The organism is Pantoea sp. BJ2 (genome assembly GCF_040255075.1).
Lineage (GTDB): Bacteria > Pseudomonadota > Gammaproteobacteria > Enterobacterales > Enterobacteriaceae > Pantoea > Pantoea leporis.
In genome coordinates this window covers 4,077,807-4,193,149 of sequence record NZ_CP158292.1, presented here as the reverse complement: position 1 = coordinate 4,193,149, position 115,343 = coordinate 4,077,807, and the positions used below count along the sequence as shown (strand labels likewise).

Sequence of the window (115,343 nt, the reverse complement as noted above, 5' to 3'; positions counted from 1 at the left end):
TGGATTGTCGTTTTCATCCTGCTGGTGGGTGAGCATGCTGCGGAAGTTCTGCTTCTCATGCACGTTATCCAGCCACAGGCGAATCAACATGCGGTCATACAGCGCTTCGAGGCCACTATCGGCTTCCGGCAATTCGTTGGAAGCGGTAACCAGCAGGCGCATTGGGATTTTTTCTTCGCTGTCGCCATTGCGGAAGCGGCGTTCGTTGATGGCGGTCAGCAAGGTATTAAGAATCGCCGGGCCGGCTTTCCAGATTTCGTCGAGGAAGACAATTTCGGCATCCGGCAAATAACCTTTGGTCAGACGCTGATAACGCCCTTCATCTTTCAATGCCTGAATCGACAGCGGGCCAAACACCTCTTCGGGGGTGGAAAAACGGGTCATCAGGTATTCAAATGCGCGGGCGTGCTGGAAGGCATATTTCAATCGGCGGGCAATCAGACTCTTGGCGATGCCCGGCGGCCCGAGCAGAAACACACTTTCGCCACTTAAGGCAGCCAGCAAACAGAGGCGGATCGCATGATGGCGTTCATACAGCCCTTTTTCCAGAGCGTTGCTCAGGCGAGAAATTCTTTCTGCCAAAAGATGGGGTTGAGCCATAATCACATCATTATCCTTTTGATACTGGTGCCGTCATAGTCTGGCGAGCGCAATACTCTACTGATTATCATGCGCGATTGCGTTGATAGCCGTCAGCTTTTTTGTTTCAGAAGGTTGATGCGAGAAAACTCGCCGCTTCCAACGGTTTTTTGGCGCTATTTTCGGCGAAAAACCGCGTCACCGACGCGATGGTGACACTTTGTAAGAGTAGGTTTTTTTGGGAATATGTGCATACTGTGCGCTTTTTGATGGCTTGAGCGGAAGGCAAGCGCCTCCGGCTCCAACAAAAGACAACTTATGAGCTCGGATAAGAAACAGTCCCTTGGGGCAGTCACGCTGGCGGCAATTGGCGTGGTGTATGGCGATATCGGTACCAGCCCACTCTATACATTGCGTGAATGCCTCTCTGGTCAGTTTGGATTTGGCGTGGAGCGCGAAGCGGTTTTTGGCTTCCTGTCGCTGATTTTCTGGCTGCTGATTCTGGTGGTGTCGCTGAAGTACATCAGCTACGTGATGCGTGCAGATAACGCCGGTGAAGGCGGGATTTTAACGCTGATGTCGCTGGCCGGACGAAATACCGGCGCCAGAGCCACCGCGATACTGGTGATCATGGGCCTGATCGGCGGCAGCTTCTTCTACGGGGAAGTGGTGATCACGCCAGCGGTGTCGGTGCTATCGGCGATAGAAGGTCTGGAAATTGCCGCGCCGAGCCTCGATACCTACATCGTGCCGTTGGCGATTGCGGTGCTGACGTTGCTGTTTGTCATTCAGAAGCACGGCACCGGCATTGTCGGTAAGCTGTTCGCGCCGGTGATGCTGCTGTGGTTTATCATCCTCGCCGTATTGGGTGCGCGTAGCATCATTAATAATCCTGACGTGCTGCACGCCATGAATCCTTACTGGGCGCTGCACTTCTTTATTCAATACAAAAGTGTCTCTTTCTTCGCGCTGGGCGCGGTGGTGCTGGCGATTACCGGCGTGGAAGCGCTGTATGCCGATATGGGCCACTTCGGTAAATTTCCGATTCGTCTCGCCTGGTTTATCGTGGTGCTGCCTTCACTGGTGCTCAACTACTTTGGTCAGGGCGCGCTGCTGCTCAAACATCCTGAAGCGATCAAAAACCCGTTCTTCCTGCTTGCGCCGGATTGGATGCTGATCCCGATGTTGATTCTCGCCACCTTAGCCACAGTGATCGCCTCGCAAGCGGTGATTTCCGGCGTGTTCTCATTAACGCGTCAGGCAGTGCGTCTCGGCTATTTGCCGCCGATGCGCATTGTGCACACCTCAGAAGAGGAGTCCGGGCAGATCTACATTCCGGTGATTAACTGGCTGCTCTACTTCTCGGTGGTGATTGTGATTGTCGGCTTCGAGCACTCCAGCAATCTGGCGGCGGCTTATGGCATCGCGGTCACCGGCACCATGGTGCTGACCGCCATTCTCTGTTCTACCGTAGCGATTCAAAACTGGCACTGGAACCGCTATCTGGTGGTGCTGATTCTGATTGCCATGCTGATCATCGACGTGTCGCTGTTCTCCGCCAACCTGATCAAGGTGTTCTCCGGCGGTTGGCTGCCGCTGACGCTGGCGCTGATGATGTTCATCATCATGACTACCTGGAAAAGCGAGCGTTTCCGTCTGCTGCGTCGTATGCATGAGCACGGCAATTCACTGGAAGCGATGATTGCGTCGCTGGAGAAATCGCCGCCGGTACGCGTGCCGGGCACCGCGGTGTATATGTCGCGTGCGCTGAATGTGATTCCGTTTGCCATGCTGCATAACCTCAAGCACAACAAAGTGTTGCACGAGCGCGTAGTGCTGCTGACGCTGCGTACGGAAGATGCGCCTTACGTGCACAACGTCCGTCGTGTGACCATCGAACAGTTGTCGCCGACTTTCTGGCGCGTGGTGGCGAGTTACGGCTGGCGCGAAACGCCAAACGTCGAAGAGATTTTCCACCGCTGCGGTCTTGAAGGCCTGAACTGCCGCATGATGGAAACCTCCTTCTTTATGTCGCATGAATCGCTGATTATCGGCGATCGTCCGTGGTATCTGCGCCTGCGTGGCAAGCTGTTCCTCGCGCTGCAACGCAATGCGCTGCGCGCGCCGGATCAGTTTGAAATCCCACCGAACCGCGTGATCGAGTTGGGAACCCAGGTCGAGATTTAATGTTGTGCGCGTCACCAACTCAAGGTGACGCGCAATCCTCCGCTGGCGCGCTGGCTGAACTGTAATCTTACGCCGTGCAGCTGGGCAATATTCTTCACGATGGAAAGCCCTAATCCGCTGCCGGTTTGCGCCTGACCCGGCGGTCGCCAGAAGCGTTCACCCAACCTTGCCAACTGCTCATCACTGACGCCAGGCCCGTTATCATCAACGGTAATGGCGCGAGCATTGAGCTGCACATCAATAGTGCTGCCCGACGGCGAATAGCGCAGCGCGTTATCCAGCAGATTGCGCACCATCAACCCCAGTAACAGCGGATGACCGTTCATCACCGGTTCGGCATGGCTGGTGAACTGCAAAGCTGTGGTTTGTTGTTCTGCCTGCGGGAAGTGCTCCGCCAGCAGGTTTTGCAGCAGCGGCGCCAGCGCCACCGGTTGAAACTCGCTGCGCAGATCGTCTGCTTCCACGCGTGACAGCGTTAAGAGCTGATCCACCAGACGCGTGGCGCGCACGATGCCGCTATCCAGTTGCTGAATGGCGCGTTTGCGCATCGCCTCATCATCATCAGCCAACTGAATCACTTCACTCTGCACGCGCAGCGCCGCCAGCGGGCTGCGCAATTCATGGGCGGCATCGGAGGTAAAACGACGTTCACGCTGCACCAGATGCGCCATACGACTGAACAAACCGTTAAGTGCCACCACCAGCGGCTTCACCTCTTTAGGCAAGCGCGTGTCCGGCAATGGCGTGGCATCATCCGGCGCACGCTGATGCAGGGAAAGCGTGAGGCGTTTCAACGGGCGCAGCTCGAACCACACCAGCGCCAGCAGCAGCAGCAACATAAAGGGCATGGCAATCAGCCACGGCAGCAGGCTGCTGAGCGCCAGGTCGCGCGTCATATCTTCGCGGTATTCCCATTCTTGCCCGACCACCACGCGATAGCGCTTATCCTCGGAGGTGAGCCACACCAGGCGCCAGCTGTCTTTATCGCCGCGCAGTCGTCCATCAACAAAGCCATCGCGCTGATGATCGAATTGCAGATCGCGGCCGTTTTCGCCGTCGTTCAACAATGGTTGGCCTGCCGCGCTGAAAATGGCAAATGCCAGCGCATCATCATCCTGATCGCCGCGGTGATGGCGCAGGATCGCTTTGGTTTTCGGCAACGTCACGTCCTGCAGTGAGGTGGGATCAAGCGCTATCAGCCGTTTGGCGAACAGCATTTGCTGAGTATCAAACAGCTCGTTCACTGTATCGCGGGTTTGATGCCAGGCGCTGAGGCCGGCCAGGCCGCCGCACACTATAATCAGCAGCACAAAGCCGATGGCGAGGCGCAGAAACAGACTCATTCCGCCGCTCCCAGCGTATAACCGACGCCGTGTACGGTACGAATAAACTGGCTGCCGAGTTTCTTGCGCAGATGATGAATGTGCACTTCCACCGCATTGCTGGAGACATCTTCATCCCAGCTGTAGAGCTTCTCCTCCAGCTGACTGCGCGTCAGCACGCGGCCAGGATTACGCAGAAACAGTTCCAGCAGCGCCAGTTCGCGGCTCTTCAGGCTGACGGCTTCGCCATCGCACAGCACGCTGTGGCTGCCGGGCGCCATTACCACGTTGCCGTGTTTCAGTTCCGGCTGCAGTTGCCCATGACGGCGACGGATCAACGCCTGCAAGCGTGCCGCCACTTCTGTTAATGCAAACGGCTTGCACAGGTAATCGTCGGCGCCGAGTTGCAATCCCTGTACGCGCTGATCGAGCGCATCGCGCGCGGTGAGAATCAGCACCGGCACATCGTGTCCTTGCTGGCGCCACTGACGCAGGATATCCAGACCATCGCGTTCGGGCAGCGACAGATCCAGCACCACTGCGTCCCAGGGCGCGGCGGTCAACGCCTGAAATCCGGCTTCGCCGGAGACAAACCAATCCACGCTGAAACCGAGTTTGGTCAACCCGACTTTCAAACCGTCGCCAATCAGCGTGTCATCTTCAATCAATAAAATGCGCATCAACTCTCCTTCTGTTAAGCGGAGTTATACGAAGCACAATTGCTCTTGTACAGCGAAAATCCCGGCAAATAGACTATTTTTCATGAATGTTAGCCAAACGGATTCTCTTAAGATCCTGTTAAGAACCTTATGGTGAAATAGCTCCCGTAAACCGACACATTCATGGAAAAGAGGTGAATTATGAAAAAGTCTGCAGCTCTGTTAGCGATTGTCGCCCTGGCCGCCACGCCGGTTCTTGCCGCTCAGCAAGGTGGCTTTGTTGATCCCAATGCGCCATCCGCGCAGGTGAAGTCCGGTGGGTTCAAAGCCGATAACACCAGCGTTGTCACGGTGAAACAGGCCGAAGAGATGAAAGACGATAGCTGGATTACCGTGCGCGGTACGCTTGAGAAGCAAATCGGTGATGAGGATTATCAGTTCCGTGATGCCACCGGCACCATGAAAGTTGAAATCGATCATAAACGCTGGAACGGTTTGACCATCACGCCGAAGGATCAGGTAGAACTGACCGGCGAACTGGATAAAGATTTCAACTCCATCGAACTGGACGTGAAACAAGTACGTAAACTGCCGTAATGCCATCTTCGGGGCCGCAGCAGCGGCTCCAAAATCCCACCAAACTCAAATTCTCTCTGGCACAAGCGAAACGTTTCGATGGCGATCACATTTCCGTGATGCTGTCATTGAGTTGCCGTGCGCATTTTATACACTCCCGATCAGCGAAACGTTTCGCTGTGGAGTGGAATAAATGAAAAAAGGTCGCTTGTTAAACGCTGAAGTCTCACATGTGATTGCTCGCCTGGGGCACACCGATACGCTGACGATTGCAGATGCAGGCTTGCCGATTCCGGCCGGTCCACAGCGCATCGATCTGGCGTTAACGCCGGGTACGCCCGAATTTCTACAGGTAGTTGACGTTGTCACGCAGGAGATGCAGGTCGAAAGCGCCCTGATGGCGGAGGAGATTAAGCAGCACAATCCGCAGCTCCACAGCGCACTGCTCGCCGTGCTCGAAGCCTTGCAACAGCACCAGGGGAATGTCATCACCATCCGTTACACCAGCCATGAACAATTCAAACAACATACGCAGCGTAGTCAGGCGGTCATTCGCAGCGGAGAGTGTTCTCCGTATGCGAATGTCATCCTGAGCGCCGGCGTGACCTTCTGAGGCCGCTATGCAACCGTTATTGCAACTCAAAGGAATTGAAAAGTCGTTTCCTGGCGTGAAGGCGTTGAATGGCGCATCGCTGGCCGTTTATCCGGGACGCGTGATGGCGCTGGTGGGTGAAAACGGCGCGGGCAAATCCACCATGATGAAAGTGCTGACCGGCATTTACAGCATGGATGCCGGTTCCCTGCAGTGGCTGGGTAAGGATGTGGCGTTCTCCGGTCCAAAGGCGTCGCAGGAAGCAGGCATTGGCATTATCCATCAGGAACTGAACCTGATTCCCCAGCTGACTGTTGCCGAGAATATCTTCCTTGGCCGCGAATGTGTTAACCGCTTTGGTCGCATCGAATGGAAAAAGATGTATGCCGAAGCGGATGCGCTATTAAAGCGCCTCAATCTGCGTTTCGACAGCCACAAGCTGGTGGGCGATTTGTCGATTGGCGATCAGCAGATGGTCGAGATCGCCAAAGTGCTCAGCTTCGAGTCGAAAGTCATCATTATGGATGAACCGACTGATGCGCTGACAGATACCGAAACGCTGTCGCTGTTCCGCGTCATCAATGAACTGAAAGCGCAGGGCTGCGGCATCGTCTATATCTCGCACCGCATGAAAGAGATCTTCGAGATTTGCGATGACGTCACTGTGTTCCGCGATGGGCAGTTTATTGCCGAACGCGCGGTGTGCGATCTCAGCGAAGAGAGCCTGATCGAGATGATGGTCGGCCGCAAGCTGGAAGATCAATATCCGCGTATCGATCAACAGCCGGGCGAGATCCGCTTAAAAGTCGAAAATCTCAGCGGTCCGGGCGTTGATAACGTCAGCTTTACGCTGCGCAAAGGGGAAATCCTTGGCGTGTCGGGTCTGATGGGCGCAGGACGTACTGAACTGATGAAAGTGCTGTACGGCGCGCTGCCGCGCAGCAAAGGCAAAGTGACGCTGAACGGCCGCGAGATCGTGACCCGCTCTCCGCAGGATGGCCTCGCCAGCGGCATTGTGTATATCTCGGAAGATCGCAAGCGCGATGGTCTGGTGCTCGGCATGTCGGTGAAAGAGAACATGTCGTTGACCGCGCTGCGCTATTTCAGCACTGGCGCGGGCAACCTGCGCCACAGCGACGAGCAGCTGGCGGTGGGCGATTTTATCCGCCTGTTCAACGTTAAAACCCCATCAATGGAGCAGCCGATTGGTCTGCTGTCTGGCGGTAATCAGCAAAAAGTGGCGATTGCGCGTGGCCTGATGACGCGCCCCGATGTGCTGATTCTTGATGAGCCGACACGCGGCGTCGATGTCGGGGCAAAAAAAGAAATTTATCAGTTAATTAACCAGTTTAAAGCCGAAGGGCTGAGCATCATTTTGGTGTCGTCGGAAATGCCGGAAGTGCTGGGCATGAGCGATCGCATCGTGGTGATGCATGAAGGCCATCTGAGTGGCGAATTTTCCCGTGAGCAAGCTACCCAGGAATCCCTGATGGCGGCGGCAGTCGGTAAGCAACACAGCGAGGAGTTAGTTGTATGAGCACCCAAACCTTACCCGCCAGCCGTCGTTGGTTTAGCAAAGCCTGGCTGCTGGAGCAGAAATCACTGATTGCATTGATCGTGCTGATCGCCGTGGTTGCCAGCCAGAGCCCGAACTTCTTCACGCTGGCCAACATGTTCAACATTCTGCAGCAGACGTCGGTCAACGCCATCATGGCGGTCGGCATGACGCTGGTGATTCTGACCTCGGGCATTGATCTGTCGGTGGGATCGCTGCTGGCGCTGACCGGCGCGGTGGCGGCATCGATTGTCGGATTAGAGGTGAATGCGCTGGTGGCCGTTGCGGCTTCGCTGGCGCTGGGGGCGGCGATTGGCGGTATTACCGGCGTGATTGTAGCGCGCGGCAAGGTGCAGGCTTTCATCGCCACGCTGGTGATGATGTTGCTGCTGCGCGGCGTCACCATGGTTTACACCAACGGCAGCCCAATCAATACCGGTTTTAACGATAACGCCGATCTGTTCGGCTGGTTCGGTATCGGTCGCCCGTTGGGCATTCCAACGCCGGTGTGGCTGATGGTCGCGGTGTTCGGGCTGGCGTGGTACATGCTGCATCACACGCGCCTTGGTCGTTACATCTATGCGCTGGGTGGCAACGAAGCGGCCACGCGTTTGTCGGGCATCAACGTTAATCGCGTTAAAATCATCGTCTATTCGCTGTGCGGCCTGCTGGCGGCATTGGCGGGCACCATCGAAGTGGCGCGTCTCTCTTCCGCACAACCTACAGCGGGCACCGGTTATGAACTGGATGCGATTGCTGCGGTGGTGCTGGGCGGTACCAGCCTGGCGGGCGGTAAAGGTCGCATCATGGGCACGCTGATTGGTGCGTTGATCCTCGGTTTCCTGAATAACGGCCTGAATCTGATGGGCGTATCGTCTTACTACCAAATGATTGTTAAAGCCGTCGTCATTCTGCTAGCGGTGCTGGTGGATAACAAAAGCAGTAAATAACTCTGACCTTCACACAGGATTTAAAAATGAAAAAGTTAACTGCATTGGCCGTCATTCTTGGCGCCACCCTCAGTGCTGGCGCGATGGCAAAGGACACCATTGCTCTGGTGGTATCTACGCTGAATAATCCGTTCTTTGTGTCACTGAAAGATGGCGCACAGAAAGAAGCTGACCAACTGGGTTATAACCTTGTAGTGCTGGATTCGCAGAACAACCCGGCGAAAGAGCTGGCGAACGTGCAGGATCTGACGGTGCGCGGCACCAAGCTGCTGCTGATCAACCCAACTGATTCTGATGCGGTGGGTAACGCCGTGAAGATGGCGAACCAGGCAAATATTCCGGTGATCACGCTGGACCGCGTAGCAGCACAAGGCACCGTGGTGAGCCACGTAGCTTCTGACAACCGCTTCGGCGGCAAAATGGCCGGTGACTTCATCGCCAAAAAACTGGGCGATGGCGCGAAAATTATTGAACTGCAAGGCATTGCCGGTACCTCTGCGGCGCGTGAGCGCGGCGAAGGCTTCAAACAGGCAGCCGATGCCCACAAATTCAACATCCTGGCGAGCCAGCCTGCTGACTTCGACCGTACTAAAGGTCTGAACGTCATGCAGAACCTGCTGCAGGGACATCCGGATGTGCAGGCCGTCTTCGCTCAGAACGATGAAATGGCGCTGGGCGCGCTGCGTGCGCTGCAAACCGCGGGTAAAACCGACGTGCTGGTGGTGGGTTTTGACGGCACCGCTGACGGTGTGAAAGCCGTAGAATCGGGTAAACTGACCGCGACTGTGGCGCAGATGCCAGACAAGATTGGTATGATTGGCGTGCAGACTGCCGATAAAGTATTGAAAGGCGAGAAGGTGCAGGCGGTTAATCCGGTTGACCTGAAGCTGGTGACCAAATAATAAGTAAAGAAAAGCAGGGCAACGCGCCACCGTCCTGGTGGCGCATCTTTCTGGATGAATCCCAATGACCACAAGCGCAAAACTGGCCGTTCTCGGCAGCATCAATGCCGATCACATCCTTAACCTCGCCCATTTTCCACGTCCGGGCGAAACGGTGATCGGGAAACAGTATCACATTGCTTTTGGCGGCAAAGGGGCCAATCAGGCTGTGGCTGCGGGCCGTGCCGGTGCAGACATTGCTTTTATTGCCTGTGTAGGCGCTGATGATATTGGCGAGCGTATTCGTCAGCAGTTGCAGCAAGACCGCATTGATACCGCACCGGTTGAAACTGTCGCAGATGAATCGACCGGTGTAGCGATGATCTTCGTGAATGGCGAAGGCGAAAATAATATCGGCATCTATTCCGGTGCCAATGCCGCGCTGACGCCGGCTCGCGTTGCGCAGCATCAGCAGGTGATTGCCGATGCTGATGCGTTGCTGATGCAGCTGGAATCTCCGCTGGAAAGCGTTCTGGCCGCCGCGAAGATTGCTCGCGCGCAGCAGACGCAAGTGATCCTGAATCCCGCACCGGCCACGGCGCTCTCTGATGAGCTGCTCGCGCTTATCGACATCATCACGCCAAATGAAACCGAAGCTGAAATTCTCACCGGCATTGCGGTAAAGAGCGATGAAGATGCCGCGCGTGCTGCTGCGGCATTGCATGCGAAAGGTATTGCTACCGTGTTGATCACGCTAGGCCGTCGCGGTGTGTGGCTGAGTGAGCAAGGCAACGGCGTGCGCATTCCGGGCTTCAGCGTGCAGGCCATCGATACTATCGCAGCGGGCGATACCTTCAACGGGGCATTTATTACCGCACGTCTGGAAGGTGTGGCGATGCATGATGCTGTACGTTTCGCCCATGCCGCCGCTGCGATTGCGGTGACGCGTCCGGGCGCGCAGCCCTCAGTGCCGTGGCGCACTGAGATTGACGCCTTCCTGCAACAACAGGGCTAAGCGCTTGGCTACCATGAAAGATGTCGCCCGCCTGGCGGGCGTCTCTACCTCCACCGTTTCACACGTCATCAATAACAATCGCTTTGTCAGCGAGCAGGTGCGTGAAAAGGTGGAACAGGCAATTCGTGAGCTGAACTATGCGCCGTCCGCGCTGGCACGTAGCCTGAAGATCAAACAAACCCGCACCATCGGCATGCTGCTGACCGCCAGCAGTAACCCGTTCTATTCCGAAGTGGTGCGCGGCGTAGAAAACAGCTGCTACGAACGCGGCTACAGCCTGATTCTGTGTAATACCGAAGGCGATGAAGAGCGTATGAATCGCAGCCTCGAAACGCTGATGCAAAAGCGCGTCGATGGTTTACTGATGATGTGCACCGAAACCCATCTGCCGTCGGCGGAGATCCTCAATCGTTATCCCTCGGTACCGATGGTGATGATGGACTGGGCGCCATTTGAAGGACGCGGCGACATTATTCAGGACAACGCGCTGCTCGGCGGCGAACTGGCAACCCAGCATCTGATTGATCGTGGCTACACGCGCATTGCCTGTATTGCCGGGCCGCAGGATAAAACCCCCGCGCGTTTGCGTCTTGAAGGTTTCCATAAAGCGATGGCCAACAGCGGATTATCGGTTCTGCCGGGTTATGTGGTTGATGGCGATTTCGAGTTTCAGGGCGGCTTCAATGCCATGAATCAACTGCTGACGCTGGATACGCTGCCAGAAGCGATATTTACCAGCAACGATGCGATGGCGGTTGGCGTCTATCACGCCTTGTTCCAGGCCGGATTGCGCGTGCCGCAGGATATTGCGGTGATGGGCTATGACAACATTGAGCTGGCGCGTTACCTGACTCCGCCGCTTAGTACCATCCATCAGCCGAAAGATGAGTTAGGTGAACTGGCGATTGATACCTTGATTCATCGTATGAGCGATCCCGACGCCAGTCAGCAAACGCTGGTGCTGACGCCGGAGCTGGTGGAGCGCGGTTCGGTCTAAGTCGCTTTCTTCTTTTTCTCGCGGTTGGCGATCAGATTACGCCCATCGCTCGGACGTAACATCATAAAGGTAAAGGCAGACAACACCGTGACAACGCCCATCGTCAGGAAGGTGGCGTGGAATTGCGCGACGGTTGTGGCCTCGACATCCTGATAGAAACGCAGCACTGCGGCACTCACCGCCACGCCAAAGCTGATCGACAGCTGCTGCGTTACCGCTAGCACACTGTTCCCGCCGCTGGCGTTCTCATCATTTAAATCTGCCAGCGTGATGGTGTTCATCGCGGTGAACTGCGTTGACATCGCCATCCCCAGAATCAACAGTGCCGCCAGCAACATCACCACGCTGCCACCCGGCGATTGCAGTGAGAAGGTGGCGATCAATATGCCAATAATAATGGTGATACCTACCAGCGTATGGCGATAACCAAAGCGGCGTAGCACTTGCGTCACCGTGGATTTCGCCAGCAGCGCGCCAATCGCCGTTGGACCCATCATGCAACCGGCAATCAGTGCGGGATAACCAAAGCCCACCTGCAACATCAGCGGCATCAGGAACGGAATGCAGCCGGTACCCAGGCGCGAAGCTATGTTGCCAATGATGCCGACCGAGAAGGTGCGGGTTTTAAACATTGGCAGATTAATCAGCGGTGCCGGATGGCGACGCGCGTGCACTATATAGAGAAGAAGTAATGCAATGCCGCCAAACAGCACCAACAACGCTTGCCACGGCAACACCACGCGCTCGCCAAACAACTCGATACCGACCGAGATCAGCACCAGACCCAAACCAAACAGCAGGAAGCCTGAAAAGTCGAAGCGGCGTTTTGGGGTAGTGAAGTCCGGCATATATTTGCGTGCGTAGAAGATGCCGGCGATACCGATGGGAATGTTGAGGAGGAATATCCAGTGCCAGCTGGCGTAGGTCACTAACAATCCGCCCAGCATTGGGCCCAGAATCGGACCCACTAAACCCGGCATGGTAACGAAGTTCAGCACCGGCAGCAGTTCACTGCGTGGATAAGCGCGTAACAGCGCCAGGCGCGCGACGGGCATCATCATCGCCCCGCCAATCCCCTGCACCACGCGCGAGACCACCAACATGCTCAGCGAGCCGGATAAGGCGCAGGCCAGCGAACCCAGCGTAAATAGCGATACCGCAAGAATGAAGATTTTGCGTGTGCCGTAGCGATCGGCTAACCAGCCACTCACCGGAATCAGCATCGCTACCGTTAGCGTGTAACTGATGATGGCGGATTGCATGGCAAGAGGGGAACGTTCAAGGCTGGTGGCGATAGCAGGGAGCGCAGTATTCAGGATGGTGGCATCAAGTGCTTGCATGAAAAACGCCATGGCGGCGATCCAGGGCAAGCCGGCCATGCTGCGCGCGGAGCGAATCATTGAAAGTCCTTCTCGAATAATTGTCAGCCTGCGACAAAGAAATTACGTTTGGTTAAAGAGAATAGCATTGGTGTTTAAGGTGATGGCGCTGATTTATGCCGATGAAGCGGCGATTTTGACTGATTCTTCGCCGGGAAATGTCCGTTTTTAACGCGTTCGTTTAAAAAAGAGGCGCTCAGTCATTTTTTTGCAATTAACCCTTGTCAGCTCCGAATAACTCCCTATAATGCGCCACCACTGAGACGGCAAAGCGGCAACGCAGACGGCTCGGCAGGGAGTGAAGAAATTCATCCCGCCGGATGAAGGCGCTGAAAAAAGTGTTTGACTCCGAAGGAGAGTAGCGTAGTATACGCCACCTCGCGACAGACGGTTCAGCCGCTGTTCGCAACGCTCTTTAACAATTTATCAGACAATCTGTGTGGGCACTCGCAGGATTGATATCCGCGTCTCCGGACGCAAAAAATATCAAAGCCTCACGAGTGAACACATAATGAAATTCATTATGACGTTTTACAGATGAGCACCGCTGAACTCGTTTCAGCAAATCAAACTTAAATTGAAGAGTTTGATCATGGCTCAGATTGAACGCTGGCGGCAGGCCTAACACATGCAAGTCGAACGGTAGCACAGAGAGCTTGCTCTCGGGTGACGAGTGGCGGACGGGTGAGTAACGTCTGGGAAACTGCCCGATGGAGGGGGATAACTACTGGAAACGGTAGCTAATACCGCATAACGTCGCAAGACCAAAGTGGGGGACCTTCGGGCCTCACACCATCGGATGTGCCCAGATGGGATTAGCTAGTAGGTGGGGTAATGGCTCACCTAGGCGACGATCCCTAGCTGGTCTGAGAGGATGACCAGCCACACTGGAACTGAGACACGGTCCAGACTCCTACGGGAGGCAGCAGTGGGGAATATTGCACAATGGGCGCAAGCCTGATGCAGCCATGCCGCGTGTATGAAGAAGGCCTTCGGGTTGTAAAGTACTTTCAGCGGGGAGGAAGGCGGTGAAGTTAATAGCTTCACCGATTGACGTTACCCGCAGAAGAAGCACCGGCTAACTCCGTGCCAGCAGCCGCGGTAATACGGAGGGTGCAAGCGTTAATCGGAATTACTGGGCGTAAAGCGCACGCAGGCGGTCTGTCAAGTCGGATGTGAAATCCCCGGGCTTAACCTGGGAACTGCATTCGAAACTGGCAGGCTGGAGTCTTGTAGAGGGGGGTAGAATTCCAGGTGTAGCGGTGAAATGCGTAGAGATCTGGAGGAATACCGGTGGCGAAGGCGGCCCCCTGGACAAAGACTGACGCTCAGGTGCGAAAGCGTGGGGAGCAAACAGGATTAGATACCCTGGTAGTCCACGCCGTAAACGATGTCGACTTGGAGGTTGTTCCCTTGAGGAGTGGCTTCCGGAGCTAACGCGTTAAGTCGACCGCCTGGGGAGTACGGCCGCAAGGTTAAAACTCAAATGAATTGACGGGGGCCCGCACAAGCGGTGGAGCATGTGGTTTAATTCGATGCAACGCGAAGAACCTTACCTACTCTTGACATCCAGAGAACTTAGCAGAGATGCTTTGGTGCCTTCGGGAACTCTGAGACAGGTGCTGCATGGCTGTCGTCAGCTCGTGTTGTGAAATGTTGGGTTAAGTCCCGCAACGAGCGCAACCCTTATCCTTTGTTGCCAGCGGTTCGGCCGGGAACTCAAAGGAGACTGCCAGTGATAAACTGGAGGAAGGTGGGGATGACGTCAAGTCATCATGGCCCTTACGAGTAGGGCTACACACGTGCTACAATGGCGCATACAAAGAGAAGCGACCTCGCGAGAGCAAGCGGACCTCATAAAGTGCGTCGTAGTCCGGATCGGAGTCTGCAACTCGACTCCGTGAAGTCGGAATCGCTAGTAATCGTAGATCAGAATGCTACGGTGAATACGTTCCCGGGCCTTGTACACACCGCCCGTCACACCATGGGAGTGGGTTGCAAAAGAAGTAGGTAGCTTAACCTTCGGGAGGGCGCTTACCACTTTGTGATTCATGACTGGGGTGAAGTCGTAACAAGGTAACCGTAGGGGAACCTGCGGTTGGATCACCTCCTTACCTGAAGATACCTTCCCGCGAAGTGCTCACACAGATTGTCTGATAGAAAGTAATGAGCAAGACGGCTGCGAAGTCGTGACACTATCGTGTCCCCTTCGTCTAGCGGTTAGGACTCCGCCCTTTCACGGCGGCAACAGGGGTTCGAATCCCCTAGGGGACGCCACTTGCTTGGTGACAGGTGAAAGGTGTCTCCACGACGTATCTCAAACGAAGCTTACGAGCTGCGTCTGAGATACTGCTCTTTAACAATCCGGAACAAGCTGAAAATTGAAACGACGCGTTGGTTCATTTCTCCGTAATAAGAAATGAATAACAGCGCGTTCGAGTCTCTCAAATGCTTGCAGTCTGCGCGCGTTGCAAAACGCCTGTGGGTTGTGAGGTTAAGCGACTAAGCGTACACGGTGGATGCCCTGGCAGTCAGAGGCGATGAAGGACGTGCTAATCTGCGTAAAGCGTCGGTAAGGTGATATGAACCGCTACAGCCGACGATGTCCGAATGGGGAAACCCGGTGCACCCAGTGCATCATCGCAACATGAATACATAGTGTTGCGAGGCGAACCCGGGGAACTGAAACATCTAAGTACCCGGAGGAAAAGAAATCAACCGAGATTCCCCCAGTAGCGGCGAGCGAACGGGGAACAGCCCAGAACCTGAATCAGTTTGTGCGTTAGTGGAAGCGTCTGGAAAGTCGCACGATACCGGGTGATAGTCCCGTACACGAAAGTGCACAGATTGTGAGTTCGAAGAGTAGGGCGGGACACGTGGTATCCTGTCTGAATATGGGGGGACCATCCTCCAAGGCTAAATACTCCTGACTGACCGATAGTGAACCAGTACCGTGAGGGAAAGGCGAAAAGAACCCCGGCGAGGGGAGTGAAACAGAACCTGAAACCGTGTACGTACAAGCAGTGGGAGCCTCTTTAATGGGGTGACTGCGTACCTTTTGTATAATGGGTCAGCGACTTATATTCTGTAGCAAGGTTAACCGTATAGGGGAGCCGCAGGGAAACCGAGTCTTAACTGGGCGTTAAGTTGCAGGGTATAGACCCGAAACCCGGTGATCTAGCCATGGGCAGGTTGAAGGTTGGGTAACACTAACTGGAGGACCGAACCGACTAATGTTGAAAAATTAGCGGATGACTTGTGGCTGGGGGTGAAAGGCCAATCAAACCGGGAGATAGCTGGTTCTCCCCGAAAGCTATTTAGGTAGCGCCTCGTGAACTCATCTCCGGGGGTAGAGCACTGTTTCGGCTAGGGGGCCATCCCGGCTTACCAACCCGATGCAAACTGCGAATACCGGAGAATGTTATCACGGGAGACACACGGCGGGTGCTAACGTCCGTCGTGAAGAGGGAAACAACCCAGACCGCCAGCTAAGGTCCCAAAGTCATGGTTAAGTGGGAAACGATGTGGGAAGGCACAGACAGCCAGGATGTTGGCTTAGAAGCAGCCATCATTTAAAGAAAGCGTAATAGCTCACTGGTCGAGTCGGCCTGCGCGGAAGATGTAACGGGGCTAAACCATGCACCGAAGCTGCGGCAGCGACACTATGTGTTGTTGGGTAGGGGAGCGTTCTGTAAGCCGTTGAAGGTGTGCTGTGAGGCATGCTGGAGGTATCAGAAGTGCGAATGCTGACATAAGTAACGATAAAGCGGGTGAAAAGCCCGCTCGCCGGAAGACCAAGGGTTCCTGTTCAACGTTAATCGGAGCAGGGTGAGTCGACCCCTAAGGCGAGGCTGAAAAGCGTAGTCGATGGGAAGCAGGTTAATATTCCTGCACTTGGTGTTACTGCGAAGGGGGGACGGAGAAGGCTAGGTTATCCGGGCGACGGTTGTCCCGGTTTAAGCGTGTAGGCTGATACCTTTGGTAAATCCGGGGTATCTTAAGGCTGAGGCGTGACGACGAGCCACCACGGTGGTGAAGTAACTGATGCCCTGCTTCCAGGAAAAGCCTCTAAGCTCCAGGTAACACGAAATCGTACCCCAAACCGACACAGGTGGTCAGGTAGAGAATACCAAGGCGCTTGAGAGAACTCGGGTGAAGGAACTAGGCAAAATGGTGCCGTAACTTCGGGAGAAGGCACGCTGTCGGTAGGTGAAGTCCCTCGCGGATGGAGCTGAAGGCAGTCGAAGATACCAGCTGGCTGCAACTGTTTATTAAAAACACAGCACTGTGCAAACACGAAAGTGGACGTATACGGTGTGACGCCTGCCCGGTGCCGGAAGGTTAATTGATGGGGTTATCCGCAAGGAGAAGCTCTTGATCGAAGCCCCGGTAAACGGCGGCCGTAACTATAACGGTCCTAAGGTAGCGAAATTCCTTGTCGGGTAAGTTCCGACCTGCACGAATGGCGTAATGATGGCCAGGCTGTCTCCACCCGAGACTCAGTGAAATTGAAATCGCTGTGAAGATGCAGTGTACCCGCGGCAAGACGGAAAGACCCCGTGAACCTTTACTATAGCTTGACACTGAACATTGAGCCTTGATGTGTAGGATAGGTGGGAGGCTTTGAAGCGTGGACGCCAGTCTGCGTGGAGCCAACCTTGAAATACCACCCTTTAATGTTTGATGTTCTAACGTAGGCCCGTAATCCGGGCTGCGGACAGTGTCTGGTGGGTAGTTTGACTGGGGCGGTCTCCTCCCAAAGAGTAACGGAGGAGCACGAAGGTTGGCTAATCCTGGTCGGACATCAGGAGGTTAGTGCAATGGCATAAGCCAGCTTGACTGCGAGAGTGACGGCTCGAGCAGGTGCGAAAGCAGGTCATAGTGATCCGGTGGTTCTGAATGGAAGGGCCATCGCTCAACGGATAAAAGGTACTCCGGGGATAACAGGCTGATACCGCCCAAGAGTTCATATCGACGGCGGTGTTTGGCACCTCGATGTCGGCTCATCACATCCTGGGGCTGAAGTAGGTCCCAAGGGTACGGCTGTTCGCCGTTTAAAGTGGTACGCGAGCTGGGTTTAGAACGTCGTGAGACAGTTCGGTCCCTATCTGCCGTGGGCGCTGGAGAATTGAGGGGGGTTGCTCCTAGTACGAGAGGACCGGAGTGAACGCACCACTGGTGTTCGGGTTGTCATGCCAATGGCACTGCCCGGTAGCTAAGTGCGGAAAAGATAAGTGCTGAAAGCATCTAAGCACGAAACTTGCCCCGAGATGAGTTCTCCCTGACTCCTTGAGAGTCCTGAAGGGACGTTGAAGACTACGACGTTGATAGGCCGGGTGTGTAAGCGCAGCGATGCGTTGAGCTAACCGGTACTAATGACCCGTGAGGCTTAACCTTACAACGCCAGAGGCGTTTTGGTCTGAGAGACCGGATATTTTCAGCTTGTTTACGGACTGGTCTGCGGCGCCTGAGAGGGGGCTGCGGACAAAACAGAATTTGCCTGGCGGCTTTAGCGCGGTGGTCCCACCTGACCCCATGCCGAACTCAGAAGTGAAACGCCGTAGCGCCGATGGTAGTGTGGGGCCTCCCCATGCGAGAGTAGGGAACTGCCAGGCATCAAATAAGTGAAGAAGCCCCGGACGAAAGTCCGGGGCTTTTTTACGTCTGAATGTTAGCTAAAAACTGGCTATTTCAACGCTTTTTAAGCCACTGAACAATAAAATCGGCAACCTGCATTGGCTGATTAATATCCAATATGGGCAAATTCAGTTCCATATCCTCATCAGTAGCGACGGCAATCACATACTGATCCAGCAAATCCTTAATCTCACCTTTAACGCCACGCCGCCAAAGTGCAATTTTGGGGACCGGCTCATCTTTGAAGCCCTCGACCAGCACCAGATCCAACGTTGAGATATCCATCTGTGATGCTAATTGCATTAGGCTTAAAGGCTTATTAGGTGATTCAACCATCAATGCCCAGCGCTGATTACTGGCGACGATCACCTGATCCGCCCCAGCTTTACGCAGCAAATAACTGTCTTTCCCCGGCGTATCGATATCCATCTGATGATGTGTGTGCTTAATTAAGCCTGATCGAATCCCCTGAGTTTTGAGAAGTGGAATGACTTGCTCAAGCAAAGTGGTTTTTCCTGTCCCGCTCCATGCGGAAATCGCCAGTAAGCGCACACTCATAAATACTTTTCCTCATTCATGAGATCGTCTGGCGTATTGATATTGCGGAACGCAGATTCTGGGTCTGAAAACGCAATAGCATGCCCGCCATGCTCATGTAAGAACTGCATTAAACGTCGCTCGCCGCGCAGTAGCCAGGTTTCAAGATCATCAGCCAATGCGCAATTGACCAGCGCTAAGGCTGGATGATCACGCTGGGAGGATTTCGCCCACACAGCGGGCGCATCATTACGCTGTTGCCACAGACGCGCGACAAAGTCATTGGGGATCCATGGCGTATCACAAGCGCAGAAAGCGACCCATTCGTTTTTACTGCTGCGTAAACCACTGAGCATGCCAGCCAGCGGTCCGGGATAATCGGGCAATGTATCGATAACAACCTGACAACCGCTTGCCTGATAGCGATCAATGTTACGGTTAGCGCTTATCAACACAATATTGACCTGCGGCCGGAATCGCCGCAAAACGTGCTGATAAAGGTGTTCACCCTGTAACATCAATAACCCTTTATCCTGGCCTCCCATACGACTGCCTTGGCCACCCGCGAGGATCACGCCGGTAAATGCTGTCATCTCCGTCTCCTTGCTTCATTCTGGACGATACTTACTGAGCGGCAGCGTACCATCTGCATAAAGGAATCAATGATGAAATATCACCGACTCAATGAACTGCTCGAGCTTCTGCAACCCGCATGGCAGAAGGATGCCGATCTCAACTTGCTGGCATTTTTGCAAAAACTGGCGCAGGAATCTGGTTTCAGTGGCCCATTAAGTGAATTAACCGATGATGTATTGATTTACCATCTCAAAATGCGTGACACAGATAGCCAGAGTGCCATTCCCGGCCTGAAAAAGGATTATGAAGTGGACTTCAAAACCGCGCTATTACGTGCACGCGGTGTGATTAAGGATGATGAGTAATGTTATCCTTGCGCATTAATCGCAAAGGTAACACACAGGCAAAAAGATGAGTGAAGCCGCCTTTAATTTCCAGACGTTGAATCCCGATGTCATCCTTGATGCACTTTGGGATGCGGGTCTGCGTGTCGAATCAGGCTTAACCGCCCTCAATAGCTATGAAAACCGCGTCTATCAGTTCAGCGACGATGATAAACGCCGTTATGTGGCTAAGTTTTATCGTCCGCAGCGCTGGAGCGCACAACAGATCCTCGAAGAGCATCAGTTCACTCAGGATTTATTAGAGGATGAAGTGCCGGTTGCCGCGCCGCTCGTTCTGCAGGGCAGCACGTTGAATCATCATGCTGGCTTCATGTACGCGGTCTTCCCCAGTTTAGGCGGACGGCAGTATGAAACCGATAACGAGGATCAGATGGAATGGGTTGGCCGCTTTCTGGGGCGCATCCATCAAACCGCCAGGCAAAGCCTGTTTCAGCAGCGACCCACTTTCGGCCTTGAAGAGTATATTTTTCAACCGCGTCGGGAGCTGGAACAAAGCGCGTTAGTACCGGCTTCAGTCAAAGACTTACTGCTTGCTGCCGTTGATAAGCTCAGCGCGACGCTGCAGCAGCGCTGGCATAGCCATTGGCAGCCGTTAAGGTTGCACGGCGATTGCCATCCCGGCAATATTCTGTGGCGTGAAGGCCCGATGTTTGTCGATCTTGATGATGCCCGTAACGGGCCAGCAGTGCAGGATTTATGGATGCTGGTCAATGGCGATCGTCAGGAACAGTTGATTCAATGGGACATTTTGCTGGAAGCCTATAATGAATTCGGTGATTTTGATTTACATGAATTGTCACTGATTGAACCTTTACGCGCTATGCGCATGGTTTATTATTTGGCCTGGGTAGTACGCCGCTGGCAGGATCCCGCTTTTCCGCGCGCCTTCCCCTGGATGACAGATGAGGATTTTTGGCGCCGGCAGATTGCATTATTTATCGAGCAGGAAAGGCTGTTACACGAACCGCCGTTGCAGCTTAGCCCGCAATATTAATGAATTACTCAGGAGATTGTTTCACGATGAAAAAGATCATGTTTGCGCTGGTAGGTTTAATGCTGGCATTTGGCGCCTCGGCGGCACAGTTCAACGATGGTAAGCAGTTCGTTACTTTGCCAAAGCCAGTGGCGGGTGAGCCGCAGGTTCTGGAGTTCTTCTCCTTCTTCTGCCCACATTGCTACCAGTTCGAACGCGTTTATCACGTGAGCGAGGCAGTGAAAAAGAACCTGCCGGCGGACACGAAAGTGACCAAATACCACGTTGATTTTCTTGGTGGTCAATTCGGTCCGGTTGTCACTCAGGCATGGGCTGTTGCCATGGCGCTAGGCGTAGAAAGCAAAGTTACTGCACCGATTTTCGACGGTATTCAGAAAACCCAAACCGTTACCGATGCAGCAAGCCTGAAAGAGACTTTTATTAAAGCGGCGGGTATCTCTTCAGAAGATTACGATGCAGCGTGGAATAGCTTCGCAGTAAAAGCGCTGGTTGCGCAGCAGCAGAAAGCAGCAGCAGACGTCAATCTGCAAGGTGTGCCAGCGATCTTCGTTAACGGCAAATATATGGTTAACAACGGCGGCCTGGATACCAGCTCAATGGACAACTTCGTTGCTGATTACGCCAATGTAGTGAAGTTCCTGGTAGAAAAGAAGTAATTTAGTTTTTAGAACGCCGGTGCTGCCGGCGTTTTTTATAGCCTTCATTCTCTTATTTGTGCGATGTATTTATTAACCCTTCGCTTAATATCCACATGGACGATCGTCTTTTCATTAGGGCGAGCAAGATCACAATAAGCATTTAACTTGCTGATATAAATGAATTTTTAACATTAAAGTAATTGCAATTAACGTAAATAACAATACGTTATGATTTTTACGCACAAACTTATCCACAGTTTGATCCTTGCGATCCGTGCCGCGTAACGACGAAAAAGATCCTGACTTCCCCGAGTGCATTCAACATTCTCCTCTGGTTGTGGCATCCTTATAGCCCTCATTATCGCAACGAAGAAAATACGAACCTATGGCGCAAATTGCAGAAAATCCCCTGATTCTGGTCGACGGCTCATCTTATCTGTACCGTGCATATCATGCCTTTCCGCCGCTAACGAACAGTGCAGGCGAGCCAACTGGCGCCATGTATGGTGTGCTCAACATGTTGAAAAGCCTGTTGATGCAGTATCAGCCAAGCCATGTGGCTGTGGTCTTCGATGCGAAAGGCAAAACCTTCCGCGATGAGCTTTTTGAACACTACAAATCGCACCGTCCGCCGATGCCAGACGATCTGCGTGCGCAGATTGAGCCGCTGCATGAAATGGTGAAGGCGATGGGCCTGCCGCTGTTGGCGGTATCTGGCGTTGAGGCGGATGACGTTATCGGTACGCTGGCGCTAGAGGCGGAAAAACTCGGCCGTCCGGTGTTGATCAGCACCGGCGATAAAGATATGGCGCAGTTAGTGACGCCTGCGATCACCTTGATCAACACCATGACGAATACCGTGCTCGGTCCGGAAGAGGTCGAGCAGAAATATGGCGTGCCGCCAGCACTGATTATCGATTTCCTCGCCATGATGGGCGACAGCTCCGATAACATTCCAGGCGTGCCGGGAGTCGGTGAGAAAACCGCGCAGGCGTTGCTGCAAGGCTTGGGCGGTATGCAGTCAATCTATGACAATCTCGATAAAGTGGGCGATCTCTCGTTCCGCGGTGCGAAAACCATGGCGGCGAAGCTGGAGCAAAATCGCGACGTCGCGTTCCTGTCTTATCAGCTGGCAACCATCAAAACCGACGTTGAGTTGGATCTGACCTGCGATCAGCTTGTCGTCAATGAACCTAATGTCGAAGCGCTGCAAACCTTGTTTAGCCGTTATGAATTTAAGCGCTGGATCACCGATTTGCAGGATGGTTCATGGCTGCAACAAGGTAAGAAGAGCAACGCGCAGGCTAAGAAACCGCAGCTCAGCGAACCTGCTGCGCCCGCTGCCCAAGCGACCAGCGTGCTCTCTGCGGATGGCTACGTCACTATCCTCGATGAAGCGACATTTGCCGCATGGCTCAAAAAGCTGAAAAGCGCCGAGCTCTTCGCTTTCGATCTTGAGACCGACTCGCTGGATACCTTAAGCGCCAATATTGTCGGCATTGGTTTTGCCGTCGCGCCGGGCGAAGCAGCTTATCTGCCGGTTGCCCATGATTATCTGGATGCGCCAGATCAGCTGGATCGCAGCGAAGTGCTGAAGCAGCTAAAACCGCTGCTGGAGGATGGTAACGCGGCGAAGGTTGGTCAGAATCTCAAATACGATCGCGGCGTGCTGAAGAATTACGACATTGAACTGAACGGCATCAAATTTGACACCATGCTGGAATCTTATTGCCTGAATAGCGTGGGCGGAAAACACGATATGGACAGTCTGGCCGCGCGCTGGCTAAACCATAAAACGGTGACTTTCGAAGAGATCGCGGGTAAAGGCAAAAATCAGCTCACATTTAATCAGATTGCTATCGAACAAGCGGGCCACTACGCGGCGGAAGATGCCGATGTCACGCTGCAATTGCATCTGAAAATGTGGGAGAAACTGGAGCCGGAAGCGGGGCCGAAACAGGTATTTGAAGAGATCGAAATGCCGTTGTTGAAGGTGATATCGCGGATTGAGCGCAACGGCGTGCTGATTGACCAGAATATCCTGGCGAAACACTCGCAGGAGCTGACCACGCGTGTGGCCGAGCTGGAGCTGAAGGCGCACGAGCTGGCAGGCGAACCGTTTAACCTCTCTTCACCTAAACAGCTGCAAACCATTTTGTTTGAAAAGCAGGGTATTAAACCGACCAAGAAAACGCCGGGCGGCGCGCCGTCGACCAGCGAAGAAGTGCTGGCTGAACTGGCTCTCGATTATCCACTGCCGAAAGTAATTCTGGAACATCGTGGTTTATCAAAGTTGAAATCGACTTACACCGATAAGCTGCCACTGATGATCAATCCGCTTACCGGCCGCGTACATACATCCTATCATCAGGCGGTAACGGCGACGGGACGACTCTCGTCTACCGATCCTAACCTGCAGAATATCCCGGTGCGCAACGAAGAAGGGCGCCGAATCCGCCAGGCGTTTGTCGCCGGATCGGGCAATCGTATTGTCGCCGCGGACTACTCACAGATTGAACTGCGTATCATGGCGCATCTGTCGCAAGACAAAGGCCTGCTGGATGCGTTTGCCCAGGGCGAAGATATCCACCGTGCCACCGCATCAGAAGTGTTTGGTGTGGCGTTAAGCAAAGTTTCAGGTGAGCAGCGTCGCAGTGCCAAGGCGATCAACTTTGGTCTGATCTACGGAATGAGCGCGTTTGGTCTTTCCCGCCAGCTCAATATCGGTGCGGGTGAGGCGAAGAAATACATGGATCTCTACTTTGAACGCTATCCGGGCGTGCTGCGTTATATGGAAGAGACGCGCGCGAAGGCAGCAGAGAAAGGCTATGTAGAAACGCTCGATGGTCGTCGTTTGTGGCTGCCTGATATCACCTCCAGCAATGCGATTCGTCGTAAAGCGGCGGAGCGAGCGGCGATTAATGCCCCAATGCAAGGCACGGCAGCAGACATCATCAAACGCGCGATGATTGCGGTGGATGGCTGGCTGTTGGAGCAAAAAGACGATGCCGTGCGCATGATTATGCAGGTACACGATGAACTGGTGTTTGAGATCCGCAGCGATGCAGTGGATAGCGCCATTAAGACCATCCGTGATCTGATGGAGAACAGCATGAAGCTGGATGTGCCGCTGCAGGTGGAAGTAGGCACCGGCGATAACTGGGATGAGGCACACTGATCATGCTGATTCAGCGGTATTTGCGTGCCGCTGGCATCATCATAAGAAAAAAGTTTACTTAATCGGTTCAGCAACCTCACAAAGCGGTCTATTAAATGCGCGTTTTGTAACTGCCTATCGGCTAAGCATTTTTTTAGTAATTAAACTACATCGAACGCGTGAAAGTGTGATGAGCTTAGTAAAAAAGATGTCGAATCCTGAAACTTAACAACAAAAAACCCTTTGTAGGGCGCTGAAAATCAGGTAGAGTTTGTCGCGTAGGGTACAGAGGTAAGATGTTCTATCTTTCAGACCTTTTACTTCACGTAATCGGATTTGGCTGAATATTTAGCCGCCCCAGTCATTTATGACTGGGGCGTTTTTTATTGGGCTTTTTCTCAAAAGCCGCAACAAAATCACTCTGCTGTTTCTTCGCCGTCGCCTTCTTGCGCTGGCTCTAGTTCGCTAAACCAGCTGTCCAGTTTCTTACGCACAATATCAACGCCCATCTTCTTCAGCGACGAGAACATTTCCACCTGCACATCACCGTTAAAGGCCAGCGACGCTTCGCGCACCATCGTCAGCTGTGCTTTGCGTGCGCCGGATGCCAGTTTGTCGGCTTTGGTCAGTAAGACCAGCACGGGAATCTGGCTCTGCACGGCCCATTCAATCATGTTCTGATCGAGGTCTTTCAGCGGATGGCGAATATCCATCAATACCACCAGACCCTTCAGCGCCTGACGTTTTTGCAAATATTCCGCCAGCGAGCGCTGCCATTTGCGCTTCATCTCTTCCGGAACCTGGGCATAGCCATAACCGGGTAAATCGACCAGACATTTACCTTCAACCACTTCAAACAGGTTAATCAGCTGAGTACGACCTGGCGTTTTACTGGTACGGGCCAGACCTTTTTGGTTAGTGATGGTGTTCAGCGCGCTGGATTTACCTGCATTCGAGCGCCCGGCAAAAGCAACTTCAATACCCACATCCGCCGGTAAGTGGCGAATATCGGGGGCGCTGAGCATGAAATGGGTCATGTGATAGTTCAAAGCAGACAAAGTGAAACTCCAGCAAAATGAATCGGGCAATTGGGCTGATTATACCTGTAATGGCGCAAAAGTGCCCGATAGCGTCCAAATGCGCCATTTTGTAAGAGATCTATGATTTTTACTGCCAGCGATTACCGCTTCATGGAATATTAACAATCAATTTAGATGTTATATTTCAATGATTTGAAATGACTTTAGGAAATGCCACTCTAAAATAGAGACAAGTCTCACTTGTTCATTTTACCTATTAGTCTACATTTGTTGTCAGTGCACGGCAGCACCCATCAGGATGATGAGCTCAGGAGTGTCGGGGATGACCAAGAGCATGGCGGGAAGCGATTCAGGCAGGAATCGAACAAGGACAGGGATTAATCGCAGGAGCGATGTGGCGATGGAGCAACCGGGACGTTGTGAGCCGTAAAGGATTTATTCAGTGTTTCCTTCATATGAAGGTGCGATAAAAGGCGATAGCATAGGCTATCGCCTTTTTTCTTTGCTTACTTTCTGCTAGATTTCGCCGCAATTCTATACTGAACTCACAAAGCACCGCCGAGACCGGACACCATGAAGCAACCTGCATCAGCCCCGCGTGGCAAACCTGCTGCGAAAGCCAAACGCAAATCGCGTGAAGACCTTAATCAGGAAGCGCGCGATCGCAAACGCGATAAAAAACATAGCGGCCATAAATCTGGCAGCCGCGCCAATCCTGAAACGCAAGCCGCTGGCAAAGGTCAGGGTAAAAAAGCTCAGGATCCACGCCTGGGCAGCAAAAAGCCGATCGCATTAGTTGCTGATGGTAAAACCCAGCCGGCAAAAAAGCCTGAAGCGAAACCAAAGCCAAAAGCAGAAAAAGTTCGCCTGACGCCGCAAGAAGAGCTGGCGAAGCTGGAAAATGACGAACGTCTGGATACGCTGCTGGATCGCCTGGAAAACGGTGAAACCTTGAGTGGCGAAGATCAGGCCTGGTTGGATCAAACCTTAGACCGCATCGATGAGCTGATGGAAACGCTGGGCATCGCGCTGGATGACGAAGCGGAAGATGAGCAGGCTGAAGAAGATATGATGCGCCTGCTAAAAGGTAATTAAGGCAAATTTTGATCGGCATGCGTTTTCGCGCATGCCGCGCTAAACAGGTATTCACCTATGTTTTGGCCTGGATCAATTTTCGCGCTGCTGCTGACATGTTATCTGCTCTGGTTATTGTTTAAACTACGCCGCCTGTCGCGTCTTAAGTCGCGTTTACGTCGGCGTTCAGCCCATCGCTTCGTCCACTCTTCTGCTACGCGACCCTCTCTCAGACGACGTCACCGTAAGGAGTGAGCATGTCATCGCAGCAGATTGATTGGGATCAGCGCCTCATCGAAAAATACAACTACGCTGGCCCACGTTATACCTCTTATCCCACCGCGCTCGAATTCAGTGAGAAATTTGGTGAGGCAGATTTTCAGCAAGCCGTGCAGCGCTATCCCGATCGTCCGTTATCGCTGTATGTGCACATCCCGTTTTGCCATCGGCTTTGTTATTTTTGTGGCTGCAATAAAATCGTGACGCGCCAGCTGCATAAAGCCGATCGCTACCTTGATGTGCTGGAGCTGGAAATTCGTCAACGTGCGCCCTTATTTGCGGGCCGCTGCGTCACTCAATTGCACTGGGGTGGTGGCACGCCGACATTCCTCAACCAGCAGCAGGTGAGCCGGCTGGTGGCGCTGCTACGCGAGCATTTTACGATTGCCGATGACGTCGAAATGTCGATCGAGGTTGATCCACGTGAAATCGAACTGGAGATGATCGATCATCTGCGCGCGGAAGGTTTTAATCGCCTTAGCATGGGCGTGCAGGACTTTAATAAAGCGGTGCAGGAGCGCGTGAATCGCGTGCAGGATGAAGAAACCATCTTCGCTCTGGTGCAGCGTGCGCGTGAGCAAGGCTTCCGTTCGGTTAGCCTTGATCTGATTTATGGCTTACCGCTGCAAACGCCGGAAAGCTTCGCCTTTACCTTACAGCGCGTTACTGCACTCAATCCCGATCGCCTCAGCGTCTTCAATTATGCGCACATGCCTTCACTGTTCGCTGCGCAGCGTAAAATTAAAGATGAGGAGCTGCCAGGTGCAGCACAGAAACTGCAGATCCTGCAGGAAACCATCGCCACCTTAACCGGCGAAGGCTATCAGTTTATCGGTATGGATCACTTCGCACGTCCGGATGATGAGCTGGCGGTGGCACAACGCGCTGGCGAACTGCATCGTAATTTTCAGGGTTACACCACACAGGGCGAAACCGATTTGCTCGGTTTGGGCGTGTCGGCCATCAGCATGCTGGGCGACAGCTATGCGCAAAATCACAAAGAGTTGAAAGCCTATTACGCAGATGTCGAGCAGCGCGGCAATGCGCTGTGGCGCGGGCTTACGTTGAGTAACGATGATTGTTTGCGCCGCGATGTGATTAAAGCCTTAATCTGTAATTTCGCACTGGATTTTGCCGCGGTAGAGGCGCAATACCCGGTTGAGTTTGAACACTATTTTGCCGAGGATTTAGCGCTGTTAGCGCCGCTGGTGGCGGATGGATTGGTGGAGCAGCACGGTCGCAGCCTGCACGTTACCGGCGTCGGTCGGTTGCTGATTCGTAACATCTGTATGTGCTTCGATGTGTATATGCGCCAAAAGGTGCGCATGCAGCAATTCTCGCGAGTGATATAAAAAAACGGGGAGCCTATTCGCTCCCCGGTTTCAAAACGCAAAACGTGCGCGTTATTCCATTCCCAGCTCTTTCAACTTACGCGTCAGGGTATTTCGTCCCCAGCCGAGCAAGCGCGCCGCTTCCTGTTTGTGCCCTTGTGTATGACGCAGCGCGGTGGTGAGCAGCGTGCGCTCCATCTCCGGCTGTGCTTCCGACAACAGGTTTTGATGACCGGAACGCAGGGCGCGATCTGCCCACTGCGCCAGCAGCGTAGCCCAGCTGTCCGGCAACGATTGCACCGGATTGTCTGGCGTGCTGGATTCAAACAGTTCAGGCGGCAGATCCTGAATCAACACTTCCTGGCCAGCTGCCATCACCGTCAACCAGCGACAGGTATTTTCCAGCTGGCGCACGTTACCGGACCAATGCAGACGCGTCAGCGCGGTTTCGGTTTCCGGATGCAGAATCTTTGCTTCCACCCCTAACTCACGCGCAGCAACCTGCAGGAAGTAACGCGCCAGGCGCGGAATATCTTCACGTCGTTCACGCAGCGGCGGCAGATGAACGCGGATCACGTTAAGACGATGGAACAAGTCTTCACGGAATTTGCCTTCCTGCACGCGCAGCTCAAGATTCTGGTGAGTTGCCGCGATGATACGCACATCCACTTTCACCGGCGCATAGCCGCCAACGCGATAAAACTGGCCATCGGCCAATACGCGTAATAAGCGGGTTTGCACATCAAGCGGCATATCACCAATTTCATCAAGGAACAGCGTGCCGCCATCGGCCTGCTCAAAACGTCCCTGACGAATCTGGTTGGCACCGGTGAACGCGCCTTTCTCGTGACCAAATAGCTCTGATTCAATCAAATCTTTGGGAATCGCCGCCATGTTCAGCGCGATAAAAGGAGATTTCGCGCGTGGACTGTGGCGATGCAGCGCATGTGCCACCAACTCTTTACCGGTACCGGATTCACCATTGATCAGCACGCTAATTGAGGAGCGTGAAAGACGACCAATGATGCGGAACACATCCTGCATTGCCGGCGCTTCGCCGATAATGTCGGTGGTTGGGCCGCTGACGGGCTGATTACGCGGCTGCTGCTGCTCCTGATAATGGCTAATCGCACGTTCAACCAGTGCGACCGCTTCATCAATATCAAACGGCTTTGGCAGGTAATCAAACGCACCTTGCTGATAAGCGCTGACGGCCGCATCCAGATCGGAGTGCGCGGTCATAATGATCACCGGAAGCATCGGATGGCGCTGCTTAATCTGTTTCAGCAGCGCAAGTCCATCCATGCCAGGCATACGAATGTCTGACAATAATACGTCTGGGGTTTTGCTTGCGAGCGCGTCCAATACCTCGTTAGCGCTGTCAAAGGTTGCACAGCTCAAACCGGCTCCAGTGAGTGCCCTTTCAAGCACCCAGCGGATGGAGCTATCGTCATCGACGATCCAGACTATCCCTCGTTGCATAGAAACCTCACTGGCGAATAGGCAGGTAAACCGAGAATTCGGTGTGACCTGGCCAACTGTTAAATTCTATTTTTCCTGAATGCTGATCGATCAAGCTACGGGCGATGGACAGACCTAAACCGGTGCCGCCTTCGCGTCCGCTAACCATCGGATAGAACAGGGTATCTTGTAGCTGGGCCGGAATGCCTGGGCCGTCATCTTCAATATCAATACGCGCGACTAAGCGGTAACGCGTGCCGTGCAGCGTGAGCTGGAAGGCGGTACGCGTACGAATCACAATGGTGCCGCCTTCATCGCCCAATGCCTGCAGCGCGTTTCGCACCACATTCAACAGCACTTGTTCAATCTGGTCGGGATCGTGCGGCAGTTCCGGCAGGCTTGGGTCGTAATCGCGCACCAGCGAAACGTTATCCGGCAGCTCCATCGACACCAGATTCACCACGCGTTCGGCAACCTGATGAATACTTTGCGTTACGTGCAAGCCCGGCTGTTGCGGGCCAAGCAGACGATCAACCAGATTACGCAGGCGGTCGGCTTGCTCAATGATGATGCGCGTATATTCATGCAGGGAAGGATCGGGTAACGCGCGAGTCAGTAGCTGCGCGGCGCCGCGTAATCCTCCCAGCGGGTTTTTAATCTCATGCGCCAGACCTCGCACTAAATCGCGGGCAGCGACCTGCTGAGCATGCTGAATTTGTTCCTGGCTAAGACGACGTTGATTATCCATCGGCGCCATTTCCAGCAGAATAAAGCCATCCGGTAAGCGCTGTGCCGTGAGCGACATAATGTGCGCGCGGCCATCAACCACCAGAGTGACTTCGCTATCGGTAAAGCCCTGGCCAGCTCCGAGACTCTCGCTCATCACCTCAATATTCAGCGAAAAATAGCCGGTTAATTCCGGTAATGGCGTGCCGAACAATTTACGTGAGCTTTGCGCCAGTAATTGCTGAGCCGCCGGATTGGCGTAATGGATAACTAAATCGTTATCGACCAGCAAAATACTGTTGATCAGGGAGTTGAGAATCTGCCCCGCGTCGGGCAGCGTGCCAGTTGCCATACAGCGTTCCTCTGCACTAATTTAGTGCATTATAGCCATTCAGGACGGAAATCTGTGCTTCGAACCATGAATGCGCGGAGAAAAAAGCCCATCCGGAGATGGGCTAAAGTTTCCACGGCAATTAAAAATCTTTCAGGCTGTTCACGCAGCAAAAAGAGTGCGTGAACAGGGAGCTGAAATTTTTAAATTAAACGCTGTAGTACAGTTCGAACTCAACTGGGTGCGGAGTCATACGCACGCGGTCAACTTCTGGCTTACGCAGTTCGATGTACGCATCGATAGCGTCATCAGTGAACACGCCGCCACGGGTCAGGAACTCGCGGTCTTCGTTCAGTGCGTTCAGCGCTTCTTCCAGAGAACCTGCAACTTTTGGAATCTCAGCTTCTTCTTCCGGTGGCAGGTCATACAGGTTTTTGTCCATCGCATCGCCAGGGTGGATCTTGTTGATAACACCATCAAGACCGGCCATCAGCAGCGCGGTGAATGCCAGGTATGGGTTAGCCGCTGGATCCGGGAAGCGTGCTTCGATACGACGTGCTTTCGGGCTGGCAACCACTGGGATACGGATAGAAGCAGAACGGTTACGGGCAGAGTAAGCCAGCATAACTGGCGCTTCGTAGCCTGGGACCAGACGCTTGTAAGAGTTGGTGGTTGGGTTCGCCAGGGCATTGATCGCTTTAGCGTGCTTGATGATACCGCCGATGTAGAACAGAGCAGTTTCAGACAGGCCGCCGTACTTGTCGCCAGAGAACAGGTTCACGCCGCCTTTTGACAGAGACATGTGGCAGTGCATACCAGAACCGTTATCGCCGAACATTGGCTTAGGCATAAAGGTTGCCGTTTTGCCGTACGCGTGAGCAACGTTGTGCACCACGTATTTGTAGATCTGAATTTCGTCAGCTTTTTTGGTCATGGTGTTGAAGCGGGTTGCCACTTCGTTCTGACCAGCTGTGGCTACTTCGTGGTGATGTGCTTCAACCACCAGACCCATCTGCTCCATGGTCAGACACATAGCAGAACGGATGTCCTGTGCTGAGTCAACCGGTGGCACTGGGAAGTAACCGCCTTTCAGACCTGGACGGTGACCTTTGTTACCGCCTTCGTACTCTTTACCGGTGTTCCAGGCTGCTTCGATATCGTCGATAGCCACGTGTGAACCTGAAGTAGAAGAACCGAAACGGATGTCATCGAACAGGAAGAACTCTGGCTCTGGTCCAAACAGCACGGTATCCGCGATGCCTGAAGAACGCAGGAACTCTTCTGCACGCTTAGCAATGGAGCGTGGATCACGGTCGTAGCCCTGCAGTGTGCCTGGCTCAAGGATGTCGCAACGGATGATCAGGGTCGAGTCTTCGAAGAACGGATCCATGACTGCAGTGGTTGCATCCGGCATCAGCACCATGTCTGATTCGTTAATGCCTTTCCAGCCACCGATGGAGGAGCCATCGAACATTTTGCCTTCTTCGAAGAAGTCAGCGTTAACCTGGTGAGCAGGGATAGTAACGTGCTGTTCTTTACCTTTGGTATCGGTAAAACGCAGGTCAACAAACTTAACTTCATGCTCGTTCATCATCGAGAGAACGTGTTCAGCGGACATACTCAACTCTCCTGGAAATGGTCATTATCGTCATGGTGAGAGAACTTCGTTGCCGGGAATGTGTCACGACTGCTGACCACTCCTAACCAAAGATCTCGGCAAGCTCTTTCAACCGTTTTATAACTGTCGTTTTCGCTTAAAATATATAAAGCGAATTCTGTGCCAACTTTATGACAATGGCGAAAATGGCGCTACAATGCGCCCTTTCATGAGTCGAAGGCTGCACCAGGATGGATTGCACGCATCGTTATGGTGCGCCACAGGTGAAGTTAAGCACCAATTTGGTGCAAACTACTATCGCAGTGCAGATTAATGCACCGTAAACGGTGCTAAAAACCAGCGCTATAAGAAACTTTCGGCGAAATCTGTGATCATGTTCAGTCTTCCGCTTAATCCGTGTACAATACCGCGTTATTTCTATAATGCCTGAGGCAAAGCTGTGATCGAAAATTTGCGTAACATCGCCATCATCGCGCACGTTGACCATGGTAAGACCACCCTGGTTGACAAGCTGCTCCAACAGTCCGGTACTTTTGATGCCCGTACCGAAGCGACTGAGCGCGTAATGGACTCCAACGATTTGGAGAAAGAGCGTGGGATTACCATCCTCGCAAAAAACACCGCCATCAAATGGAATGACTACCGTATCAACATCGTTGATACCCCAGGACACGCCGACTTCGGTGGTGAAGTGGAGCGCGTCATGTCCATGGTGGATTCGGTGCTGCTGGTTGTAGATGCGATGGATGGCCCTATGCCGCAAACCCGCTTCGTAACCAAGAAAGCATTTGCTCATGGTTTGAAGCCGATTGTGGTTATCAACAAAGTTGACCGTCCGGGCGCGCGTCCTGATTGGGTTGTTGATCAGGTATTTGACCTGTTCGTTAACCTGGATGCGACTGACGAGCAGCTGGACTTCCCGATCATCTTCGCTTCGGCGCTGAACGGTATCGCGGGTCTGGAACACACCGACATGGCTGACGACATGACCCCGCTGTATCAGGCGATCGTTGACCACGTTTCTCCACCTCAGGTTGAAGTTGAAGCGCCACTGCAGATGCAGATCTCGCAGCTGGACTACAACAACTATCTGGGCGTGATCGGCATCGGCCGCATCAAGCGCGGTACCGTGAAGCCGAACCAGCAGGTCACTATCATTGATAGCGAAGGCAAAACCCGTAACGGTAAAGTCGGTAAAGTGCTGGGCCACTTGGGTCTGGAACGTATCGAAAGTACCCTGGCAGAAGCGGGCGACATCATCGCGATCACCGGTCTGGGCGAGCTGAACATCTCTGACACCATCTGCGACACGCAGAATGTGGAAGCGCTGCCAGCCCTGAGCGTTGATGAGCCAACCGTTACCATGTTCTTCAACGTGAACACCTCACCGTTCTGCGGTAAAGAAGGTAAGTTCGTGACCTCGCGCCAGATTCTGGAGCGTTTGAACAAAGAGCTGGTACACAACGTGGCACTGCGCGTTGAAGAAACCGAAGATTCGGATGCGTTCCGCGTTTCCGGTCGTGGTGAGCTGCACTTGTCGGTTCTGATCGAAAACATGCGTCGTGAAGGTTTCGAGCTGGCGGTATCCCGTCCGAAAGTTATCTTCCGCGAGCACGAAGGCCGTAAGCAGGAGCCATTCGAAAACGTGACCCTCGACATCGAAGAAACCCATCAGGGTTCTGTGATGCAAGCGATGGGTGAGCGTAAAGGCGATCTGAAAAACATGGATCCAGATGGTAAAGGCCGTGTACGTCTCGACTACATGATCCCAAGCCGTGGTCTGATCGGCTTCCGTAACGAATTCATGACCATGACTTCAGGTACCGGTCTGCTGTACTCCACCTTCAGCCACTATGACGATGTTCGTCCGGGCGAAGTGGGCCAGCGTCAGAACGGCGTGCTGATCTCGAACGGTCAGGGTAAAGCGGTAGCGTTCGCCCTGTTCGGTCTGCAGGATCGCGGCAAGCTGTTCCTCGGTCACGGTGCGGAAGTGTATGAAGGCCAGATCATTGGTATTCACAGCCGTTCTAACGATCTGACAGTAAACTGTCTGACCGGTAAGAAACTGACCAACATGCGTGCGTCAGGTACTGACGAAGCCACCACTCTGGTTCCACCGCAGAAAATGACGCTGGAACAGGCTATCGAGTTCATCGATGATGACGAACTGGTAGAAGTGACTCCGCTGTCAGTCCGTATTCGTAAACGTCATCTGACCGAGAACGATCGTAAACGTTCTTCTCGCGGCAGCAAAGAGTAAGCGAAACAGTCTGATATTGAGCCCCGCACCCGCGGGGCTTTTTTATGTCTGCAACCCGCTGCAACGCTCGCTTAATGAAGTTTGCCTCCGCTTCCAGATTACTGATTTCCCACCCCTCGTCCCTGTTCAGCTCCCACTTTTGCCGCTAAAGTGAATGATCCAGGGAACGAAAAGGAGAGGCGTCATGCTGTACATCTTTGATTTAGGCAATGTGATTGTTGATATCGATTTCAATCGTGTGCTCGGCGTCTGGAGCGACTTAGGGCGCGTGCCGTTATCCACGCTACAAAGTCGTTTCCGCATGGATGAGGCTTTTGAGAAACACGAACGTGGCGAAATCAGCGATCCAGAATTCGCTGCGCGCATTTGCGACCAGCTGGATATCGCGTTGAGCTATCCGCAATTCACCGCTGGCTGGCAGGCGGTCTTTGTCGGCGTGCGTCCTGAAACGCTGGCAATCATGAACAAGCTGCGTGCCAATGGCGAGCGCGTGGTGATCCTGTCCAATACCAATCAGCTGCACTTCGAGTTCTGGCCAACCCAATATCCCGATGTTCAACAGGCGGCCGATCATCTTTATATGTCGCAGGATATCGGCATGCGTAAGCCGGAAGCGCGCATCTACAACTATGTGCTGCAGCACGAAGGTTATCAGGCCGATCAGGCGGTATTTTTCGATGATAATCAGGCCAATATCGACGCTGCGCGCGCACTCGGCATTGAGAGCGTGCTGGTGGTTGATGAGAAAACTGTGCCGGACTGGTTTGCGGGTCGTCTCTGAGTGCTGAACCATCGACATCTGCGCCACTCGGCGCATGCCTTTTATTTGTGGGTAAAACTGCTGTGGCGACGCGTTGACGATGACAACATGACGACGCAGGCGGGTAATCTCGCCTACGTCTCATTGCTGGCATTGGTGCCGCTGATTGCCGTGGTGTTCGCACTGTTTGCTGCTTTTCCGATGTTCTCGGACATCAGCGTGCAGTTGAAGAACTTCATCTTTACCAACTTCATTCCGGCAACGGGCGACGTGATTCAGCGTTATCTCGATCAGTTTGTCGCCAACGTCAATAAGATGACGGCGGTCGGCATTGTGGGGTTGATCGTCACCGCGCTGCTGCTGATGCATTCGGTGGACAGCGCATTGAACGCCATCTGGCGCAGCGATAAACCGCGTCCAATGGTCTACTCCTTTGCTGTTTACTGGATGATCTTAACGCTGGGCCCGCTGCTGGCCGGCGCAAGCTTAGCGCTCAGCTCCTATCTGCTGTCGCTGCGCTGGGTGAACGTCACGGGCGTCACCAGCCTGATCGATCATCTGCTGCGCATATTCCCGCTGTGCCTCTCGATCCTCGCTTTCTGGCTGCTGTATAGCATTGTGCCGACGCGGCGCGTGCCGACGCGTGATGCACTGATCGGCGCCATCGTTGCCGGGTTGCTGTTCGAGCTGGGTAAAAAAGGCTTTGCGCTCTATGTTACGATGTTCCCTTCGTATCAGTTAATTTACGGCGTTCTGGCGGTCATCCCCATTCTGTTCCTTTGGGTTTACTGGTCGTGGTGTATTGTGTTGTTAGGCGCGGAAATCACCGTCACGCTGGATGACTATCGCCAGCTAAAACAGCAGGAACGCGAAAAAGAACGTGAGGAAACATGATTGCTTTGATTCAGCGCGTCAGCCGCGCCAGTGTCAGCGTTGACGACGCGACAGTGGGCGAAATTGGCGCCGGCTTGCTGGTGTTATTGGGTGTGGAAAAGGGCGATGACGAACAAAAAGCGCAGCGATTAACCGAGCGCGTGCTGGGCTACCGCATCTTTGCGGATGAGAATGACAAAATGAATCTTAATGTGCAGCAGGCAGGTGGCAGCGTGCTGGTGGTGTCGCAATTCACTCTCGCCGCAGATACCAATAAAGGTATGCGTCCCTCTTTTTCTGGCGGCGCAGAACCGGCGGAAGCCGAGCGCCTCTATGAATACTTTAGCGATTGCTGCCGAGCACAGGGCGTGGCCACCGCAAACGGGCGCTTCGCCGCCAATATGCAGGTTTCGTTGGTAAACGATGGTCCGGTGACCTTCTGGTTACAGGTGTGAGGGTTTCAGCCGAGCGGCAAGGACTTAGCCACGCAAGCTTCGAACGAGAGAATCACTTTATGTATCATCTTCGCGTACCGCAAACGGCGGAAGAGCTGGATATGTATTACCAGTTCCGCTGGGAAATGTTACGAAAGCCGCTGCGTCAGCCGCAGGGTTCTGAGCGTGATGCCTGGGATGCGCTGGCGCATCATCAAATGGTGGTGGATGAGCAAGGCAAACCGGTGGCAATCGGCCGTCTGTACATCAATGCCGAGAACGAAGCCGCGATTCGCTTCCTTGCCGTGCATCCTTCGGTGCAGGGGAAAGGTCTTGGCACGCTGGTGGCGATGACGCTGGAATCGGTCGCGCGTCAGGAAGGGGCAAAACGCGTCACTTGTAGCGCGCGTGAAGACGCCGTCGAATTTTTTGCCAAGCTCGGCTACGTCAACCAGGGCGAAATCACCGCGCCGCAAACTACGCCAGTGCGCCACTTCCTGATGATAAAACCGGTCGTGACGCTCGACGATATTCTGCATCGCGCCGACTGGTGCGGACAGCTGCAACAAGCCTGGTACGAGCACATTCCGCTGAGTGAAAAAATGGGCGTGCGCATTCTGCAATATACCGGGCAGAAATTCGTTACCACCATGCCCGAAGCGGGCAACCAGAATCCCCATCACACCCTATTTGCGGGCAGCTTGTTCTCGCTCGCTACGCTCACCGGTTGGGGTTTAATTTGGCTGCTGCTGCGCGAGCGCCATCTCGGTGGCACCATTATTCTGGCGGATGCGCATATTCGCTACAGCAAACCGATCAGCGGCCGTCCGGGCGCGATTGCCGATCTCGGCTCGCTCAGCGGCGATCTTGATCGTCTGGCGCGTGGCCGCAAAGCGCGCGTGCAGATGGAAGTGGAGCTGTTTGGGGATGATGAGCTGGGCGCGGTATTCGAAGGTGTGTATATCGTGCTGCCCGCCGATTCTGACGGAGCATTGGAAGAGGGCGGCTCCGGCGCCCGTATCGATTAGTCCTGCAATTTTTTTACATACTATAGCGGCGCAATTTATTGCGCATCGCTTTTTAAAGTCAAAAGAGCGCAATGAATCGCGCCGCTACAGAATTATTGCACTTGCCCGCCCCGCATCGTTTGCTGTACAGCTTGGGCATCGGTGGTTACCGACAACGTGCCATCCACGCTGGGGCGCAGCGGCGCGCTGGCGTTCAGAGAACCTTTCAGCTGCAGCTGTAAATTACTGTTACCGCTAAACTGCAGCGTTGGCCAACCCCAATTGCCCAGCACGTTTGCCGGCACAGCCTGGCCTTTCAGATTCAGCGTCAACGGACGTTGCGCATCCTGCCCAACCGTTGCTGATCCTTCCAGTAAACCGCTGCCGTTAAAGGCGCTCAATTCCGTTACCTGAATCTGTTGATCGTTGGCATTCAGCGCAATGGACGGATGACGCAGATCGGTACGATTGAAGGTGGCTTCGGCCGCGTTGAAGCTGGCTTTACCGGACCAGATTCCCCACTGATGTTGACGCGCCAGTAGCAGATTATTCGCGCTGCCATCCAGTGACGTCATCTGGAACGGGAACGCCGGATTGATATCAATAATCAGGTTACGGTTGGCAGTAGCGCGGGTTATTAGCACGCTATCCAGCCAGTCCGGTAAGGTTTGCTGCCAGCGTTCACGCCAGTTTTGCGGCAAAGTATATTCCAGCCCGGCGATCGCCAGTTCATCCAGCGTCAGACGTTTGTCGCTGCGCGTCCAGTTGCCACTGGCGCGCACCACGCCATTCACCCAGCGCGAACTGAACTGCGTCAGCGCGATGCCCTGCGCCGAGAATTCGGCATTGACGATAGGATCGTTGAGCTCAAAGCCACCGTTAATAAAATTCCCGGCATTCATGGAGAGAGAACCGCCATCGCTTTCCCAATCATCGCCGCGCAGGGTGACATTTTTCAGGGTTAAATCGAGATCGGTCACCGCCCAGTCAGGTCCTTGCAGGCGTGCATCGGTCATATCCAGACGGTTGATGCTCACAGAAGGCACAGCGCGCAGCGGATTGAGGAAGTCGCTCAGGCTTTGATGGGTTTGCAGGCGGATATCGTTGAGGCGCAGTTGGTCGATCTTCCAGTTACCCAGCGCATCGCGCTCGGCGTTGCCGGTCATCGAACCGCGCGCCAGATCGGCGCCGATATTGCTCAGCACCAGACGACGTTGCTTGATACTGCCCTGCAGCAGCACGTTGTTACCCGGTACGCCATCCAGCGTCAGGGTGCCAGCGCTAATCTGGAACTGCGCATCGCTGCCCAGCACGTCGTTAGGCAGCGGTTTCCACGGCAGAAGACCACCATTCACGCGCTGAGCGGTCATCGGCAATGTGCTGTGCGGATTCTCAATACGCACATTATTCAGCTGCAGGCGATTGGCCTGAATCGGCAGCGTGGTATCGGGCGCTTGATTGGCGAGATTGATTTCACTGTCGCGCACTTCGATGCTGTTGAAGTGCAGTGGATCGCTGAACTGAACCAGCGCAAGGCCAAGATCAACGCGTTTCGCCACCAACACGGCGGGCTGACCATCATGACCAAAGCTGAAGTCATCGAGAATGATATGCGAAGGGGAGGAGAAGTCGTGCTCAATCTTGCTGAGAGAGAGATGCCAGGCGGTTTTATCGCTTACCCAGCGGCTAAACCAACCTGCGCCCCATTGTGTTTGTAGCAACACATACAGCACTACCAGCGCCAGCAGAATTAGCAGCAGTAAGGTAAGGAAAAACTTGCCTAAAAATTTCATCGCACTCATCCATCCCGATATTTATCCGGTGAGTGGTTGTTATGCCTGAATTACCGTTACAGCTCAACAGCCTGGATGTAAATGCGGATAAATATCAGGCAGGCCGAAGCCTGCCTGCAGGATTACTTTTCTTGCGGGAAGATCAGGTTCAGCACGATGGCGGTAATACCACCGGCCGCAATGCCAGATGAAAGCAGGGTTTTCAGCCAGTTCGGGGCAAATTGCAGAATCAGCGGCTGCTGAGAAACGCCCAAACCTACCGCCAGCGACAGCGCGATAATCATGATGGCACGACGATTCAGCGGTTCACGCGAAACGATGCGCACGCCTGATGCGGCGATGGTACCAAACATCACAATGGTGGCACCGCCAAGCACCGGTTCTGGAATATGCTGCACAAAACCACTCACGGCTGGGAACAGGCCAAGCACGATCAGCATCAGCGCCACGACAAAGCCTACATAGCGGCTGGCAACGCCGGTAAGCTGAATCACGCCGTTGTTCTGGCCAAAACAGGAATTCGGGAAGGTGTTGAACAGCGCTGAGACAAAGGAGTTAAGACCGTTGGCCAACACGCCGCCTTTCAGACGCTTCATATACAGCGGGCCACTTACCGGCTGCTCGGAAACATCAGAAGTCGCGGTGATGTCGCCGATGGTTTCCAGCGAGGTCACCATAAACACCAACATCAGCGGGATCAGCAGATTCCAGTCAAAGCCCAGGCCGTAGTAGAGCGGCGATGGCACGGCAATCAGCGGTTGATCGGCTGGCGTGCTGGTGGCGGGCAGCATATCCAGCGCCCAGGCCAGCGCATAACCTACCGCCATCGCGATCACCAGCGAAGCCACGCGCAGATAAGCATTACGCTGACGATTAAGCAGGATAATCACCACCAATACCGAAGCCGCCAGCAACAAGTTTTTCGGAGCGCCAAACGTGTGATCGCTCATCGCCGCAAAGCCGCCGCCGATGGAGGTCAAACCGACCTGAATCAGCGACAGGCCAATAATCATCACCACAATGCCGGAAACCAGCGGCGTAATGATGCGGCGCGCCAGGTGCAACACGCGTGATAGCACCATTTCGGTACAAGACGCCACCATCAGCGTGCCAAACAGCGCCGCCATCATGGTCGGCACATCAACGCCACCATTTTTCAGCGCCATGCCGCCCATGATCAGCGGCGTCACGAAGTTAAAGCTGGTGCCCTGAATCGACAACAGGCCAGAGCCCACGGGTCCCCAGGTTTTGATTTGCAGAATGGATGCCACGCCCGAGGCAAACAGCGACATGCTGATGATGTGTTGCGTGTCCTGTGCCGGTAAACCCAGCGCCTGGCAAATCAGCAGCGCAGGCGTAATCACCGCGACAAACATCGCCAGCAAATGCTGACATGCAGCAAACAAGGTTTGCGGTAACGGTGGACGGTCTTCGAGGCGGTAAATCAGTTCACTTTTCGGGCTTGCAGCGCTGGCAGGCTGGCGAGTTTCAGCGGTGTTGACGGACATGGTGGACGTTCTCAATTACAACAAAGGGGCGATTTTAAACGGTTGCGTTGTGAAAGCAATCGTTTGCAATGCCCCTTTTTACTTCCGTTGATCTAAAGCGTAAACACCGTACGGCAACGGCTGTCATCTTCCTGCCACGCCAGCGCGACGTCACTCAGCGAGCGCATCTGGAAGGCGATCGAAAAATCGCTCTCGGCGGCGGCCGTCAGCATTTCGTCGATGCAGGCGATCAACTCATTATCCGACACGCTACCGAGGCCGCTGCCCATTAATGTCAGCCCGGACGAGCGCAGCAGTTTGCTGTGCAGGGTAATTTCCTGTCCGCTTAAGGAACCGATTTGCACAAAGCGTACCGTTTTCTCTCCGCCCGCTACGGCGGCGTGCATGATATCGAGTGCGCTCTGGCCCCACAGATAATCGAGTACCACATCAACACCTTCTTTCATCAACGTCGGTAACGCGTCCGGCAATTCATCCAGCGTGAAAGTGAGGTCGGCGCCCTGCGCGCGCAGTTGATCCAGCGCGGCGCGATTACGACCGGTGGCGATAATTTTGCCTGCACCCAGATGCTGTGCGATACGCACCGCTAAACCGCCCGACGTGCCGGTTGCGCCATTGATCAATACGGTTTCACCGGCACGCAGCTGGGCGCGTCGGGTTAATGCCGCCCAGGATGACATGCCCGGATTCGCCAGCGCAGCGGCCAGCACCGGATCCAATTTTGTCGGCAACGAAACGATGCTGTCGGCGGGCACTAAGGTTCTCTCCGCCATGCTGCCCCAAGGTGCATTAAAGGCAAGGAAGTAAACCGGATCGCCATTACTCAGCGTGCCGGTACCATCGATGCCGGTAATAAAGGGATAGTGCGCGGCCGCGCTGTAATGCGTTCCGGCGGCGCGTGCTTTTGCCAGCTGGCTGACGGCGGCGGCTTTCACTGTTACCACCACATGGCTTTCATCAGCCTGCGGTTCAGGAAAATCACCGTAAACGGGCAGTTCACCTGCCGCGGAAACTATCGCTGCTTTCATGCTTTCACCTTCAGTTAAGTAGAAACTATGTGTAATATGCACACATTAGGCTTGCCTCAGGATAACGTCAATGAAAAGTGTGCAAAATACACATAATAGTGCTGCATTTGATGATCTGCACAATGCGCTGCTGATGATTGTAGGAACTTTCAATCGTCCACAACGTGATGAATTATTGATAAAAGAGTCAAATATTCAGCTCGATCGTGCGCTGTTTCCGCTACTGATTCAAATCGGTCGCTTCGGGCCAATTGGCGTGGTGGAGCTGGCGGAGCGGGCCGGACGCGATTACACCACCGTCAGTCGTCAGGTGGCGAAGCTGGAGGAGTTAGGGCTGGCGCAGCGCCAGAAAAATGCCAAAGACAAACGGGTGAATGAAGCGGTGATCACTGCGGCAGGTAAAGCGATGACTGACAAAATCGATGCGGCGCGCGCGCAAATTTATCAGAACCTGTTTGCCAGCTGGCCGGATGAAGAGCGCGCCGAGCTGGCGCGTCTGCTGCAGAAATTTGTCGGGGATTTTATTGCCATCGATAAAAGCAAGACGGCGGATTAAGCGTTACTGTAGCGCTCGGTTTCCGGCAGCCAGCGCTCAATCAGTGCCTGCGCCTGCTCTGGATAGTGCTGGTGGATATGACGCGCCACGCGCTGAACTTCGGGAATCATGCCCTGATCGCGCAGCAAATCCGCTACTTTAAACTCGGCGTTGCCGGTTTGACGTGTGCCGAGCATTTCACCCGGACCGCGAATCTCCAGATCGTGCTGGGCAATCACGAAGCCGTCGTTGCTATCGCGCAGAACCTGCAACCGCTTCTGCGCGGTTTTGCTGAGCGGCGCTTTGTACAACAACACGCAGTGTGAAGCGACAGCACCACGGCCTACGCGGCCGCGCAGCTGATGTAACTGAGCCAAACCGAGACGTTCCGGGTTTTCGATAATCATCAGGCTGGCATTCGGCACATCCACGCCCACTTCGATCACCGTGGTGGCGATCAGCAGCTGGATTTCATTGGCCTTAAACGCCGCCATCACCGCCTGCTTTTCGGCAGGCTTCATGCGGCCGTGTACCAGGCCAACCTGCAAATCGGGCAGCGCCACTTTCAGCTCTTCCCAGGTTGCTTCTGCCGCCTGCGCTTCCAGCACTTCCGACTCTTCAATCAGCGTACACACCCAATAAGCCTGACGTCCTTCGTGACAGGCGCTTTGCACGCGCGTGATGATCTCACTGCGGCGGCTATCGGGAATCGCCACCGTGGTCACCGGCGTACGACCTGGCGGTAATTCGTCGATGGTGGAGGTATCGAGATCGGCGTAAGCCGTCATCGCCAGCGTGCGCGGAATCGGCGTAGCGGTCATGATCAGCTGATGCGGATGGAAACCTTGTTCCTCGCCTTTTTCCCACAGCGCTAAGCGCTGGTGCACGCCAAAGCGATGCTGCTCATCAATGATCACCAGCGCCATGCCGTTGAATTTCACCTGTTCCTGGAACAGCGCGTGGGTGCCGACCACCATCGCGACCTGACCGCTGGCAATGGCTTCCTGCTGCGCTTCGCGCGCTTTGCCTTTCTGCTTGCCCGCCAGCCAGCCCACTTCAATTCCCAGCGGTGCAAACCACTGGCGGAAGTTGTTGGCATGCTGCTCGGCCAGCAGCTCGGTCGGTGCCATCAGCGCTACCTGTTTGCCGTGTGCGATGACGTTCAGTGCCGCCAGTGCGGCCACCAGCGTTTTACCGGAGCCGACATCGCCCTGCACCAAACGCATCATCGGAAAATCGTTGGCCAAATCTTTTTCGATTTCTGCCACCACACGCTGTTGCGCACCGGTTGGCGAGAAGGGCAGCGCCGCCAGAAGCTGATCAACCAGCTCGTGGCGCGCCGTCATCGGCAATGCATGATGGCGCTGTGCACCGGCACGCACTGCTAGCATGCTGAGGTTATGCGCCAGTAGCTCTTCCAGAATTAAGCGTTTCTGTGCCGGATGGCGGCCAGTCTCCAGCTCACTTAAACGCAGATCCGGCGGTGGACGATGCAGCGTGCGTAGTGCATCCGGCAGGCTAATCAGCCCGCCGCTCAGCTCGGATGGTAGCAGCTCGGCAATTGGGCAGCTCTCCAGCAACGTCAACGCCTGATCGGTGAGATTGCGCAGTGTCGCCTGGCGAATGCCTTCGGTAGTGGGATAAACCGGCGTCAGGGTTTCCTGCAGCTCAACGCCGCCTTGTTCGCCCTGCACGCGAAACTCGGGATGAATGATTTCAGCACCGCGCTGACCGCGCTTAATCTCGCCGTAGGCGGTAACGCGACGGCCCGGCGCCAGGCTGTTTTTCATCCCGGCATTGAAATTGAAGAAACGCATGGTCAGCATGCCGCTGCCATCGCTGATCTGGCACACCAACATGCGGCGGCGACCGAAAGTGATTTCGCTGCTCAGCACTTCACCTTCCACCGTGGCATAAACGCCGGGCAGCAGGTCATTGATTTTATACAGTTGGGTGCGATCTTCGTAACGCAGTGGCAGATGCAGCAGTAGATCCTGAATGGTGAACAGGCCAAGTTTGGCCAGCTTGCCCGCCTGACTGGCGCCGACGCCGGTCAGGGTACTGAGCGGGATGGCATCCAGCAGACGGCCTTTCATTTTCTACCTGTTGATTGCATGGTGGCCCACCACTCGGCGTCGGCTTCTACTTCGCCCTGACCATTGATGTGCGGATACGGCAGGCCTTTCTGCTTAGCGACGCGTGCCAGCACCGGATAACCGCCTTCGAATAGCAAACGCTGCTGCTCATCTTCATCTAGCAGGCTGTAGGTGCGCTGATACATACCGGCATTCTGTCGCTGACGTTGCGCTTCATACAAAATCAGCGCGGAAGCCACCGAGACATTGAGCGACTGCACCATGCCCACCATCGGCACAACGATGTCCTGATCGGCCAGCGCCAGCGCTTCAGCGGTAATACCGGTTTTTTCCTGACCCATCAGAATGCAGGTCGGTTTGGTGTAATCGATGTCGCGAAAATCTACCGCTTTGGCGGACAGATTGGTCGCCAGCACCTGCATGCCTTCATCCTTCAGATGACGCACTGCATCTGCAATATGCTGATGCGTTTTAACCTTCACCCAACTGTTGCTGCCGGCCGAAGCGGAAACCATGGTGCGCATACGCACGCTTGGCCAGACGGCGTGCACTTCATGAATGCCCACCGCATCGGCGGTACGGATCACTGCCGAGACGTTATGCGGTTTATGCACCTGTTCCATGCAAACGGTGAGATCGTGCTGGCGCAGGGCCAGCATCTCCTGAATTCGGGCAAAACGTTGAGCGTTCATGGGCTAATTACGGTTGCGGTGAACTTTGATCACGTCCGGCATTACGCGGATTTTGCGCATAATATTCGCCAGATGGACGCGATCGTTCGCGGTGAGGCGGATAAAGGCGCTATACACGCGACCATCACGCTCTTCGGTATTCAGGCTCTGAATATTGGAACTGGCGGTGTTGATTGCCGCGGTCAGATTTGCCAGTGCGCCCTGATGATTGAACATGTCGACTTTAATCTCTGCGACAAATTCCTGGTCGGTCACTTTATCCCACTCAACCGGCATGAACTTTTCAGGCTCTTTTTGGTAGCCACGGATGTTGCGGCAGGATTCGTGATGCACCACCAAACCTTTTCCGGGACTAACGTGCGCCACAATCGGGTCACCAGGAATTGGACGGCAGCATTTGGCAAAGGTAATCAGCACGCCATCCGCGCCTTTGATCGGCAGCTTTTTGCGTTTGCTGTTGCTCTGCGGCTCTTCACTGCCTGACTGCAGCAAGTTCTTTGCCACCACCACGCTCATGGCGTTGCCCAGGCCGATTTCTGCCAGCAAATCATCGATGGCGGTCAGCTTCATGCGCTCAAGTTCGTGCTGAATGTTCTCAACCGGAATCTCTGCCAGCTTCTTGCTGCCGCCGAGCGCGTGGCTCAACAGACGACGACCCAGGTTGACGGAGTCTTCACGTTTGAGGTTTTTCAGCAGCTGACGGATTTTGGCGCGCGCTTTCGAGCTGACGACAAAATTGAGCCAGGCAGCGTTCGGGCGAGCACCCGGCGCGGTGATGATTTCAATGGTTTGACCGCTGGTCAGCGATTGTGACAGCGGGTAAGGCTGGCGATCGACGCGTGCGCCGACGCAGGCATGACCGATATCGGTATGCACCGCATAGGCGAAATCGACCGGCGTGGCGCCAGCCGGCAATTCGACAATGCGGCCTTCCGGCGTGAACACATAGATCTCATCCGGGAAGAGATCGGATTTCACGCTTTCGATAAATTCAAATGAGCTACCGGCGCTTTGTTGCAGCTCCAGCAGGCTTTGTAGCCAGCGTTGAGCACGAATCTGCGCGGTGGTGCCGCTGACTTCGCCGCTCTCCTTATACGCCCAGTGTGCTGCCACACCCATTTCTGCCATTTGATCCATATCTTCAGTACGGATCTGCACTTCAACCGGCACGCCGTGCGGGCCGATCATTGAAGTATGCAGCGATTGATAGCCGTTGGCCTTGGGAATGGCGATGTAATCTTTTACGCGTCCGGGACGCGGTTTGTACAAGCTATGCATCTGTCCGAGCACGCGATAGCAGGTATCCAGATCTTTCACGATGACGCGGAAAGCGTAGATATCCATGATCGAGTGAAAACGCTGCTCTTTCAGGTGCATTTTGCGGTAGATCGAGTAGAGATGTTTTTCGCGTCCACTTACGCGGCAGGGAATACCTGCTTCCTGTAAGCGACCGTCGATTTCAGCAAGGATCTTCTGAATCATCTCTTTACGGTTACCGCGCGCCGCTTTCACCACCTCTTTAATCACGCGGAAACGGTTCGGGTAGAGCGCTTCAAAGCCGAGCTCTTCCAGTTCTGTTTTCAGGTGATGAATACCAAGGCGGTGCGCCAGAGGACTGTAAATCTCCAGCGTTTCCAGCGCGATACGGCGTTTTTTATCCGGACGTAACGCGCCGAGCGTGCGCATGTTGTGCGTGCGGTCAGCCAGTTTGATCAAGATGACGCGGATATCCTGCACCATCGCCATGATCATTTTGCGGAAGTTTTCAGCCTGCGCTTCTTTCTTGTCGCGGAACTTCAGCTTATCGAGCTTGGATACACCTTCCACCAGTTCGGCAACGCTTTTACCAAACAGCTGTTCCATATCCTGGTAAGTGGCGGGCGTATCTTCAATCACGTCATGCAGCAGCGCCGCCATTAGCGTTTCATGGTCGAGTTTCATCTCGGCCAGAATGCAGGCGACAGCAACAGGATGGGTGATATAAGGCTCGCCGCTGGAGCGTGTTTGACCCTCGTGGGCATCACGCGCGACTAGATAAGCTTGCTTGAGGCGCTTAATTTGCTCCTCAGGCAAGTATTTTTCAATCAGTTGATTGAGGCTTTCAAACAGATACAAGGGCGACCTGCGAAGTGCTGTTAACGACGACCTTCAGCGATAGCGGTAACGGCTTGTAACTCAGCGGCTTCCTGCTCATGCTGTTCCTGACGATCACGGACATCCAGAATCTGGGTAGTGATCAAACCTTCTTCGATTTCGCGCAGGGCGATAACGGTTGGCTTATCGTTCTCTTCCGGAACCAGCGCATCTTTACCGCCTACCTGCATCTGACGTGCACGACGTGCAGCGACCAACACCAGGTCAAAACGGTTACCAACTTTCTCTACTGCGTCCTGAACGGTTACGCGTGCCATAGGTGTGCTACTCCACAGATGATGAAGAAATGACTGGGCATAATACTGAAAGTGAATTCAGACTGCCAATAGTTTGCTGATTAAAGCATCATGTCGCGATTTTTGGCGACCCATACGCAGACGTTCTGCGCGAATAATGGTTTTCAGATCTGACAGCGCCAGATCGAAATCATCATTAACAATTAAATAGTCATACTCGGCGTAGTGGCTCATTTCCGCCACGGCCTGTTGCATACGACGGGCAATCACCTCTTCGCTGTCCTGACCGCGGCCACGCAGGCGACGATCCAACTCTTCGGTAGAAGGCGGCAGCACAAAGATGCTGCGAGCGGCCGGCATTTTCTGGCGAATTTGCTGCGCACCTTGCCAGTCGATATCCAGGAAGACGTCCACGCCGGTCGCCAGCACCTGCTCAATCGCAGCGCGTGACGTACCGTAATAATTGCCAAACACTTCCGCATGTTCGAGGAAGTCGTCTGTTGCAATCATGGTCTCGAACTCGGACTTAGAGACGAAAAAGTAGTGCTCACCATGAGCTTCACCGGGACGCACGCCACGGGTGGTATGAGAAATAGACACCTGCGTATCGTACAGCGGTTGTGTCTTTAACAGCGCCTGAATCAGGCTGGATTTACCCGCGCCGCTGGGGGCGGAAACTATATAAAGCGTGCCTTGAGCCATGGTTATCTTGAATTGAGTAAAGAGCGGAGTCGATTTCCTGCACAGTATACACGGCTTGGGGTGGTCACGCAGCGTTTGCCGCTTGGCTGAGGCAATTCTTTTTTCTGTGAAGCCGCGCCAGAGGCTGATGTAGCAGACTGCAACAGCAATTTAATCTCTGGAATCTGCATCCAGCGCGCAATCTTCATGGCTGGTAAAGGCCTGCGCTGCGCGCTCCAATAGCGAAAAAGGAGAGCGAAGATGAAAGGATGCCTGAGTCTATTGTGTTGCTTATTCAGTATGGGTTGCTGGGCCGAAGCGCTCTGCCCGAATTGGTCTCCGGTGCGCGCGGGACAGGAAATCACACAGCTGCAAACCCAGCTACGACAGTGGGATGACGCGTATTACCGGCAGGGCACTAATCTGGTGACCGATGCCGATTACGACAGCCTGCAACAGCGATTACAGCAGTGGCAGCGCTGTTTCACTCCGGCGCACGCCACCTACGATGCACAACTCACCACCGATGGCAGTACGCATCATCCGGTGGCGCATACCGGCGTGCGCAAACTGCGCGATAAGCTGGCAGTGGCGTACTGGATGCAGGACAAATCTGCGCTATGGCTGCAGCCGAAAGTCGATGGCGTCGCCGTTACTTTGGTATATCGACAGGGTAAGTTGGCCTCATTGATCAGTCGCGGTGATGGTTTACGTGGCGAAGAGTGGCTGGCCAAATCCGCACATATTCCCTCCATCCCGCAGCAGCTGGATACCTTGCGCGAGGAAGTGGTGCTGCAAGGTGAGCTGTTTCTGCAAATGACCGATCATCAACAGGCGCGTGACGGCGGCAAGAACGCGCGCGCGCAGGTGACGGGAGCGATGATGCGCCACGACAACAGCCCGCTACTTGAGCAGCTTGGTGTATTTATCTGGGCGTGGCCGGATGGACCCAATTCGATGCCCGATCGTCTGGCGCAGCTCACACAATGGGGATTTGGGCTGGCGCAGAGCTGGAGCCGTCAGGTGAGTAATGAAGAAGAGGTCGCGTTATGGCGCGATCGCTGGTTCCGCGAATCGCTGCCGTTTGTCACCGATGGCGTGGTAATTCATCAATCACCCGTCAGCGCAGGGCGCGATTGGCAGCCCGGCCAGGGCAGTTGGTCAGCGGCATGGAAGTATCAACCAGCAGAAGTCAGCAGCGAAGTGCTGTCAGTGGATTTCAATGTGGGCCGCACGGGCAAGATCGCCGTGGTGCTAAATCTGATACCGGTGCAACTGGAGGACAAAACGGTACGCCGGGTAAACATTGGTTCCCTGCGACGCTGGCGGGAACTGGATGTGATCGCGGGTGATGAGGTGACGCTCACGCTGGCGGGATTAGGCATTCCGCGACTGGAGCGCGTGATTTGGCGTGTGGCGCAGCGCGATTATCCAGCGTCGCCACAGGAGGGCGAATTCCACGGCTTAACCTGTCTGCACTTTAGCGCCGACTGCCGGGCGCAGTTTTTATCTCGCCTTAGCTGGCTCAGCCAGAAGTCGGTACTCGATATTGCGGGCGTTCAGCGCAGCAGCTGGCAGCGCCTGCTGGATAGCGGCACTATCAGCCATCTCTTTTCCTGGCTGACACTGACGCCGGATCAGATTGCGCAGGCTAATGGCATCACGCCGGCTCGCGCGCAACTTATCTGGCACCGCTTTAACCTGACGCGTCAGCAGCCGCTGCGACGCTGGGTGAGTGCGCTTGGCTTGCCGTTGCCGCGTGCAGCGTTACAGGCTTTACCGGATGCGCAGTGGTCGCAGTTGCTGGCGCGAACGGCGGAAAGCTGGCAGCAACTGCCCGGTATCGGCAGCTTGTTAGCACAACGGATTGTGATGATGCTGCAGGATGCGCACCTGCAGCAGTTGATTCACTTTCTGCAGCAGCAGGAGATTCCTGCAACTGATTCAATGTTCAGGATGGGGATAGTTGAAGATCGGCAAACCGAGGCGGAAACGCAGCGCCAGCAAGCGGGCGAAGAAGCCGAACAGTAGCGTGATGATCACCACCGCTTCATGCGCCAGCGGCGTTTTCAGCAACAGGATATACATCCAGCCCGAGGCGAAAGCGATACCGGCATACAGCTCTTTCTGGAACACCAGCGGAATACGGTTGCAGAACATATCGCGCAGCACTCCGCCGAATACGCCAGTGATCACGGCGGCGATGGCTGCAATGATGGAGGCGTGCCCGCTATCCAGTGCAACCTGGGCGCCAATAATGGAGAACACCACTAAACCCAGCGCATCCAGCACCAGAAACACTTTGCGCAGGTGCGTCATTAGCGGTGCAACAAAGGTGGTCACAACCGCAGCCGCAGCCACGATCATGATGTACTCCGGGTTTTTAACCCAACTGAGCGGATAGTGGCCCAGCAAAATGTCACGCACCGAACCGCCGCCAATGGCGGTGACCGAGGCGATGATGATCACGCCAAACAGGTCCATTTTACGACGTCCTGCCGCCAGCGCGCCGGTCATGGCTTCGGCTGTAATACCAATAATATAGAGAACGGTTAACAACATAGAGCACTCCAGTAAATTGGCGGCAAGGCTAAAGATTTCTCAGAGTGTAGACCACTGAGATTTTCTAAATAAAGCGTTATCGGATTAGGCTTTTTGATGGCGTGCATGCTAACAGGCTTAGCAGGCGGGATAAATCTGAAGTTATTGACCTTTTCGCATAAGTATAAATGATGCGAAGAGGGGCAGATCTTCTCTTCTTAAGTTCTAGCCAGTTTGTGTCGTACGTGATTACTGGCAATTGAAGCAGGATTTCCGCTCTCAGGCATCACGCGTAGCAACTATTGGACAGGCATGAAAACTCGTAACGAAGACATTCTCTTTTTCTCCTCTGACAAACTGGCGGCGCTGGGGCTTGAGAGTCTTTTGTCCTCGTTACCTGTTGCGTTTCAGCTGCATGAGCTATGGTCTCTCAGCACGGTCATGGCGAAGTGCGAAAAGATGAAACCGCGTTTGCTGGTGTGTATCTTTCATGAAAATATGCCGCTAACCGGCACCTTAAAAGTGCTTTACGCCTTACAGCAGCAGTTTCCCACGATGCAAATCGTGGTGCTGACGCGGCGTTTGTTACCGCTGATGCATGCGCTCAGTCGTTACCTGCCTTCGCTGACGGTGTTGGACTTAAAATCCTCTCGTCAGATACTTTCCAGCCGTCTTCTCACCAGCATCAACACTAATGCCCAAATTCAGTTAGTTGAAGGCGCGGATATTCTTTTGCCAGACAGGCAATTAAGGGTATTACTGATGATGGCGTGGGGTTACAGCATAGAGCACATCGGCATTCGCTTAGGCATCAGTCACAAAACAGTGAATGCACACAAACTCAATGCACTGGCGCGACTGCAGGTCAAAAGCAAGAATGATATGGCCGATCTCTACATGGTGATTGATGAGTTACGCATGATAGTGAGTTGGCTGCGCTTGCAGCGTAACGGCAAGTTAAGTGAACTCAGTTTTCAGTCACTGGAAGAGTTACTGGAAGCCTAAAAAGAAAAAAGCGTGCTGGCGACCAGCACGCGAACGCATCTTTTCAGATGCCCAGAGCCCACCATACAGACTTGTTTTTATTATCCGTTTCTTGCTCGCACGTTAGCGAAACTTTTCAGGCTAAAGCGGTATTCTGGCTGGAACCAGGAGCGACCGTAGTAGCAGTAGATCAGCATTCTGATGGATACCATGGCGAGGTAGCCCCAGATGGCGCACAGCACTGAAGGTGTCAGCCACACGGTAAACAGTGTGACGCTTAACCCCACCAGTACAGAAGATGTTTCCGCGAAAGCGATGCGTGAAAATTGGTTTTCCCGCTGTAATATGGCGCGATAATGTTGTCCCTGCGGAATAATAATGAAGATGACCGAAATCATTTCCAGCATTATTGCCATTTCGGGTTGATTCATTATTCGGCTAGAAATATCGCTACCAATAAACAGCGCAGCAAAAATAGCGAGTCCGCTTAATACATTCCCCCAATACAGTATTGAGAGATCGCTATTGTTCAGGTTTTTAGTTCTGATAATGGCATTGCCAAATCCGCGATCGGCCAGTGTGTCAATAATCAATAACATTACAATAGCAATGGCGAGTAAATTTAACTCGTTAGCCTGGAGTATTTGTGCCAGAAGTGAAAGTTGTAAAACACCAATGCCGACGATTTTAATCGATGACAAAATTGACCATTTAGCGTTGGTCAGATTTTTTTCTCTTATCGCCATATTCTGCTCATTATGGTATATGTACCAGTGCAATTAAGGGGTTACTCTGGCCACAGGCCAAAGCACAGCTTACATCAATGCAGCGCATCCTGACGCAGCCCTGATATACCTTTCAGGTTTTGCCACGTAAAAATGCGTTCAATTAAATGATGTTCTGAATTTATTAAGATGACCCTGGCGCTTAATGATGTTGTTGTCTTAATGGTATCTCCTCCTGTGCGGAGGAAATCCGTAAGATCATTATAAAATCCCTTTGAGTTTATATATTCCCCGGCCAGCATCCGGCTGGCAATCTCAACAAATTCTTTTTCTGATAACAAAGGATAGGTTGAGCGATCCATGTTATTTCCCTGCTGTTGTTATTATGGTTACTGCTGTGTGTGAAATGAGTTATACCGTGTTTTAATTAATTTAACACCATCAGAAAACTCCTATAAATAGACCGCAGGAATAAATGGTTTCAGAATTTGCATCAGAATATATAAGGCGAATGATTTACTATTTATTAGTGCTTTTCTTCATTCCATACGGTTGAATGAATCGGCGATAAAGAAATACAGAAAAAACTTTGATAAATCAGAGGCACTCAGCATTTTTCTGCACATCCTCACCAGGAATTTTCCTGTTGAGGATGCTTAAGCCAGACTGGTGATTAGCAGATAAATACGTGAAGGTTTGAGCAAAACAGTTAAACGCTACTGAGCAAAAAAGTAAGCGATTTTTATTGATTGATTCCAGCATGCGTTAAAGAAGCGATCTCTGCATAATCCATTGATTCTAATGAGTTAACAGATGAAGAAGCTGTTCCAGGTCGCGTTTTACCCATGCAACATCCTCGGCAAACTTCTCGTCAGACATGAATGCTTGACGATAAACCACCATCACAACTTCCGCACCTTGCTCATTGGCAATCACCCGCATCGGCATATAAATCTCTTTACCCGTTCCGGTATCAATCCAGTGATCCATCACGCCAAAGGGATTGTGTGGGGTAAAGCGAATCTTTACCGTTCCCTCGGGACCTTTGGCTTTCCAGCTGTTCCCTTCCTGCGTCAGCGTACTGGCGCTGAGTCCGCTCGCCCATTTGGCAAAGCATTCCGGTTTCCAGATGGTTTCATACAAATCTAACCAGTTGCGTGGAACCGTTAGTGTGACGGTCTGAGATGGCAGCATGGGACCTCCTGATGTGATACAGCCATTAAAGCACGCTGATACCGGGCTGCAAACGGCCCGGTCATGGAAGTGTGGGTCAGCAGCGGTTTCCGTGAAAACGCTGTAATCAGATAAACTTGCCGCGTCCCTGAATAGCCTGTTCTTCACCCGTACCATTAGCATGGCGCAGCACGAAGCGATCGGACTGCGCAACCACCGCGCAGCTGTGGTTGGGGAAGATGCGTAGCAGCGCGCCAACGGCGGGTGCCTGTTCAGCATATTGCAGGAAACCATGCTCCTCCGACAGCTTCAACACTTCATAATGATTGCCTTGCTCATCGACGGCGATACCAAATCCGCTGGCATTGGTGCCGTGCGGCCCTTTGTCAGAGCTAAGCATCTTGGAACCGGCATCAATAATGGCGAAGTGCGGATTGACCGCTACCACGCGCGTTACCACGCTCAGCGCCAACGCATCTGGCGTGCAGAGACCTAAACGCCATGCGGTGAGATCGAGCAGCGCGTAATTGCCGGGGCGGATTTCATCGCTGCCCTGCGTGACGGGTGCCGCCAATGCCGTTGGCGTTGAACCGACTGAAATCGGGCAGTGCGCAAAACCAGCGGCAATCAGGCGCTGCTGCAGATCACGCATCAATGTGATTTCCTGCAGAGCAACGTCGGCAATCGCTGCGGCATTGCCTGCGCCATAAGCGTGACCGGCATGAGAAACCAGCCCGGCAAACGTGAGGCCCGCACCCAGTATCTGCTGCGCCAGCGTAACGGCGGCATCGCCGTGCGGATCAACACCGATGCGATGTAATCCCACATCCACTTTGATGGCTAACGCCAGCTGGCAATCGAGCTGGCGCTGATGTGCAGCCGCTATTGCCGCCACGCCATTCGTGCAATCCGCAATGCAGGTAATGCGCGCCTGATGTTGTGCGGCCACCGCCAAAAATTCTTTCAGCGTTTCGGCATGCACTACGGGGTAAGCCAGTAGCAGATCGCGTTCGCCACCGAGAATAAAAGCGATGCCTTCACTCGGTTTAGATACGGTAATGCCGCGCGCGCCGAGCATGCGCTGCTGCTCAGCAATCCAGACACTTTTATGGGTTTTGATATGAGGACGTAGCGTGACGCCAGCGGCATCGGCTTTTTGCTGCATCTGTTGCAGGTTGCGTTGCAGGCGCGCTGCATCAATTTCGAGGTAAGGTGTGAGTCGATCGGCAATCAGAGGCCGCAACCAACCAGCCTCAATATTCTGTTCCATCATAATAGTCCGCAGGTGATTACACAGTGCGGACTATGATTCATCAATGCACGGTAGAATGCCAGCCGACAAAATCGGCACATTCCAGCTCAGGGCCGCTATTGATGGTGACTTTTTAAACTTTAAAGTTGGAGCTCTGGAATTCGCCGCCCAAATCTTCTATCAAAACCACTGCAAGGTTAATCTGCTGCGCCTTCAGCGCCACCAGTTTCTGGTCGGATTCGATCAGCTGATTTTGGATTGTCAGCACATCAAGATAAGGACGCAGGCCCGCTGCGTATTCACGATGCAAATCATCCCACGCGCTGTGAATCAGCTGGTTGGCGCTTTCCTGTTGCGCCAGCTGATCCTGAATCGACTGCAACTGAGTAATGGTGTCGCTGATATTGCCCAGTGAACTAATCAGCAATTTGTTGTACTGCGCTACCGCCAGATCGTAATCGGCGTCGCTCTCTGCTAAATCGGCGCGACGTTTGCCCGCGTCAAAGATCGGCAATGACAAACTCGGTCCCACATTAAAGAAGCGGCTTGGCGCACCAAAGAAGGCATCGCCGAGCAGTGATTTGGTGCCGGCTTCGGCCACCAAATTGATGTTGGGATAGAACTCGGTTTTGCTGGCGGCGATCTGTTTTGATGCCGCTTCAACGCGCCAGCGCGCGGCCACCACATCCGGACGACGACCCAGCAGTTCGGCCGGAATGGCGTTTGGCAGCATGGCGGCGACCGGCACATTCATCTGCGCCGGTTTTAGCTGGTGCCAGTAATCTGGGCCTTTACCTATCAGCGTCGAAAGCTGAATACCGGCATCGGTGACTTGCTGTTGAGCTTGCGTCAATTCGGCTCGCGCGGTTTTCTGCTGCGACAGCGCCTGCTTATATTGGTAATCGGAAGTGAGGCCAGCGCTGACATATTGCTGCTGAATTTTGGCGATACCCGCCGCACGCCCGGCATTCTGCTGCGCCAGTTCGGCATTATTCCAGGCGAGATTAAGGTTGTTCCACGCTCGCGTCACGTTCGCGGCCAGCGTTAACTGACTGGCCTGACGATCCAACTCGCTGGCACGTGCTTGCCCCAATGCGGCTTCAGCGGCATCTTTTTTGCCGCCCCATAAATCGAAGGTGTAGCTCAAGCCAACGTTAGCGGTGCGCAGCGTGCTATAGCTTTTCCCCTCCAGCAGCGGATCATCCACTTTTGCCACACGCGAGCGCGTAATGCCCGCGTTGAGATCGACAACCGGATAGCGTTCGGCATCGGCGGCAATCACTTGTGCATTGGCTTTATCCGCTTGCGCGTTGACTACCTGCAAATCCGGGCTGGATGCCATCGCATCATCAATCATTCGATTGAGTTGAGCATCGTTAAAACCTTGCCACCATGCGCTTTTTGGCCAATTCGCGGCGCTGAAATGCGCGTTTTTCAGGGATTGACTAGCTTGCAGAGCGTTAGCATCAAGCAGCGTGTTTTTGGGGTGTAAGCCTTGTGGATTGGCACAACTGGCCAGCAGCGCAGTGGCAACGGCCAGCGCGAGAAATTTGCAGTGAAAGTGCTGTGTCATGGTTCTGGTCAAAGAGGGGAGAAGGCGACCATTACAAGAGGCGGGGCAGATTTTGACAAACCTGTTTTTCGTTAAGAATGGTTGTCAAATGTGAGCAGAGAAAATGAGCAGCAGGTGAAAACCTGCTGCATCAAGAGATTAGATATAGAGAGACGCTTCACCCGGCGGACGAGTTTTAAAGCGACGATGCAGCCACAGATATTGGTCGGGCGCGCGCAGAATTTCATTCTCAATCACGCGATTCATGTAAGCAGCGGCAGCGGCTTCATCTTCATACGGATAATTTTCCAGTTCAGGCTGAATAATCAGCTGATAACCGCTCTTATCCTGGTTACGAATCAATACGATGGTCAGCATTGCCGGTTTTGCCAGACGAGACAAAACATAGGTGCCGTTGGTGGTTGCCGCTTGTTTCACCGCAAACAGCGGAGCAAACACGCTGCCTTTTGGGCCGTAATCCTGATCCGGTGCGAACCAAACCGCTTCGCCTTTTTTTAGCGCCTGCACCATGCCGCGCAAATCGCGACGATCGATCATCGCTTTATTCGAACGCATGCGACCCTTGGTTTGTGCCCACTCCATCGCCTGATTATTGTGCGGACGATACATCGCCATCATTGGCTGGCATAAACCGGTAATGCGGCCGCCCAGCTCCAGCGACATAAAGTGCACACCGATGACCATCACACCACGCTGGTGGCTTTGTGCGTGCTGCAGGTTTTCCAGACCATGCACTTCGAAGTAACGACGCACGCGTGCATCAGACCAGAACCAGGCAATGCCGGTTTCTGCCAGCGCCATTCCTAGCGATTCGAAGTTGCCGGCGATCATCGCCTCGATTTTCTCTTCCTTAATATTGGGGAAGCACAGCTCGATATTGCGACGGGTGATGCGTTCGCGGCGCTTCAGGAAGTGACGCGACAATTTGCCAGCGCCAGCACCAAGCCGGATCAGAATGGGGTAAGGAAGTTGCACCAGCAGCCACAGCACACCTAGCCCAAACCAGGTAAACCAATAACGGGGATGCAGAAGTTTGGAACGGAACTGCCTGGATTTCGTCATAACGCCTTCATGTCGGGGAAAAAATGTATCGCACGAAGAAAAAGGGTCCCTGAGTTCCTGGAGCGGTACAACTGTATTGATTACGACCAGCACTTTAGCAAAAAGTGCCGTCAATGTTACCCAATCTCTGCAATCCTCAGGATTGAGCACATTCATGGTTAGAACGGCCTCATTCTATCACCTTTTATTCATTCTCTTTAAAAACAGCAGGGTAAACTCATCTTGAAGAAGTCAAAATGCCCAACACGTAGTGGATTAAGAACTGTCTGTTAATAAGGACACACTAATCTTTACGCTTTATTTACTTTGCTCAGGAAGATTAAAGCGTTTGTCTTCAGGAAAAAGCTGATGACCGCGCTGATGCAGTCTCTGTTGCCATTCCATGTCTCCCTGCAACATGGCAATTTTAAGCAGTGAGTAGGTTACGTTGGCATCATGGTGCTTTGTCAGGTATTCCCTGGCCCACACTTTGAATTGGATTAATTGCCCGACATCGTTTGTGCTGTTGAACGTCATTAGACGATGAAGGTTTGCATCAAACTGATAGCGCTCCCATTGGACGTAAGGATTGATAAGTTGCTGAGCATGGGAAAAATCAGCAAACCTGTTGCGCTCAATTTGCGTCAGGATGGCATTGGTGTGCAAACCTGTTGCCGCAAAAACCATCAATGTGAGAGCAAAAAGGGTGACAAACCCAGCCGCAGCGTAATGCGCCAACGGGCGCAGAGTCAGGCTTTGCAGATCTGACTCAGATTGCATCAGACGGATCAGCAGTAGTAATACCAGACCATGCGGCGCGGACTGGTAGAGTGGATACTCAAAAAGCAGATGGGTCACGATAGGTAAGGTCATCGTCCAAAACGTAAAGGCGCGTCGCCTTGCATGAGGGCTGCCGGTTACGACGGGCTTGAACCATGCCCAAATTATTAGTGCCACTCCCGCCAGCGCAATAACGCCATTTTCCACCCACTGAAACAGGATTTCATTATGCGGGTGCGTTGGGGGACGAGAATTCAACGGATGCGCCGTTTCCTCACGTACGTGCAGCAGATAATCGTGCTCAAAATGACCGGCACCCCAACCACGTAAAGGACGTTCGGCGATCATATGCAGGCTGTGCGTGATCATCTGCACACGACCTGCCGTTGAATGGGTTTTATCCACTTTGTGTAATCCCGCCATGGGGGCATACGCGAGCAGGGTCTGGCAAGCTATCACAATTGCTAATGCAATCGGTAAGCCAATCAAGAGGTGTTGCCGCCAATGGCGATGCCGGCGGAATGTCCAGATAAGTAAAGCGCTACTGGCCGACGCACCAAGCCAGGCAACGCGAGACTGGATGATCATTAAAATCACCAGCAATACAGCCATGATGGCTGCCAATAGTAAACGAAGCCCGCCATGACGCACCTTAAAGCTAAAATACAGCGCTAACGTCCAGCCAGTAGCCAGAAAACTACCCAGTAAATTTACCTGCTGGAAAATGCCATAGACGCGGGTGCCATCTGCCGGAAATTCCATCCAGTTATTTGCCCCCGTCATGAAGAGTTGGCATAGCGCCAGCATCGCTTGCGCCACGGCCGCAGTAATAATGCATACCAGCCAGAGCCTTTTAACGTTTGGCGAAAGGGGGATTTGTAGCATGGCCAGGTAAAACAGCACTGCCAGAGCATAGGCAGTTAGCTGGGGGAGTAAGGTCACATCATGATTGCCGTAAAACGTACAGAGTATGGGCTGGCTAAGGAGCAGAAACGCTAGCAGCCATATCGGTGTCACCTTTGCCACTCGCACCCCGCCCGTTGAGGGGGGAGAAAAGAGGCATTTTATTGCCACGATAAAAATACAGATGCCCATAAAATTGAGCGTAATAAGATTTTGCGGCAAACGAAAACCTGAACCGCCCATATTGGCAACGTAAACTTGCAGCATCAATATTAAGTCGCTCGCCACGACCAGTGAAACAAATAATGTAGTAAATGGGGGCTTGCGAAAAGTAGGGCTAAAAAACATGGTTTTCTTCTAATTAATAAGCGGTAATGATGAGCGTGCCGGCGCCATTAAATGCGCCAGGTGTGACCGCTCCATGAGTACGCAGCGTTGAGCTAAGCGTAAATGTTGCCAGCAAGTTGGCTGAATTTACTTTAAGCTCAATGCCTTCAGAAGCATCTTGATCGTTGACTTTTAATTCAGTCTGCAAACTGTTATCCGAACGGAGTGAGACAATATTGTTGTTAAACCCTACCGCATAAACTTTCGCCGTTGCCGCTGAACTACAGGAGAGCGTTAACTGCGTTTGAGCAGTATTACCGTTTATGCTTTTATCAGAAACATAACCGTGATAGAGATTAGTATCACCCAAAAGTGAACAGCTGACGGGATATTTATGATCCCGGATGCAGATATTATCAGGCAGGAAGGTTGCATCATGCCAATCATTTTGAAATGCTGCCAATCGGAAACAATTGTATTCAGCTGACCTGCCGTCTATTTGAAAGGTATGTTCTATCGATAAAGGGTATTTAGCTTTATACGCTTTTCCCAGTTCACCAATAGTTGCATAGTTTTCTGCAGATAAGACATTTGGCGCATGAATGTCAGCGGGAACCCTATCATTTTCCGGAAAAGACGCGATCTTACAGCCCGGCTGCTTATAACACGGATTTTTCAAAGGGCTATCTTCATCCCAGTGATCAACATATATACGAAAGGTAGTATATTTTCCAATCCAGGAAAGAAAAGTATTATGGCTGATGATTGTGGCTTGTGCTGATGCAGTTATAATTATGCAAATAAAATAAATGATGAGTTTAAAAATGCTCATTAGTGATACTCCAGTTCTATGGTTGCGCTGGCATTGATTGTCCCGGAATGTAATTCGTTATTTTTAATGCTTTCACGATTAGCAGACAGGAATAATTCAAAGACCATTTTGTTGTCACCAGAATGGAAAATCCTCTCGACGCTTTTGTTTATCGGAATAAAAATACCTTTTTCTTCAACGCCAATGGCGATGCCTTTTGCGGTACTGGATGGATCAAGTGCCATCATGCCCGCTTGCCGCGCATCTTCTGTTGCCTTAAAGGTGATTGAGAGTTTATTGGTTGTTGAGGTATCGCAACCCTGTAAATTAAGCGTTATGGAAATACCTGCGGTACGTTGATAGCGATAAAGAAATTTATTAATGACGCTGCCAAAATCAATAACAATATCACTGCTGTTGGGGTCGAGAATGCAGGGTTCCTGCACTAATCCGCCTGTAAAAGAAAAGTCAGCAGCTGCAAAGGCGTTTATAGAACATGTTGATAGCAGAGTTATTATTAACATTACAGGGATGCGCATAATCATTACTCGTATTTAATAACAAGCGTTGCTAGCGCTTTAAAACGTCCGCTTTTCAAAGCGCTGCCAGCTCGCTTTATCGGAACGGCATAAAATATTGGCTGCGTAACATCATCAAGCGTAAAGCGCTGATTGATTATAATGGGTTGATTATTCTGCATTATCCTGATACCTAAATCATCAACCCCTGTGAATAATGCGCTGGCATCAAAATTGCTGGTTATGCCCAAAAATGCCAGTTCCAGCTGTTTTCCCGGCGGGGTCCGACATACGATACTGATGGGAACACGCTGTTGATATCTCACACCATCAACATGATTTACTCCTACTGCATCACCAAAATCAACGTCTGCCGGTTTGTCATTGTTTATTACGCAATTAATACTGATCAGTGTGGCTGAAAAATTTATTTTCACAGCGTGTGAATTACAACAATAAATAAAGAGTGACAGTATGAGTATTGCAGTTTTCATTCACTGAGGCTCGACAATCAGTTGAGCACTTATTGTTAACTTACCTGGCAAGGGTATTGAACCAGATTTTTTAACAGGAACCACCTTTAGAGAAAAATCCCCTGTCTGCACGTAATTGTATTTTTTGTTTATTTCGAGTGGTGTGCCATCTTTACCATTGATGAATTTTATCCCAATGTTGGTGATGTTAGTGCGTATTGCTGCTTTATCAAATGTTGCTGCGCTACCCGATACACGGAAGTAAAGATTTTCGGAATAGTTTTCATCGCACTTAATCGACAGCGTCAGCAATTCAGTGTATTTTAGGCCATCTATTTCATTAATATCCACATTGTCACCAAAGTTGACATCGATATCTTTATTATTGTCAATTTTACACGGGACGTTAATCAGCTTTCCTGAAAAGTTGACGCCTGCATTGGCATTAGACAACGTGCTATGCAACGCAAATGCAATGATCAGTGGACAGAGCATTATTTTTATAATCTGCATTCCGTGTCTCCTCAACGAACATTCAATACCATGGTGGCGGTTGCAGTAAAATTACCCGCTGTGACTTTGGCCTTGTTTTTAACCGGCACGGCAATCAATGTGTTTGATATTCGCCAATCAATGTTGTGTGCTTTATTTATTTCGATGTCTTTACCGTTTAATATTAATTTGATGCCCACATTGCTGTTGGTGGTAGAAATGACATTTTTATCAAACACCGCCGCTGTAGCTGAGATAAAAACTTCCTGCTCCCCGTTGAAAGCTCCCGGACACGTGACGGTGAATGGCACCGATTTACTGAACCGGATACCATCAATTAGTTGAATGATGATATCGCCGAAGTTAACACGACTTTCTCGATCACCATTCAAAGTACATTGGGAGCTGACGATAATCCCCGACACACTAATTGGATATCTATTCGTGCCGGGGATAATTTCTTCATGCGGCGCGATCGGCGCTGAGAAGAGCATTTTGCAGTGCAGCAGTGCGTAAACGATGACCAGCCACTTCATGCTGTTCATGCTTATTCGCGGCTATCGGTGACACGGCACACATTGGCTTTGCAACTGAATGTCAATTTTGGCCGACCGCCGAAATCGTCGATATAGCTTAATACCGGATGCGAACCTAACTTACTGGCTTTTACGTTAATAGCGGCACTGCCCTGTGGCGGAATCATGATCGGTTTAAAATCACTTTCTTCTTTACCATCAACATGACTGGCTGCAGTAATCAGCGTGACATAATATCCGGTAGGATTTATCACCGTGTATTGATCACCGTTTTTTTTCAACGTGAGTTGATTTTGTACGGGTTTGATCGAAGCCCGTGGATCGATCATTAATTTTTCTGGGCGATAAAAGAGTTTGATGCGGGTCTGTAACGCAATTTGTAATACGTTTTGTTTTTCACTGCGTGGCGGAATCTCGCGCAAATTAAAGTAAAACAAAGATTCACGATCCTGAGGCAATGATTTTGCGGCAGGTAAAGATTGGATTTTAATCGCGCTTTTATGACCCGGCTCAATACGCTGAACTGGAGGGAGCGCCATAAGCGGCGACTTTATTTTTTTTCCTTGCTCATCTTCCAGCCAGCTTTGCGCCAGATACGGACGCGCTTTATTTTCATTGCTGATATTCAAACTGATTGAGCGTTCAGCGCCGTCATAAATGACGCGGGTGCGATCCAATGCAACAGCAGCCAGCGTGCTTTGTGAAAAAATCATAGCGCCAAACAGCATCGCCACGGTAGCGAGAGAAGCCTTCAGGTTCATAAAATTAATACTCACTCTATATGTCTGGGGTAATAGAGCGACAGATACTCAACAAACTTTAATGCGCAAAAATTATTCTTTTTCTGTACACGGAAGCAGCAGGTTTGTTTCTCCACTCTCATCAATGGGTAATACTTTTGGGAAGGTAATTTGGCATTGAATATTGCCGTTCCAGCGGACATCCATCAGCATTTCAGGGTTTACACCACTAAGCCAGACGCTGCCCATCTCATCAACAATGCCGGTCTCACGCCCTTTACTTAATACGCTCGCGCCAAACGGCGGATAACTGCCATCACTTAGGCGAATAACCGCCATTAGCTTTTGACCTTTAATTAATCGAAAGCGACGATAGCCAATGGCGCCTTCGGTTAAGGTTAATTGCAAAACGGGCGACTCCGCTTCAATGTCATCGTTGAGTTGGTTGATATCCAGATGTGCCTGATTACGTATATAGCTACTGACATCCGCTAGTACCGCTTTTCCGAATTTGTTGCTATGAGTGGCCGCACCGGAAGACTTAATGGGCACATCGCTAATACCTTCAGTATCCAGCATCAGACGCGTGCCTCCAGGTATTATGGTGCGATGTAATGCTGCTCCATGTGCTGTGGCCGTTAATCCTCCCTGCATGGACAGGGCTGCGGAGCGATACTGACCGGGTTTATAACTGGCACTATAGTTCGTTAGCGTGTTATCGCCGGTATGGGTGTAGTAGCCACTATAAGCGCTTCGTTGTTGGCGATCGACATTGGCGCCTAAGCGATAACTGTTGCGTTCATCCATGCGGTTATACCAACTCAGGCTATTGATTTGGCCGGCATCTGAATTTTGTGCATTGATATTCAAGCCCGATGAGGTCCCGAAAGGCACGTTCAGGCTTAAAAACACTCCATCATCTTGTATACCTGAATTTTGTGCGCGATAGGCGGAGAGATTGAAACTGACGTTTTTAAAATTTCCCACATCGAAATAACGCGCAAACGACATATTCCAGCGGCTGGTCGCCTGACGATTCCAGTAAGTCTGATAGTTATAATTTAAAAATGCGCTGACGCCGAGTGTACGGAATTGTTTATTAAGTGAAACGGTATAGGTCTGCTTATTCGCTGCATTATTACGAATAACCAAATGCTTACGGCTCGCCTCAAGATATTGATTTAGACTAAGATAGCTCTTCTCCGTAAAGCGATAACCTGCGAAGGTAACCTGCGTGTCATAGTTTTCGAAGCGTTTAGAATAACTCAGGCTATAGGAGCCGCCAGAGCGCGTTTGGTTATTAGGCAGCTTTGCATAAGATTGGGTTGCGGTGAGTGCCAGGGCCCCAAACGATAAGAGGTCACGCCCTGCACCCAACGACGCGGCATGATATTTTCCAGAGGATAATCCACCCCCGAGCAGCGACCAACCGTTACTAATACCCCATGAGAATTCCCCTGCCATTAACCTTTCATTCTGCAGATGAAATCTATCGTCTGTCGTTTGCCCTACCGCCGCCTTAAAGCGAACCTGTCCAGGGCGACTAAGATAGGGAACAGATGCGGTTTCGACCTGAAAGGTCTGAATGCTGCCATCTTGCTCTTCAACTTTGACATCCAGCGTGCCAGTAATAGAGTCGCTCAAGTCCTGAATAATAAAAGGACCGGGAGCCACCTGGCTTTCATATAACACACGTCCAGCGTGACTAATGGTGACTTTTGCATTGGTCTTCGCCACGCCACGGACCTCCGGTGCGTATCCACGCAAATTGGGGGGTAACTGGCTATCATCACTAATAAGGCTGGCGCCAACATAGCGTGCATTTTCAAACACATCACTGGCGAGGTCATTTTGACCAATAATTAATTTTGCGCCCCAAGGTTTGATTGCCCTAAATGCCTGATATTGATTCCAGTTAAAAGTAGAGGTTTTAGTGTTATTGGCAGTGTAATGAGTACCATTCCAGAACGCACGCATACGCCAGGGACCGGCGTTGACACCTACCACGCCATTACCGCTTAATTCGCTTGATTCACTGCCTTGTGCCGGGGAGGAGTAATTAAAATTGGTGTTATAATCCGCAATAAATCCAGCAATCCCTTCGTCCCAGCGTGAAGGGGGATCCCAGTTAGCCGTTTGATATTCAATATATGCCTGAGGAACACTCATGTAGAGCGTTGATGACGCGAGATCAGGACGCAAAATGATACCCGGCATGATATCAAGCCGGGCACATTTTTCATTATTCCAGTAGGTAACTTTATCTAACCATGACTTCTTTAAACCGAAGCCTGCCATCATTTTTGGTGTTAAGCAGGCGACAGTTTCGTTTTCATCATGTTCAGACGGTAAAAAAGTAACCTCCTCGGTGGGTGATTCATTGTCATTAATTTTGATTGCCATGTCATATTGACCAGGCATCATATATCCTGCCCGGGAAAATTGACTCATATCAATGTTTTCCCGGTCGGAAATATCCATGTTGTCCAGATTAAACTCAACTTCCTCTGCTAATGCACTGCTAATAGCACTGCTAAAAAAAGCCAATGATAAAGCAATTACTAACGGACGTAAGCGCCAGTTATTTTGAAAAGGAAATGAGTTCCTGGTATGGACTGACATACTACTAACACCCTGTTGAAATAAACAAGAGATGCGCAGATTACGCATGTCTCTAATTAGCGTGGAAAACGATTACTGATAATCCAGGCTAAAGTCGACGGTGCTTTGAAATACCCCCGGTGTGATGGTTGCAGAGGCACCATCACCCTGCAGATATGCAGAGAACGACAAAGTGTTGCTACCATTCTGCAGAGTCATGGTTGATGGCTGACCCAATTTAATTAGCTGGCCTGAGCCATCTGTCAGGCCAATGCTGGCACCGCTAGCGGTACCGGTCATGCCAATTAGAGTCGGTACGGCAGCAGAGGCCTGGCCGGTAAAGGTCACACTCACATCTTTACCTGCGGTGAAATCGCAATTCTCCAGTTTGATGTTGAAGGGTACCGGTGTTGATTTACCACCCGCTGCCAACTGCTTTTTCGATACCTGACCCAGATCAATGGTTTGATCCTGCGAGCCTGGGTTGATTGAACAAGGTGCATCAATAATTGAGCCCTTAATGGTGACAGTACCTGCACCCTGGCTATTGACAGCGTTAGCCAGGCTGGCGGTCATCATCAATCCCAAGCCGAGTGCGACTGACATCTTGTTAAATCTCATAATATTTACCTGTTCCTATATGGGTGTTTGAAGGCGCAAAGGAAAAGAACCGCGACAGTGATGAACATAAAATTCGCTTTCCTTAAACGATCCATTGCATGTGCACGAATTGAAGGGCGACAGGTTTCTCGAAAAAATTAATAGGAAAAGTAAAATATTACGATCACGAGTAATATTCAGAAAAACAGGGTCTTTTTCTTTTCATCCTTAGGGCATTAATAAGTTTTGTGCTAGAGATATTAAGGAGGAAATTTCAAAATTAGAGACATTTCTTATACACGGAAATGAAAATGTCTTATTTAAAATGAAATAAGGCGTTGCCTGATGATGAACATTTTTTTCATGTATAGCTTTCGCTACCTGGTACAGGGGATATTTACAAAGAGTTGATCAGGGCGGATATCTTTTGGATCCCTAACTGTTATTTTATGCATAATTTCCCGATCTTAACCTGATGCTTACCAAAGAGAATAAATTCTATGACACATAAACGTTTGCTGGATTGCTCAGCTTCCGAGCTGCTGCCGATGGATAAAGATGCGTTGATATATGCTGTGCGTGCCAGCGAAGGACGGGTGGTAGTCAGCGAAACTATCGGCATGACTTCACCCTTGCTGCATAATATTACTAACGCCGAATTGGCGGCCTCTCAGGGGGCTGATATTGTATTGATCAACATGTTCGACAGTGAAAACCCTGTTATTCATGGCATGCCCGCAAACATTGCGCCGGAACAAACTTTACATGAATTATGCCGGCTGACCGGGCGTATTATTGGGGTCAATCTTGAAGCGGTAGATCCTGATTTTAATGCCACGCATCTTGATGAATTACAAATGGTGCCAGGGCGCGCAGCAACAGCGGAGAACGCCTGCCGTTTGGTGCAAATGGGAGCCAAAATTTTGGTTCTCACGGGCAATCCTAATAACGGTGTAAGCAATCGTGCGCTGGCTAAAGCGGCGAAAATGATCCGCGAGGCGGTTGGTAACAGCGCACTCATTATCACCGGTAAGATGCATGGTGCTGGCATTGTTCAGGAGAGTGGCAGCGACATCCTCACCGAGCAAGATATTGCTGAGTTCGTGCAGCAAGGGGTTGATGTGGTGTTGGTGCCTGCACCCGGCACACTACCGGGTATGAGTCAGCAGAAAGTTGCCTCACTCATTGAATGTATTCATTCGCATGGCGCTTTGGCGATGACAGCGATCGGGACATCGCAAGAGGGGGCAGATGTGAATACCATTCGTCAAATCGCGTTAATGAGTAAGATGGCGGGCGCAGATCTTCATCATATTGGTGACACCGGTTACATCGGGATGGCATTGCCTGAAAATATCATGGCTTACAGCATTGCCATTCGCGGTATCCGACATACTTACACGCGCATGGCACGCTCAATAAATCGTTAACCCACATTAACCGTCAAGCCCGTAGGATGACGGACTTGACGTTATTAATGGAGGGCGTGATCACTCAATATTCTGAATCTGTTCACGCATCTGTTCAATCAACACTTTCAGCTCAATCGCTGATGTCGTGATCTCGGCATTAATTGATTTCGAAGCCAGCGTGTTCGACTCGCGGTTGAACTCTTGCATCATAAAGTCGAGGCGGCGGCCAACGGCTTCTTTCTTTTTCAGGATGTTGTAGGTTTCTTTAACGTGCGCATCCAGGCGATCCAGCTCTTCCGACACATCGGTGCGCTGCGCCATCATCACCAGCTCTTGCTCCAGGCGATTATTTTCCAGCTGCACTTCGGCTTCTTCCAGCTTGGTGACCAGACGCTCGCGCTGCCATTTAATCACTTCTGGCATCTGCGCGCGCACTTTGCTGACTTCGTGCGATACGCCTTCCAGACGCTGTTCAATCATCGCTTTCAGCGCGGTGCCTTCGCTTTCACGCGCTTCGATAAAGTCGTCTAACGCGCCATCCAGCGCCACCAGCAGTTCGGCGTTGATGGCATCGAGATCCTGCTCTTGCGCAGACATCACGCCCGGCCAGCGCAGAATATCCAGCGGATTAATCGCGCCTTCATCACTCTGCATCTTCACCCAGTTGGCGGCCTGCACCAGCTGTTTGGCCAGTGATTCATTCAGCTGCAGTTCGCCTTGCGCGCTGGCATCGGCATCATAACGCAGGTTACATTCGATTTTACCGCGCGTCAGGCGATTACGGATGCGCTCGCGGATGACCGGCTCCAGGCCACGAAATTGCTCTGGCAGACGGATATAGGTTTCCAGATAGCGCTGGTTAACCGAACGGATTTCCCAGGCGGCGCTGCCCCAGTGGCCTTTGGCTTCGCGGCGGGCGTAAGCGGTCATACTGCGGATCATAATCGTCTTCTCTTTTTCAGAAATGTTGGGTGAAGTATAGCGAGGCAGCCTCGACGCTAACAGGCATAAGCGCACTTAAGCGTGAATAACAAAAAATTACCTCTTTTACCGACAGACACTTATGCTTAGCGCTGGTTCGCTTAAAAGGATGAAGTGATGTTCCGCTCTCTGGCTCTTCCTGCTTTATTAACCTTACTGCTCGCTGGCTGTCAGGCTCCGTCGACGAAAATGCATCAGATCCCGCCCAACACCGCGCCGGTTGCGGTATGCGGTTCTGGTGATGTGATGATGCAAACTACGTTGTGGTTTGGCATGAATAAACCGAAAGGTGGCATCGTCAGCAGCAGCGAATGGCAGCAGTTTGTCGATAACGATGTGACGCCGCGTTTCAAAGACGGTTTATCGGTATATGACGCCAAAGGTCAGTGGCTGGGCGAGAACGGTAAGCTGGCGCGGGAAAACAGCAAAGCGTTGATGCTGATTCACACTCCGGATGTGGCGAGTTCTGACAGCATCAATAAGCTTCGTGACGTTTATAAAAAGCGTTTCGAGCAGGAATCGGTGATGCGGGTTGATTCACTGGTGTGCGTGGCGTTTTAAAAAATGGCGGCCATGCAGCCGCCATGCGTTATCAGATAAACAGCCCGGCGAACGCGGCCGAGAGCAAGCTCACCAGCGTGGAGCCATACACCAGCTTCCAGCCAAAACGGGAAACCACATTGCCCTGTTTCTCGTTCAGGCCTTTAATCGCACCGGCAACGATGCCGATTGAGGCGAAGTTAGCGAACGAAACCAGGAACACTGACAGAATCCCCAGTCCGCGTGGCGTCATTTCAGCCGCCACTTTCTTCAGCTCGATCATCGCAACAAATTCATTCGCTACCAGTTTGGTGGCCATAATACTCGCCGCCTGCAAAGCATCGGCGGAGGGAATGCCAACCAGCCACGCAAACGGATAGAAAACGTAGCCAAGCAGCTGCTGGAAGCTGTAGCCAAATACCGCAGAAAACAGCGCATTGATTGCTGCAATCAGCGCAATAAAGCCAATCAGCATCGCCATGATGATCATCGCCACTTTAAAGCCGGCGAGAATGTATTCGCCCAGCATCTCAAAGAAGCTCTGATCTTCATGCAGCTTATCCAGCGCAATCTGCTCTTCGTTTTCCGGGCGGGTTGGATTGATGATCGACAGGATAATAAAGGTGCTGAACATATTAAGCAGCAGCGCCGCAACCACATATTTGGCATCAATCATTGACATATACGCGCCAACAATCGACAGCGAAACCGTCGACATCGCCGTCGCCGCCATGGTGTACATGCGTGGCGCGGAAATATCAGCGAGAATGCCTTTATAGGCAATGAAGTTTTCCGACTGGCCGAGAATCAAGGTGCTGACGGCGTTAAACGACTCCAGCTTGCCCATGCCATTCACTTTCGATAACAGAGTGCCAACGGCGCGAATCAGCAGCGGCAGAATGCGCCAGTGCTGCAAAATGCCGATCAGTGCGGAAATAAACACAATCGGGCAGAGCACGCCGAGGAAAATAAAGGCTAATCCCTGATCTGCCATATTGCCGAAGACAAAGTTGGTCCCTTGCGCGGCGTAGGTTAATAAGGTTTCAAAGAAGCCGCCCACCGCAGTGACTACCGATTGGCCGCCCGCCGAGTGCAGGAAGAACCAGCCCAGCGCGGCTTCGACAATCAGCAGCTGAATAATAAAGCGAGGACGAATGCGTTTGCGGTCGTGGCTGACCAACAGCGCAAGGGCAAAAATCACCACCAGCGCCAGCAGGAAATGGAGTATCGCGATCATCATTTATCTTTTTAAGGGAGGAAACGCGCATTTAGCCACAGCCACCAGAGAATTTCATCCAGGATTGTGGCGATCGCGGGCGGGACAGCCGCAGCTGAAGTCCGTATAATGCGCAGCCAAACCTAAGCAAGCCGGAGAGAAACCATGCGTCCAGCAGGCCGTAGTGCATCTGAAACACGTCCCGTCACACTCACTCGTCACTACACCAAACATGCAGAAGGCTCTGTGCTCGTTGAATTCGGCGAAACCAAAGTGCTGTGCACCGCAACCGTCGAAGAGAGCGTGCCGCGTTTCCTCAAAGGCAAAGGTCAAGGCTGGATCACCGCGGAATACGGCATGCTGCCGCGTTCGACCCACAGCCGCATGGCGCGTGAAGCCGCCAAAGGCAAACAGGGCGGACGTACGCTGGAGATTCAACGTCTGATCGCCCGTTCACTGCGTGCAGCAGTGGATTTGCAAGCGCTAGGCGAATTCACCATCACGCTGGATTGCGACGTGATTCAGGCCGATGGCGGTACGCGTACTGCATCTATTACCGGCGCCTGCGTGGCGCTGGCCGATGCACTGAATGCGCTGGTTGCGGCTGGCAAGCTGAAAGCCAGCCCGCTGAAAGGCATGGTGGCGGCGATTTCTGTGGGTATCGTCGGCGGTGAAGCGCTGTGCGATCTGGAGTATGTGGAAGATTCCGCCGCAGAAACTGACATGAACGTGGTGATGACCGAAGACGGTCGCATGATTGAAGTACAGGGCACCGCAGAAGGCGAACCCTTCAGCCATGACGAGTTACTGCAGCTGCTGGCGCTGGCGCGAGGCGGCATTGAGCAGTTGATTCAGGCGCAGAAAGCGGCGCTAACTAATTGATGTAACAGGCGACCATAGAGTCGCCTTTTCTTTATTTGAGGAGTGAGAAATGAAAGCCTGGCAGCGTCAGTTTATTGAATTCGCCCTGAACAAAGGGGTGCTGAAGTTTGGTGAGTTCACCCTGAAATCGGGACGTAAAAGCCCCTATTTCTTCAATGCCGGTCTGTTTAATACCGGTCGCGATTTGGCGCTGTTAGGCCGTTTCTACGCGCAGGCGCTCGTTGATGGCGGCGTTGATTTCGATCTGCTGTTTGGCCCGGCGTACAAAGGCATCCCAATTGCCACCACTACCGCGGTGGCGCTGGCCGATCATCATGAACGTGACGTGCCTTACTGCTTCAACCGCAAAGAAGCCAAAGATCACGGCGAAGGCGGTTTGCTGGTGGGCAGCCCGCTGCAAGGCAAAGTGATGCTGGTGGATGATGTGATCACCGCCGGTACCGCGATTCGTGAATCAATGGATATCATCAGTGCGCATAACGCGACATTGGCGGGCGTGTTGATTTCGCTGGATCGTCAGGAACGCGGTCGCAGCGATATTTCGGCGATTCAGGAAGTGGAACGTGACTATAAGTGCAAAGTGACGGCGATTATTACCCTGGCTGAGCTGATTGATTACCTGGAAGAGAAGCCGGAGATGGCTGACCATCTGGCGAAAGTGCGCGCGTATCGTAAAGAGTACGGGATTTAATTATTCGGTAATGAGGTCGGCATTTATGCCGACCTGGTCTTTTAAACCAACTGCGCCGCCATTAGCGGCCAGCGGCTCTCGAAATCTGCGGTCGGACGAAAGCGGAATTCGGAGCGCACATAGCGCGACAACAGCCCTTCACAAAACGCCAGTAACTGGCTCGCCAGCAGCGTTTCGTCGTTCTGGAAACCTTCACCATCACGCATTTTCTTCTCGCGCATCACCTGACGCAGCTGCACTTCAATACGCTCAAACAGCTGATTGATACGCCCTTGCAGGCGATCCTGTTCAAACATCAGCGCGTGGCCGGTCAAAATACGCGTCAGCCCCGGATTACGCTCACCAAATCCCAGAATCAGCTGCACGATTAAACGCAGGCGCGTCAGCGTCTCTTTTTCATCTTTCAGGATCAGATTGATGCGGGTAATCAGACTGTCTTCAATAAACTCGATCAGGCTGTCAAACATGCGCGTTTTGCTGGGAAAGTGGCGATAAAGCGCCGCTTCCGACACGCCGACATTAGCGGCCAGCTTCGCGGTGGTGATGCGCTGACTGCCATCGCCCGACTCCAGCATTTGCGCCAGCGCCTGCAAAATCTCTTCGCGACGATTCCGTTTCGCGACTTTTTTTTCTGCCATGACCTTCAACACCCCTGAAATTCACCAAAAACAGGCAATACTGCCTCATCTGCCACAGACATAGCGGCCTGTGGCGACAAGAAATAAAAAGATGGCTAAGCGAAAAGTGTCGCGTGTTACTGGCGGCCTGAGTGACCGAAGCCGCCTGCGCCGCGGTCGCTGGTGTCAAAATCTTCCACCAGGTTAAATTCGGCCTGCACGACCGGCACGAAGACCAGCTGTGCTAAACGGTCGCCTGGCTGCAGCGTGAAGCTGTCCTGGCCGCGGTTCCACACGGAAACCATCAGTTGGCCCTGATAATCGGAGTCGATTAAACCGACCAGATTACCCAGCACGATGCCATGTTTATGGCCAAGACCGGAGCGCGGCAGAATCACGGCGGCAAGAGCAGGATCGGCAATGTGAATCGCCAAACCGGTGGGAACCAGCGTGGTCATGCCTGGTGTGATTTCCAGCGCATCATCCAGGCAGGCACGTAAATCGAGGCCTGCGGAACCAGAGGTTGCATAAGTCGGCAGCGGGAATTCATTGCCCACGCGTGCATCAAGAATTTTAACGTCGATTTTTTTCATCATAACGGCTGACAATCTCGTCTAGTAATTGTTGGCCAAGGAGCGTCTTATCACTGAGCGGTAAGACTTTTTCTCCTTCCTGCCAAAAAAGGTGAAGAGCATTGGTGTCGCTATTGAAGCCCTGACCCGCCTGCGCCACATCGTTGGCACAAATCAGATCCAGGTTTTTTCGCACCCGTTTTTGCCGCGCGTATTCTTCCACATTCTGGGTTTCGGCAGCAAATCCCACAACATAAGGGCGATTTTCCTGCAGCGCCGCGACGCCCGCGACAATATCGGGGTTCTTCACCAACTGCAGCGTGACGCTGTCGTCGCCACCCTGTTTTTTGATTTTCTCTGCGGCAATGTTAGCCGCCCGGTAGTCTGCCACGGCTGCGCTGGCAATGAAAATATGTTGTTGCTGGATTTGCGCCATCACCGCCGCTTCCATCTCCAGCGCGCTGTCGACGTCCACGCGTTGCACGCCAACTGGCGTTGGCAGCGCCACCGGGCCGGTAACCAATGTCACCTTCGCACCGCGTTTGGCCGCAGCCGCAGCAATCGCAAAGCCCATCTTGCCCGAGCTGTGATTGCTGATATACCGCACCGGGTCCAGCGCTTCGCGGGTTGGACCGGCGGTGATCATAATGCTGAGATGTTGCAGATCGTTGACGGGCGCAGCCCATTCCAGCGCGTGCGCCACAATCGCCAGCGGATCGAGCATGCGGCCGGGACCCACATCGCCGCACGCCTGGCTGCCGCTGTCGGGGCCCCAAATCAGTACGCCGCGCTGCTGCAGACGCTGTAGGTTCTCTTGCGTGATCGCCGCGCGGTACATCTGTTGATTCATGGCCGGGACGATGGCAACCGGCGCTGCGCTTGCCAGGCACGCGGTAGTGACCAAATCATTCGCCATGCCGGCAGTGACGCGGGCAATCAGATCGGCGGTAGCCGGCGCCAGCACAATTAAATCGGCCCATTTCGCCAGTTCAATATGGCCCATCGCCGCTTCGGCTGCCGGGTCGAGCAAATCATCAAATACCGGATAACCGGAAACCGCCTGCAGGCTCAGCGGAGTAATAAAGGCCCTGGCCGCTTCGGTCATCATTACGCGCACATCAGCACCGCGATCGCGCAGCCGACGCACCAGCTCCGGCGCTTTGTATGCAGCAATGCCGCCGCTCACGCCCAGCAGAATTTTCTTTCCAGCTAATCCCGTCATGTTGTTCGCCTCAAAGCAAATTGCCGCGTCAGGGGCGGCAGATGCAGGCAACTTTATCACAAAATCCACAGTGCGCCTTTTCACTGCCTGCGGCCTTTGCGAGCTGGCTCTGAAATCGTTCAGCGCGTGCTGGCGCTGACGGTGGCTGACGCGCAGAATCGCCGCATCGCAGGGAGGAGATGGTCATGACGGAACTGGCACCACGGGAAAAACTGATGTTAATGGGCGCTGAAGTGTTGAGTGATGCTGAGCTGCTGGCGATTTTTTTGCGTACCGGTATCAGCGGCACCAGCGTGCTGCTGTTGGCGCATCAGATGTTGAACGAGTTTGGTTCGCTCTATCGCATTATGACGGCCAGCAAAGAGGAACTCGGGCAGATTAAAGGCGTGGGCAGCGCCAAAATGACGCAGCTGTATGCCATCGCCGAGCTGGGAAGGCGATTTTTTGCCAGCCAGCTGGCGCGGGAAAACGTGATGGAGAATCCGCAGGTGACGCGCCATTACCTGCAAAGCGTGCTGGCGCATCAGGAGCGCGAAGTGTTTATGGCGCTGTTCCTCGATAATCAGCACCGCGTGTTGCAGGCGCAGAAGATGTTTTCCGGCTCGATTGCCAGCGTGGAAGTTCACCCGCGCGAAATCGTGCGCGAAGCGCTGAAACTTAACGCGGCGGCGGTGATTCTGGCGCACAATCATCCGTCGGGAATCGCTGAACCCAGTCGCGCCGACCGCGATATTACCGGAAAAGTCGGGCAAGCGTGCGCGCTGCTCAATATCCGTTTACTTGATCATTTGGTGATCGGTCACGGCGAGTTTACCTCTTTCGCCGAGCGCGGTTGGTTGTAATTCATCGATTCAACTGAACAGAAATAGGGCATTTTTGCGCGATCCAGAGGGATCTTTATCTGTTCGGGACTTGAGCACTCGGGCTGAGCGGCGTATACTACGCCACCTTTGAGAATCTCGGGTTTGGCGTTTGGGCCAGCTTAGCGGGTTCACATGGAACTCGCCTGGGCGGGCTAAGGCCTGACGAGGCGGCCAAAACCTAGTTTTTAAAGCTCGAGCTGATTTGATTTTTGGAGAATAGAAATGTCACGAGTCTGCCAGGTAACTGGAAAGCGTCCGGTAACGGGTAACAACCGTTCCCACGCAATGAACGCGACGAAACGCCGTTTCCTGCCGAACCTGCACTCTCACCGTTTCTGGGTTGAGAGCGAAAAGCGCTTCGTTACTCTGCGTGTATCTGCTAAAGGTATGCGTGTTATTGATAAAAAGGGCATCGATACGGTTCTGACCGAAATCCGCGCCCGTGGTGAGAAGTACTAAGGAACTGAATCATGGCTAAAGGTATTCGTGAGAAGATCAAGCTGGTTTCCTCTGCTGGTACAGGTCACTTCTATACCACCACGAAGAACAAACGTACTAAACCAGAGAAATTAGAACTGAAAAAGTTCGATCCGGTTGTACGTCAGCACGTGATCTACAAAGAAGCTAAAATTAAGTAATTTTAGTGTTCTGTGAAAAACCCGGCTTCGGCCGGGTTTTTTGTTTCTGCGATTCGTTGAGGAGATGAGATGCCTGAATTACCTGAGGTAGAAACCAGTCGTCGCGGTATCGAACCCCACATGGTGGGTGCCACGATTCTGCATGCGGTGGTGCGCAATTCACGTTTGCGCTGGCCGGTCTCGCATGAAATCCACGCGCTGAGCGACCAACCCGTATTGAGCGTGCAGCGTCGCGCTAAATATCTGCTGCTCGAACTACCGCATGGCTGGATCATCATTCACCTCGGCATGTCCGGCAGTCTGCGCGTGCTACCCGGCGAACAACCGGCCGCCAAACATGACCATGTCGATTTAGTGATGAGCAACGGCAAAGTGTTGCGCTACACCGATCCACGTCGCTTTGGCGCCTGGCTGTGGAGCAATGACCTCGCAGGCAGCAGCGTGCTGGCCCATCTCGGTCCGGAACCGCTCAGCAGCGAATTTGATGGTGCCTATCTATTTGAAAAGTCACGCGGCAAACGCACCGTGATTAAACAGTGGCTGATGGATAACAAAGTGGTGGTGGGCGTCGGGAACATCTACGCCAGCGAATCGCTGTTTACTGCCGGGATCTTGCCCGATCGTTCGGCAATGAGTTTGAGTCAGGAAGAGGCCGAGCTGCTGGTTAACACCATCAAAGCGGTGTTGTTACGCTCGATTGAGCAGGGCGGCACCACGCTGCGTGATTTCCTGCAAACGGACGGTAAACCCGGCTACTTCGCGCAGCAGTTGCAGGTTTATGGCCGCGCCGGCGAACCTTGCCGTGCGTGCGGTACGCCAATTGTCAGCGGCAAACATGGTCAGCGCAGCACCTTCTGGTGTCCACGCTGCCAGCACTGAGTTAAGGCTGTGCCAGTCGCGCCAGTAACGCCTTATGCACAACGGCAGGCAGAAATGCCTGCACGTCACCGGCATGGCGCGCGACTTCTTTGACCAGCGAAGAAGAGACGAACGAGAAACCCTCTGACGGCATCAGAAACACGCTCTCCAGCGTGGGCAACAGATGACGATTCATCTGCGCCAGCTGCAGCTCATATTCAAAATCTGACACCGCACGCAATCCACGCACCAGCACATTGGCATTCTGCGCCTGGGCAAAGTTCGCCATCAGGTCGCTAAACCCGATCACCTCGACATTCGGCAGATGTGCCGTCACCTGACGCGCCATATCCACGCGCTCATCCAGACTGAACAGTGGCTTTTTACTTGGGCTGGCGGCAATCGCCACGACGATGCGGTCAAACATCTTCGCTGCGCGCGTCACAATATCCAGATGACCCAAGGTGAAGGGATCAAAGGTCCCGGGATAAATCGCTTTCGTACTCATACGCGACCTTGTGTTGAGGTGTGATGCAGCGCCCAGAGCGCCGAGTATTTGTTGAAAGTGTACTGCGCGTTAACCACCGCCAGAATCCAGCCCTGTTTGCCGTCGAGAAAACCGGCGCGCAGCAGCAGCGTTTTAACGAATGCGCCGAGCGTGTGGCTAAAGATCGACAACAAGCCGCAGCGTTTGCCGCGCTGGAAACGCTCATTTGCCCAGGCTTCGGCATAGTTCATCTGCTTACGCTGAAAGGCAATCAGGTCACGACAGGTGAGATGTTGCAGATCGCCCGCCAGCTTCACTACCGGCGCACCCTGCGTCTCCAGTGATTCATGCACCAGATTGTCGTTGTAATTGAACTTGCGCGGATAGAGGCGCATAACGCGATCGGGATACCAGCCGCTGTGGCGCATAAAGCGGCCGAGAAACAGGTTGCTGCGACCGAGGCTGTAAACGTTGTCCGAGGCGGGCTGTGCGAGAACCTGCTCGATAGCGCGACGCAATTCGGGTGTAACGCGCTCGTCGGCATCGATCATCAAAATCATCTCGCCTTGCGCATGGGCCTGCGCGCGCTGGCGCTGCTTGCCAAATCCCTGCCAGCCTTCAGCCTGGAAAACCTGCGCGCCCTGTTCGCGAGCGACCTGCATCGTGTTGTCGCTGCTGCCGGAATCGAGCACCACAATCTCATCTGCCCAACTGACAGAAGCCAGCGCCTCCGGCAGCAGTTCAGCTTCGTTTTTGGCGATCATCACCACGGAGAGACGTTGGCGTTGCGACATGAATTAGTGAGCTCGCGGCGGTAGGTGAGGTTCGAGTAACTGTAGCAGACGCTGTAATGCGCCCTGATTTTGATGCAGCACTTCCACAGCATGACGGCCGTAATAGCGGCGATAATCGTCATCCTGCAGCAGGTTAGCGACTTCTTTCTGCAGCGATACCACGTCAGTAACGGTAATCAGCCCTTCGGCCTGCTGCAGCTTGGCGCAGATATCTTTGAAGTTCCAGATGTTCGGGCCCATCAGCACCGGAATAGCATGCGCGGCCGGCTCCAGCGGATTGTGGCCGCCGCGCTCAACCAGGCTGCCGCCAACAAAGGCGAGGTCGGCGATGCCGTACAGCATCATCAGTTCGCCCATGGTGTCGCCAATGACCACTTGCGTGGAGCTTGATGGAATTTCGCCGCTGCTACGCAGGATAAAGCTGAAGCCGCGTTTTTGTGTCAGGTCGCAGGCATCTTTGAAACGTTCCGGATGGCGCGGCACCAAAATCAGCAGCAGATCGGGGAACTGCTGTAGTAGACGTCGATGGGCATCGAGCACAATTGCCTCTTCGCCTTCGTGAGTGCTGGTGGCGATCCACACCGGACGACGCGACGCCCACTGACGACGCAGCGTGACCGCTTTTGCCGCCAGCTCTGGCGTTACGGAGATATCAAACTTGAGGCTGCCGGTAACGGTCAGATGCGAACGTTTCAGGCCAAGGCTGAGGAAACGGTCGCCATCTTCGGCGTTTTGCGCGGCAATCAGCGTGATGCGCTGCAGCAGGTCGCGCATAAAGCCGCCGAGTTTCTTGTAGCCTTTGGCCGAGCGCTCAGACAGGCGCGCGTTGGCAATCACCAGCGGAATCTTGCGCTGATGCAGAATACGGATAATGTTGGGCCACAGCTCGGTTTCCATGATGATCACCAGTCGCGGATCGACGGTATCGAGGAAACGGTTAATCGAACCTGGCAGATCGTAGGGCAGGTAAACGTGGTGTACATCTTTGCCAAACGCGGACTGCGCACGCTCGGAGCCGGTTGGCGTCATGGTGGTGACGGTAATCGGCAGCGTTGGATAGCGGTGGCGCAACGCGCGCACCAGCGGCACTGCCGCCAGCGTCTCGCCGACGGAAACCGAGTGCAGCACAATGCCATGTGGCAGCACTTTTCCGCTGCAATAGCCGTAGCGTTCTGCCCAGCGTTTACGATAGGCCGGTGCTTTTCGACCGCGCAGCCACAGGCGCAACCAGATTAGTGGCTGAATCAGGTAGAGCAAGGCTGTGTATAGAGTCGTCATAGTTACCGTTACGACAGAATCGCGTCAAAAAACAGATGAAAGGCGGCATGTTATCAGAAATTAACCGCCTGCTCATACCACTTCGTCAGCTGGTCTGCAGCACTTGCTGATACAGCGAGGTCAGCGCTTGCGCCAGCCGCTGCGGACCATAAGGTTCAATTCTGCGACGTGCGGCTTCGCCCATGGCAGAATTGTGTGAAAGCGCCGGTGTTGCCAGTACGGCTTCGTTTAACGCGTTGATATCTAATGCATCGCAGACAAAACCTTCCTGACCCGCAGTGATAAACTCTGCGCCGCCGCAGCCGGTGCTGGTGATCACCGCCAGGCCGCAAGCCATTGCTTCCAGCACCACATTTGGGAAGGGATCATAAAGCGTGGGCAGCAGCAGCGCATCGGCTGCATGGTAGAACGGTTGCACATCCTGCTGCACGCCGACGAAGCGTAAGCGATCAAGGCAATTGAGCTGGTTTGCCAGCTGCTGATAGCGCGACAGCTGCTTATCCTGGCCGACCACCACCAGATAGCGATCGCTTTTCGCCACCGCTTCAATCGCCGCTTTTAAGCCTTTGCGCTCAAAGCCCGAACCCACGTAAATCATCACCGTGGCATCTTGCGGCAGTTTGAGCTGCTGACGTGCCGCATGACGCAGCGCTTCGCTAGCTGGCTGGAAGCGTTGGCTATCAATGGCGTTGTGAATCACATGGATCTTGCTGGCATCAAGAGAGAAGTGACGCAAAATATCCTGCTTCACCATCTCTGAATTACAGATCACCGCTTTCAACGATGGCGCGTTGAACATGTCGGCTTCTGCCTGTAACACATAACGATGATAAGGACTGAGGCGGGCGCTTAAGCGCTGCCACGGCGACACGATGCGCGCGCGCTGCTCTAGCCAGACGCGATGCACGCCATCACCGGCGCGAAAGATATCGCAACCGGCGATGCGTTCGTGGCTCTGCACAATGTCGAACTTCTCGCGTTCCCAACATGCACGCGCGGCACGCGCAAAACCGCGCTCGCGCGAGATGCGACCGAATTTCGCTGGATTGCAGATGTGCAGATGCCAGGCCGGATTCGGCGTGCCCTGCCAGCTGCGGGTGATGATATTGAGATCGAGCTGCTCGCTATCCAGCGCTTCCAGCGCACGCGAAATAAAACGTTCAGCGCCGCCGTCTGGGCGGTATTTCTGCCGGACAATCGCCAGGCGTAACTTACTCATGCAAAAAACTCCGGGCGGCAGCCACCACATCCTCAACGGGAATGGCAGAAAGATAGCGCTGTTGCGTGTTGGTATCGATGTCGTCTGGCGAGGGGAGCGGGCCATAATCACCGGCCCAAATCACGCGATTGTGATCGCCCCACGGACGCCAGTGTTGCAGCTTGGTAGGTCCAAACAGCGCAAGACACGGCGTTTCCAGCGCGGCGGCCATGTGCATCGGCGCAGAATCTACGCCGATAAACAGCTGTGCCGCATCAATCAGCGCCGCCAGCTGCGGCAAGGATAATTCTCCCGCCAGCGACACCACATTGTGGCTGCGACACAGCGACTGAATATTGGCGATCATTGCCATTTCTTTCTGGTCCGGCGCCGCCGTGAGTACCACGGTGCGGCCTTCGGCAGCGAGCGCATCAATTAGCTGTGCGACTTTTTCATCTTCCCAGCATTTGAACAGCCAGCGAGAAGTGGGTTGCAGCACAACAAACGGCATTTTCACCGCATGATGAGCCAGTACATCCTGCACTATTTGTTGATCGGCTGTGCTGAAATGCATCGAGGCTTTTGCGCCGGCGCCGCCGATGCCCAGCGGCTTCAGCGCGGCCATATTCTGTTCAACCGTATGCAGCTGATGATGATCTTCCGTGCTGACCAGATGGTTGTGCATCCAGCGCCATAAGGCGTTATCACGTTTGCGGAAGGCAAAACCGATACGCACCGGCGCGCCAGAGAATCCGGTAATGATGGCGCTGCGCCACTGATCGGCGAGGTTAATCACCAGGTCATAATGGCACGCGCGCACCGCGGAAAGCAGGGCCATTTCATGCCGGAATTTCTGCCAGCCGCCTTCCTTCTTCCAGTTGCGATCGATGATGTGCAACTGGCGAATGGCCGGGTGCGCCTCCAGCATTGGACGGGTTTCTTTGTAGAGCAGAACGTCGATGTTCGCCTGAGGATAGCGTTGGCGCAGCGCGTTTATCGCGGGCGTGGTCAGCAGCATGTCGCCGTGATGACGCAGCTTGATCAGCAGAATATTTTTCGGTGCAAATTGGTCTGGAATCGGGCTTGCCATACTCAAATGATCTCAGAATTCAGTCAGCTGATTGTAAGGCAAACCCCAAAGGCGTGAAAGCCGGACGCGGCGCTTATTTCTTGCGCCAGCGGTAAATCCGGCTTAGCCACAGCAGCAGTTGATACCATTGCTTTATACCGCGCGCGTTACGCAGCATGCGCCGGTGAGTTTGCGTAGCGAACAGATCGGCAATCATCGCCTGACGTGCGCTCTCTTCGGGTTCGCGTCGGATACAGTGGCAGACGCTGAGCGCCTCATGCGTAATCTGGTAGTGAAATGCCGGGTAGATTTTTACCTTATGACGGTAGCGTGCATTGAGCTCTTCCAGCAACTGCGCGATTCTCAGGTAGTGACGCTGATATTCCACATTACGCTGGCCGGTGCGCTTACGGTTGCTGATGGAAGCATCATGCATGTAGTAGCAGTACAACACTTTATCGGTGTAACGCACACGTTGCGCGTTGAGCATGAACTCGGTGGTCCATGGAATGTCCTGATGATGCAGGCCGGGTTCAAAGTAGAGTTTGAGCTGTTCGATCAACTCTCGGCGGTAAATGCCCAGCCAAACCACATGCATGTAGCGATGCGTTTGCAGCGCCTTATTAAGCCACTCAGGGCCGCTCAGTACCTCGGTGCTGGTGAGGCGATCGAGCGGAATCAGCGGTTTTACTTGCTGGCTGGCTTTGAAAAACCATTCCGCGTTGCACTGTGCGGCATCCAGGTTGTCGCGCTCCGCCATCTCAACCAGCGTTTGATACATCGCGGCATCCATGGTGTCGTCAGCATCCGGAAACGAAACGTACTTACCGCGCGCCACCGCTAAGCCCGCATTACGCGCGCGCGATACGCCGCCATTGGTCTGATGGATAACGCGAACATGGGGATGCTGCTGCGCATAAGTATCAGCACGCTCCCCCGAACCGTCAGTGGAACCATCATCGACAATGATAATTTCCAGTGAGGTGAGAGTTTGAGCCAGCAGCGCTTGCACACAGGCAGCAAAATCGCTGCCTGCGTTAAACATAGGAATAATGAGACTGAGTAACGGGGCTGAGCTTTCGGGCTGCGTTGTCATGCTGTTTTCATGTTCTTCCGTCGCGCCAGGCGTTGTTGCTGCCGCGTGCTAATAAAATCGTGAATATCGTCAAGCTTCCGCTGATCCAGTTCAAACAGCTGTTCAGTAGGATGCATAAATTTGTACTGCGCGGCGAAAACAAAGGATGAGGGCGCAATATGATTTGGGCCAATCAACAACACATCACCCAGCGGCCGCTGCTCTTCGACGCAACATGGGCCGTAAATCAAAATGATCGGCACTTGTTGCGCATCGGCAATATAGACATTGCCGGAATCTGACGCGATATAGAAATCCATCTCGCTAATGACCGCAGGGACGTCCTCCAACGGCACTTTGCCGACAAGGCTTGTCAGGTTCGCGCGCGCGCCGACAACTTTATACAGCTCCTGCAAGCGTGATTGTTCATTCGGTGCGCCAAAGGCATAAAACTGGCAGGGTAAATCGCTTAAGTGGTCAAAAAGTCGCTGCCAGATTTTCGGTGGAATGGTTTTTGCCTGATTGCCTGCGGTGATACTGATGCCAATGCGAATGCCATCATGCTGGAATATTTCATCCGGCAGCGAGTTGGGGTGCCAAAGTGGTTGTGTCGCATGCTTCGGATAACTCTCTTTAGTGAACGAGCGATCGGCGAGTTTTAGGTAATTTTCCAGCGTCAGAGTATTTCTCTCATGCTCCACCACACCGCTTGCGGTGAGATAAAACAATCCCTGATAACCTTTGCGGCGGTAGCTGGAAAGAAACTGTTTGTTGCTGGCATTACAGCAAGCGGCAATGAACAGGTTGAGGTTGGTGGGATGTAACAGATAGATGTTGTCGTAACGGTTGAGCAGTTGCCAGACCAGTTTAATTTTCTTAATGAGGCCGGAGCGATGCTCTTCGATATACCAAATATTTTCCAGCGTGTTATCGCGCGAAGCGAGCGCGGCAACGCTATTGCTTAACAGTGCGTCGCTTTTCCCCAAATGAGTTAACAGCGGAGTGATATTGATGAAATCACCGATTTTGGCTGTTTGAATCACCAGATTTTTACCGGTTCGGCCATGGAAGATTTTCATCACCCATTTGACCGGCAAAAAGAGTAAAAAGAGAATCACATACGTCAACGTTTTTATCCCCATGATACGGCCACACCGACATGGGGACCTGTTAACCTGAAACGTGCTCAGTGCCTGAAAATAGTGGTTCTTCCACTTCTGCCAGTTGCAAATACTGCTGACAAATAACCTTGAGACTATAAATGCTTAAGTCCAGATGTTGCAAATCAGGCGGAGCGGCATAAACCTCGTGCATTTTCTGCGCCAGTGAATCCGCATTCAAATCCGCTAGCCCGCGTGCAAGATCTCCGCTCATGATAGTTGATGGTGCGCCAGGGCAGCGAGTGCTGACTATCGGCGTGCCGCAGCTTAAAGCTTCGACCAGTACATTGCCAAAACCTTCGCTGTCTGAACTCACCACTAATAAGCGAGCGTGGCGAATCCATGGGTAAGGATTTTTATGGAAACCTTCAAAGCGTACGCGCTCCGCGATGCCTAAATCGATGGCTTGCTGGCGTAATCTTTCCGTGATTTTTTCGCTTCCCTGACCTAATAGCACCAGCGGAGCCGTGATGCCACTTTGAGCATAGGCGGCCAGCAAGCGATCGTGGCGCTTGGTTTCATGAAAACGCCCCACATGCAGCACAAAATTGCTTCCGGCAAGTGGACACGGTTCTGCGGCCAGGCGGGAAATAAGTTCGAAATCAAACGGGTTAAAGATGACCTGTGCTTTGCTTGGCTTCACCCCGATGTTTTGAATCACATCATCAATGACATATTGCGAGACACCGATAAGCTGCTTGCCGCGATAAGTATCGCGAATTTTCAGCCGCTTAAGCCACAAAGAGAAACCTGATTTGCGCGCAAGATAGGAGGCTGAAAAAACGCCGTGCAGGCAATACCAGGTTTTACTGGCATCCAGCGCACGCGCATAGCGGACAATCCGATCGGTTTTATGCAGATTAGACAAGACCAAATCAAATTTTCCGTGCAGCGCTTCGCTTTGGCGCACGGATTCATCAAGCAAATGTGCACGACGATGGGTTTCAGTCAGTTTGCGCCACGGCCGTGAGCTTTTATCAATCACGGTCTGATAATCAACGCCTGCAGGAATGGGATATTCACAGACTTTGCGTAAGGAGAAGAGCGACACCCGATGCCCCTGGCTGATAAAACCTTCAGCCAGCGTCAGAACAACTTTTTCGGCGCCACCGCCCGGCAGGCCATCAATTACCATCAGAATGCGCTTCGACAAATTCTTTTGCTCCTAATCGCCAGCCTGTTTTGTATGACAAAATATCTATCATCCCCTGATAAAACAGGACTGAATATAAGATAAATCAATTTATTAGGTATGTTTGGCTTCAGACATTACGCATTGCTCTTAAGATGAGTATTCTGCGTATTAGGGCCGATGTGCATTCTAATTTACTCTAGTTTAACCGCTATTATACTGCTACCAACATCTGCTCACTGCAGCAAATGAAAAGTTTGCCCTCATTCATGGGCTTGCGTACCATAGCGATGAGAAAGTGCTCATTTTATCGGATAAGTTATGGATAAGCCTGCGTTTTTAATCACTCTCGATACTGAAGGCGATAATCTTTGGCGCAATCGCAGCGGCAAGGTTACCACGCGAAATGTTCAGTTTCTGCCGCGCTTTCAAGCCTTATGTGAGAAATACGGTTTTAAACCCACCTGGCTAACGAATTACGAAATGGCGAGCGATGCGGCGTATGTTGAATTTGGTCGCGATCTGCTGGCGCGTGGGCAAGGTGAAATCGGCATGCATCTTCATGCATGGTATAGCCCGCCGGAATACGCGTTGACCGATGATGACTGGCGCTATCAGCCTTATTTGATTGAATTTCCAGAAAATATCCTGCGCGACAAGGTCGCTTACATGACCGATTTGCTGGAAAGCGCTTTTCGGCAGAAGATGACCAGTCATCGTGCCGGACGCTGGGCTTTTAATGAAGTTTACGCTCGAGCATTGATCGACAACGGTTATTTAGTTGATTGCTCCGTCACACCTCGCGTGGATTGGCGCAATTCATCCGGCGCGCCGCAAGGCAAAGGCGGCACCGATTACAGCCGTTTCCCGGATCATGCCTATTACCTTGATGTTAGTGATATTTCCCGCGCGGGTGACAGCCCGTTGCTGGAGTTGCCGATGAGCATTCAGTACCGCTATGGCGCTTTCACTAATCAGCTAAAAAAAGCGTGGAATGACATGCGCGGCAAGAAGCGCGGTCCATCTGTTAATTGGCTACGTCCGGTGGGGGGCAATGTGCAGCAGATGAAACAGGTGGTTGAGCAAACACTTAGCCAGGGAAATGATTACGTTGAGTTCATGCTGCATTCATCAGAATTTATGCCCGATGGCAGCCCCACGTTTAAAAATGAGGCTGATATTGAGCACCTTTACGATGATTTAGAGCAGCTATTTAGCTGGTTACAACCACGTACTCAGGGCATGACGCTAACAGAATACGCGCTTTTAAAGAAAAGTGACCAGTCACGCTAAATTACGGTACGTTATAAAACTATACCGTGATTTCTTTAATCATTGTTGCGACATCTATGGCTTGAATATCCGCCATGCTGTGGCCTTCTGCAGGGCGCAGCACGTACTGATTCTCGCCATAGCCACCAATTAGACCGGGATCGGTTGGGCCGTACAGCGTGATATTCGGACGATCCAGCGCTGCCGTCAGATGACTTAAACCGGTATCTACCGACACCACCGCTCGCGCGCCAGCTAATTCTTGCGCTACCTGCTCCAGCGTTAACTTAGGCAATACCTCAACATGGTCGAAGCCTTCGGCCAGACGCTGTGCGCGTTGATGTTCATGCTCTGCGCCCCACGGCAATTTCACGCGCAATCCTGTTGGCTGAACTAACTCAATCAGCGCACGCCAGTGTGACTCCGGCCAGTGTTTGTTATCACGCGTGGTAGCATGCAGAAACACCAGATAAGGCTGCGTGTCATTGGGCAGCGTAGAGCGGAAATGGCCGGCAATCGCGTAGTCGCCCTGCGTTGCAGGCTTTTCATAGCCGAGGCTTTTGGCAAACAGCACGCGCGTACGTTCGACGGCATGCTGTTGCTTGTTGATTTCATGGCGTTTGTCATACCACCAGCTGGCGAAAGGTTCGCGTGCGCTGCGGCTGTCCTGCCCGTGCTTCTCGCCTTTTGCCAGGCGCGTTACCAGCGCGGCGCTTTTGATCAAACCTTGTGCATCCAGCACCACATCATACTGACGCGATTGCAGCTCACGCTTAAATTGCACACGCTCTTCACGCTGCTGGCTACCGAACCAGTGCTTGCGCCAGCGGCGAATCGCCACTGGCAGCACTCTATCCACCGCCGGATGCCAGGCGGGGATTTGAGCGAAGTTTTCTTCCACCACCCAATCAAACTTGATGCCTGGAATCGCCTGCATCGCATCCGTGAGCGCTGGCAAGGTATGCAGCACGTCTCCCATCGAGGAGGTTTTAACAATCAAAACGTGCATCTTTACTCCTGCACCGGATGCAACAGCGCGCTCAGTTCCTGATGGACGCGCGCTGGCTGAATATCAATCAGGCTCTGGTGATAACCTTGCTCGGCATCACCTTTGCGGACTTTGTGATAGCCGGTGATCAAACGAATAATGCGCGCGTGCTGAGATAACGGCGGAGTGAAGTCCGGGCTGCTTGGGCCATACAGCGCCACCAGCGGACGATTAAGCGCCGCAGCGATATGCATCAGGCCGGAATCGTTACTGACCACCGCCACACAGTTCGCCAGCAGAATCACGGCTTGCTCGAGTTGCGTCTCACCCGCCAGATTTTTGCAGTGCGCACGCGCCGCTTCTGATAGCGTCTGCACAATGGTGTCGCCGGTTTCACGATCTTTCGCCGAACCGAACAGCACCACCTGATAACCTTCGCCAATCAGCTGCTCTGCCAGCGCGGCATAATGATAATGCGGCCAGCGCTTCGCCGGGCCAAACTCTGCGCCCGGACAAAACCCAATCACCGGACGTTCGGCGGACAGCGCAAACTGCGCCGCCGTCATCCGCTTTTCATCATCATCGACACGTAATTGCGGCCACAGCAACGGCTGCGGCAGCTGCTGCGCGGAAGCAACCGGTTTGTCATAGCCGAGCGCCACATAGCGCTCAACCATCAACGGAAAGGCCGCTTTGTCCAGCACGCGGACATCATTTAACACGCCATAGCGCATCTCGCCGCGCCAGCCGGTGCGACGTTTGATCCCGGCGAAAAACGGCACCAGCGCAGATTTAAAGGAGTTCGGCAGCACATAGGCGCGGTCATAGCCACTGGCCTGCAGGGTTTTCCCCAAACGACGACGCTCGCCCAGCGCCAATGCGCCGTGGCCGAGCGGCATCGCCAGCGCCTGATTCACTTCCGGCATACGCGACAACAATGGGCGGCACCAGGCCGGCGCCATCACGTCGATCACCGCTTCAGGATGCTCAGCCTTGAGCGTGCGATAGAGACTTTGCGACATCATCATATCGCCGACCCATGATGGGCCAATAACCAGAATTTTCATCGCTGCTGCCGGTTTCCTTATACGTTACGGTTCAGCCAGGCCATGTATTCGCCCACGCCTTGCGCAACGGTTTTGAACGGCTTGTCGTAACCGGCTGCACGCAGATTGGTGAGATCGGCTTGGGTAAACGCCTGATAACGGCCTTTCAGCTTGTCCGGGAACGGAATGTATTCAATCTGGCCTTTCTGATGGAAGTTCAGCACCGCATCCGCCACTTCCTGGAAAGATTCAGCACGGCCTGTTCCGCAGTTGTAGATACCGGAAACGCCGTTTTCCCAGCACCACAGATTTACCGCAACCACGTCATCAACATGGATGAAGTCGCGGCGGAAATCGTCGCTGCCTTCGAACAGTTTTGGATTTTCACCGTTGCTAATTTGCGTATTGAGGTGGAACGCGACGCTCGCCATGCCGCCTTTGTGGCCTTCACGCGGACCGTACACGTTGAAGTAACGGAAGCCGCACACCGGTGAGTCTGCTTCAGGCAGAATCTGGCGCACGTAGTGATCGAACAGCATTTTTGAGTAGCCGTACACATTCAGCGGCTGCTCGTACTGGCGCTCTTCGATGAAGTTCTCATTGCGGCCGCCGTAAGTGGCAGCAGATGAGGCGTAGAGGAACGGGATTTCGCGCTCGAGGCAGAAGTGCAGCAGATCTTTCGAGTACTGATAGTTGTTATCCATCATGTACTTGCCATCCCACTCGGTGGTTGCGGAACACGCACCTTCATGGAACACGGCTTCGATGGGGCCGAGATCTTCGCCAGACATGATGTAGCTGAGGAATTCCTCTTTATCCATGTAATCGGCGATGTCGAGATCCGCCAGATTCACGAACTTGGTGCCATCCTTCAGATTATCCACCACCAAAATGTCGGTCAGACCGCGGTCGTTCAGCGCTTTAACAATGTTGCTGCCAATCATGCCAGCGCCACCGGTTACGATAATCATATGCTTTGCCTTTAAAGAGTTGGGGGGAAACAGGAGGTTTCACCCACGAATGCCTATCATCATAACATTTCAGCCAGACGCAGGCAGCCAGATGACGCCGTATACGCTGCACAAATCCTGTTCGCAGCGTGAACTATGCTGCAAAACCGAGATATTGATGGCTGAAATGTCGTTGATTCGCTTTTCGATCAGTAATATGTGCCAAATATTTGCTATCTGAGGAGCATAATCATGTCCAGTCAGTTTTATTCGCAAATTCGTCAACAACTTGAGACAACACGTCAGGACGGATTGTTCAAACAAGAACGCACCATCACGTCGGCGCAGCAGGCAGAAATCAACGTAGCTAACAGCCCGCCCGTCATCAACTTCTGCGCCAATAACTATTTGGGTTTAGCTAATCATCCGGCATTGATCCAGGCGGCGAAAGACGGCATGGATACGCACGGTTTTGGCATGGCCTCGGTGCGCTTTATCTGCGGCACGCAGGACATCCACCAGCAGCTGGAACACAAGCTGGCCGCGTTCCTCGGCATGGAAGACGCGATTCTGTTCTCGTCCTGCTTTGATGCCAACGGCGGCCTGTTTGAAACGCTGCTCAGCGCCGAAGACGCGATTATTTCAGATGCCCTTAATCACGCATCGATCATTGATGGCGTGCGTTTGTGTAAAGCGCAGCGCTATCGTTACGCCAATAATGACATGAGTGAGCTGCGTGCGCGTTTACAGGAAGCACGCGACAAAGGCGCGCGCCACATCCTGATTGCCACCGATGGCGTGTTCTCGATGGATGGGGTGATTGCCAATCTGCAGGGCATTTGCGATCTGGCCGATGAATTCGATGCGCTGGTAATGGTCGATGATTCCCATGCGGTGGGCTTTGTGGGTTCTGCCGGACGCGGCACGCACGAATATTGCGGCGTGATGGATCGCGTCGACATTCTGACCGGCACGCTGGGTAAAGCGCTGGGTGGCGCATCGGGCGGCTACGTGGCGGCGAAAAGAGAAGTGGTTGAGTGGCTGCGTCAGCGCTCGCGTCCGTATCTGTTCTCCAACTCGCTGGCGCCCGCGATTGTGGCTGCCTCGCTTCGCGTGCTGGAGCTGCTGAGTGAAGGTGACGGTTTGCGCCAGCGTCTATGGGAAAATGCCCGCTTCTTCCGCGAAAAGATGACTGCCGCAGGCTTCACGCTGGCCGGCGCAGATCACGCCATCATCCCCGTGATGCTGGGCGATGCCAAAGTGGCGCAGCAATTTGCCAGCCTGTTGCAGCAGGAAGGAATCTACGTCACAGGCTTCTTCTATCCGGTGGTACCGCAAGGTCAGGCACGTATCCGCACGCAGATCTCTGCCGGACATACGCAGGCGCAGCTGGAACACGCCGTGGCGGCCTTCACCCGTATTGGTCAACAGCTGGGCGTTATTTCAGGAGCAGGGAAATGAAAGCACTCGCCAAATTAAAAGCCGAAGAAGGCATTTGGATGGTCAAGGACGCGCCAATACCTGAACCCGGCCATAACGACCTACTGATTAAGATTCGTAAAACCGCTATCTGCGGTACCGACGTGCACATCTACAACTGGGATGACTGGTCGCGCAAAACCATTCCGGTGCCGATGATCACCGGCCACGAATATGTGGGTGAAGTGGTGGGAATGGGCCAGGAAGTTAAGGGCTTTGCCGTTGGCGATCGTGTTTCCGGTGAAGGCCACATCACCTGCGGCCATTGCCGCAACTGCCGCGCTGGACGCACGCATCTGTGCCGCAACACGGTAGGCGTTGGCGTTAATCGTCAGGGCTGCTTTGCCGAATATCTGGTGATTCCGGCGTTTAATGCCTTCAAAATTCCCGACAACATTTCTGACGAACTGGCGGCGATTTTCGATCCCTTTGGCAATGCGGTGCACACTGCGCTGTCGTTCGATCTGGTGGGCGAAGATGTGCTGATCTCCGGTGCCGGGCCGATTGGCATCATGGCGGCGGCGGTGTGCAAGCACGTCGGCGCGCGCCATGTGGTGATCACCGACATCAACGACTATCGCCTCGATCTGGCGCGCAAAATGGGCGTAACGCGCGCCGTCAACGTGGCGCAGGAAAATCTGCGTGATGTGATGGCCGAACTCGGCATGACCGAGGGTTTTGATGTCGGTCTGGAGATGTCTGGTGCGCCACCGGCATTCCGCACCTTGCTGGAGGTAATGAACCACGGTGGTCGCATCGCGCTGCTGGGCATTCCGCCGGGCGAGATGTCCATCGACTGGAATCAGGTGATCTTTAAAGGCTTGTTCATCAAAGGCATCTACGGCCGCGAGATGTTCGAAACCTGGTACAAGATGGCGGCGCTGATTCAGTCCGGCCTCGATCTGACGCCCATCATCACTCATCGCTATCACATTGATGAGTTCCAGCAGGGCTTTGATGAGATGCGCTCGGGAAGATCGGGCAAAGTGGTGTTGAGCTGGGATTAATTCATTCTCCGGCCTGGTGGCCGGAGAGTTTCAGGATTGTTTCTTTTCATCGTCCGTCAGGTAGCGCACTTTGCGGGTGTAGTCCTGGCCTTTAAAGGTGAGTGGCTGGGTGGGATCCAGTAAATACTTTTGCCATTCACTCAATGGAAATCCACCGTGCGCGCCAATGACGTCTGCCGGAATGGTTGCTGAGCTACCGCCAATCTTTTTGGAAACCGGCCAGTTTGCCCATTCTCCTAAATTGACCGTGCGAAGATCCAACATATCCAACAAAGCGGCGAGGGGAAGCTGATCCGTCGGCGGTTGGCTGTCATTCATTAATTCCCAGGTATCCTGAAAGAGCGTTAACCAGAGTGGACAAATGCGTTTCCAGGTTTGTCGGGTTGCCGCCAGGTACGCACCATTAACGTGATCTTCAAAATAAGGTCTTATCGATGGCCGGTAATAGGCGGGAATGGCCTGTGCTTCCGCGCCCTCTAGCTTGGCGATCATTTTCCCGTTACGGAAACTGGAGTAAAGGTGGCCTGGATGCATACGAATATCAGGCGATTTAAGCAAATTCAGATCCGAATCAATCATTAAAATACCGTCGCCTTTGGCTTGTAAAGGCGCCTGAATTTTAATTAGGCGACTGCGATAGATTTGCTTATAACGATAACTTTCCTCGCGATGCGGAACATTGAGCGTTACCACGCGGCAATTATGTGGAAGTTTGCCAAAAGCCTGCTCAGATTGGTCGCTCACGATAACAATCTCTTCCATTTTCGGCGCAAACCGACGAGCAAACTCAGCGCTTAATAACGCTTCTTCAACATAATCCGCGCCAGTGCACGGAATAACAACCGAGGTAACCGTAACGTCGCCTTGCGTATTGCTTTGCGCATAAGGAATATTATGACGTGCACGAATATGCCGACGATTTTTGTTCAAAAAATCAAACATGAGTTTTCCTTTCAATACTGTTATCCAATATCGTCTCTACCCCGGCCACATAGTTTTCAATGGCGTAGCATTCGCGTACACGTTCTTCGGCGGTGTTAATGAGACGCTGGCGTAAACTTGCGTCTTGCCATAATACGGCAAGATGCGCACTTAATTGTTTAATATCGCCGTATTCGAATAATAATCCGGTTTCGTTGTGGCTAATTAGTTCTGCCGTTCCAACTACGTTCGAACCAATCACGGCCGTTTTCACCAGCATGGCTTCCAACACGACGCGCGGTAGGCCTTCACTACTTGAAGCGAGAATAAAAGTGTCAAACGCCGCGAGGTAATCCAGAGGGTTATTTTGAAAGCCAGTAAACACAATATTCGACGCAATGTTCTCTTTGCGCGCCAGCAAAACCAAATTCTCCTGTTCCGGCCCGGCACCCACCACCACCATTTTCCAATTGGCTTCGGGATGTATGCGTTTGAATTGGCCCAGCGCCTGGAAGATATGATGGTTCGCTTTACGCGTAATAAGAGAGCCGATGGATCCAAAAATAAAGGTATCAGGGGAATAAGCCAGGCGGGCGCGAACGGCTTTGCGATCCGGTAAGGCCTGATGAATATCGATAGCATTTGAAACGGTGAAGCAACGCTGCGCATCAATGCCGCTTTGGCGCAAAGTCTGATTTACGCCATGCGAAACCGCAATAACGGCATCAACGCGTTTATTAACCATGTCCACTAACACTGAATTTAACTGTGGCTCAATGCGGCAATGTTGAATCAGTGCAACCTGCAAATCCTCAACCGCGCGATAGCCTTCAACATTGGTGCTCGGTTGATTATTCATATACAGCGCGTCATATTGCCCAGCTTGCATAAGAGATGAAATCTGTTGGGCGTTTGGCAATACACGCCATTTTTCGTCAACCCGACCGATCATCTGCTTCTTTAAAGAGCGGTTAAAAATGAATAGCGTGCGTAACAGCTCTTTGGCGATTTTCGCCCATTTCGGCTGACGACGCTGGGCGATAAAAACCACCGGAATGCCAATCGAATTGAGAATTGACTCAATGGTTTCACTGTTGCCGCGAGAATAGTTGTTGTAGAAACAGCAGGTAATATCGAACCTCTGCCGATCAATGCGCTTGAGCAATTCGAGCATACTGTTGGTACCGCCGCCCCATTCGCGGCCGGTATCCAACAGCAGAATTTTTCTTCTCATTGAATTTCTTTTCCCGAGCTCAGAAGAGCTGCCTTATTGTCTGAACCAATAGACTTTGCGCAATGCTTTCACTGATCAACTCAACGGCATAGTGCTGCGGCACGGGCGGCAACGGTTTGCCCGGCTTACACACGCCTGGCGCACGGAAGCGTGGCGGCTGCGTTTTGGATGGCGGCGAAGCCGCACCCTGATGCAGCGGCTCATTCAGCAACTGGCTTGGCCGCACTAGCGTGATATCGGCTGGCAATGTCGGCAGCATCTGCTGCAGTACGCGCACCGTCGTCGGATGCGGATGACCAATCGCAATGGCATAACCATCGCGCTGCGCAAGTTTCACCGCGCGGGTAAACTGCGCGCGGATTGAAGCCTCATCCTGACTATCATCAAGGAACACGCGGCGTTTCAGGACTTTAACGTTGGTACCTTGCGCGGCTGGGATCGACTGACTATTGCCAATCGTCATGCTATCGAGAAAGTAATAGTTGTAGTGATTGAGCACCTGCATCACTTTCTGCATGCCGGGCAGGCTGGAGGTCATTTTGCTGCCCATATGGTTATTCAGGCCAACCGCAAAAGGCACTTTGCCGCTGGCTTCTCGAATAATCCGCTCGATTTCCGTGCTGCTCATCTCGGGCGTCAGCGTGTCTTTCTCCAGCGGCTGTTTGCTAAGCGGTGCCATCGGCAGGTGGATCAGCACTTCGCGACCACCCTGATGCGCTTTGGTGGCCATCTCACGCGCATGGGGCGCATTCGGCAGGACCGCAACGGAAATCGCGGTGGGCATCTGCAGCACTTTATTCTCTTCTTTTGGCCGATAACCAAAGTCATCGATCACGATAGAGAGTTTTCCCGCATGGGCGGAAAGTGACAGAAACAGGCCGCACAGGGCGGCCGAGAGCTTAGAGGGTTGAAACAAAACTTATCTTCCTAACCACGGTAGTGGATTGACAGCCTGTCCCTGGCGTCGGATTTCAAAGTAGAGCGAAGGCGTGCCGCGGCCGCCGCTGGTGCCCACAAGGGCGATAGGCTGTCCTGCCTTCACCTGAGCACCCACGCTCACCAGTGCGCTTTGGTTGTAGCCATAAAGGCTCATATCACCTTTACCGTGTTCCAGAACGACAACCAGACCATAGCCTTGCAGCCAGTCGGCCATCAATACGCGTCCATCAGCGATGGCTTTCACTTCGGTACCTTCTGGCGCATCGACGACCAGACCTTTCCAGCGCAATTCGCCCTGCATCGATTCACCGAAGCGATGTTCAATACGTCCCCGTACCGGCCAAACCGCTTGCCCGCCGGGCTTGCCTAATCCGCCGGTACGCGCCATCAGCTCGCGCTCACTCTGCGTTGGCTGATAACTTGATCCTTTGGCTTTCGCCTGCGCCTGACGCTGACGCACTTTTTCCGCCTCGCGCGCTTCGCGTTCCGCACGTTCGCGTGCTTCACGCTCTGCCTTAGCGATTTTGCTTTGCAGGCGGCTTTCGTTCTCACGCATTTCAACCAGGTCCGCCTGATCTTTCTCCAGCGAGCTTTCCAGTATGGTGAGCGTTTTCTTACGCGCCGCGCTGGCGACTTCCAGCTTGCTTTGCTGCGTCTGCTGCTGGGCCAACAACGATTTTTGCTGCTCCTGTTTGCCCTGCAATGATTGACGCTGTTCCGCTAATTGCTGCTGGGTTTGTTTGAGATCGTCGATGTTTTTCTGGCGTGCGGCGTTGAGATAGCCGAAATAGGCAAGAATGCGCTCACTGCGCTGGGCTTCTTCGCCTCCGAGCAGCAACTGCAGACCATTATGCTGTCCCTGACGGAAGGCGGCATCAAGCTGTTGTGCCAGCAGTTTTTCCTGCTGTGCTTGCTGCTTTTCCAGCCGCGAGATAGAAGAGGTGACCTGCGCGATTTCACCCTCAAGCGTGCTGAGGCTGTTACGCGTTTCGCGCAGCTGACGGCTGGCCTGCGCAATCACTTTTTCCTGGCTTTGCAGCTGATCCAACAACTTACTGCGCTGCACTTTCTGCGCTTTAACGCTCTTTTCTTTCTCGGCAATGTCCTGCTGAATGGACTTCAACTGCGTTTTACTGTCATCCGCACTGCGTGCAGCGGCAGGAAGTAATAATGTGCCCGCCAGAAGCAGACTCAGGGAGATTTCGGACCAGCGAAATGACAACGGAAGCGCAGTGCCGTTGTAACGGGTCCTTGTGTATGTAACGGTCGCTTTTCCCTTCATAGTCGATAATTATTCCACGATGAACAGCCGCTTACCAGTTAGCCCGGCCGGGTTTTACTTTACTAAAAATGTCTGTACCGAGCTTACCGGCATAAACTTTGTCTTAATTTTGGGATTAGAACACTTTTTTTGGAAAATGACGCACAAATCGTAACTCTGTCCCCTTAGCGACTGTACATGCGAAGTGGCGCAGGTATACTCAGAACCCTTGTTTTAGCTTATCAGCCCGGTTTGGAGTCGTTACCCCTCATGCAAGAAATTATGCAGTTTGCAAGCAATCACCCCATCCTCAGTCTGGCATGGGTCGCTTTACTCGTTCTCGTGATTGTGACCACCGTTAAAGGTATGTTCTCTAAAGTAAAAACTATCAGCCGTGGTGAAGCTACCCACCTGATAAACAAAGAGGACGCGGTGGTGGTAGACGTGCGTTCACGTGACGATTACCGCAAAGGACACATTTCTGGGGCTATCAACGTAGCGGCAGCAGACATCAAAAAAGAGAGCTTTGGCGAGCTGGAAAAGCACAAGTCACAGCACATAATTGTAGTTTGCGCGACCGGTCAAAGTGCGGGTGAATCTGCAGCGAAATTGAGCGCAGCGGGTTTTGAAAAAGTCTCCGTACTAAAAGATGGCGTGAGCGGCTGGAGTGGTGAAAATCTGCCACTGGTGCGCGGTAAATAACTTCTCAGAGGTAACCGTATGGCGAATGTAGAGATCTACACCAAAGTCACTTGTCCTTATTGCCACCGTGCAAAGGCGTTGTTGGATCAGAAAGGCGTGTCGTTCCAGGAGATTCCCATTGACGGGAACGCGGCGAAACGTGAAGAGATGATTCAACGCAGCGGCCGCACTACGGTGCCACAGATTTTTATTGATGCGCAGCACATTGGCGGCTGTGACGATCTTTACGCGCTGGATGGGCGTCAGGGACTTGATCCTTTACTCCAGGCATAACTTTTCGGTCAGACAATTTTAACTCACAGGATTTAGTCACATGTCAGAGCAAAGCAGCAGCGAAATGCAGTTCCAGATTCAACGTGTTTACACCAAAGATGTTTCTTACGAAGCGCCAAACGCACCGCAGGTTTTCCAGAAAGAGTGGGAACCGGAAGTGAAGCTGGATCTGGACACCGCCTCTTCTCAGTTAGCTGATGGCGTTTTTGAAGTCGTTCTGCGCGTTACCGTAACGGCAACCGTTGGCGAAGAAACCGCATTCCTGTGTGAAGTACAGCAAGCGGGCATTTTCACCATTAGCGGTATCGAAGGCACGCAGATGGCGCATTGCCTCGGCGCGTACTGCCCGAACATTCTGTTCCCGTATGCACGCGAATGCGTAACCAGCCTTGTGTCTCGTGGTACTTTCCCGCAGCTCAACCTGGCGCCAGTGAACTTTGATGCGCTGTTCATGAACTATCTGCAGCAGCAAGGTGAAGGCGAAGCGCCACATCAGGATGCCTGATGACTACACTCAACGCTTCAATTAGCGTCATCGGTGCCGGCTCGTACGGCACCGCATTGGCCATCACGCTGGCCCGCAACGGCCATCCGGTTCTGCTCTGGGGCCACAATCCTCAAAGCGTGGCGCAGCTGCAAGCTGACCGCTGCAATGCCGCTTTCCTGCCCGATGTCCCTTTCCCTGATAATCTCGTTCCTGAAGCCGATCTGGCAACCGTGGTTAACGCCAGTCGCGATCTGCTGGTCGTCGTGCCGAGCCATGTATTTGGCGACGTGCTGACGCAGCTTAAGCCGCATTTGCGTGCCGATTCGCGGATTGTCTGGGCGACTAAGGGGCTGGAAAAAGAGACCGGCCGGTTGCTGCAGGATGTGGCGCGTGAAATCCTCGGCGATGCGATTCCACTCGCGGTGATTTCCGGACCCACCTTTGCCAAAGAGCTGGCAGCCGGCATGCCAACGGCCATCGCACTGGCATCCACCGATGCTGAGTTCGCTGAAGACCTGCAGCAAAAGCTGCACTGCGGCAAAAGTTTCCGCGTCTACAACAATCAGGATTTCATCGGCGTGCAGTTAGGCGGCGCGGTCAAGAACGTGATTGCGATTGGTGCGGGGATTTCTGACGGCATTGGCTTTGGTGCCAACGCGCGTACCGCCTTGATCACTCGCGGCCTGACGGAAATGAGCCGTCTTGGCGCAGCGCTGGGCGCCGATGCCACCACCTTTATGGGCATGGCCGGTTTAGGCGATCTGGTGCTGACCTGTACCGATAATCAGTCGCGCAACCGTCGTTTCGGCATGATGCTGGGGCAAGGCGAGAGCGTAGACGAGGCGCAACGCATTATCGGACAAGTTGTAGAAGGCTACAGAAACACCAAAGAAGTCAAAGCATTGGCCGCGCGCGTCGGCGTAGAAATGCCGATTACCGAGCAGATTTATCAGGTGCTCTATTGCGGAAAATCAGCGCGAGAGGCAGCATTGACCTTACTTGGCCGTGCAAGGAAGGACGAAAACAGCCAAAGCTAAAGCAGGATGCGCCAGCGTCACCACCTGTAGCGCCCCATCAGGCGCTTTTTTTATCGGGAGCAAACAGCAATGTCGTCTGAAGAGTTAGAACTGGTCTGGAACCATATCAAAGCCGAAGCCAGAGCCCTGGCCGACTGTGAACCGATGCTGGCCAGCTTTTACCATGCGACACTGCTCAAACACGAAAACCTCGGCAGCGCGCTCAGCTACATGCTCGCTAACAAGCTGGCGAACCCGATCATGCCCGCTATCGCTATTCGCGAAATCGTGGAAGAAGCCTATCGTGAAGACCCGGAGATGATTGTCTCTGCGGCCTACGATATTCAGGCTGTACGCCAGCGCGATCCCGCCGTTGATAAATACTCTACGCCGCTGCTTTACCTCAAAGGTTTCCACGCCTTGCAGGCTTATCGCATCGGCCATTGGCTGTGGAAAGAGGGCCGCCGCGCGCTGGCTGTCTATCTGCAGAACGAAATTTCCGTCTCATTTGCCGTGGATATTCACCCGGCGGCGCGCATTGGTCGCGGCATCATGCTTGACCATGCCACCGGCATTGTCATCGGCGAAACGGCAATCATTGAAAATGATGTTTCAATTCTGCAATCGGTGACGCTCGGCGGTACTGGTAAAACCAGCGGCGATCGTCATCCGAAGATCCGTGAAGGTGTGATGATTGGCGCCGGCGCCAAGATTCTGGGCAACATTGAAGTGGGGCGCGGCGCAAAAATCGGAGCCGGTTCAGTTGTCCTGCAGCCTGTACCGCCGCATACCACGGCGGCAGGCGTACCAGCGCGCATTGTCGGTAAACCGACCAGCGATAAACCGTCGATGGATATGGATCAGCACTTCAACGGCGCAGGCTTTGAATACGGTGACGGCATCTAGCCTTTGATCAGTGCGCCAGCATAATCGAGTTGGCGCCACGCTTCATACACCACCACCGATACTGCATTAGACAGGTTCATGCTGCGGCTCTCCGCCATCATCGGAATGCGGATTTTCTGCTCAGCGGGTAGCGCGTTGAGAATTTCTGCGGGTAAACCGCGACTCTCCGGACCAAACACCAAATAATCACCCTTCTGATAGCTGACCGCGCTGTGCGCAGGCGTTCCTTTGGTGGTGAGGGCGAACATGCGCTGTGGCGTTTCTGTTGCCAGAAACTCTGCGTAATTGGCGTGTTTTTTTAAGGCGGTATATTCGTGGTAATCCAGCCCGGCGCGGCGCAGGCGCTTGTCATCCCAGGCAAAGCCCAGCGGTTCAATCAGGTGTAACTGGAAACCGGTATTTGCGCACAAGCGAATGATGTTGCCGGTATTTGGCGGAATTTCAGGTTCAAATAAGACAATGTTTAGCATAAGGCCCCCAGAAACGAGGGCCGAAGCATAACAAATTATTGACGGGCGGAGTACAGCGGCAGCCACAGCGTGAGGCGTAAACCGCCGAGCGGGCTGTCATCCGCTTTAACCCAGCCGCGATGCTGCTGGATGGCGGTTTCGACAATCGCCAGGCCCAATCCGGTGCCGCCTGACTCACGATCGCGCGCCTCATCGGTGCGGTAGAACGGACGGAAAATCTGCTCGCGATCTTCTGGGCTGACTCCTGGACCATCATCATCGACATGAATGGTGATGCCCGCAATATCCACCGAGAAGCTGACGCTGATGTGCGAATTCGAATAGCGCAGCGCATTACGCACGATATTCTCAAGCGCACTCTCCAACGCATGGGGATTACCGTACAGCGGCCACGGGCCAGGCGGATAGGGCACTTCCATCAGTTTGCCCATCTGCTCGGCTTCAAATTTGGCATCTTCCAGCACGCCATTCCAAAGCTGATTGGCCTTCATCGCTTCGCTAACCAGCGCGTTATTGTGCTGCGTTCGCGACAGCACCAGCAGATCGTTAATCATGCCATCCAGACGCTGCGCTTCCGTTTCAATGCGCTGCAGCTCTTTGCCTTCACCGTTACGGCGACGCAGGAGCGCGGTTGCCAGCTGCAAGCGAGTTAACGGCGTACGCAATTCATGGCTGATATCGGATAGCAGACGCTGTTGCGCCGTCATCATGCGTTCGAGCGCGCTCACCATTTGGTTGAAACTGGAACCCGCAGCCAGAAACTCTTGCGGCCCCGATTCCAGTTCCGGATGCTGGCGCAAATTGCCGCTTGCCACTTCATCCGCCGCATATTTAAGTTTGCGCGCGGGGCGCGCCAGGCTCCACGCCAGCCACAGCAGCAGCGGCGAGCTGATCAGCATCGTGACAATCAGCAGCAGTAGCGGGCGGTCAAACAGCAGATTAACGAAATCGAGCTGCGAGCTGGTGGCAGGACGAATCAGGTAGAGCTGATAGTTGTCTTCGCCATCGCGGACCGCGAAAGGTCCAACCATCTCCACGCGACCATACTTTTTCTTTTGTGGGTGGTCGGCGTTATCCGACTGCCCAATAAAGTTGCGGATGATCTGCATTTCATTGTGCTGCGCGCCAATCACCCGGCCTTCGCTGGTCACTAATAATAAACGCTGACCGGGCGGCGCCCATTTGTCGATGGAGCGGAACAGGCGACGCCACCACATTAAGTCGTTGGGTGGATCCTGAGACAGCTCCGCTTCAACGTGCTGTTCAATCATGGTGCCCTGACGTTGCTCGCTTTCCAGTAACGCGGTCATCTGGCGCGAATCGAGTTTAGGCACCATGAGAACCAGCATCAACACCAACGCTAGCGTGAGCCAGAAGATGGCGAAGATGCGGGTGGTTAAACTTCCAATCATGATGCCGAAACCATCAGATAGCCGCGTCCGCGTAGGGTTTTAAACCACGGATGACCATCACGACGTTCCGGCAATTTACGACGCAGGTTAGAAATGTGCATATCGATAGCGCGGTCAAACGGTGTCAGACGTTTGCCCAACACTTCCTGACTAAGGTGCTCACGCGATACCACCTGACCCAGATGCTGTGCCAGCAAATAGAGCAGGGTGAACTCGGTGCCGGTGAGGTCCAAAGTTTCGCTGTCGAAGCTGGCTTCCTGACGACCCGGATTCAGGCGCAGGCAGTCGACTTCCAGCGTTGGTGAGCTGTTATCGTGCTGCTGTTGCTGCTCGCTCCAGTTTGAACGGCGCAGAATGGCACGAATACGCGCTACCAGTTCACGATCGTTAAACGGTTTAGGCAGATAGTCATCTGCACCCAGTTCGAGGCCCAGAACGCGGTCCAGTTCGCTGCCACGTGCAGTCAGCATAATGACCGGAGTTTGGTGCTGTTGGCGTAGTTCTTTCAAAGTGTCGATACCGTTCTTCTTCGGCATCATCACATCAAGCAATAGCAAGTCCACGGTGTTGTCTAGCAGGTTAAGCGCCTGCTCACCATCGCTTGCCACAATGACTTCAAAACCTTCCATCTCAAGCAGTTCTTTAAGCAGCGAAGTTAATTCGCGGTCGTCATCAACCAACAGGATTTTATTCATTTTTTATTGCCCTCCGCAGGCAAAATACCGTGTTCCTTGACTTGCAATCCAACGCTTTACGTACTTTTACACCCCCTGACGGATGTTTGCAGCCACCGCCGTACACTGGCTCTCGTTGAATCGCAAAACGGAACGAACTGGGAGTTAACGATGCGCTACTTAACCGCCGTCGTCATTGCCTCAGCGATGGTTCTCAGTCACGCCAGCGCCGAAGCAGCAGACACGACGACGATTGACGAGATGCATCCGAACAGCGGATTGACGACAGGCAGTATGACGCAAAATCCGCAAAGCTACATGTTCGATGGCATTGAGCTGACTGAACAACAGCGGCAACAGATGCGAGACCTGATGCAGCAAGCGCGACACGAACGCCCAACAATCAGCGTTCAAGATATAGAAACTATGCATGACCTTGTCATTGCAGACAAATTTAACGAATCGGCTATCCGACAGCAGGCAGAGAAACAAGCCCGCGCAGCGGTAGAACAGCAAGTCGAGATGGCTCGGGTTCGTAATCAGATGTATCACCTGCTAACGCCTGCACAGCAAGCGACATTGCAGAAAAATTATGAGCGGCGATTAGCTGAAGTTCGTCGGCTCTCAGGATTGCAGCCATCATCACCGCTGCAAGCAGTGAGTAGTACCAGCAGTAACCAGTAACATAGTATCCCTGTTTTCCTTGCCATAGACACCATCCCTGTCTTCCCCCGCATGATGCGGGGGTTTTTTTTGCCTGTCATTTCTCTCTAACATCATTGCCTTAAAATTCAATCACGCAGCACACATATGCCGATGATAAACTTTAGCCATCTTGAGACCTAAAGGCCGCACCTATAAGGCGTGCGATCCGACGAGGCATAGCATGGATTCTTCCTATGCAAAGTTAGTTAATCGGGCGGCGCTGGCGGCAACTACGCTGGCGACATTGCTGTTAATCGTGAAAATTTTCGCATGGTGGCATACCGGTTCAGTCAGTATGTTGGCGGCGTTAGTAGATTCATTGGTGGATATCGCCGCTTCACTCACCAATTTGCTAGTGGTGCGCTATTCACTGCAGCCGGCCGATGACGATCACACCTTCGGCCACGGTAAAGCCGAATCACTGGCCGCGCTGGCGCAAAGCATGTTTATCTCCGGCTCGGCGCTGTTTCTGTTTCTCACCGGCATTCAGCATCTGGCCTCGCCCGAAACCTTACATGCGCCGCTGGTGGGCATTGTGGTGACGGTGATTGCGCTGTTTTCAACCCTGACGTTGGTTGCCTTCCAGCGCTGGGTGGTGCGACGCACGCGCAGCCAGGCGATTCGCGCAGACATGCTGCACTATCAATCTGACGTAGTGATGAACGGCGCAATATTGGTCGCTCTCGGTTTGAGCAGCTATGGTTTTGTACGGGCGGATGCGTTGTTCGCGCTCGGCATCGGCGTTTACATTCTCTATAACGCGTTGCGGATGGGTTATGACGCGGTACAGGCGCTGTTGGATCGCGTTTTGCCCGAGCATGAAACGCAGGAGATTATCAACGTGGTGACCAACTGGCCGGGCGTACGCGGCGCGCATGCATTACGCACGCGACAATCGGGCCCCACGCGTTTTATCCAGCTGCATCTGGAGATGGAAGATCAGCTGCCGCTGGTGCAGGCCCATCAGGTGGCCGATCAAATTGAGCAGGCGTTACTCAAGAGGTTTCCCGGCTCAGACGTCATCATCCATCAAGATCCCTGTTCTGTTGTGCCGAGCAATCAACATGGATTTTTTCAAGGTTAGCGATTTAAAATCATGCAATTACACAAAAAAAGTGACGTAACGCTAACAACTCTGTAAAAAATTAGCGAAAACTTGTCTGACCTGAATCAATTCAGCATCAAGCGTTTGATATACTATTTTGCAACTATTAAGCCATGCGATCGCGAGCTGGTCCACGCCGGACACATGGCAGGAATAATCCTTAGTTTTTGAACAATCCAGAGGTTGTCATGATCAAAAAAATCGGAGTACTGACCAGCGGCGGCGACGCCCCAGGCATGAACGCAGCCATTCGCGGAGTTGTACGTTCCGCGCTGAGTGAAGGACTGGAAGTTTTTGGTATTTACGACGGCTATCTGGGATTGTACGAAGATCGCATGATCAACCTTGACCGCTACAGCGTGTCAGACATGATCAACCGCGGCGGCACTTTCCTCGGTTCTGCCCGCTTCCCAGAATTCCGCAACGATGAAGTGCGCCAGACCGCGATTGATAACATGAAAAAGCGTGGTATTGATGCGCTGGTGGTTATCGGCGGTGATGGTTCCTACATGGGTGCCAAGCGCCTGACTGAAATGGGCTTCCCGTGCATCGGCCTGCCTGGCACCATTGATAACGACGTAGCAGGTACTGATTACACCATCGGTTACTTCACTGCGCTGGAAACCGTGGTTGAAGCGATTGACCGCCTGCGTGACACCTCATCTTCCCACCAGCGTATCTCCATCGTGGAAGTGATGGGCCGTTACTGTGGCGATTTAACCCTGGCGGCAGCGATTGCCGGTGGTTGCGAGTTCATCGTGCTGCCTGAAATCCCGTATACCCGCGAAGAGCTGGTTGCTGAAATCAAAGCCGGCATTGCCAAAGGTAAAAAGCACGCCATCGTGGCGATCACCGAGCACATCTGCGATATCGACGATCTGGCGCACTTCATCGAAGCTGAAACCAAACGCGAAACCCGCGCTACCGTTCTCGGTCACATTCAGCGTGGCGGCGCACCTTGTGCCTATGACCGCATTCTGGCCTCGCGCATGGGTTCCTATTCCATCGAGCTGCTGCTACAAGGCTACGGCGGCCGCTGCGTCGGTATTCAGAACGAGAAGATGGTGCATCACGACATCATCGATGCGATTGAAAATATGAAGCGTCCATTCAAACGCGACTGGCTGGATACCGCGAAAAAACTCTACTGATTATTCAGCATCAAGGCGCGACGCGATTCGCGCCTTTTTTATGCCTGCTCATATTCCGTGCGGTTATAACAGCTTATTTTTAATTCTTTAATCCGTGGATAAGTTTGTGTCAGTCTTGTTCTATAACGACCTCGGGAGAGCAAGCAATGAATAAGTGGAGTATTGGTGTCACCCTGTTACTGGCTTCAACCAGTGTTCTGGCAAAGGATATTCAGTTGTTAAACGTCTCTTACGATCCAACCCGTGAGCTGTACGAGCAGTACAACAAAGCGTTTAGCGCGCATTACAAGCAGGAAACCGGCGACAATGTGGTGATTCGCCAGTCGCACGGCGGTTCAGGTAAACAAGCAACCTCAGTGATCAATGGCATCCGTGCTGATGTGGTTACGCTGGCGCTGCAATCTGATGTCGATGCTATTGCTGACCGTGGTCGTATCAATAAAGACTGGATTAAACGCCTACCGGACAACTCCGCACCCTACACCTCAACCATCGTGTTCCTGGTGCGCAAAGGCAACCCGAAAGGCATTCATGATTGGCCAGATCTGATCAAGCCGGGCGTTTCCGTCATCACGCCAAACCCGAAAACGTCAGGCGGCGCACGCTGGAATTATCTGGCTGCATGGGGCTGGGCGCTGGATCAGAACAACGGCGATCAAGCCAAAGCGCTGGCTTACGTGAGATCGCTGTTTAAGAACGTAGAAGTGCAGGATTCTGGCGCACGTGGTGCCACTAACACCTTCGTGGAACGCGGCATTGGCGATGTGCTGATAGCGTGGGAAAACGAAGCCTATCTGGCGGTAAATAAGCTGGGTAAAGACAAGTTTGAGATCGTCACCCCAAGCGAATCGATTCTGGCGGAGCCAACGGTTTCGGTAGTGGATAAAGTGGTCGACGAGCAGGGCACCCGCAAAGTAGCTGAAGATTACCTCAAGTATCTCTACTCGCCGGAAGGTCAGACTATCGCGGCGGAAAATTTCTATCGTCCACGTGATAAAGCCGTTGCGGAGAAATTTGCCAATAAATTCGCCCCGGTAAAACTGTTCACTATCGACAACAAGTTTGGTGGCTGGACGCAAGCCCAGAAAACTCACTTCGCCGATGGCGGCAGCTACGACCAGGTGATGAAGCCATAACGTACATTGTCAGGTCGCCATTTATGGCGACCTTTTTACATACCATTACGCCTCTTGCGTCGCCAACCGCCGACCGGCACGCTGGGCCACCAGCGGCAACAATGCCTGACGTACCAGATAGCCATCTGGATCCAGCCCCCAACCTAACGCAGCAGCGGCATCGACAATCGCTTTATCCCATTCCAGTTTTTTCCGTCCGTCACCCGCAGTGGTAATCACCACTTCACACGCATGATCGGATGCCTGATAGCGACGCCAGCTGCCTGCCGGCACGGAAATCACCGAACGCTCCGGCGCGGTCATCGTCACTTCTTCACCATCACGATTGAAGGTCACAGTAAGCGTGCCCTTAAACACCATGAGTACTTGCACCTGTGCGCAGCGGTGCGTACCCATCTCGCCCGCTTGTGGCAAAGCCAGCCACTCTACCGAGAAGCCGTGTGGCGTGTTGATGGGCGGAGCGACCTGACGATCCTGATTGATGCCATAGCCGATGACGGGTGCCATACGCGCACCGTGACCCGGCAACATGGCATCCAGTAGCGCGTGATCGCTCCAGGCGCGCTGCTCACCGGTGACGGCAAACTGCGCCATCTGCTCGGGCGTAAAATGCTGTAACTGCGCCATCTCCACCTCGGGCAGCGGCGGCATACGCTCTGCAACCGGCGGGATCGCCGCGCCGGTTGAGGTATCGATCAGCATGTTATTGGGGCTGAGATAGAGTCCATATTCCGCCGCCGCCGACATCACATCGGGATGCCAGATAATGCCGCCGGTGTTATCGCCGCCCAGCACGGTAAATACCCAGCCATCGGTATCGGTAGCCGACACATTGGTGAAGCCACGGAAAATCCAGGTGGGCAGGCTGACAATCGCCGGAGCGTCGAGCTCCAGCGACTCTTCGCCTTTATTCCCCCAGCGGAAACGCCAGCGGCCTTCATGGATCAGGAAGACTTCGGCAGTGAAATGCAGATGCAGATTATTGGTCACGCCTTTTGGCATCGCCGCCGCGCCAATGTTAAAACCGTGCGCTTCAGGAATATTGATCACCTGCTCAGACGACTGCGTCACGCCCGGCCCGATAAACGAGTAATTCTGCTTGAGATGCGAACCCGGCAGTTTGCAGTCGATAAACGCCAGATTGCACGACACCATATCTTGCGGCGCGATCAGGCGCGCACGTGCTGCTGTAGCGGACAATGTTTGCTGTTTCATCTTCTTCTCCTCAATAACCCGAACCAGAACGAACAGGCAACGCCTCACCGCGCGCGGTGGCGACAGCGTGGCGTGCGGCATGCGTTAGCTGCATCACATCATTGGCGGGGGTCACCAACTGAAAGCCCTGTGCGATGCGCTGTGCGGCGGCTTCTCCGCTGGTACAAAAAATACCGGCCAGTTTGTGGCCGGCGCGGGTGCGGCTCAGCACCCGTTCAATGGCATTTAACATCTCAGGATGCTGCGATTCGGCGCTGGCCTGGCCGGTGAGCGTAAGAGACAGATCGTTGGGGCCGATAAACACGCCGTCCAATCCCTCGACGTCGAGAATGGCATCAAGATTGGCCAACCCCGCGCGTGTTTCAATCATCGCCAGCGTCAGAATTTGCTGGTTAGCATGCTGCGGATAATCTTTGCCGCCATACAGCAGCGCACGCGCTGGACCAAACGAGCGCGAACCTTGCGGCGCATAGCGGCAGGCATCGACAAACTGCTGCGCTTCGGCGGCATCGTTGATCATCGGGCAGATAATGCCGTAGGCGCCGGCATCCAGCATGCGCATAATCTGCGCCGGCTCGTTGTGCGAGACGCGCACCAGCGGCGTCGCGGGTGTGGAGGATAGCGCCTGCAACATGCTGAGCGCGGCGGCGAAATCGATCAGGCCATGTTGCAGGTCAACGGTGACGGCATCAAAGCCCTGATGTCCGGCAATCTCGGCGCTGTAGCTGCTGGGGATCGCCAGCCAGCCGTTAATAATCGGTTCACGGCGTTGTTTTAAAGGGTTGATACGCATAATTCACTCCTCTTAATCCAGGTTTGCAGCGCGCGGGCACAGGCTTGCGGCTGCTCCAGCAGCAGAAAGTGTCCGCACTGCTCAAGCGTGATGTGGCGTGCGGCGGGAGCCGCTTTGACAAGCAGGTGATGGTGTTCGGGGGTGCAGATGGCGTCGCTGTCGCCGTTGAGGATCAACAGCGGTGCCTGCAGCGCCGGTAAGGTATGCCGTAAATCGCGACGTTGTATGGCGATGGCGGTCTGTTGACGAAAGCGCTCAACGCTGCTGCGTTCTGCCATCGTCACCAGCGCGCCAAGCAGCTCGCGATCCGCCAGCCGCGATGCATGCACATAGCGCGGCCAGAGTTGCTCAATCACCGATCGCATACCGTTTTTCGCAGCTCGATCAAGCAAGGCAATACGTCCCGCAGCGTTGACCGGCGCATCCGCCAACGGATTCACCGCCAGCAGCGCGAGGCCCGCGATGCGTTGCGCGGCTTGCGCCTGCATCTCCAGTGCCACCAGCGCACCCAGCGAGAATCCCACCAGTAAAAAGCGCGCCGGCAAGTCAGTCAGCAGTTGCGCCGCGAGCTGTTTGGCGCTGTCAGCACCGCTCATCTCGGGAATGATCATCGGCTGCTGCGGTAGATGGCGGCAAAGCGGTTGCCACAACGCGCCGTCGCACAAGGTACCGCCCAGTAACACCAAAGGCAGTGACATGATTAGCCCTCCGCCACAGGACGGGCATTCACCATCCGCATCACATGGCGCACCAGCAGCAGCGACAGCAATGAAATAATGCCAATCACCATAAAGCCCTGCTGCATCGCGAAGTAGTATTTGATGTAGCCGACCAGCACCGGGCCAAAGAAAATCCCAGCGGAGTAGATGCTTTGATATAGCCCAACGCGAGTGGATTGCTGCCAGGCGGGCGTGCGGGTGACGATCAGCGAATTCAGCACGGTGGAGATCATGCCGAAGGCACAGCCCGCCAGCGCCTGCAAGCCATACAGCAGCCAGATATTGGGCGCGTAAGGCATGGCTATCGCTACGGCCCCTTGCAGCACGCCGCCGATAATTGCCGTGTTGCGTAAGCCCAGCAGGCGATAGAAGAAGGGCGCGCACAGCGCGGTGGCCAGCGCATAGAAGAACAGATGGATGCCGCTTAGCGTCGCCAGCGAAGCGGCCGCCATGCCAAAGCCTTCTGCCAGTAGCGGCGTCAGCGTGTCGCGCGTGGCAAATGGCACCATCATCACCAGTGCACAGAGTCCGCCGAGATACCACACCGAAGGATCACGCAGCTGAGTGCGAACCGCAGAGAGACGTTGCGCCGTGGGCATCGCTTCCGGGCGTTTTTCACGGATAAAGAACGTCAGCAAAAAAGCCAGCAGCGCGGCAGCGGACGCCACCAAAAAGCTCGATTCGGCACCGAAATGACGGGCAATAAATCCTGCCACCGAAATCCCGATAAAAGTGCCTACCGGCGAGGTGACGCTCAGCATGGCGATCGCGGCGGCGGCTTCCAGCGGCGGGAAGTAAGCCACGAACATCACATTATACACCACCCACGTCGCGCTGGTGACGCCATCGGCGAGCTTGGCGATAAACAGTGTTTCCGGTGTCGGCCAAAGGTAAACCACCGGCCAGGCGATAAGCGTAAACAATAAGCCAATCTGGATAATGCGTTTGCGGCGGCGAAAGCGGTCCGACAGAATGCCGGTCGGAAAACGCAACAGCATCGAGGCCAATCCGGTAGCACCGATGATGATTCCCATCACGCGCGCCTCGACATTCAGCGACATGATGTAGGGGGCGAGAAACGGATCAAAGGCGTGAATGCTGATAAAAAACAGCAAGCTAATAATGAAAAACAGCAGCACATCACGACGCAATAACGCTTTCATAATGAGTTCCTCAATAAGCCGTCCAGCCGCCATCCACCTTCAGCGCGCTGCCGGTGACCAACGCTGCGGCCGGTGATGCCAGAAACACCACCGGCCCCATCACATCTTCCAGCGTGCCAAGACGACCAATCTGAATGCGGCGCAGCGTCTGCTGGCGAAACGCTTCATCTGCCAGCGAGGCCTGCGACAGTTCGGTTTCGATAAAGGTGGGGCACAAGGTGTTGATGCGAATGCCATCGCGTCCCAACTCCAGCGCCATGGCACGCGTCAGCCCTTCCAGCGCCGCTTTTGATGCGCAGTAGACGCTGCGCTGCGGGCCGCCGACGTGCGCCATCTGCGAAGAGAGATGGATAATGCTGCCGCCGTGTCCGGCGGCCTGCATGCCGGTCGCGACCTGCTGCGACAGGAAAAACGTGGCGCGCAGGTTTACGTCCATTACCGCATCAAAGTTAGCTTCGCTGACCTCGCTAAACGGCTGATGGCGCGCCAGCCCGGCGCTGTTGACCAGCACATGAAAGCTCGGCAAATCGTGTAGTGTCTGGCGCACCGCGCGCGTGTTGCAGACGTCGAGCGGCAGCGGATGCAATGTCAGGCCGGCGCTCGCCGCCTGCTGCACGGCGTGCGCCAGGCGATCGGCGTCGCGCGCGGCAATCCACACCTGCGCTCCGGCGTCGGCCAGCGCGATAGCGGCGGCAAAACCGATACCGCGCGAGCCGCCGGTCACCAGCGCGCGCTGTCCATCCAGGCGAAATGAAGGGGTAGTCGGAACCATGCGCGCCTCCTTATTTCACCGTAACCGGCGCGGGTGCGGCGTAGACCACTTCCTGCTGGCCGTAGCGGCGCACGCGGATATTGGCCTGTTCAGCATGACCGGCAAAGCCCTCCAGCAGCGCCAGGCGCGAGCAGTAAGCGCCGATTTCTGCCGAAGCCGCATCGCTGGTGACGCGCTGCCAGGTGCAGGTTTTCATAAATTTGCCCACCCACAAGCCGCCGGTATAACGCGATGCACCCAGCGTGGGCAGCGTATGGTTGGTGCCGATCACCTTGTCGCCATAAGCCACATTGGTACGCGGCCCGAGAAACAGCGCGCCGTAATTGCGCATGTTCTGGTGATACCAGTCATCGCGATCGGTCATCACCTGCACGTGTTCAGAAGCGATGCGGTTGGCTTCTGCCAGCATCTCATTGTGATCGGCACAGAGAATGATTTCGCCATAATCGTGCCAGGCTTGTTGCGCCACATCGGCGGTAGGCAGTTGCAGCAACAGCTGGTGGATATAGCGCTCGGTCTCCTGCGCCAGCTGGCGTGAGCAGGTCAGCAGAATCGCGGGTGAGGTGGGGCCATGTTCCGCCTGGCCGAGCAGATCGGTCGCGCAGAGTTCACCGTCAACGCTGTCATCGGCGATCACCAGCGTTTCGGTCGGGCCAGCGAACAGGTCGATGCCAACGCGGCCAAATAGCTGGCGTTTGGCTTCGGCCACCCACGCGTTGCCCGGCCCGACTAACATATCGACCGGCGCAATCCGCTCAGTACCAATCGCCATGGCGCCCACCGCCTGAATGCCGCCGAGCGCATAGATCTCGTTGGCGCCCGCCATCGACTGCGCCGCAACAATGGCAGCAGCCGGTTTACCGTGAAACGGCGGGGCGCAGCTCACGATGCGATCGCAGCCTGCGACTTTGGCGGTAATGATCGACATATGCGCCGAAGCCAGCAGCGGATATTTGCCGCCCGGCACGTAACAGCCGACATTGCTGATGGGAATGTTGCGATGGCCAAGTATCACGCCCGGACGCGTTTCAATCGCTAAATCGGTCAGGCAATTTTTTTGCGCCTGAGCGAAGTTATGCACCTGCTCCTGAGCGAATTCGATGTCGCGAATATCTTGTTTGGTCAGCTGTTGCAGGCAGGCATTGATCTCCTGCGGCGTTAAGCGAAAATCATCGCGGGCAAAGCCATCGAACTTAATCGAGAGTTCGCGCACCGCGTCATCGCCGCGCGCTTCAATTTGCGCCAGCACTGACTCCACATCGCTGCGTACGCGCTGTTGCTGCTGTTGGCGTTCTGCTTTCGCTGCCGCCTGTTTTAACCAGATTGCCATGCTCTTTTCCTCATCATTGATTGCCGTTAATCAGGTTTGCATACGTATGCAAAGAGCGTAAAGAGGCTGAAAGGGGAAAAGATGAAAAGTGAGAATGTGCGCAGTTTTTTCAAATCGCAGGCAGCAGAAAGCCCCGTAGAACGGGGAGTAACATGATGAATTTTCAGGTTTTACAGTCGCTCTATCGCCAAAGCGAGCGCCAGCAATGCTTCTTCATCAGGCGCTGGATAGAGCAGTTCCAGCCCCAGCGGCAAACCGTTAGCTAGTTGACCAAACGGCAACGTTACGGCGGGTAAGCCGCTGATGGCCGCCAGCTCCGGCGCCCAGCCCGGCGGCATCTTCTCCAGTGAAATCGGAGTGCGCTGGCTGGTGGGATAAATCAGCGCCTCCAGCCGCTGATCCTGCATCTGCTGTTGCAGTTGCTGACGCAAAAGGCGTTGAAAACGGCGTTGCTCGCGCCATGCGGCACACACCAGCGCGCTACGCGTGAGGTGTAATTGCAGCAGTTCATCGAACTCGGCGAGATGTTCGCCTCGTGCCAGCAGATCCGAAAGCGAAGCAGGCGCATGGTCCATTTTGCTTAGCCAGCGGGACATCGCCGGATGGAATTCGCGCAGGCTGAGACAAGGTTCCTGCGCCACGCGCGATGATAGCGGTAACCGCAGCGGAATTAGTGTGGCGCCCGCCCGCCGCAGACGAGAGAAAGCCTGTGCTAATGCCTGACGTTGCGCGTCATCATCGCCTGGCAGATCGCTAACCATGCCCAGCCGCACACCCCGCAAGGTTCGCTGCGCTAGCGGGCGCACCGGCAGCCCATGCGTTACCTGATGCAGCAGCGCCGCATCAGCCACGCACCATGTCATCGGCCCAACGGTGTCTTTGCTGAGCGAAAGCGGCGCGACCCCGCGCAGCTGGCGGCGGCGAAATGCCGGACGCAGTCCCACCAGACCGGTCCATGCCGCGGGAATGCGGATCGATCCGCCGGTATCGCTGCCGAGTGCCGCATCCGCCATACCGGCCACCACCGCCGCCGCGCTGCCGCCGCTTGAGCCACCGGCGGTCAGCTGTGGATTCAGGGGATTGCGCACATCGCCGCCGAGCGAACTGCGCGAACGTACGTCAAAGGCGAACTCAGACAGATTCGCTTTGGCGAGAATCAGCGCACCCGCAGTTCTCAGGCGTGCAATTACGCGCGCATCTTCACGTGGCTGTGCTTCGGCCAGCGCCCGGCAGCCGAGCGTGGTAGCCATGCCGACGCAATCAATATTATCTTTTATCACCAGCGGAATGCCGTGCAGCACGCCAACCGGCGCGCCGCTACGCCATAAGCGATCGCAGCGCTGTGCCTCTTTCATCACCTGGGGATTAATACTGATAATCGCGTTGAGCGCGCGACCTGCGTTGATAGCGGCTAAGCGGCGTTCAACCTCTTCCGCACTGTTGCGCTGCGGTTGCAGGCGCGCGGCACTCATTTCACCGCATCCTGCGACAGCATGCCGCTCGCTTTACGTGCCGCTGGCGGCAACTGACGCTGCTGCACCCGTTTTGCCGCTAGCGGTGTTAACACGCCAGCGATCAGACACAAGCCACCAATCACCCAATAACCCGCGTAGACATTGACGTGTTGCAACAACACGCCCATCAGCACCGGGCCGAAAAACATGCCGCACGAATAGATGGTTTGAAACAGCCCCATCCGGGTGGTTTGTTCATGTTCCGAAGTGTTAACCACGCTTAAGGACATAAACACGGCAAACGCCATGCCAAAGGAAAAACCGGCCAGACCTTGCCACAGGTAAATCAGCCACATGTTGCTGGTCAAGGGGACGAAAATTGACGAGATGATTTGTAATCCGATGCCCACCAGCGCGGTGTTAACCAAGCCCAGCCGCTGATAAAACACGGAACTGCACAATGCCACGGCCACACCATAAAACAACAAGTGGATATTACTCAGCACTGCCAGCGTGCCCGCCTTGGCACCTAACTGCTGAGCGTATATGGGCGTGAGCGTGTCGCGAGTGGCAAACGGGACCAAAATCACCACCGTCGCCAGCAGCCCAATAAACCAAATTGAGCGGTCCGCTAGCTGGCGTTTAGCGCTGTCGATACAGGCTTTGAGGTGCGGCGCTTTGTGGCTATCTTCCTCTTCACGAACGCGCAGGCTGAGAAGCAGCGCCAGGCAACCGGCAATCGCTGGCACAAAAAACGCCTGCGTACTGCCCAGCCATAGGGCAACGGCACCGCAAATGGCATTGCTAATAAATACGCCAATCGGCCCGGCCAATGCCAACAGCGCCACTGCAGCCGGCGCGTCATCACGAGGAAAATAGCGGATGAAAATGATGTTGTAGAGCACCCAACTCGCGGCAGCGATGCCGCAGGCCAGCTTGGCCAGCCAGAATGTCAGCGCAGCGGGGAACATCCACGCCAGCGGCCAGGCAATCACCGGCAGCAGCAGGGCGAACTGCATAAACACTTTGCGATTTTTCATCACGTCAGAGATGACGCTGAGCGGAAAACGGATACACAGCGACGCCAAACCAGAGGCGCCCATGATCATGCCGATGGTTTGCGGTTCAATGCCTAATCTCACCATGTAAGGCGCCATGAAGGCATCGAAGCCGTGAATGCAGATAAAAAACAGCACGCTCATGGTGAAAAACGTCAACAGCTCGGGACGGCTAAACAGTGCTCGAAACATGTTAAACCTCTTATCAACGCAGATAAGTGACTAAAAACGCGGGTTTCATCCTGAGTCCGGGTCGGTTATGTTGCATGCATTGAATACGTATTCAACGGCCGAAGTTACGAAATGATTTTATGTTTGTAAAGTGCGTGCTTGGCAATGTGAAAAAAAAGTTATTGAGTGTTGCATACGCATGCAAAAAAGGTGTAAGAGTAAAAAAC

108 protein-coding genes, 1 tRNA gene and 3 rRNA genes (1 of these 112 only partly in view) are annotated in these 115,343 nt (G+C 53.5%); 47 read left to right on the top strand and 65 right to left on the bottom strand.

Annotated elements, in window-relative coordinates:
- Positions 1-600 carry the start of an ATPase RavA gene (gene ravA / locus AAF463_RS19490; protein ID WP_101763937.1) on the bottom strand. 897 nt of this gene lie to the left of the window's left edge, so 600 of the gene's 1,497 nt are visible here — the first part of the coding sequence; the start codon lies at positions 598-600; the stop codon falls past the left edge of the window.
- Positions 601-897: 297 nt separating this feature from the next.
- On the opposite strand from ravA, the gene kup reads away from it, so the two are divergent.
- On the top strand, positions 898-2,766 hold the full coding sequence (gene kup, locus AAF463_RS19485) for a low affinity potassium transporter Kup (RefSeq protein WP_101763918.1): 1,869 nt from the start codon (positions 898-900) through the stop codon (positions 2,764-2,766).
- 11 nt (positions 2,767-2,777) lie between these two features.
- Here the strand turns inward: kup and qseC are convergent, their stop codons facing one another.
- Complete coding sequence (gene qseC / locus AAF463_RS19480) at positions 2,778-4,109, bottom strand: quorum sensing histidine kinase QseC (protein WP_350261309.1); 1,332 nt, start codon at positions 4,107-4,109, stop codon at positions 2,778-2,780.
- Positions 4,106-4,768, bottom strand: coding sequence for a quorum sensing response regulator transcription factor QseB (gene qseB / locus AAF463_RS19475; RefSeq protein WP_101763920.1), 663 nt, complete (start codon positions 4,766-4,768; stop codon positions 4,106-4,108). Before qseB ends, qseC begins: the two co-directional genes overlap by 4 nt.
- A gap of 180 nt (positions 4,769-4,948) precedes the next feature.
- Between qseB and AAF463_RS19470 the strand changes: the two genes are divergently transcribed.
- The 7 genes from AAF463_RS19470 (at position 4,949) to rbsR (ending at position 11,313) form a co-directional block, all read left to right on the top strand.
- Positions 4,949-5,344 carry a YgiW/YdeI family stress tolerance OB fold protein gene (locus AAF463_RS19470; RefSeq protein ID WP_176973313.1) on the top strand — a complete coding sequence of 132 codons (396 nt, stop codon included), beginning with the start codon at positions 4,949-4,951 and terminating at the stop codon, positions 5,342-5,344.
- Positions 5,345-5,516: 172 nt separating this feature from the next.
- Positions 5,517-5,936, top strand: coding sequence for a D-ribose pyranase (gene rbsD, locus AAF463_RS19465; protein ID WP_101763922.1), 420 nt, complete (start codon positions 5,517-5,519; stop codon positions 5,934-5,936).
- A gap of 7 nt (positions 5,937-5,943) precedes the next feature.
- Positions 5,944-7,452 (top strand): ribose ABC transporter ATP-binding protein RbsA, encoded by a 1,509-nt coding sequence (gene rbsA / locus AAF463_RS19460; protein WP_101763923.1) that lies wholly within the window; start codon positions 5,944-5,946, stop codon positions 7,450-7,452.
- Positions 7,449-8,420: a ribose ABC transporter permease gene (rbsC, locus tag AAF463_RS19455; RefSeq protein ID WP_008106756.1), complete on the top strand. Its 972-nt coding sequence runs from the start codon at positions 7,449-7,451 to the stop codon at positions 8,418-8,420. Before rbsA ends, rbsC begins: the two co-directional genes overlap by 4 nt.
- 26 nt (positions 8,421-8,446) lie before the next feature.
- On the top strand, positions 8,447-9,322 hold the full coding sequence (gene rbsB, locus AAF463_RS19450; RefSeq protein WP_137386809.1) for a ribose ABC transporter substrate-binding protein RbsB: 876 nt from the start codon (positions 8,447-8,449) through the stop codon (positions 9,320-9,322).
- A gap of 64 nt (positions 9,323-9,386) precedes the next feature.
- A complete protein-coding gene (gene rbsK, locus AAF463_RS19445) occupies positions 9,387-10,316 on the top strand; it encodes a ribokinase (protein WP_101763925.1) in 930 nt (309 codons plus the stop codon).
- A 13-nt stretch (positions 10,317-10,329) separates the two neighbouring features.
- Positions 10,330-11,313, top strand: coding sequence for a ribose operon transcriptional repressor RbsR (gene rbsR, locus AAF463_RS19440; RefSeq protein ID WP_350262017.1), 984 nt, complete (start codon positions 10,330-10,332; stop codon positions 11,311-11,313).
- Here rbsR and mdtD read toward each other — a convergent pair.
- Positions 11,310-12,713, bottom strand: coding sequence for a multidrug transporter subunit MdtD (mdtD, locus tag AAF463_RS19435; RefSeq protein WP_101763927.1), 1,404 nt, complete (start codon positions 12,711-12,713; stop codon positions 11,310-11,312). The two genes, rbsR and mdtD, sit on opposite strands and share 4 nt — an antisense overlap.
- Here mdtD and AAF463_RS19430 point away from each other — a divergent pair.
- From AAF463_RS19430 to rrf, 5 genes are all read left to right on the top strand, one after another.
- Entirely contained in the window at positions 12,652-12,864 is a 213-nt protein-coding gene (locus AAF463_RS19430) for a hypothetical protein (protein WP_167391204.1), read from the top strand. The genes mdtD and AAF463_RS19430 overlap by 62 nt on opposite strands.
- Positions 12,865-13,266: 402 nt before the next feature.
- Positions 13,267-14,806, top strand: a 16S ribosomal RNA gene (locus AAF463_RS19425).
- Positions 14,807-14,894: 88 nt separating this feature from the next.
- A tRNA-Glu gene (locus AAF463_RS19420) sits at positions 14,895-14,969 on the top strand.
- Between the two features lie 215 nt (positions 14,970-15,184).
- A 23S ribosomal RNA gene (locus AAF463_RS19415) occupies positions 15,185-18,089 on the top strand.
- A gap of 102 nt (positions 18,090-18,191) precedes the next feature.
- Positions 18,192-18,307, top strand: a 5S ribosomal RNA gene (rrf, locus tag AAF463_RS19410).
- The 16S, 23S and 5S rRNA genes sit together here with 1 tRNA gene alongside, the layout of an rRNA operon.
- 76 nt (positions 18,308-18,383) lie before the next feature.
- Here rrf and mobB read toward each other — a convergent pair.
- Together mobB and mobA are read right to left on the bottom strand one after the other, a co-directional pair.
- A complete protein-coding gene (gene mobB / locus AAF463_RS19405) occupies positions 18,384-18,887 on the bottom strand; it encodes a molybdopterin-guanine dinucleotide biosynthesis protein MobB (RefSeq protein WP_101760727.1) in 504 nt (167 codons plus the stop codon).
- On the bottom strand, positions 18,884-19,459 hold the full coding sequence (gene mobA / locus AAF463_RS19400) for a molybdenum cofactor guanylyltransferase MobA (protein ID WP_350261308.1): 576 nt from the start codon (positions 19,457-19,459) through the stop codon (positions 18,884-18,886). Before mobA ends, mobB begins: the two co-directional genes overlap by 4 nt.
- Positions 19,460-19,531: 72 nt before the next feature.
- Between mobA and AAF463_RS19395 the strand changes: the two genes are divergently transcribed.
- The 4 genes from AAF463_RS19395 (at position 19,532) to polA (ending at position 24,656) form a co-directional block, all read left to right on the top strand.
- Complete coding sequence (locus AAF463_RS19395; protein ID WP_101760725.1) at positions 19,532-19,807, top strand: YihD family protein; 276 nt, start codon at positions 19,532-19,534, stop codon at positions 19,805-19,807.
- A 46-nt stretch (positions 19,808-19,853) separates the two neighbouring features.
- Positions 19,854-20,840, top strand: coding sequence for a serine/threonine protein kinase (locus AAF463_RS19390; RefSeq protein WP_350261307.1), 987 nt, complete (start codon positions 19,854-19,856; stop codon positions 20,838-20,840).
- A 26-nt stretch (positions 20,841-20,866) separates the two neighbouring features.
- Entirely contained in the window at positions 20,867-21,496 is a 630-nt protein-coding gene (dsbA, locus tag AAF463_RS19385) for a thiol:disulfide interchange protein DsbA (protein ID WP_101760723.1), read from the top strand.
- Positions 21,497-21,863: 367 nt separating this feature from the next.
- Positions 21,864-24,656, top strand: a complete 2,793-nt coding sequence (polA, locus tag AAF463_RS19380) for a DNA polymerase I (RefSeq protein ID WP_350261306.1) — start codon at positions 21,864-21,866, stop codon at positions 24,654-24,656.
- Between the two features lie 395 nt (positions 24,657-25,051).
- On the opposite strand, the gene yihA is transcribed toward polA, so the two are convergent.
- Positions 25,052-25,693: a ribosome biogenesis GTP-binding protein YihA/YsxC gene (gene yihA / locus AAF463_RS19375; protein ID WP_101760721.1), complete on the bottom strand. Its 642-nt coding sequence runs from the start codon at positions 25,691-25,693 to the stop codon at positions 25,052-25,054.
- A gap of 555 nt (positions 25,694-26,248) precedes the next feature.
- Between yihA and yihI the strand changes: the two genes are divergently transcribed.
- Both yihI and hemN read left to right on the top strand, forming a co-directional pair.
- The gene (gene yihI / locus AAF463_RS19370; RefSeq protein ID WP_101760720.1) at positions 26,249-26,770 is read left to right on the top strand and encodes a Der GTPase-activating protein YihI; all 522 of its coding nucleotides are present in this window, start codon (positions 26,249-26,251) and stop codon (positions 26,768-26,770) included.
- Between the two features lie 236 nt (positions 26,771-27,006).
- Positions 27,007-28,380: an oxygen-independent coproporphyrinogen III oxidase gene (gene hemN / locus AAF463_RS19365; protein ID WP_350261305.1), complete on the top strand. Its 1,374-nt coding sequence runs from the start codon at positions 27,007-27,009 to the stop codon at positions 28,378-28,380.
- A 51-nt stretch (positions 28,381-28,431) separates the two neighbouring features.
- On the opposite strand, the gene glnG is transcribed toward hemN, so the two are convergent.
- The 3 genes from glnG to glnA form a co-directional block, all read right to left on the bottom strand.
- Complete coding sequence (gene glnG / locus AAF463_RS19360; RefSeq protein WP_008109800.1) at positions 28,432-29,841, bottom strand: nitrogen regulation protein NR(I); 1,410 nt, start codon at positions 29,839-29,841, stop codon at positions 28,432-28,434.
- A gap of 7 nt (positions 29,842-29,848) precedes the next feature.
- Positions 29,849-30,898 carry a nitrogen regulation protein NR(II) gene (gene glnL / locus AAF463_RS19355; RefSeq protein ID WP_008109798.1) on the bottom strand — a complete coding sequence of 350 codons (1,050 nt, stop codon included), beginning with the start codon at positions 30,896-30,898 and terminating at the stop codon, positions 29,849-29,851.
- A gap of 187 nt (positions 30,899-31,085) precedes the next feature.
- On the bottom strand, positions 31,086-32,495 hold the full coding sequence (gene glnA / locus AAF463_RS19350) for a glutamate--ammonia ligase (RefSeq protein WP_007885243.1): 1,410 nt from the start codon (positions 32,493-32,495) through the stop codon (positions 31,086-31,088).
- 439 nt (positions 32,496-32,934) lie between these two features.
- Between glnA and typA the strand changes: the two genes are divergently transcribed.
- From typA to fabY, 5 genes are all read left to right on the top strand, one after another.
- Complete coding sequence (typA, locus tag AAF463_RS19345; RefSeq protein WP_008109794.1) at positions 32,935-34,755, top strand: ribosome-dependent GTPase TypA; 1,821 nt, start codon at positions 32,935-32,937, stop codon at positions 34,753-34,755.
- A 184-nt stretch (positions 34,756-34,939) separates the two neighbouring features.
- Positions 34,940-35,536, top strand: a complete 597-nt coding sequence (gene yihX, locus AAF463_RS19340; RefSeq protein WP_101760718.1) for a glucose-1-phosphatase — start codon at positions 34,940-34,942, stop codon at positions 35,534-35,536.
- Positions 35,537-36,409 (top strand): virulence factor BrkB family protein, encoded by an 873-nt coding sequence (locus AAF463_RS19335; RefSeq protein WP_101760717.1) that lies wholly within the window; start codon positions 35,537-35,539, stop codon positions 36,407-36,409.
- Positions 36,406-36,843, top strand: a complete 438-nt coding sequence (gene dtd, locus AAF463_RS19330) for a D-aminoacyl-tRNA deacylase (RefSeq protein ID WP_101760716.1) — start codon at positions 36,406-36,408, stop codon at positions 36,841-36,843. The genes AAF463_RS19335 and dtd overlap by 4 nt, the downstream gene beginning before the upstream one ends.
- Before the next feature lie 59 nt (positions 36,844-36,902).
- The gene (gene fabY, locus AAF463_RS19325) at positions 36,903-37,850 is read left to right on the top strand and encodes a fatty acid biosynthesis protein FabY (RefSeq protein ID WP_101760715.1); all 948 of its coding nucleotides are present in this window, start codon (positions 36,903-36,905) and stop codon (positions 37,848-37,850) included.
- 92 nt (positions 37,851-37,942) lie between these two features.
- Here the strand turns inward: fabY and AAF463_RS19320 are convergent, their stop codons facing one another.
- From AAF463_RS19320 to AAF463_RS19310, 3 genes are all read right to left on the bottom strand, one after another.
- Positions 37,943-39,622: an AsmA family protein gene (locus AAF463_RS19320; protein WP_350261304.1), complete on the bottom strand. Its 1,680-nt coding sequence runs from the start codon at positions 39,620-39,622 to the stop codon at positions 37,943-37,945.
- A gap of 122 nt (positions 39,623-39,744) precedes the next feature.
- The gene (locus AAF463_RS19315) at positions 39,745-41,130 is read right to left on the bottom strand and encodes a uracil-xanthine permease family protein (RefSeq protein ID WP_312462339.1); all 1,386 of its coding nucleotides are present in this window, start codon (positions 41,128-41,130) and stop codon (positions 39,745-39,747) included.
- Between the two features lie 92 nt (positions 41,131-41,222).
- Entirely contained in the window at positions 41,223-42,158 is a 936-nt protein-coding gene (locus AAF463_RS19310) for a zinc-binding alcohol dehydrogenase family protein (protein ID WP_350261303.1), read from the bottom strand.
- A gap of 70 nt (positions 42,159-42,228) precedes the next feature.
- Between AAF463_RS19310 and AAF463_RS19305 the strand changes: the two genes are divergently transcribed.
- Positions 42,229-42,714 carry a MarR family winged helix-turn-helix transcriptional regulator gene (locus AAF463_RS19305; protein ID WP_110868425.1) on the top strand — a complete coding sequence of 162 codons (486 nt, stop codon included), beginning with the start codon at positions 42,229-42,231 and terminating at the stop codon, positions 42,712-42,714.
- On the opposite strand, the gene recG is transcribed toward AAF463_RS19305, so the two are convergent.
- The 5 genes from recG to gmk are packed head-to-tail and all read right to left on the bottom strand — an operon-like array spanning position 42,711 to position 48,573.
- On the bottom strand, positions 42,711-44,789 hold the full coding sequence (gene recG / locus AAF463_RS19300; RefSeq protein ID WP_192237013.1) for an ATP-dependent DNA helicase RecG: 2,079 nt from the start codon (positions 44,787-44,789) through the stop codon (positions 42,711-42,713). The two genes, AAF463_RS19305 and recG, sit on opposite strands and share 4 nt — an antisense overlap.
- Positions 44,786-45,481 (bottom strand): tRNA (guanosine(18)-2'-O)-methyltransferase TrmH, encoded by a 696-nt coding sequence (gene trmH, locus AAF463_RS19295; RefSeq protein WP_101760710.1) that lies wholly within the window; start codon positions 45,479-45,481, stop codon positions 44,786-44,788. Before trmH ends, recG begins: the two co-directional genes overlap by 4 nt.
- Before the next feature lie 3 nt (positions 45,482-45,484).
- A complete protein-coding gene (gene spoT / locus AAF463_RS19290; protein WP_101760709.1) occupies positions 45,485-47,596 on the bottom strand; it encodes a bifunctional GTP diphosphokinase/guanosine-3',5'-bis pyrophosphate 3'-pyrophosphohydrolase in 2,112 nt (703 codons plus the stop codon).
- Between the two features lie 20 nt (positions 47,597-47,616).
- Positions 47,617-47,892, bottom strand: coding sequence for a DNA-directed RNA polymerase subunit omega (rpoZ, locus tag AAF463_RS19285; RefSeq protein WP_007885265.1), 276 nt, complete (start codon positions 47,890-47,892; stop codon positions 47,617-47,619).
- A 57-nt stretch (positions 47,893-47,949) separates the two neighbouring features.
- Positions 47,950-48,573 (bottom strand): guanylate kinase, encoded by a 624-nt coding sequence (gmk, locus tag AAF463_RS19280; protein ID WP_008109768.1) that lies wholly within the window; start codon positions 48,571-48,573, stop codon positions 47,950-47,952.
- 240 nt (positions 48,574-48,813) lie between these two features.
- Between gmk and ligB the strand changes: the two genes are divergently transcribed.
- Positions 48,814-50,583, top strand: coding sequence for an NAD-dependent DNA ligase LigB (gene ligB, locus AAF463_RS19275; protein WP_350261302.1), 1,770 nt, complete (start codon positions 48,814-48,816; stop codon positions 50,581-50,583).
- On the opposite strand, the gene AAF463_RS19270 is transcribed toward ligB, so the two are convergent.
- Positions 50,497-51,114, bottom strand: a complete 618-nt coding sequence (locus AAF463_RS19270; RefSeq protein ID WP_008109765.1) for a trimeric intracellular cation channel family protein — start codon at positions 51,112-51,114, stop codon at positions 50,497-50,499. The two genes, ligB and AAF463_RS19270, sit on opposite strands and share 87 nt — an antisense overlap.
- 291 nt (positions 51,115-51,405) lie before the next feature.
- On the opposite strand from AAF463_RS19270, the gene AAF463_RS19265 reads away from it, so the two are divergent.
- Positions 51,406-52,098, top strand: coding sequence for a LuxR C-terminal-related transcriptional regulator (locus AAF463_RS19265; protein ID WP_192237015.1), 693 nt, complete (start codon positions 51,406-51,408; stop codon positions 52,096-52,098).
- A gap of 80 nt (positions 52,099-52,178) precedes the next feature.
- Here the strand turns inward: AAF463_RS19265 and AAF463_RS19260 are convergent, their stop codons facing one another.
- The 15 genes from AAF463_RS19260 to AAF463_RS19190 all read right to left on the bottom strand — a co-directional run bounded on the left by AAF463_RS19260 (position 52,179) and on the right by AAF463_RS19190 (position 66,643).
- The gene (locus tag AAF463_RS19260; protein ID WP_110868430.1) at positions 52,179-52,823 is read right to left on the bottom strand and encodes an oligosaccharide flippase family protein; all 645 of its coding nucleotides are present in this window, start codon (positions 52,821-52,823) and stop codon (positions 52,179-52,181) included.
- 74 nt (positions 52,824-52,897) lie between these two features.
- The gene (locus tag AAF463_RS19255) at positions 52,898-53,164 is read right to left on the bottom strand and encodes a hypothetical protein (RefSeq protein WP_137386792.1); all 267 of its coding nucleotides are present in this window, start codon (positions 53,162-53,164) and stop codon (positions 52,898-52,900) included.
- A 436-nt stretch (positions 53,165-53,600) separates the two neighbouring features.
- Positions 53,601-53,996, bottom strand: coding sequence for a polyketide cyclase (locus tag AAF463_RS19250; protein WP_101760704.1), 396 nt, complete (start codon positions 53,994-53,996; stop codon positions 53,601-53,603).
- 106 nt (positions 53,997-54,102) lie between these two features.
- Positions 54,103-55,245 carry an alanine racemase gene (locus tag AAF463_RS19245; RefSeq protein ID WP_350262015.1) on the bottom strand — a complete coding sequence of 381 codons (1,143 nt, stop codon included), beginning with the start codon at positions 55,243-55,245 and terminating at the stop codon, positions 54,103-54,105.
- A 115-nt stretch (positions 55,246-55,360) separates the two neighbouring features.
- A complete protein-coding gene (locus AAF463_RS19240; RefSeq protein WP_350261301.1) occupies positions 55,361-56,800 on the bottom strand; it encodes an efflux transporter outer membrane subunit in 1,440 nt (479 codons plus the stop codon).
- Between the two features lie 138 nt (positions 56,801-56,938).
- Complete coding sequence (gene lpxP, locus AAF463_RS19235; RefSeq protein ID WP_101760701.1) at positions 56,939-57,862, bottom strand: kdo(2)-lipid IV(A) palmitoleoyltransferase; 924 nt, start codon at positions 57,860-57,862, stop codon at positions 56,939-56,941.
- A gap of 297 nt (positions 57,863-58,159) precedes the next feature.
- A complete protein-coding gene (locus AAF463_RS19230; protein WP_350261300.1) occupies positions 58,160-59,872 on the bottom strand; it encodes a Wzy polymerase domain-containing protein in 1,713 nt (570 codons plus the stop codon).
- 13 nt (positions 59,873-59,885) lie between these two features.
- Entirely contained in the window at positions 59,886-60,683 is a 798-nt protein-coding gene (locus tag AAF463_RS19225) for a hypothetical protein (RefSeq protein ID WP_217550403.1), read from the bottom strand.
- Positions 60,683-61,201, bottom strand: a complete 519-nt coding sequence (locus AAF463_RS19220; RefSeq protein ID WP_350261299.1) for a fimbrial protein — start codon at positions 61,199-61,201, stop codon at positions 60,683-60,685. The genes AAF463_RS19225 and AAF463_RS19220 overlap by 1 nt, the downstream gene beginning before the upstream one ends.
- A 5-nt stretch (positions 61,202-61,206) precedes the next feature.
- Positions 61,207-61,674, bottom strand: coding sequence for a fimbrial protein (locus tag AAF463_RS19215; RefSeq protein WP_350261298.1), 468 nt, complete (start codon positions 61,672-61,674; stop codon positions 61,207-61,209).
- The gene (locus AAF463_RS19210) at positions 61,675-62,166 is read right to left on the bottom strand and encodes a fimbrial protein (RefSeq protein WP_350261297.1); all 492 of its coding nucleotides are present in this window, start codon (positions 62,164-62,166) and stop codon (positions 61,675-61,677) included.
- Between the two features lie 11 nt (positions 62,167-62,177).
- Positions 62,178-62,681 carry a fimbrial protein gene (locus tag AAF463_RS19205; protein WP_350261296.1) on the bottom strand — a complete coding sequence of 168 codons (504 nt, stop codon included), beginning with the start codon at positions 62,679-62,681 and terminating at the stop codon, positions 62,178-62,180.
- A gap of 11 nt (positions 62,682-62,692) precedes the next feature.
- Complete coding sequence (locus AAF463_RS19200) at positions 62,693-63,442, bottom strand: fimbria/pilus periplasmic chaperone (protein WP_271461475.1); 750 nt, start codon at positions 63,440-63,442, stop codon at positions 62,693-62,695.
- 72 nt (positions 63,443-63,514) lie between these two features.
- On the bottom strand, positions 63,515-66,043 hold the full coding sequence (locus AAF463_RS19195) for a fimbria/pilus outer membrane usher protein (protein ID WP_350261295.1): 2,529 nt from the start codon (positions 66,041-66,043) through the stop codon (positions 63,515-63,517).
- 72 nt (positions 66,044-66,115) lie between these two features.
- The gene (locus AAF463_RS19190; RefSeq protein WP_101760694.1) at positions 66,116-66,643 is read right to left on the bottom strand and encodes a fimbrial protein; all 528 of its coding nucleotides are present in this window, start codon (positions 66,641-66,643) and stop codon (positions 66,116-66,118) included.
- A gap of 479 nt (positions 66,644-67,122) precedes the next feature.
- Here AAF463_RS19190 and AAF463_RS19185 point away from each other — a divergent pair, with 479 nt between their 5' ends.
- A complete protein-coding gene (locus AAF463_RS19185) occupies positions 67,123-68,052 on the top strand; it encodes a haloacid dehalogenase-like hydrolase (protein WP_336769297.1) in 930 nt (309 codons plus the stop codon).
- 60 nt (positions 68,053-68,112) lie between these two features.
- On the opposite strand, the gene AAF463_RS19180 is transcribed toward AAF463_RS19185, so the two are convergent.
- A complete protein-coding gene (locus tag AAF463_RS19180; protein WP_061720336.1) occupies positions 68,113-68,976 on the bottom strand; it encodes a YicC/YloC family endoribonuclease in 864 nt (287 codons plus the stop codon).
- Positions 68,977-69,132: 156 nt separating this feature from the next.
- On the opposite strand from AAF463_RS19180, the gene AAF463_RS19175 reads away from it, so the two are divergent.
- A complete protein-coding gene (locus tag AAF463_RS19175; RefSeq protein WP_350261294.1) occupies positions 69,133-69,576 on the top strand; it encodes a DUF3574 domain-containing protein in 444 nt (147 codons plus the stop codon).
- Between the two features lie 31 nt (positions 69,577-69,607).
- Here AAF463_RS19175 and AAF463_RS19170 read toward each other — a convergent pair whose 3' ends face one another.
- On the bottom strand, positions 69,608-70,792 hold the full coding sequence (locus AAF463_RS19170; protein WP_336769315.1) for a nucleoside transporter C-terminal domain-containing protein: 1,185 nt from the start codon (positions 70,790-70,792) through the stop codon (positions 69,608-69,610).
- A gap of 144 nt (positions 70,793-70,936) precedes the next feature.
- Here AAF463_RS19170 and rph point away from each other — a divergent pair, with 144 nt between their 5' ends.
- Both rph and pyrE read left to right on the top strand, forming a co-directional pair.
- The gene (gene rph, locus AAF463_RS19165) at positions 70,937-71,653 is read left to right on the top strand and encodes a ribonuclease PH (RefSeq protein ID WP_101760691.1); all 717 of its coding nucleotides are present in this window, start codon (positions 70,937-70,939) and stop codon (positions 71,651-71,653) included.
- A 49-nt stretch (positions 71,654-71,702) separates the two neighbouring features.
- Complete coding sequence (gene pyrE / locus AAF463_RS19160; protein WP_008109749.1) at positions 71,703-72,344, top strand: orotate phosphoribosyltransferase; 642 nt, start codon at positions 71,703-71,705, stop codon at positions 72,342-72,344.
- Between the two features lie 41 nt (positions 72,345-72,385).
- On the opposite strand, the gene slmA is transcribed toward pyrE, so the two are convergent.
- From slmA to coaBC, 3 genes are all read right to left on the bottom strand, one after another.
- Positions 72,386-72,982 carry a nucleoid occlusion factor SlmA gene (gene slmA / locus AAF463_RS19155; RefSeq protein WP_008109747.1) on the bottom strand — a complete coding sequence of 199 codons (597 nt, stop codon included), beginning with the start codon at positions 72,980-72,982 and terminating at the stop codon, positions 72,386-72,388.
- 116 nt (positions 72,983-73,098) lie between these two features.
- Positions 73,099-73,557 (bottom strand): dUTP diphosphatase, encoded by a 459-nt coding sequence (gene dut / locus AAF463_RS19150; protein WP_167391166.1) that lies wholly within the window; start codon positions 73,555-73,557, stop codon positions 73,099-73,101.
- Positions 73,535-74,755: a bifunctional phosphopantothenoylcysteine decarboxylase/phosphopantothenate--cysteine ligase CoaBC gene (coaBC, locus tag AAF463_RS19145; protein ID WP_350261293.1), complete on the bottom strand. Its 1,221-nt coding sequence runs from the start codon at positions 74,753-74,755 to the stop codon at positions 73,535-73,537. Before coaBC ends, dut begins: the two co-directional genes overlap by 23 nt.
- A 185-nt stretch (positions 74,756-74,940) precedes the next feature.
- On the opposite strand from coaBC, the gene radC reads away from it, so the two are divergent.
- From radC to mutM, 4 genes are all read left to right on the top strand, one after another.
- Positions 74,941-75,597, top strand: a complete 657-nt coding sequence (gene radC, locus AAF463_RS19140; protein ID WP_101760688.1) for a DNA repair protein RadC — start codon at positions 74,941-74,943, stop codon at positions 75,595-75,597.
- A gap of 243 nt (positions 75,598-75,840) precedes the next feature.
- The gene (gene rpmB, locus AAF463_RS19135) at positions 75,841-76,077 is read left to right on the top strand and encodes a 50S ribosomal protein L28 (protein ID WP_007885297.1); all 237 of its coding nucleotides are present in this window, start codon (positions 75,841-75,843) and stop codon (positions 76,075-76,077) included.
- A gap of 11 nt (positions 76,078-76,088) precedes the next feature.
- Entirely contained in the window at positions 76,089-76,256 is a 168-nt protein-coding gene (gene rpmG / locus AAF463_RS19130; RefSeq protein ID WP_001051798.1) for a 50S ribosomal protein L33, read from the top strand.
- Positions 76,257-76,325: 69 nt separating this feature from the next.
- Positions 76,326-77,135: a bifunctional DNA-formamidopyrimidine glycosylase/DNA-(apurinic or apyrimidinic site) lyase gene (gene mutM, locus AAF463_RS19125; RefSeq protein ID WP_222213536.1), complete on the top strand. Its 810-nt coding sequence runs from the start codon at positions 76,326-76,328 to the stop codon at positions 77,133-77,135.
- A gap of 1 nt (position 77,136) precedes the next feature.
- On the opposite strand, the gene coaD is transcribed toward mutM, so the two are convergent.
- From coaD to AAF463_RS19085, 8 genes are all read right to left on the bottom strand, one after another.
- Positions 77,137-77,622 (bottom strand): pantetheine-phosphate adenylyltransferase, encoded by a 486-nt coding sequence (coaD, locus tag AAF463_RS19120; RefSeq protein ID WP_110868213.1) that lies wholly within the window; start codon positions 77,620-77,622, stop codon positions 77,137-77,139.
- Positions 77,619-78,395, bottom strand: coding sequence for a glycosyltransferase family 2 protein (locus AAF463_RS19115; RefSeq protein WP_350261292.1), 777 nt, complete (start codon positions 78,393-78,395; stop codon positions 77,619-77,621). The genes coaD and AAF463_RS19115 overlap by 4 nt, the downstream gene beginning before the upstream one ends.
- Before the next feature lie 3 nt (positions 78,396-78,398).
- Positions 78,399-79,673: a lipid IV(A) 3-deoxy-D-manno-octulosonic acid transferase gene (waaA, locus tag AAF463_RS19110; protein ID WP_350261291.1), complete on the bottom strand. Its 1,275-nt coding sequence runs from the start codon at positions 79,671-79,673 to the stop codon at positions 78,399-78,401.
- Positions 79,674-79,758: 85 nt separating this feature from the next.
- Entirely contained in the window at positions 79,759-80,892 is a 1,134-nt protein-coding gene (locus AAF463_RS19105) for a glycosyltransferase family 4 protein (protein ID WP_350261290.1), read from the bottom strand.
- A complete protein-coding gene (gene rfaQ, locus AAF463_RS19100; protein WP_101760682.1) occupies positions 80,885-81,961 on the bottom strand; it encodes a putative lipopolysaccharide heptosyltransferase III in 1,077 nt (358 codons plus the stop codon). Before rfaQ ends, AAF463_RS19105 begins: the two co-directional genes overlap by 8 nt.
- 73 nt (positions 81,962-82,034) lie before the next feature.
- On the bottom strand, positions 82,035-82,985 hold the full coding sequence (locus AAF463_RS19095) for a glycosyltransferase (RefSeq protein WP_350262014.1): 951 nt from the start codon (positions 82,983-82,985) through the stop codon (positions 82,035-82,037).
- 47 nt (positions 82,986-83,032) lie between these two features.
- Positions 83,033-84,142 (bottom strand): glycosyltransferase family 9 protein, encoded by a 1,110-nt coding sequence (locus tag AAF463_RS19090; protein ID WP_271461498.1) that lies wholly within the window; start codon positions 84,140-84,142, stop codon positions 83,033-83,035.
- Positions 84,143-84,185: 43 nt separating this feature from the next.
- Complete coding sequence (locus AAF463_RS19085; RefSeq protein ID WP_101760730.1) at positions 84,186-85,310, bottom strand: glycosyltransferase; 1,125 nt, start codon at positions 85,308-85,310, stop codon at positions 84,186-84,188.
- A gap of 318 nt (positions 85,311-85,628) precedes the next feature.
- Between AAF463_RS19085 and AAF463_RS19080 the strand changes: the two genes are divergently transcribed.
- Complete coding sequence (locus tag AAF463_RS19080; RefSeq protein ID WP_217550417.1) at positions 85,629-86,600, top strand: polysaccharide deacetylase family protein; 972 nt, start codon at positions 85,629-85,631, stop codon at positions 86,598-86,600.
- A 19-nt stretch (positions 86,601-86,619) separates the two neighbouring features.
- Here AAF463_RS19080 and rfaC read toward each other — a convergent pair whose 3' ends face one another.
- The 3 genes from rfaC to rfaD are packed head-to-tail and all read right to left on the bottom strand — an operon-like array spanning position 86,620 to position 89,584.
- A complete protein-coding gene (gene rfaC / locus AAF463_RS19075) occupies positions 86,620-87,588 on the bottom strand; it encodes a lipopolysaccharide heptosyltransferase RfaC (protein WP_350261289.1) in 969 nt (322 codons plus the stop codon).
- A gap of 2 nt (positions 87,589-87,590) precedes the next feature.
- Positions 87,591-88,634 carry an ADP-heptose--LPS heptosyltransferase RfaF gene (gene rfaF, locus AAF463_RS19070; protein WP_217550419.1) on the bottom strand — a complete coding sequence of 348 codons (1,044 nt, stop codon included), beginning with the start codon at positions 88,632-88,634 and terminating at the stop codon, positions 87,591-87,593.
- Positions 88,635-88,651: 17 nt separating this feature from the next.
- On the bottom strand, positions 88,652-89,584 hold the full coding sequence (gene rfaD / locus AAF463_RS19065) for an ADP-glyceromanno-heptose 6-epimerase (protein WP_101760676.1): 933 nt from the start codon (positions 89,582-89,584) through the stop codon (positions 88,652-88,654).
- 231 nt (positions 89,585-89,815) lie between these two features.
- On the opposite strand from rfaD, the gene AAF463_RS19060 reads away from it, so the two are divergent.
- A complete protein-coding gene (locus AAF463_RS19060; RefSeq protein WP_110868205.1) occupies positions 89,816-91,024 on the top strand; it encodes a glycine C-acetyltransferase in 1,209 nt (402 codons plus the stop codon).
- A complete protein-coding gene (gene tdh, locus AAF463_RS19055; protein WP_101760674.1) occupies positions 91,021-92,049 on the top strand; it encodes an L-threonine 3-dehydrogenase in 1,029 nt (342 codons plus the stop codon). Before AAF463_RS19060 ends, tdh begins: the two co-directional genes overlap by 4 nt.
- Before the next feature lie 30 nt (positions 92,050-92,079).
- On the opposite strand, the gene AAF463_RS19050 is transcribed toward tdh, so the two are convergent.
- Genes AAF463_RS19050 through envC form a run of 4 tightly spaced genes read right to left on the bottom strand, consistent with a single transcriptional unit; the run spans position 92,080 to position 96,425 of the window.
- Positions 92,080-92,991, bottom strand: a complete 912-nt coding sequence (locus AAF463_RS19050; RefSeq protein WP_350261288.1) for a hypothetical protein — start codon at positions 92,989-92,991, stop codon at positions 92,080-92,082.
- Positions 92,984-94,204 carry a glycosyltransferase gene (locus tag AAF463_RS19045; protein WP_101760672.1) on the bottom strand — a complete coding sequence of 407 codons (1,221 nt, stop codon included), beginning with the start codon at positions 94,202-94,204 and terminating at the stop codon, positions 92,984-92,986. The genes AAF463_RS19050 and AAF463_RS19045 overlap by 8 nt, the downstream gene beginning before the upstream one ends.
- A 19-nt stretch (positions 94,205-94,223) precedes the next feature.
- Positions 94,224-95,120, bottom strand: coding sequence for a divergent polysaccharide deacetylase family protein (locus AAF463_RS19040; RefSeq protein ID WP_350261287.1), 897 nt, complete (start codon positions 95,118-95,120; stop codon positions 94,224-94,226).
- A gap of 3 nt (positions 95,121-95,123) precedes the next feature.
- A complete protein-coding gene (gene envC, locus AAF463_RS19035) occupies positions 95,124-96,425 on the bottom strand; it encodes a murein hydrolase activator EnvC (RefSeq protein WP_192237029.1) in 1,302 nt (433 codons plus the stop codon).
- A 249-nt stretch (positions 96,426-96,674) separates the two neighbouring features.
- Between envC and AAF463_RS19030 the strand changes: the two genes are divergently transcribed.
- From AAF463_RS19030 to cysE, 5 genes are all read left to right on the top strand, one after another.
- Complete coding sequence (locus AAF463_RS19030) at positions 96,675-97,106, top strand: rhodanese-like domain-containing protein (protein WP_008109709.1); 432 nt, start codon at positions 96,675-96,677, stop codon at positions 97,104-97,106.
- Between the two features lie 18 nt (positions 97,107-97,124).
- Positions 97,125-97,379, top strand: a complete 255-nt coding sequence (gene grxC / locus AAF463_RS19025; RefSeq protein ID WP_007885328.1) for a glutaredoxin 3 — start codon at positions 97,125-97,127, stop codon at positions 97,377-97,379.
- Positions 97,380-97,419: 40 nt separating this feature from the next.
- A complete protein-coding gene (gene secB / locus AAF463_RS19020) occupies positions 97,420-97,884 on the top strand; it encodes a protein-export chaperone SecB (RefSeq protein ID WP_101760668.1) in 465 nt (154 codons plus the stop codon).
- Positions 97,884-98,903 (top strand): NAD(P)H-dependent glycerol-3-phosphate dehydrogenase, encoded by a 1,020-nt coding sequence (gene gpsA / locus AAF463_RS19015; protein WP_101760667.1) that lies wholly within the window; start codon positions 97,884-97,886, stop codon positions 98,901-98,903. Before secB ends, gpsA begins: the two co-directional genes overlap by 1 nt.
- A 69-nt stretch (positions 98,904-98,972) precedes the next feature.
- The gene (cysE, locus tag AAF463_RS19010; RefSeq protein WP_007885334.1) at positions 98,973-99,788 is read left to right on the top strand and encodes a serine O-acetyltransferase; all 816 of its coding nucleotides are present in this window, start codon (positions 98,973-98,975) and stop codon (positions 99,786-99,788) included.
- Here cysE and trmL read toward each other — a convergent pair.
- From trmL to cpxR, 3 genes are read right to left on the bottom strand one after another with little or no spacing between them, the layout of a single operon-like run.
- The gene (gene trmL / locus AAF463_RS19005) at positions 99,785-100,258 is read right to left on the bottom strand and encodes a tRNA (uridine(34)/cytosine(34)/5-carboxymethylaminomethyluridine(34)-2'-O)-methyltransferase TrmL (RefSeq protein ID WP_101760666.1); all 474 of its coding nucleotides are present in this window, start codon (positions 100,256-100,258) and stop codon (positions 99,785-99,787) included. The two genes, cysE and trmL, sit on opposite strands and share 4 nt — an antisense overlap.
- A gap of 35 nt (positions 100,259-100,293) precedes the next feature.
- Complete coding sequence (cpxA, locus tag AAF463_RS19000; RefSeq protein WP_101760665.1) at positions 100,294-101,670, bottom strand: envelope stress sensor histidine kinase CpxA; 1,377 nt, start codon at positions 101,668-101,670, stop codon at positions 100,294-100,296.
- Entirely contained in the window at positions 101,667-102,365 is a 699-nt protein-coding gene (gene cpxR, locus AAF463_RS18995; RefSeq protein WP_007885339.1) for an envelope stress response regulator transcription factor CpxR, read from the bottom strand. The genes cpxA and cpxR overlap by 4 nt, the downstream gene beginning before the upstream one ends.
- Positions 102,366-102,515: 150 nt before the next feature.
- Between cpxR and cpxP the strand changes: the two genes are divergently transcribed.
- The 4 genes from cpxP (at position 102,516) to AAF463_RS18975 (ending at position 106,441) form a co-directional block, all read left to right on the top strand.
- Entirely contained in the window at positions 102,516-103,028 is a 513-nt protein-coding gene (gene cpxP, locus AAF463_RS18990; RefSeq protein ID WP_101760664.1) for a cell-envelope stress modulator CpxP, read from the top strand.
- Positions 103,029-103,230: 202 nt separating this feature from the next.
- Complete coding sequence (fieF, locus tag AAF463_RS18985) at positions 103,231-104,133, top strand: CDF family cation-efflux transporter FieF (RefSeq protein ID WP_110868197.1); 903 nt, start codon at positions 103,231-103,233, stop codon at positions 104,131-104,133.
- A 209-nt stretch (positions 104,134-104,342) separates the two neighbouring features.
- A complete protein-coding gene (gene pfkA / locus AAF463_RS18980; RefSeq protein ID WP_101760662.1) occupies positions 104,343-105,305 on the top strand; it encodes a 6-phosphofructokinase in 963 nt (320 codons plus the stop codon).
- A gap of 146 nt (positions 105,306-105,451) precedes the next feature.
- The gene (locus AAF463_RS18975) at positions 105,452-106,441 is read left to right on the top strand and encodes a sulfate ABC transporter substrate-binding protein (protein ID WP_192415318.1); all 990 of its coding nucleotides are present in this window, start codon (positions 105,452-105,454) and stop codon (positions 106,439-106,441) included.
- A gap of 45 nt (positions 106,442-106,486) precedes the next feature.
- Here AAF463_RS18975 and AAF463_RS18970 read toward each other — a convergent pair whose 3' ends face one another.
- The 8 genes from AAF463_RS18970 to AAF463_RS18935 all read right to left on the bottom strand — a co-directional run bounded on the left by AAF463_RS18970 (position 106,487) and on the right by AAF463_RS18935 (position 115,137).
- Positions 106,487-107,656: a cupin gene (locus AAF463_RS18970; RefSeq protein ID WP_350261286.1), complete on the bottom strand. Its 1,170-nt coding sequence runs from the start codon at positions 107,654-107,656 to the stop codon at positions 106,487-106,489.
- Positions 107,657-107,666: 10 nt separating this feature from the next.
- On the bottom strand, positions 107,667-108,449 hold the full coding sequence (locus tag AAF463_RS18965) for an aldolase/citrate lyase family protein (protein ID WP_101760659.1): 783 nt from the start codon (positions 108,447-108,449) through the stop codon (positions 107,667-107,669).
- Complete coding sequence (locus AAF463_RS18960) at positions 108,431-109,147, bottom strand: alpha/beta hydrolase (protein ID WP_350261285.1); 717 nt, start codon at positions 109,145-109,147, stop codon at positions 108,431-108,433. Before AAF463_RS18960 ends, AAF463_RS18965 begins: the two co-directional genes overlap by 19 nt.
- A 2-nt stretch (positions 109,148-109,149) precedes the next feature.
- Positions 109,150-110,331, bottom strand: a complete 1,182-nt coding sequence (locus AAF463_RS18955; protein ID WP_158238591.1) for an MFS transporter — start codon at positions 110,329-110,331, stop codon at positions 109,150-109,152.
- 10 nt (positions 110,332-110,341) lie between these two features.
- On the bottom strand, positions 110,342-111,103 hold the full coding sequence (locus AAF463_RS18950) for an SDR family oxidoreductase (protein WP_350261284.1): 762 nt from the start codon (positions 111,101-111,103) through the stop codon (positions 110,342-110,344).
- A gap of 10 nt (positions 111,104-111,113) precedes the next feature.
- Complete coding sequence (hisD, locus tag AAF463_RS18945; RefSeq protein ID WP_350261283.1) at positions 111,114-112,433, bottom strand: histidinol dehydrogenase; 1,320 nt, start codon at positions 112,431-112,433, stop codon at positions 111,114-111,116.
- A gap of 170 nt (positions 112,434-112,603) precedes the next feature.
- Positions 112,604-113,905: an amidase gene (locus tag AAF463_RS18940; RefSeq protein WP_350261282.1), complete on the bottom strand. Its 1,302-nt coding sequence runs from the start codon at positions 113,903-113,905 to the stop codon at positions 112,604-112,606.
- Entirely contained in the window at positions 113,902-115,137 is a 1,236-nt protein-coding gene (locus AAF463_RS18935; protein WP_110868189.1) for an MFS transporter, read from the bottom strand. Before AAF463_RS18935 ends, AAF463_RS18940 begins: the two co-directional genes overlap by 4 nt.
- Positions 115,138-115,343 lie beyond the last annotated feature (206 nt).

Bases quoted from the DNA above. Each gene is read 5' to 3' on its own strand.
- kup (WP_101763918.1), top strand. From the start codon at position 898: ATGAGCTCGGATAAGAAACAGTCCCTTGGGGCAGTCACGCTGGCGGCA.
- qseC (WP_350261309.1), bottom strand. From the start codon at position 4,109: ATGAGTCTGTTTCTGCGCCTCGCCATCGGCTTTGTGCTGCTGATTATA.
- qseB (WP_101763920.1), bottom strand. From the start codon at position 4,768: ATGCGCATTTTATTGATTGAAGATGACACGCTGATTGGCGACGGTTTG.
- AAF463_RS19470 (WP_176973313.1), top strand. From the start codon at position 4,949: ATGAAAAAGTCTGCAGCTCTGTTAGCGATTGTCGCCCTGGCCGCCACG.
- rbsD (WP_101763922.1), top strand. From the start codon at position 5,517: ATGAAAAAAGGTCGCTTGTTAAACGCTGAAGTCTCACATGTGATTGCT.
- rbsA (WP_101763923.1), top strand. From the start codon at position 5,944: ATGCAACCGTTATTGCAACTCAAAGGAATTGAAAAGTCGTTTCCTGGC.
- rbsC (WP_008106756.1), top strand. From the start codon at position 7,449: ATGAGCACCCAAACCTTACCCGCCAGCCGTCGTTGGTTTAGCAAAGCC.
- rbsB (WP_137386809.1), top strand. From the start codon at position 8,447: ATGAAAAAGTTAACTGCATTGGCCGTCATTCTTGGCGCCACCCTCAGT.
- rbsK (WP_101763925.1), top strand. From the start codon at position 9,387: ATGACCACAAGCGCAAAACTGGCCGTTCTCGGCAGCATCAATGCCGAT.
- rbsR (WP_350262017.1), top strand. From the start codon at position 10,330: ATGAAAGATGTCGCCCGCCTGGCGGGCGTCTCTACCTCCACCGTTTCA.
- AAF463_RS19430 (WP_167391204.1), top strand. From the start codon at position 12,652: ATGAAAAACGCCATGGCGGCGATCCAGGGCAAGCCGGCCATGCTGCGC.
- mdtD (WP_101763927.1), bottom strand. From the start codon at position 12,713: ATGATTCGCTCCGCGCGCAGCATGGCCGGCTTGCCCTGGATCGCCGCC.
- mobB (WP_101760727.1), bottom strand. From the start codon at position 18,887: ATGAGTGTGCGCTTACTGGCGATTTCCGCATGGAGCGGGACAGGAAAA.
- mobA (WP_350261308.1), bottom strand. From the start codon at position 19,459: ATGACAGCATTTACCGGCGTGATCCTCGCGGGTGGCCAAGGCAGTCGT.
- AAF463_RS19395 (WP_101760725.1), top strand. From the start codon at position 19,532: ATGAAATATCACCGACTCAATGAACTGCTCGAGCTTCTGCAACCCGCA.
- AAF463_RS19390 (WP_350261307.1), top strand. From the start codon at position 19,854: ATGAGTGAAGCCGCCTTTAATTTCCAGACGTTGAATCCCGATGTCATC.
- dsbA (WP_101760723.1), top strand. From the start codon at position 20,867: ATGAAAAAGATCATGTTTGCGCTGGTAGGTTTAATGCTGGCATTTGGC.
- polA (WP_350261306.1), top strand. From the start codon at position 21,864: ATGGCGCAAATTGCAGAAAATCCCCTGATTCTGGTCGACGGCTCATCT.
- yihI (WP_101760720.1), top strand. From the start codon at position 26,249: ATGAAGCAACCTGCATCAGCCCCGCGTGGCAAACCTGCTGCGAAAGCC.
- hemN (WP_350261305.1), top strand. From the start codon at position 27,007: ATGTCATCGCAGCAGATTGATTGGGATCAGCGCCTCATCGAAAAATAC.
- glnG (WP_008109800.1), bottom strand. From the start codon at position 29,841: ATGCAACGAGGGATAGTCTGGATCGTCGATGACGATAGCTCCATCCGC.
- glnL (WP_008109798.1), bottom strand. From the start codon at position 30,898: ATGGCAACTGGCACGCTGCCCGACGCGGGGCAGATTCTCAACTCCCTG.
- glnA (WP_007885243.1), bottom strand. From the start codon at position 32,495: ATGTCCGCTGAACACGTTCTCTCGATGATGAACGAGCATGAAGTTAAG.
- yihX (WP_101760718.1), top strand. From the start codon at position 34,940: ATGCTGTACATCTTTGATTTAGGCAATGTGATTGTTGATATCGATTTC.
- dtd (WP_101760716.1), top strand. From the start codon at position 36,406: ATGATTGCTTTGATTCAGCGCGTCAGCCGCGCCAGTGTCAGCGTTGAC.
- fabY (WP_101760715.1), top strand. From the start codon at position 36,903: ATGTATCATCTTCGCGTACCGCAAACGGCGGAAGAGCTGGATATGTAT.
- AAF463_RS19320 (WP_350261304.1), bottom strand. From the start codon at position 39,622: ATGAAATTTTTAGGCAAGTTTTTCCTTACCTTACTGCTGCTAATTCTG.
- AAF463_RS19315 (WP_312462339.1), bottom strand. From the start codon at position 41,130: ATGTCCGTCAACACCGCTGAAACTCGCCAGCCTGCCAGCGCTGCAAGC.
- AAF463_RS19310 (WP_350261303.1), bottom strand. From the start codon at position 42,158: ATGAAAGCAGCGATAGTTTCCGCGGCAGGTGAACTGCCCGTTTACGGT.
- AAF463_RS19305 (WP_110868425.1), top strand. From the start codon at position 42,229: ATGAAAAGTGTGCAAAATACACATAATAGTGCTGCATTTGATGATCTG.
- recG (WP_192237013.1), bottom strand. From the start codon at position 44,789: ATGAAAGGCCGTCTGCTGGATGCCATCCCGCTCAGTACCCTGACCGGC.
- trmH (WP_101760710.1), bottom strand. From the start codon at position 45,481: ATGAACGCTCAACGTTTTGCCCGAATTCAGGAGATGCTGGCCCTGCGC.
- rpoZ (WP_007885265.1), bottom strand. From the start codon at position 47,892: ATGGCACGCGTAACCGTTCAGGACGCAGTAGAGAAAGTTGGTAACCGT.
- gmk (WP_008109768.1), bottom strand. From the start codon at position 48,573: ATGGCTCAAGGCACGCTTTATATAGTTTCCGCCCCCAGCGGCGCGGGT.
- ligB (WP_350261302.1), top strand. From the start codon at position 48,814: ATGAAAGGATGCCTGAGTCTATTGTGTTGCTTATTCAGTATGGGTTGC.
- AAF463_RS19270 (WP_008109765.1), bottom strand. From the start codon at position 51,114: ATGTTGTTAACCGTTCTCTATATTATTGGTATTACAGCCGAAGCCATG.
- AAF463_RS19265 (WP_192237015.1), top strand. From the start codon at position 51,406: ATGAAAACTCGTAACGAAGACATTCTCTTTTTCTCCTCTGACAAACTG.
- AAF463_RS19260 (WP_110868430.1), bottom strand. From the start codon at position 52,823: ATGGCGATAAGAGAAAAAAATCTGACCAACGCTAAATGGTCAATTTTG.
- AAF463_RS19255 (WP_137386792.1), bottom strand. From the start codon at position 53,164: ATGGATCGCTCAACCTATCCTTTGTTATCAGAAAAAGAATTTGTTGAG.
- AAF463_RS19250 (WP_101760704.1), bottom strand. From the start codon at position 53,996: ATGCTGCCATCTCAGACCGTCACACTAACGGTTCCACGCAACTGGTTA.
- AAF463_RS19245 (WP_350262015.1), bottom strand. From the start codon at position 55,245: ATGGAACAGAATATTGAGGCTGGTTGGTTGCGGCCTCTGATTGCCGAT.
- AAF463_RS19240 (WP_350261301.1), bottom strand. From the start codon at position 56,800: ATGACACAGCACTTTCACTGCAAATTTCTCGCGCTGGCCGTTGCCACT.
- lpxP (WP_101760701.1), bottom strand. From the start codon at position 57,862: ATGACGAAATCCAGGCAGTTCCGTTCCAAACTTCTGCATCCCCGTTAT.
- AAF463_RS19230 (WP_350261300.1), bottom strand. From the start codon at position 59,872: ATGTTTTTTAGCCCTACTTTTCGCAAGCCCCCATTTACTACATTATTT.
- AAF463_RS19225 (WP_217550403.1), bottom strand. From the start codon at position 60,683: ATGAGCATTTTTAAACTCATCATTTATTTTATTTGCATAATTATAACT.
- AAF463_RS19220 (WP_350261299.1), bottom strand. From the start codon at position 61,201: ATGCGCATCCCTGTAATGTTAATAATAACTCTGCTATCAACATGTTCT.
- AAF463_RS19215 (WP_350261298.1), bottom strand. From the start codon at position 61,674: ATGAAAACTGCAATACTCATACTGTCACTCTTTATTTATTGTTGTAAT.
- AAF463_RS19210 (WP_350261297.1), bottom strand. From the start codon at position 62,166: ATGCAGATTATAAAAATAATGCTCTGTCCACTGATCATTGCATTTGCG.
- AAF463_RS19205 (WP_350261296.1), bottom strand. From the start codon at position 62,681: ATGAAGTGGCTGGTCATCGTTTACGCACTGCTGCACTGCAAAATGCTC.
- AAF463_RS19200 (WP_271461475.1), bottom strand. From the start codon at position 63,442: ATGAACCTGAAGGCTTCTCTCGCTACCGTGGCGATGCTGTTTGGCGCT.
- AAF463_RS19195 (WP_350261295.1), bottom strand. From the start codon at position 66,043: ATGTCAGTCCATACCAGGAACTCATTTCCTTTTCAAAATAACTGGCGC.
- AAF463_RS19190 (WP_101760694.1), bottom strand. From the start codon at position 66,643: ATGAGATTTAACAAGATGTCAGTCGCACTCGGCTTGGGATTGATGATG.
- AAF463_RS19185 (WP_336769297.1), top strand. From the start codon at position 67,123: ATGACACATAAACGTTTGCTGGATTGCTCAGCTTCCGAGCTGCTGCCG.
- AAF463_RS19180 (WP_061720336.1), bottom strand. From the start codon at position 68,976: ATGATCCGCAGTATGACCGCTTACGCCCGCCGCGAAGCCAAAGGCCAC.
- AAF463_RS19175 (WP_350261294.1), top strand. From the start codon at position 69,133: ATGTTCCGCTCTCTGGCTCTTCCTGCTTTATTAACCTTACTGCTCGCT.
- AAF463_RS19170 (WP_336769315.1), bottom strand. From the start codon at position 70,792: ATGATCGCGATACTCCATTTCCTGCTGGCGCTGGTGGTGATTTTTGCC.
- rph (WP_101760691.1), top strand. From the start codon at position 70,937: ATGCGTCCAGCAGGCCGTAGTGCATCTGAAACACGTCCCGTCACACTC.
- pyrE (WP_008109749.1), top strand. From the start codon at position 71,703: ATGAAAGCCTGGCAGCGTCAGTTTATTGAATTCGCCCTGAACAAAGGG.
- slmA (WP_008109747.1), bottom strand. From the start codon at position 72,982: ATGGCAGAAAAAAAAGTCGCGAAACGGAATCGTCGCGAAGAGATTTTG.
- dut (WP_167391166.1), bottom strand. From the start codon at position 73,557: ATGATGAAAAAAATCGACGTTAAAATTCTTGATGCACGCGTGGGCAAT.
- coaBC (WP_350261293.1), bottom strand. From the start codon at position 74,755: ATGACGGGATTAGCTGGAAAGAAAATTCTGCTGGGCGTGAGCGGCGGC.
- radC (WP_101760688.1), top strand. From the start codon at position 74,941: ATGACGGAACTGGCACCACGGGAAAAACTGATGTTAATGGGCGCTGAA.
- rpmB (WP_007885297.1), top strand. From the start codon at position 75,841: ATGTCACGAGTCTGCCAGGTAACTGGAAAGCGTCCGGTAACGGGTAAC.
- rpmG (WP_001051798.1), top strand. From the start codon at position 76,089: ATGGCTAAAGGTATTCGTGAGAAGATCAAGCTGGTTTCCTCTGCTGGT.
- mutM (WP_222213536.1), top strand. From the start codon at position 76,326: ATGCCTGAATTACCTGAGGTAGAAACCAGTCGTCGCGGTATCGAACCC.
- coaD (WP_110868213.1), bottom strand. From the start codon at position 77,622: ATGAGTACGAAAGCGATTTATCCCGGGACCTTTGATCCCTTCACCTTG.
- AAF463_RS19115 (WP_350261292.1), bottom strand. From the start codon at position 78,395: ATGTCGCAACGCCAACGTCTCTCCGTGGTGATGATCGCCAAAAACGAA.
- waaA (WP_350261291.1), bottom strand. From the start codon at position 79,673: ATGACGACTCTATACACAGCCTTGCTCTACCTGATTCAGCCACTAATC.
- AAF463_RS19105 (WP_350261290.1), bottom strand. From the start codon at position 80,892: ATGAGTAAGTTACGCCTGGCGATTGTCCGGCAGAAATACCGCCCAGAC.
- rfaQ (WP_101760682.1), bottom strand. From the start codon at position 81,961: ATGGCAAGCCCGATTCCAGACCAATTTGCACCGAAAAATATTCTGCTG.
- AAF463_RS19095 (WP_350262014.1), bottom strand. From the start codon at position 82,985: ATGTTTAACGCAGGCAGCGATTTTGCTGCCTGTGTGCAAGCGCTGCTG.
- AAF463_RS19085 (WP_101760730.1), bottom strand. From the start codon at position 85,310: ATGGTAATTGATGGCCTGCCGGGCGGTGGCGCCGAAAAAGTTGTTCTG.
- AAF463_RS19080 (WP_217550417.1), top strand. From the start codon at position 85,629: ATGGATAAGCCTGCGTTTTTAATCACTCTCGATACTGAAGGCGATAAT.
- rfaC (WP_350261289.1), bottom strand. From the start codon at position 87,588: ATGCACGTTTTGATTGTTAAAACCTCCTCGATGGGAGACGTGCTGCAT.
- rfaF (WP_217550419.1), bottom strand. From the start codon at position 88,634: ATGAAAATTCTGGTTATTGGCCCATCATGGGTCGGCGATATGATGATG.
- rfaD (WP_101760676.1), bottom strand. From the start codon at position 89,584: ATGATTATCGTAACCGGTGGCGCTGGCATGATTGGCAGCAACATTGTT.
- AAF463_RS19060 (WP_110868205.1), top strand. From the start codon at position 89,816: ATGTCCAGTCAGTTTTATTCGCAAATTCGTCAACAACTTGAGACAACA.
- tdh (WP_101760674.1), top strand. From the start codon at position 91,021: ATGAAAGCACTCGCCAAATTAAAAGCCGAAGAAGGCATTTGGATGGTC.
- AAF463_RS19050 (WP_350261288.1), bottom strand. From the start codon at position 92,991: ATGTTTGATTTTTTGAACAAAAATCGTCGGCATATTCGTGCACGTCAT.
- AAF463_RS19045 (WP_101760672.1), bottom strand. From the start codon at position 94,204: ATGAGAAGAAAAATTCTGCTGTTGGATACCGGCCGCGAATGGGGCGGC.
- envC (WP_192237029.1), bottom strand. From the start codon at position 96,425: ATGAAGGGAAAAGCGACCGTTACATACACAAGGACCCGTTACAACGGC.
- AAF463_RS19030 (WP_008109709.1), top strand. From the start codon at position 96,675: ATGCAAGAAATTATGCAGTTTGCAAGCAATCACCCCATCCTCAGTCTG.
- grxC (WP_007885328.1), top strand. From the start codon at position 97,125: ATGGCGAATGTAGAGATCTACACCAAAGTCACTTGTCCTTATTGCCAC.
- secB (WP_101760668.1), top strand. From the start codon at position 97,420: ATGTCAGAGCAAAGCAGCAGCGAAATGCAGTTCCAGATTCAACGTGTT.
- gpsA (WP_101760667.1), top strand. From the start codon at position 97,884: ATGACTACACTCAACGCTTCAATTAGCGTCATCGGTGCCGGCTCGTAC.
- cysE (WP_007885334.1), top strand. From the start codon at position 98,973: ATGTCGTCTGAAGAGTTAGAACTGGTCTGGAACCATATCAAAGCCGAA.
- trmL (WP_101760666.1), bottom strand. From the start codon at position 100,258: ATGCTAAACATTGTCTTATTTGAACCTGAAATTCCGCCAAATACCGGC.
- cpxA (WP_101760665.1), bottom strand. From the start codon at position 101,670: ATGATTGGAAGTTTAACCACCCGCATCTTCGCCATCTTCTGGCTCACG.
- cpxR (WP_007885339.1), bottom strand. From the start codon at position 102,365: ATGAATAAAATCCTGTTGGTTGATGACGACCGCGAATTAACTTCGCTG.
- cpxP (WP_101760664.1), top strand. From the start codon at position 102,516: ATGCGCTACTTAACCGCCGTCGTCATTGCCTCAGCGATGGTTCTCAGT.
- fieF (WP_110868197.1), top strand. From the start codon at position 103,231: ATGGATTCTTCCTATGCAAAGTTAGTTAATCGGGCGGCGCTGGCGGCA.
- pfkA (WP_101760662.1), top strand. From the start codon at position 104,343: ATGATCAAAAAAATCGGAGTACTGACCAGCGGCGGCGACGCCCCAGGC.
- AAF463_RS18975 (WP_192415318.1), top strand. From the start codon at position 105,452: ATGAATAAGTGGAGTATTGGTGTCACCCTGTTACTGGCTTCAACCAGT.
- AAF463_RS18970 (WP_350261286.1), bottom strand. From the start codon at position 107,656: ATGAAACAGCAAACATTGTCCGCTACAGCAGCACGTGCGCGCCTGATC.
- AAF463_RS18965 (WP_101760659.1), bottom strand. From the start codon at position 108,449: ATGCGTATCAACCCTTTAAAACAACGCCGTGAACCGATTATTAACGGC.
- AAF463_RS18960 (WP_350261285.1), bottom strand. From the start codon at position 109,147: ATGTCACTGCCTTTGGTGTTACTGGGCGGTACCTTGTGCGACGGCGCG.
- AAF463_RS18955 (WP_158238591.1), bottom strand. From the start codon at position 110,331: ATGAAAGCGTTATTGCGTCGTGATGTGCTGCTGTTTTTCATTATTAGC.
- AAF463_RS18950 (WP_350261284.1), bottom strand. From the start codon at position 111,103: ATGGTTCCGACTACCCCTTCATTTCGCCTGGATGGACAGCGCGCGCTG.
- hisD (WP_350261283.1), bottom strand. From the start codon at position 112,433: ATGGCAATCTGGTTAAAACAGGCGGCAGCGAAAGCAGAACGCCAACAG.
- AAF463_RS18940 (WP_350261282.1), bottom strand. From the start codon at position 113,905: ATGAGTGCCGCGCGCCTGCAACCGCAGCGCAACAGTGCGGAAGAGGTT.
- AAF463_RS18935 (WP_110868189.1), bottom strand. From the start codon at position 115,137: ATGTTTCGAGCACTGTTTAGCCGTCCCGAGCTGTTGACGTTTTTCACC.